Below are 112965 nucleotides of genomic sequence, written 5' to 3'. Positions count from 1 at the left end.
GGTGCAGCGCCATGCCGACGTTGCCCAGCACCGTGCCGCACAGCCATGCGCCGTAGAGCGCGTCGCTGCGCGCATCCGGGTCCTTGGGTGTGGCGCGGATGGCCGGCAGCGCACGGCCGAGAGCGGCGATGCCCTCCTGTGCCATCAGGTCCATGATCGGGTTCGAGTCGACCGCGTAGAGCCCTTCGGCCGCGTGCGCGATGGCGTTGATGCCGCTGGTCACGCTCATGCCCACGGGCAGGCCCAGCGAGAGCTCGGGGTCGTAGATCACGGTGCGCGGAAGCACCTTGAAGTCCTTGCCCGTCTTCTTCATGCCGGCTTCGGTGATGCCGTAGATCGGCGTCATCTCGGAGCCCGCGTAGGTGGTCGGAATGGCGAGGATCGGCAGGCCCGAATCCAGTGCGATGGCCTTGCCCAGCCCGGTGGTGGAGCCGCCGCCGATGGCCACGGCGCAGTCGGCGCCCAGGCGCGTGGCCACTTCCCTCGCCTCGCGCGCGGTCTCGATCGGCACGTGCATCACGGCACGGTCGAACACGCCGGCCGCGTGCGCGCCCAGCATGTCGGCCACGCGCTCGGCCTGCAGGCGCTGCTCGGGCGTGGACAGCACCAGCGCCCGGCGCGCGCCGAGCGCATCGATCTCGCGTGCCAGGTGCTGCAGCGAACCGGCGCCGAAAACCACCCGCTGGGGCACGCTGTTGTAGACGAACGATGGTGTGGTCATGGCTTTCCTGTCTCTCGAATGTTCATGCAGCATCTGTATGGCTGATACGGCCCTTGATGAGAACGCCGGTCATCGCCAGCACCGCGGGCACGATCAGCACCGTCAGCACCTGCTCGAAGTTCCAGCCAAGGCCCAGCAGCGCCGCCCCGAGCCAGGCGCCCAGCACCGCGCCGAAGCGCCCGATGCCGAGCATCCACGATACGCCCGTCGCCCGCACATGGGTCGGGTAGTAGCGCGCCGCCAGCGAGGGCATGGCCGACTGCGCGCCGTTGATGCACATGCCCGCGAACAGCACCAGCAGCACGAGCGCCAGCCCGCTGCCCATGCTGTGGCCCACCGCCACGGCGAGCACCCCGGCCAGCAGGTAGCAGATGCCGATCACCTTGTGCGGGTTGCCGCGGTCCATGGCCCAACCCACGCCCACCGCGCTCAGCACGCCGCCGAACTGGAACAGCGCTCCCACCACGGCCGACTGCGTCATCGATGCGCCGCTCTCGCGCATCAGCGTCGGCAGCCAGCTCGTGAGCAGGTAGATGATGATGAGCCCCATGAAATTGGTGCCCCACAGCAGCAGCGTGCCCGGGCCCAGGCCGCCGGCGAACATGCGTGCCAGCACCGGGCCGCGCGGCCCCATGCCTCGGGCCTGCTGGCCCGGAATGGTGAACTGCTCGACGCCCGCCAGCGATTCGCGAGCGACCGGCTGCAGCACCTTGCGGATGCGCTCGACGGGCTGCCCCCGAACCACCATGAAGCGCGCCGACTCCGGCAGCCAGAACAGCAGCACGGGCAACAGCAGCACCGGCACGATGCCGCCGATCAGCAGCAGGCTGTGCCATCCCCAGTGCGGAATGATCGCGGCCGAGAGAAAACCGCCGCCGGCCATGCCCAGGTTGAAGCCGCAGAACATCGTCGTCACCAGCAGCGACTTGACCTTCTCGGGCGTGTACTCCGACAGCAGCGTGGTCGCGTTCGGCATGCCCGCCCCCAGCCCGATCCCGGTCAGGAAGCGCAGCACCACGAGCTGGTCGATGCCGGTCGCGAAGGCCGACCACAGTGAAAAACCTCCGAACACCGCCACCGACATGCACAGCACCGCCTTGCGCCCGAAGCGGTCGGCCAGCGGCCCCGAGCCCAGCGCACCGAAGATCATCCCGGCCAGCGCGGCGCTCATCACCGGGCCCAGCGAGGCACTGGGCACGCCCCAGTCGCGTACGAGCGCCGGCGCGATGAAGCCCATGGCGGCGGTGTCGAGGCCGTCGAGCAGCACGATCAGGAAGCACATCGCCACGATGCCCCACTGGTAGGGCGACAGCGGGCGGGCGTTGATGAGCCACTGCACGTCGACGATGCGGCGCGTGGCGATTGAACCTGTGTCGGTCATGGGCTTCTTTTGTCTCCATCGCTGGTTTGCGATGGGCGCGAGTGTCTCGCCGGCCCGGGACCGGTTCAACGACAGGAACGGAAAGGAGTTTTCCGCTCAACCTCCGGGGCCTGCCTTGCGCCCGGCCGCAGAGGCATGGGCGATCAGCACGAGAAAACCGCCCACCATCGCCACGTTCTTCAGGAAGTTGTTGAGCTGCCCGTTGAACTGCGCCGCGTCGGCCGCCCAGAAGGCGTGCGCGATGAAGCCCGTGGCCAGCGTGAACAGGGCCAGCGCGCCGGCCACCCATTGCACGCGCCAGCCGGCGATCAGCAGCAGCCCGCCGCCGACTTCGAGCGCGATGGTCAGCGGCAGCACCACGTCGGCCAGCGGAATGCCGAGCTTGCCGAAGTAGCCGAGCGTTGCGCCGTAGGTCAGGAGCTTGCGCACGCCCGCCACCAGGAAGATCGCCGCCATCAGCACTCGCGCGGCCAGGACCAGGCCGCGCCCAGTGTCGTCGTTGGTTGTGGTTGTCGTCGTCATTCGTTTTCTCCGGAAGATGTTGCCGGGCGCGCGGCGGCGCCCGTGAATTTCAGTCGCCCCATGCACAGCACCATGGCGCAGGACAGCAGCGCCGGCACGGCCGCCGCGATGAAGAGCGCGCTGTTCGTCCAGTGCAGCCCGATGAGCCAACCCGCCAGCACCGGCCCCACGATGGAGCCCGCGCGGCCGATGCCCAGGCTCCAGCCCATGCCGGTGGCGCGCACCGTCGTCGGGTAGACGCCCGAGGCCAGCGCGATGAGCGCGGGCTGCGCACCGACCACGCAGAAGCCGCTGACCGAGACCACCGCGAGCAGCAGCATCAGCGGCAACGCCGGCTGGCCGATGACGGCAATGGCAATCGCCGCGACGCCGAAGACCGGCACCAGCACGCGGTAGAAGCCCACGCGGTCGATCAGCGGCCCCATCGCCACCGTGCCGACCACGCCGCCCACCTGCAGCAGCGTGCCCACCAGCACCGCCGTGCCCGCGCTGTAGCCCGCTCCGACCGCGATGGTGGGCAGCCAGTTCGCCAGGAAGAACAGGTTGAGCAGGTTCATGAAGTTGATGCCCCACAGCAGCAGCGTGGCCGGTGCGCGGCCCGCGCGGAACAGCTCGACCACCGGTGCGCCGTCCTGCTTCGCCTCGTGCACCACGTAGCGGGTTCCGGGGCCGGCGCGCACGCCGGGCGCGATGCGGCCCAGCCACTGCTGCACCCGGTCGAGCTTGCGGCCCCGCAGCACCAGGAACTGCATCGACTCGGGCATGTAGCGCCACATGAGCGCCGCGATCAGCAACGGCACCACGCCGCCGAAGACGAACACCGCCCGCCAGCCGCCCCAGGGGATGAGCACCGCCGAGATCAGCCCGCCCAGCACCGCGCCGCCCGTGAAGCCGCACGACACCCACATCATCAGCGTGACGCGGCGGCGCTGCGGGCTGTACTCGCTGGCCAGCGCGCTGGCGTTGGCCATGATGCCGCCCAGCCCGATGCCGGTGATGAAGCGCATCGCCAGCAACTGGTCGAGCGTGCGGACGAAGACGGTGGCCAGCATGCACAGGGCGAAGAACACCGTGGCGCCGAGCAGCACCGGGCGGCGCCCGATGCGGTCGGCGCAGACGCTCAGCACCAGCGAGCCGACCAGCATGCCGAGCAGGCCCGCGCCGAACACGGGGCCCAGCGCAGCCTTCTCTATGCCCCAGGCCTGCACGATGGCGGGAGCGACAAAGCCCATGGCCTGCACGTCGAAGCCGTCCATGACGACCGCGCAGCCCACCAGCAGCAATATCCATTTCTGGAAGGTACCGACGGGGTGGCTGTCGATCAGCGCCGGGATGTCGATGGCGGCGGCCGCGGCTGCGCCACCGGTGTCCGGGGAGTTCGGCAGGAGCTTCACGCGACGGCCTCGTCGTCGAGGCAGTTGGCGGCCGTCCATCCGTACAGCCATTCGAGCGCGTCGTAGAAGCGTTCCTGCGGACGGCCCTTCCACATGCTGTTGCGTACCAGCCGCTCCACTCCCTTGGCGTGGTAGATGCGGCCCATCTCGCGCGCCGACAGCACCACCCGCGCGGTGCGCGCCACACGGGAGCGCTCGTACAGCGCGAGCGCGCGCGGCCAGTCGCCCTCCTCGCGGCGCAGGGCGAGGCCCAGCGTCACCGCGTCCTCGCAGGCCATGCAGGCGCCCTGCGCCAGGTACTGCACCATCGGGTGCGCGGCGTCGCCCAGCAGCGTGGCGCGGCCGAAGGTCCATTGCTCGATGGGGTTGCGGTCGGCCGTGGAGTAGCGCTTCCAGGCCTTGGGAATGCGCAGCAGCTGTTGCACCTGCTCGCAGGTCGAGCGGAAATAGCGCTGCACCTCGGCCGGATCGCCGTCCATCGAGCCCCACTCCTCGGGCTGGTCGCTGTGAAAGGTGACGGCGATGTTGAACTTGTCGCCGCCCTTCAGCGGGTAGTGCACCAGGTGGCAGTTGGGCCCGACCCAGATGCATGGCGCGGTGAAGCGCAGCGCCTCGGGGAAGTCGGCCGTGTCGATCACCGCGCGGAACACCACGTGGCCCGACACGCGGATGCTGTCGCCCACGTACTGCTGGCGCACCGCCGAACGCACGCCGTCGCAGCCGATCACGGCCTGGCCTTCGTGGCGGTTGCCCTGCGCGTCGATGAGCGTCACGCCGCCCTCGTCCTGCTCGATGTGCACGACCTTGGTCGAGGTGAGGAACTCGATGCCCTCGGTCGTGGCCTTCACGCCCTCGAGCAACGCGCCGTGGATGTCGGCACGATGGATCACCGCATAGGGGTTGCCGAAGCGATTGCGGAATCCGTCCGACAGAGAGATGGAGGCCACCCGCTTCGCGTCGAGTGCGTCGAACATCACCATCTCCTCGGTGTAGACCGCCTTGGCGCGCAGGTTCTCCCCTACGCCCAGCGCATCGCAGGCCGCGAAGGCGTTCGGGCTGAGCTGGATGCCCGCGCCGATCTCGCCGATGTGGGCCGCCTGCTCGATCACCTTCACGTGGTAGCCCTCGCGCACCAGCGCCAGCGCCGCCGCGAGGCCGCCGATGCCGCCGCCGGCCACGAGCACGGGGCGCGTGTCTTTGTGCCGCGTGCTCATGTCACTTCAACCCGAAGAGCTTGACCGCGTTGTCGCGGCCGATCTTGCGGCGGTCGTTCTCGCTGATCTCGCACCTGTCGAACCAGCGCGCCGCGTCCTCGTGCTTCTCGAACGGGTAGTCGACCGAATACATGATGCGGTCCGAACCCACTTCGAGCATGGTCGACAGCAGCGTGGGCGTGCGGAAGTTGCCACTGGTCGTGATGTGCACGTTGCTGCGCAGGTAGTCGCCGATCTCCCTGTCGCAGGGCATGCCGCGACGGCCCTTTCGCAGGATGTGATCCACGCGCCAGATGTTGAACGGAATGCCTTCGCCGAAGTGGCCGAGGATCATCTGCAGCTCGGGGTGGCGGTCGAACAGGCCACTCGACAGCAGTCGCAGCGCATGGATGCCCGTTTCCACCGCGAAGGCCCAGGTCGGGCCGGTGAGCCAGTGCGCGCCTTCGTAGATCGGCTCGCGGTTCAGGAGCGGGTCGCGCGGGTGCATGTAGAAGGGCTTCTTCAGCGCAGCCGCGGTCGACCAGAAATCGGCGAAGCGCGGATCGTCGTAGTAGACGACGGTGTTCTCGTCGCCCACCTGCGAGAAGCCGTTGACGAGGAAACCGTGGAAGCCGAGCTGCGTCACGCAACGCTCCAGCTCGCGCGCGGCCGCCTCGGGGTCCTGCATCGGCAACGCGGCGAATCCGCCGAAGCGCGTGGGATGGCGCCTGATTTGCTCGGCCAGCACGTCGTTCGCGCGCCGCGCGACCTCGACGGCGCGCTTCGCGTCGGGAATGCCCTGCACAGCCGGCGAATTGAGCGAGAGGATCGACAGCTCGGTGCCCCACTCGTCCATCTGCTCGATGCGCTGCTGCTCGAAGTCGAGCAGGTTGTTCTTCAGGCCCTGCCACATCTCGGGGCGGGCGTACACCTGCGAATCGGTAATCGTCAGGTCGATCGCGAAATGCTCTTCGAGCGCAATCTTGTTCTTCATGGGGAAATCACTCCGGTTTGATATTGAGCTTGTCCAGCACGGCCTGCCAGGTCTTGCGGTCTTCGGCGATGTAGCTCGCCAGTTGTTCGGGGGTGCCGGGGCGCGGGTAGGTGCCGAGCTCGCGCGACTTGGCGACAACGTCGGGCAAGAGAAGCGCCTCGTTCATGTCCCTGTTGAGCTTCGCGAGCACCGTCGGGTCGACGCCCTTCTTCGCGATCACGGCGAACCAGCCGTGCGCCACCGCGCCCGGCACCGTCCTGCTCGCGAGCGGGAACTGCTCCAGTCCCGCCTCGACGCGGTCGCCCATGCTGGCCAGCACGCGCATGCGGCCGCCCTGCACGTTGCCGGCGACCACGTTGTAGGTCTCGACCATCATCTGCGTCTGGCCGCCCAGCGTGGCCTGCATGGCTTGCGCGCCGCCGGGGTAATGCACTTCGAGGAACTGCGCTCCTGATTGAAGCCCCAGCAATGCCGACGCCAGGTGCGGCGCCGTGCCCCGTCCGTTGTCGGCCACCTCGATGCCCTGCGGCTTGGCGCGCGCGGCGGCGATGAAGTCTGCGAGCGTCTTGTAGGGCGAGTTGGCCGGCACCGCGAGCATGAAGGGCGCGACGGCCGCGAGCGTGACCGGCACGAAGTCGCGGTTGAAGTCGTAGGTCACGCCCTTGATGGTGCTGGGCGCCACCGAGATCGCGGAGCCCTGCACGAAGCCGAAGGTGTAGCCGTCGGTCGGCGCCGCGAGGATCGCGTTCATGCCGATCACGCCGCTGCCGCCGGGCTTGTTGTCGACGATCACGCCCTGTCCCCACTTCTCGCCGAGCTTGGCGCCTACGTGGCGGATCAGCACGTCGGGCGCGGAGCCCGCCGGAAACGGCACCACGAAGCGCACCGCCTGCTGCGGCCATCTGGCCGCCGTGCCCTGCGCTTGCGCCAGCGTCGCCGCACAGGGAAGAAAGGACGCAAGAGCCCATGCAAGGGCAGCTCTCCGGGAAATGTTCAGGTTCATCCTCGTCTCCTTTTTTACTTGATTATTCAAGTAATTGCGGCGGACTATATACTTGATTGTTCAAGCATGTCTAGATGAAAACCCTCCCCCAAGACCACGATCTCGAGAAGGCGATCCCCTTCCTCCTGGCGCGCGCCGGCGCACGCATGGGCAATGCCTTCGCGAAGGCGTTGAAACCCTATGGACTGAGCCTCAGCGAATGGCGCGTCTGCGCGTCGCTGCAGCACACGCCGCAGCAGACGCTGTCGGAGCTGGCCGCGCACGCATCCACCGATCTCTCGGCGCTGTCGCGCATCGTCGACCGGCTGGCTTCACATGAACTGGTGGCGCGCGAGAAATGCGACACCGACAAGCGCGCGGTGCGCATCGCGCTCACCGAGCGCGGGCTCGCCCTGACGCTGGAGCTGATTCCGCTCGCGCAGCACTACGAGGCCGTTGCGACCTCGGATTTCAGCGCAGCGGAGGTGAAGACGCTGCGCGCGATGCTGCTGCGCCTGTACGCGAACGCGACGCCGCTGGCCTGACCTGGATTAGATCGGCGAGACCCGTACCGTCGAAGCCTGGCGGCTTTCGACGATCGCGAAGCACACAGGCAGGAAGCGCTCGATGACCGCGCAGTTGGTGCGCGTGTGCTCGGTCACCTCGCTGCAGGTGAAGGCGCATTCCTTCTTGCCCTGCCACGCCGCGAGCGCCAGCAGTAGCGCCAGCTGGTCGGCGAGATGCGGCCCGACGGCCGACTCGCTCTTCTGGAACGCGCGCAGCTCCTTCACCAGCCCATGCGCCACCTGCTCGGCGCTCAGCGACTTCTCGCCGAAGACCGTGAACACTTCGGTGACGTGCTCGTAGGCCAGCGTCGCCAGCAGCGCGTTGCCCGGACCTTCGTTCTGGCGCACCGAGCCGAAGCGCAGCTGCTCGCCGGACCAGCCCATCGCGCCGCCCAGCGTGTCGAGCTCGCGCGTCGGCACGTGGCGCGGCAGGCCCGGCGCCAGGCACTCGGCGTAGTTCGACTGGTGCGCTCCGCGAGTCATCAGGTCGAAGCCCTGCAGCGCGCCGGCTGCCGGCTCGATGACTGCCTCGACCTCGCCACCGCCGGCCGGATAGAAACCGCAGCGACGCAGCGTCAGCTGCAGGTCCGCACCCAGGCGGCGCACCAGCGGGGCGAAGGCGCGCTCCAGGAAATGGAAAGGCGGTGCCATCGGGTTGTGCGTGCCGCCGCTCAGGTGCACGCGGCTCTGCGCACCGGCCAGCAGCAGAGGCGGCAGCACGGTCTGCAGCACCAGTATGCAGCTGCCCGCGCCGGAGATCGCGAAGCGGTATTCGCCAGCACGCACCGGGCCGGGCACGAAACGCAGAGACTGCGACCCGAGTTCGGCGCCATCGACTTCCGCGCCGCTGATGGCAGCGGCCGCGTTCACGCACGCGAGGTGCTGGCGCATCAGGCCCGGCTTGGCACGGCCAGCGCGGATCTTCTCGATGGCCATGGGCTGGCCCGTGACCATCGACAGCGCGAGGCTGGTGCGCAGGATCTGGCCGCCGCCCTCGCCTTGGGAGCCGTCGAGTTCAACCATGAGCGGCCTCCTCGTCATTCTTCTGCTTCTCGAAGCGCAGCACGGTCTCGTGCAGGAAGGCATCGAGGCCTGCCTGCTCGGACTGCGGCAGCGGCGTCACCGGCTCCGCGGCGTTGGCCGCCAGCTCCGATTCGATGAATGCATGGATGCCGTTCCAGCGCGGGCTGGTCGCGGATTCGCCGGCGCGCATCTTCACTTCGAGCAGAGCGTTGATCTCGTCGATCAGCGCGGCGTCGCGCACCGGGTCGAGCGTGCGCTGCGCCAGGTCGGCGAAACGCATCGGCGGCACGCCCGGATGCGAACGGATCCAGCGTGCAGCCAGCAGCGGGCGCAGCACGTAGAGGTACTTCTTGTAGCGCACCTCGTCGGCCTGCAGGTGCTCGCGGAAGTTCTTCTTCGCCATCGAGCTGTAGTGATGCCAGCCGCGCGCGTTGGAGAACACCGCCTCCGACAGCTCTCGAAAGCGCGGCATCGCGGTCGCGTCGTCGCGGTAAACGACCGGCGAGCGCAGCCATTCGAGCAGCGTCGGGTTCGATTCGCGCATCAGGCCCAGCGCCTTGCGCAGATCCCATCCGTTGATGTCGAGGTCGCCGCTGATCGGCACCTCGATCACGTCGCGGCGTGGCGTCACCGTGAGGTACCACGGCAGGCGGTTGACGTAGATGAAGCGCACGTCGTAGTCGCTGTCGGGCGAGGCGAAGCCCCAGCCTCGGCTGCCGGATTCGCAGGCGAAGAGCACGGTCACGTCGTGCTTTTGTTCGATGTCGCGCAGGGCCTCCATGATCTGCGCGCGCATGGCGGGCTCGATCGGGTGGGCGGAGCGCAGGAATTCTTCTTCGGTGTTCATGGCAATCTTCTTTTTCTTTCTTCTTTCTTCTTCAATCAACCTCGGGAGACGGTGACGTTGCCGGCACTGTCGAGCTCGTATGTGTCCAGGTCGTTGGCCAGGAACGCATGGCCGCGGTAGTGCGCCTGCGTCTCGGCCATCAGCGCCGCCATGCCTTCTTCGTTCTGGTGGCGCGCGCTGAAATGCGTAAGGATCAGGTTCGGCACTTCGGCGGACTGCGCGAACTCGGCGAGCAGGCGTGCGGAGCTGTGCATCGGGCCGGGACCGACCTTGTCGAGTGCGTCCTGCGTGAAGGTGGCTTCGTGCACCAGCAGCTGCACGCCCTTGCATGCATCGCGCAGCAGCGCCGGATCGGCGTTGTCGCCGCCGACCACCGCAGCGGCCGTGTCGACCTGCGTATCTGCGAAGTCGGCACTTCGCAGCACTCCACCGTCGAAGGGCACATCCTCGCCGCTCTGCAGCACGCGCCACGCCGGACCGGGAGGCAAGCCGACGGCTCGCAGCGCATCTGCCTTCAGCCGCACGCGCCGCGTCTCGACCTGCACGCGATAGGCGTGGCTGGGCACTCGATGCAGCAACGCATGACGTTCGATGCGCACTCCGGGTGCCTCATACACCAGTTGCTGCTCTTCGAGATCCACATGCTCGACTTCGTAGGGCAGATGCAGATCGGTCAACGCACGCGTGGCCTCGAACCATTGCCATACCGGCAGTGGCGCAATCAGCTTCAGCGGCTTCGTGCGCTTGCCCATGCCTGCACTCGCGAGCAGTCCAGGCAAGCCGTAGCAATGGTCGCCGTGCACGTGCGTGATGCAGACGGCGGCCAGGTCGTTCAGGGACAGTGGCGTCTGCAGCACACGGTGCTGCGTACCCTCGCCGCAATCGATCAGGAACCAGTCGGCACCGAGCACCGTCTGCACGGCGAGGCCGGAAACATTGCGGTGGCGCGTGGGGGTGCCGGAGGAGGTCCCCAGGAAAGTCAGTTTCATCATCATCTTTTCGATCACTCCCTGCGCGCAAGCGCGCTCCTCGCTGCATCCGCTGCAACCCGTTCCCATCCGGAGTATCGGCGCCCGCCTTCCGGACGAGCCGCCATGAACGCATGGAGCCTTTCAAGGTTCGCCTCGCCGCCCCAGCGCCCCATTGTCTGTATCGCCACGACGCGCAGGCTCCACCATTTGCTTTGCAGGGCGGCCCGAACTTCAGCCTTGGCTTGTGCGCTCGGCTTTGCTGCACCCGATGCACGCAGACGCTTCGTCCTCTCGAGCAGAAGGTTGGCGCCAGGTGCGGCGGTCCGCAACCGCTCGCGCCGTGCGCGCCGACATGCAAGACAACGCACGGCACGACTATCGATATGGCCGTGCATCGTCTCGTACCACCATTTCTGCTGCTTGGCCGTCCACACTTCTTCAGCTCCGCAATCGCGGCAGGTGAACTGGCGTGCCGCATAGAAGGCGGGCAGTGGGCAGCAGGTGTTGTTGTACAACCCCAGGACAAGCCGATCTGCCGGCTCCCAGTCGAGCGGATGCGCCCACTCGATCTGAGGCTGGCGCGCGTCCGGCACGCGCAGGCGCGCAGCCAGCACAGCGGCACGTCCGAGGCGATGCGCCTTGATCTCGGCGCGGCGTTGCTTGTTGCTTGTTGCTTTTCATTCTTTTCGAACCTCCGTAATACATTGCTACGAAGGCAGGCCCGCTTCTCCGAACCTCTCCTCTATAGCTCTTCCACTGTCACGACACCTTCGCCCGCAGCGAGTTGAACGATCCGGCCAAACACCTGCCGCGCGAAGTCGCTGTTCGCATGCAGGCAGATGACAAGGCCATCGGCTTCAATGCCCACCGAAGCCTCCGGCCACTTCGTCGGCGCGGACACCGCCGACGAATGGAAAGCCCCACCAGTGCCATTCATTTCCAGATGGCAGCCGCGGCCGGCCTTCCTCAGGATGGCCTCCGCGGCGGCTCGTGACGGCGTTGCCATCCTGATGCGGTATTCGACTCCCACAGCGTCCTCAACCCTTCACGCAAACAACCTGCTTGAGCGTGTAGACCACCTCCACCAGGTCCTTCTGCGCATCCATCACCGCGTCGATGTCCTTGTAGGCCATCGGGATCTCGTCGATCACGTCGGCGTCCTTTCGGCATTCCACGCCTTCCGTCGCGGCGATCTGATCGGCCACGGTGTAGAGCTTCTTGGCCTTCGTACGGCTCATCTTTCGACCGGCGCCGTGGCTGCAGCTCATGAAACTCTCCGGATTGCCCTTTCCGCGCACGATGTAGCTCTTGGCGCCCATGCTTCCGGGGATGATCCCCAGCTCGCCGGCCTTGGCGCTCACCGCGCCCTTGCGGGTCACGAGCACGTCTTCGCCGAAGTGCGTTTCGCGGCTCACGTAGTTGTGGTGGCAGTTCACCGCTTCAACGTGCGCCTCGAAAGGCTTGGTGATGACCTTGCGCGCGGCCGCGACCACGCGCTGCATCATCACTTCGCGGTTCGCTCGCGCGAACTTCTGGGCCCAGCCCACCGCGCGCACGTAGTCACCGAAGTACTGGGCGCCCTCTTCGAAGTACGCCAGGTCCTGGTCGGGCAGGTTGCGCTGGTGCTGCTCGGCGTCCTTCTTCGCGAGTTCGATGAAGTGTGTGCCGATGGCGTTACCCACGCCGCGCGAACCCGAGTGCAGCATGAACCACACGGAACCCGCCTCGTCCAGGCACACCTCGATGAAGTGGTTGCCCGTACCCAGCGTTCCCAGGTGCTTGTGGTTATTGGTGTTCTTCAGGCGCGGATAGTCTTCGCAGATCGCGTCGAACTCGTCCACGAGTGCACCCCACGCCACATCGGTTTCGTTCGGCGGCGTTTCCCACGAGCCCTTGTCGCGACCCATGCGCTTGGGATTGGAGCCGTGCGGCACGGCCTTCTCGATCGCCGAGCGCAGCGGCGCCAGGTTGTCGGGCAGGTCGTTGGCATTCAGCGTGGTCTTGCACGCCATCATTCCGCAACCGATATCCACGCCAACCGCGGCCGGGATGATGGCCTTGAAGGTAGGGATCACCGAACCCACCGTCGCGCCGATGCCGTAGTGCACGTCGGGCATGGCCGCGATGTGCTTGAAGACGATGGGCAGGCGGGCCGCGTTCTCGAGCTGCTTCTGCGCCTCGTCTTCCACGGGCACGCCGCGGGTCCACATCTTCACGGGAACGCCGTTGGCGACTTCGTGCAGGTTGTAGTTCATTTGATTTGCTTCTTTCATCATCGTCTCGTTCGTCAAATTCGTTCAGGCCATCGACCGCTTGTGCAGCGCGATGGAAAGGCTTTCGTAGTCCCGCAGCGGGAAGTCGTGCTCGACCCACATCTCGCGGTATCGCTTGGGCCCCACTTCCACATGAATGCGCTGCAGGATCGCATGGATGTTGCGAACCAGTTCGGCACGCCGAATCTCGCCTTGCGCGACCACCTCGTGGTCGTCCACCGCGACGATGCCCCAGCTTGCCCAATCGCGGTACTGGCGCAGCTCGTACTGCAAAGTATCCCCGGTGCCGGTGACCACGAGGATCGCTTCGCCGGGCTCATCCATGAACACCGCCTCCGCATGCGCCGAGCCTTTCTGCAAGGCCAGGCCCATGCGCGCGAGATCGCCCAGCGAGTCGTGCAGATAGGACACCGCGCACTCCAGCCGCTGCGGCTCGGCGCGAAAGCTCATTTCGGCCCAGCCTGCGTCGTGCAGGTCGTATGCGATCAGATCCTTTGCCTGCGATTCTTCTTCGATCATTTTTCTTTCCCTTTGCGCTTCATTGGTGGACACGGCGGGATTCGAACCCGCATCAATACGGCGACCGTGGTGTTTGAATCCAGCGGCCCAGTCGACGATTGGAAACGCGCGCCAGTGACAGACCCGTCATCGGAGCCAGCACCTGCATCCTCAACCTTGCTCGTCGACCGACTTGCCCGCCGTACCTGGTCTTACCCAGGCTGCCGGCAATATCAACATTTTTGGCAGTGGCGCTCCCTTCTGTGCCTGCGTGCCCGTATCTCTTCTTTCTCTTTCCGAGCTATCGCTCAGGAACCGTTCGGCCGAAGCGTCACCAGTCCGTTGAGCACCTGGTCCAGACCGCCGACCACCGAGATCTTGTCGATCCGCTCGGCCACGCGCTCCAGCGTTTCGAGTTCCTTCATCCGCAATGCGACAGGGTTGCCCTCCATCACCTTGGCGGTGTTCAGCAGCGAGCGCGTTGCCGCGGTTTCCTCGCGGCGACGGATCACGTTGGCCTGGGCCGACTTCTCTGCCTCCACCACCTGGGCGAGGATGGTCTTCATCTCGCCGGGCAGGATGATGTCCTTCACGCCCACGCTTTCCAGCGCGATGCCGGTACCTTCCAGCCGTTCGCGCACCTGTGCCAGCACCGTCTGGTCGATCGCCGCCTTGTTTTCCAGCAGCGCATCGAGCGTCTGTTCGCCGACGGCGGCGCGCAGGCCGAACTGCAGTTCGCGATATACATGCTCGGCAGGCTTCGGCATCTGTGCCATGGCCTGCCGCACATCGGTGAAACGCCACACCGCCGACATGTTCAGTCGCAGGCCCACCTTGTCGCGGGTCAGGATTTCCTGTCCGCTCACCTCGGCGATCTGCGAACGCAGGTCCACGCAGGTCACTGCCACCTGTCGGTTGAAGCGCCAGAAACCGTGGTTTCCCGGCGGCAGCAAGGCCTGCATCTGTCCTTCGAGCGTCAGCACGCCGGCATGGAACTCGGGCACCTGCACCAGCAGAACGCCTTCGAGCCCCTGCACCGCACGCGGGCGCAGCGCCACGCTCTGCAGCTTTGCCAGCAGCTCGGCCGGCAGGCGCGCATCGGCGGCCACGTCGATCACATCGATGCGCTGCTCGCGCAGGCCGCGCCAGTACAGCTTTCGCGTCGCGGGCGGCAGGATCTGCACCAGCACGCCGTCTTCATGGCGCAGGCCGACCTGGGTCTCGGCCAGCGACACCTGCACAAACTCGCGCTCGACCAGTTCAGGCTCACGAGCCAGGAAGTAGTCGGCCAGCTCGTGTTCGAACACGGGGTCGGCGAGCGAGAAGCGTTGCAGCTGAACGGTGTCGAAGCCCGCAAACACGCGATGCTTTCCAGGGCCGAGCAATCGCTCGAAATCCCCGTTTCGCAGCAACAGCGCGCGTTCGTTCTTCTTGATGGTGTATTGGTTGAAACCCAGCATTTTTCTTCTCCTGTTTGTTCGGTTCGGCTGTTCGCTTCGTTCGTTCTTTCGTTCGCTCAGCCAGTCAATCGGTCGTTACTTCATCAATCAATCAAGGCCCTCGAAAGGGCAGGCGGCGGACACTGCAGCAGCCAAGGCCTGACATGCGGCGGTCGCGCGGTCCGGTCGGTGCCTCCCTCGTTGCATGCGCAACGCCGTCACTTCCCTCGCCGTCAATGGCCACACGCAGTTCCTTGCCACGCACGCGGTGCGCAAGCCGCCTGCGCTTGGCACTGTGTCGCGCGCCGCAGGGTTTTCGGGCCCTGCGCCATCGCTCCGGTGTGCCGGGGCGGGGGGCTTTCGCCCCATCAGATGGCGGTGCGAGCACCGCCAGGGTTTTTCGCGGGAATCGAACCCACAACGCCGTGTGGTTAGCACGGTGCTCAACCATGAGCAGAACTGAAACAAGTTCAGTTGCCAGCCAGTTCAACAGCGGCATACCGCGAACCCAAGACAGGATCTGGCCTGCGGCACCGGGCCGCTTTCATGCGGCACCTGCGAGCGGATGAACTGCATCCGACGGGTTGTCTATTGCAGCCAGCGTGCCAGGCCGGAAAAAGCAAGGTGAAAACGCATTCGAAAATCGCGTAAGTTATTGATATGAATAAATAAATTCTTTTTCACCGATCGATTCATGCTGCCTTCGACCTGCTAGCATCCAGGCATTTCGTATAAATTCAGCTAACTTTTTATTCATGAAGCCAATCGTCGTCATCGGCTTCCTCGGCACCCAGCTCGACGCCGGCCAGGGCGCGGGCCGCTGGAACAAGTGGCGCCCCACCGTCTCGCTCGCGCAGCACGAGGACATGGTCGTCTCGCGCATGGAGCTGCTCTACACGGTGCGGCACAAGGCGCTGGCCGAGGTGGTGAAGGCCGACATCGCCACCGTGTCGCCCGAGACCACGGTCAACCTCGTGCCGCTGGACCTCGCGGACCCGTGGGACTTCGGCGAGGTCTACACCCGCCTGTACGACTGGGCGCGCGGCTACAGCTTCGACACCGAGCGCGAGCAGTACTGGACGCACATCACCACCGGCACGCACGTCGCGCAGATCTGCATGTTCCTGCTGTCCGAATCGCACGTGGTGCCCGGCGTGCTGGCGCAAACCTCGCCGCCGAAGAAGCAGCGCGAAGGCGAAGCCGGCAAGTGCACGCTGATCGATCTCGACCTGTCGCGCTACGACGTGATCGCGCGGCGCTTCGACGCGGAGCAGCGCGATGCGGTCGCCTTCCTGAAGAGCGGCATCGCCACGCGCAACGCGCGCTTCAATGCGCTGATCGACGAGATCGAGCGCGTGGCCGTGCGCTCGCGCGCGCCGATCCTGCTGGTGGGGCCGACGGGCGCGGGCAAATCATTCCTCGCGCGGCGCATGTTCGAGCTGAAGCAGTCGCGCCACCAGATGACGGGACCGTTCGTCGAGGTGAACTGCGCGACGCTGCGCGGCGATGGCGCGGCATCGACGCTCTTCGGCCACAAGAAGGGCTCTTTCACCGGCGCCGCGGCCGACCGCGCGGGCCTGCTGCGCACCGCACACCAGGGCGCCCTCTTCCTCGACGAGATCGGCGAGCTCGGTCTCGACGAGCAGGCGATGCTTCTGAAGGCCATCGAGGAGAAACGCTTCTTCCCCGTGGGCGCCGACAAGGAAGTGGAGAGCGACTTCCAGCTGATCGCCGGCACGAATCGCGACCTGCGCAGCGACGTGGCCGAGGGCCGCTTCCGCGAAGACCTGTTCGCGCGCATCAACCTCTGGACCTACGACCTGCCTGGCCTCGCGCAGCGGCCGGAGGACATCGAGCCCAACGTCGACCACCTGCTGGCCATCCACGCCGCCGAGAACAACCGCGTGGTGCGCTTCAACGCCGAGGCGCGCGCCGCCTACCTGCGATTCGCGCAAAGCGGCGAGGCGATCTGGAGCGGCAACTTCCGCGACCTCTCGGCCAGCGTGACGCGGCTGACCACGCTGGCCGACGGCGGACGGATTCCGGTGGCGCTTGTGGAAGCCGAGATCGCGCGGTTGCGCTGGCTGTGGAAGCACGCGGGCACCGCACCCGCAACCAGCAGCGACGTCGACCTCGACGCACTGCTCGGCGAGGAGCGCGCATCGGCCCTCGACCTGTTCGACCGCCTGCAGCTCGAGGCGGTGGTGCGCGTCTGCCGGCAGTCGCGCAGCCTGTCCGACGCCGGCCGCCAGCTCTTTCAGGCTTCGCGCGCGCAGCGCAGCGTGGTGAACGACGCCGACCGGCTGCGCAAGTACCTCGTCAAGCACGGCCTGGAATGGGGCCGGATAGCGAACGCCTGAGCTATCCTCCGCCGCGATGGCCATTTCCGCATTCGCCGTGAAAGTCCCCGCAGCCGAGCACCTGGTCGCAGACCTGCGCCATCGCTACGACGCGACGGCAGTGCAGGGAGTACCGGCTCACATCACGGTGCTCGTTCCCTTCATGGACCCGGCGCTGATCGGCGCCGAAGTGCTGCAACGCGCGCAGCAGGCACTGAGCCGGACGCCGGCGTTCGACTTCGCCCTGCGCGAGGTCGGACGCTTTCCCGAAACCGCCTACCTTGCGCCGGAGCCGGCCGCACCCTTCATCGAGATGACCCTGGCGCTGGCGGAAGCGTTTCCCGAATTTCCGCCGTACGGCGGTGAGCACGACAGCGTCGTTCCGCATCTCTCGGTGGCGCACGGCAGTGCGGCCGACGCGGATGCGGCTGCCATCGAGCTCCAGTCGCGCCTGATCGCATCGGGCGCCGTGCGCGCGGCATGCACGGCAGTCACGCTGATGGAGAACTCATCGGGCAACTGGCGTGACATGCATGTCTTCCAGCTGACCCAAGCCCCCGAACGACCCATGCGCAACGTCCTCTTCATCTGCAGTCGCAACCAATGGCGCAGCCCGACGGCGGAGCAGCTCTGGCGCCGGCATCCGCTGGTTTCCGCGCGCTCGGCCGGCACCAGCCCGAATGCGCGGCACAGGGTCTCCGTCGACGACATCGAATGGGCCGACGTGATCCTCGTGATGGAAGAGAAGCACAAGTCGAGGCTGATGGCCGAGTTCTCGCGGATGCTGGCGCACAAGCCGGTCCACGTGCTCGACATTCCCGACGAATACAAATACATGGACCCCGAACTGATAGAAGAACTCCAACGCTCGGTCGGGTCCATCCTCGAAATCGATTGAACCCATGTCAGAAATCTACATAAGCACCGACGTCGAATCCGACGGCCCCATCCCGGGCCCGAACTCGATGCTCAGCTTCGGCTCGGCCGCCTACACGGCCGACAAGCAGCTCGTCTCCACCTTCAGCGCCAACCTGCACACGCTGCCCGGCGCGGAGGCCGACCCCAAGACCGCCGCCTGGTGGAAGACCCAGCCCGAGGCCTGGGCCGCCTGCCGCACCGACCTGCAGGAGCCGGCCCACGCCATGAAGAACTACGTGAGCTGGCTCAAGGGCCTGAATGCGCGGCCGGTGTTCGTCGCGTATCCGGCGGGCTTCGACTTTCTCTTCGTCTACTGGTACCTGATGCGCTTCGCGGGCGAGAGCCCGTTCAGCCACTCGGCGCTCGACGTGAAGTCGTTCGCGATGGCGATGCTCAGGCTCGACTACCGCGACAGCACCAAGCGCGCCATGCCGCGTCGCTGGTTCGATGCCGGGCTGCCGCACACGCACGTGGCGCTCGACGATGCCATCGAACAGGGCGCGCTCTTCTGCAACATGCTCGCGGAAAACCGCGCGGCATCTGCCGGCGGAAAGCCCGCATGAAGGGCGGCGCGGTGCGTCGTTGGTTCGGAAGACTGGCGATGTGCGCCTTGCCGCTCATGCTGGGCGGCTGCGTGCAGTCGATGTTCTATTACCCCGACAACGTGCGCTACGAAACGCCCGACGCGCTGGGCATGCGCTACGAGAGCGTGCAGTTCGCGAGCGCCGACGGCACGCGCCTCAGCGGCTGGTTCCTGCCCGCGGAGAACCGCCAGAACCCGAAGGAGGCCAAGGGCACGGTGGTGCACTTCCACGGCAACGCGCAGAACATGAGCACGCACTGGCGCTTCGTGGCCTGGCTGCCGAAGCGCGACTACAACGTGTTCGTCTTCGACTACCGCGGCTACGGCCAGTCCGAAGGAAAGCCGGAGCCCAAGGGCGTGTTCGAGGACTCCAACGCCGCGCTGAACTACGTGCGCTCGCGCGGCGACGTCGACCCCGAGCGGCTGTTCGTCTTCGGGCAGAGCCTGGGCGGCACCAACGCCATCGCGGTGGTTGGCGCGGGCAACCGCGCGGGCGTGAAGGCGGCGGCCATCGAGTCGACCTTCTATTCCTATTCGTCGATCGCGAACGACAAGCTCAAGGGCGCCGGCCTGCTGGTGAGCGACGAGTACGCGGCGTCGAAGTACGTGGCTGCAGTGGCGCCCATTCCGCTGCTGCTGATCCACGGCACGGCCGACCAGGTGATTCCGCTCGCGCATTCGAAGCGCCTCCTGGCCGAGGCGCGCGAGCCCAGGCGGTTGATCGAAGTGCCGGGCGCCGGCCACCTCGAGCCGATGACGGCCCTGCGCTACGGCGCCGCCTACCGCAAGGCGCTGACCGAGTTCTTCGAGTCGGCACAGCATCCGATGCAGCAGTGACGACCACAGCCATGAAGCATTTCGACGAAGCCGCCACCCGCGCACCGCTCGGTTTCGATCGGCTGGTGCCCGCATTGCGCGCGGCCTTCGCGGCCGAAGCCCGGGTGCCGCCGCGCCACGTGCACGCCATCGAAGCCGCCGGGAGCAAGGGCACCGTGCTCATCATGCCGGCATGGAGCGACGCGGGCTTCCTGGGCATCAAGACCATCAACATCTTCCCCGGCAACAGCGCACAGGGGCTGCCCGGCCTGCATGCGACCTACGTGCTGTACGACGCCCGCACCGGCGTGCCGCTGGCGATGATGGACGGCAACGAGATCACCGCGCGCCGCACGGCCGCGGCATCGGCGCTGGGCGCATCCTTCCTGGCGCGGCAGGATTCGCGCCGGCTGCTGGTGCTGGGCACCGGCCGCATCGCGCGCATGCTGCCGGCCGCGCATGCGAGCGTGCGGCCCATCGACGAGCTGTGGGTGTGGAACCATCGGCCTGAAGGCGCCGAGGCCTTGGCGGCGCAGTGGCGTGCCGAGGGCTGGAACGCACGGGCCGCCACCGACCTGGAAGCCGCCGTGCGAGAAGCCGACATCGTGAGCTGCGCCACGCTGGCCACCGCGCCGCTGGTGCGCGGCGAATGGCTGGCGCCGGGCTCGCACCTGGACCTGATCGGCAGCTTCACGCCCGCAATGCGCGAGGCGGACGTGCAATGCTTCGCGGGCGCGCATGTCTGCATCGACACCGAAGAGGCATTGCAGAAATCCGGCGACCTGCTCGACGCGATGGCGGCCGGCACGCTGCGCGCCGAGGATGTCCGCGGCACGCTCGCCACGCTGTGCCGTTCAGAGCAGCCCGGCCGTCCGAACGAGGCCGGACGCACGGTTTTCAAGGCCGTCGGCAGCGCCCTCGAAGACCTCACCGCCGCCACGCTGGTGTGGCAATCGAGCGACATCGGCTAATCCTTATGGCCTAGTTTCAACCCCTCCAGGGTAGGGTTTTCCTACATCTGGATACGTCGTGTAGCTAATAGCGCACAGGACGCAACGAGCGTACCGTGGCACCTGACACCATCGACTCGGGGGGTCACGACATGCTCAGTACCGAACACAAAGCCAACATCCTGCGCAAGGCCGGATACACCGTGCCGGCCAGGCCGGGGGATGCCAACAGCGCGTATCAGACGATCCAGTGTTGGCAGAAGGCCGTCGACACGCTCTACGTGACGTACGCCGCCAGCCGCGCCGCCAAGAGCCTGCGCGACGCGGAGGAGGCGAGGATGCTGGCCCTGCTGCAGCTTCGCTCGGCCAAGGCCTACGCCTGAGAACCCGGCAGGCCGGGCGTTCTTCAGGGCTTCTTCTGCTTTTCCGGCGCGTCGTTGCTGCCGCCGCGCGGCAGCTGGCCCGCCTTCATCGCCTCGCGGTTCGCCGCACGGCGCTTGGCCGCGGCGGCGCGGCGTTCTTCCCTCGACATCTTTGGCGCTGTGGTCGCGCGGACTTCACCTTCCTGCATCTGCGGCCCGCGTGCCGCCGCGGCGCCGTCCACGCGGCGCTCCTTGCGCGCCTCCGCGCGCTCCGCCCTGGTGGTGGGCGCCGTGGGCCGCGCCTTTCCTTGAGCCGGGTCCGCTTCGCCCGAAGACTGCGCGGATGCCACCGACACGACCATCATCTGAGCCAGGGCCAGACCGACCGGCACGAGCATTTTTTTCATTGCGATGACCTTTCAGGACGAGTGAAGAAACTCGGCGGGCATTGTGGTCAGGGACAGGGCGTGCTGTCCACTCCGGAGCGCCCTCAGCCTGCGTGCCGGCGATCGCGCAGATAGGCTGCGATCAGCCGGACGAGCTCGCTCCTGAGCACGGGCAAGCCCAGGTCGCCGCGACGCGCCGCCGCATGGACGACCCCTTCGACTGCGGAGGAGAGCATGCGAGCAGCCGTCTCGTCTTCGCTGCTGCTGTCGTCGCCGTCACGGCCGGCCCGGCCTGCGTGCGCGCTCGATGCGACCAGCGCCCGATAGCGCCGCTGGTATTCCGCCTCGAACTCCGGATAGCTGGAACGCGCGGCAAGCGGCACTTCGTCGACCAGCACGCGGTGCAAGGCCTGGTCGACCGAGTGGGCGGCGATGACGCCGTCGACGAAGCGCTCCACCCGCCGGTCGAGCGAGACAGCTTCGTTGCCGTCTTCTGCCTCCTCTTCCGGGTCGGACAGCGCCACGAGCACCTCGGCGAGATGGCGCTCCCTGATGGCCTCGGCAATGGCGAGCTTGTCCGGGAAGTACTGGTAGAGCGAACCGACGCTGACGCCGGCGACCGCCGCGATCTCGTTGGTGGTGAAACGTGCCCATCCCCGACGCGCCAGAACGCGAGTTGCGGCCTCGATGATCACGTCCACCGTGGCGCGTGAACGCCGCTGGCTGGGCGCCTTGCGCATGGTCCTGCGCTGTGGGGGAATGCGAGTACCCAAGATCGGAGCTCCACTCAAGAATAGGACCGGACCGCACGCACGCGCAGTGCCCGTTTCATCGTTCAAGGGGGAGATTGTGATGAGTACGCAGACGCTTCTGGCCTCGCTGTTCCGCTACAAGGCCTGGGCCGACGAAGGATTGCTGGCAGGCTTGGCCGACCTTGCCGGGAAGGCCCCGCCCGACGACTACCGCACGGCACTGCGCGTCTTCAACCATGCGGCCATCGTCGACCGCATCTTCGTGGCGAACGTGCAGCGCACGGCGCACGCCTTCACAGCCACCGGCGCACCCGAGCCGCCGCCGCTCGAAGCGCTGGCCGATGCGGTGCGGGAAACCGATCGCTGGTATGTCGACTACGTCTCGCGGCTGAGCCCGCAAGAGCTCGAGGAAAGCATCGAATTCACCTTCACCGACGGGGCGCCAGGACGGATGTCACGCGAGGAAATGCTGGGCCACGTGGTGGCGCACGCGGGCTATCACCGGGGAGAGGTCGGGCGGATCATGACCCGCCTCACGGGCTCATCGCCGCCCGACACCTTCACCGGCTACCTGCACCAGGCCGAGCCAGCACGCCGCACGCAGGGCGCGTAGCGGCGGCGCTTTTAGGCCAGGCTCAGGAAGATCCGCCGGCTTACTTGCCCTGTGCCGACTGCAGCACCGGGTTCTGCATGGTCGAGATGACCTTGCTGTTGACGCGCGAGCCGCTGGTCACGTTTTGATCGGGCGCCGCGGCGGTGGCCATGGCTTCCTGGTAGACCTGCGCCGGGTCGCGGCTGGAGGTGAACGGGTCGGCGCCACGCGAGCCGCGCGTCACGTTCTGGTTGGGTGCGTGGGCCGTCTCGACGGCCTGCTTGTACATGGCTTCGGAATCGGCCGTGGACGTGAACGGATCGGCGCCGCGCGAACCGCGCGTGACGTTCTGGTCCTTGGCGTGAGCGGCGGCGATGGCTTCGGCTTCGACGGCTTCGCGGGTGCGTTGCTGGGCGTGGGCGGAAGCGAGGGAGAGCACGGCGAGTGCCGCGGCAAGGGCGAGTCGGGAGGTCTTCATGATTCGGGTCTTTTCTGTGAGTTGTCGGTCCGGATGAGGCTTCCACGGGGATGCGGGAAAACCCTGAACGAGGCTATTCAGGGCAAAAGGCAGGTCAATGACGCCCCCGCGGCGCGGCCCGGCTCTTCGCCGCGCCGTGCAACCTCTGCGAACTTCTGTTAACCAGAACGGCGTCACCTGCCCCGCCGAAGCGCTTCGCGCTTGCGCACAGGGCTCGGGTTCTGAGACAGTCGCCCGGCTTCGGCCCGATCGCACCCAACGAAACATCCAACGAACGAGGGGAAAACCGCAACCATGGGACTGTTCGACTTCCTGAAGAAGAAACCCGCCATGCCCGCAACGCTCGAGGAGGGCATGGCCTCGCAGGCCGAAGACTTCGTCGGAGCCTTCTCGCAACCCGGCGCGCCCATCGACGGCTCGCGGCTGGACTACACGTCGGCCTCGCTGCCGCTGGTCGACCGCGTGCTCGACGACTTCTTCAAGCAGCAGGCGCCCCTGCCGGACGATCTCCACTTCCTTGCATCGGCCTACGTCTTCGAAGTCGCGCGCCGCGAGTTCGGCGGGCGCTACCTGCGCGGCGACGAGGACAACCCCTTCGTGCTCGTCATCGGCCAGGGCGATTCGCAGGTCGGCGTGTGCGTGATGGGCAAGGTGCGCGGACGAGCCACCAACGGCCCCGAAGACGACCTGGGCTTCTTCTACGCCGGAATCGCACCCGCGGTGGCGCGCGGCGTGAGCGCGACGATCATCTGAGGCCAGTGCGTCGTGCAAGGCCGAAGTCACAGCCGGCTGCTACCCGCTGCGCCCTGCCCCTTCGAATAATGCGGCGACGGCCCGCGCCCCTACGGGCCGGTCCGCATTCCAACCTCGTTCGAAGGAGACAAGAGACATGGCGCGCAAGATCCTGATGCTCTGCGGCGACTACGCCGAAGACTACGAAACCATGGTGCCCTTCCAGACACTGCTGGCCGTGGGCCACACGGTCCACGCCGTGGCGCCCGACAAGAAGGCCGGCGACTGGGTCCACACCGCCATCCACGACTTCGAGGGCGCGCAGACCTACAGCGAGAAGCCGGGCCACCGCTTCACGCTGAACGTCAACTTCGCCGACGTGCGCCCCGAGGCCTACGACGCGCTGGTCATTCCCGGCGGCCGCGCGCCGGAGTACCTGCGCATGAACACCCGCGTGGTCGAGATCGCGCGGCACTTCCTGGCCGCCGACAAGCCGCTCGCCGCGGTGTGCCACGGCGCGCAACTGCTCGCGGCCACCGGCCTGCTGAAGGGTCGCAAGGTGTCGGCCTACCCCGCTTGCCAGGTCGAGGTGGAGCTGGCGGGCGCCGAGTACATGGGCATTCCGGTCGACCAGGCCGTGACCGACCGCAACCTGGTCACCGCGCCTGCGTGGCCCGCGCATCCGGCGTGGCTCTCGCAGTTCCTCGTGGTGCTGGGCACGCGCATCGAGCATTGAACTCGCGGCGGGCGGCACGGCGCTACAGTGCACGCGTCGCCCACCCTACTTTCCCCAAAGGAGACAACCACCATGTGCGAAGTCTTCATCAGTGCCGATCCGCAGAGCTACGACGCGCGCACGCGCTCGGTGCGGCTGCACGGCGTGGTCACCAGCATCCGGCTGGAGAACCTGTTCTGGCAAGTGCTGGAGGAAATCGCGCAACGCGACGGCATGGTCGTGGTGCAGCTCATCGAGCGGCTCTACGACGAGCTGGTGGCCGCGCGCGGCGAAGTCGGCAACTTCGCGTCGTTCCTGCGGGTGAGCGCCCTGCGCTACGAGGCGCTGCTGGCGCAGGGGCGCATTCCGGCCGACAACTCGGTGGCGATCCGCTCGCTCGATGCGAAGGCCGTGCTGCACGAGCTGCCGAAGGGCTGGGGCGGGCCGCTTTCCGGACAACGGCCCACCGCCAAGATACACACGCTGCGCGCGGCAGCGCGATGACGCGCTTGCGCCTGTCGCGTCAGTCCAGCGAAACGTTCGCCTTGCGGATCACGTCGGTGAAACGCTTGGTCTCGCTCGCCACGAACTCGTCGAACTGAGGGCGCGTGGTCGGGAAGGGCTCGTAGCCGAAGCTCTTGAACTTCTCCAGCACGTCGGGCTCGGCCAGGCCCTTCTCGATGTCGCGCTTGATCTTCTCGGTGACCGATGCGGGCAGGCCCCTGGGCACGGCGATGGCGTTCCAGCCGATGACCTCGAAGCCCTTCGGGCCGCCCGATTCGGCGACCGTCGGCACGTCGGGGAAGGCTGCCACTCGCTGCGGCGCGGCAGCGGCCAGGAAGCGCAGCTTGTTCGCGCGCTGCAGCGGGCCGGCGGTGGCGCTGCTGCCCAGCGCGAAAGCCAGTTCGCCGGTGGCGACCGAGGTGTAGAGCTGCGTGGTTTCCTTGTAGATCACATGCTCCATCTGCGTGCCGGTGGCCGACTCGAAGAGCTCGGAGCCGAGGTGCACCGGGTTGCCCACCGACCACGAGCCGTAGTCGAGCTTGCCGGGGTTGGCCTTGGCATCGGCGATCAGGTCGCCCACGGTCTTGTACTTGCTGTTGGTGGCGACGGTGAAGAAGAAGTAAGTCTTGAACAGCGGCAGCAGCGCGTCGAAGTCCTTGCTCGTGTCGTAGGGCAGCTTCTTGAAGAGCGCCGGGTACGCGGCGAGGTGCACGTTGTCGAGCACGATGATGTCGTGGCCATCCTTCGCGCCACGCTTGAAGGCATCGATGGCGATGAAGCCGTTGCCGCCGGGGCGGTTCTCGACCACCACGGGCTGGCCCCAGGCGCGCGAGAGCTTGTCGGCCACCAGGCGGGCCACGCCGTCGGGGCCGCCGCCCACGGGGAACGGCGTGATGATGCGCACGGGCTTGGTGGGAAAGGCCTGCTGCGCGGGCGCGGCCGCAGGCAACAGGGCTGCGGCGGCCAGTGCGAGCGCGGCAATGCCAGCGCCGCGGCGCGTTGTCTTCTTCGACGTGTGGTTCATCCTCTGATCCTTCTTTCTCTCTGTCCTCTTGGGTTGAAAAAATGCCATCGGGCCGCTGTTGCCGCGGCTGCCGATGGCCTTGTCTTCTTGCTTCTCTGGTTGTTTTCGGTTCGGTCGTCCTGCGTCGCCCGCGGCGCGTGCCGTCGTCAGACGCGCTCGAGGATCACCGCGATGCCCTGTCCCACGCCGATGCACATGGTGCACAGCGCATAGCGGCCGCCGCCCTTGTGCAGCTGGTTGACTGCAGTGGTGGCCAGGCGCGCACCGCTGGCGCCCAGCGGGTGGCCCAGCGCGATGGCGCCGCCGTTGATGTTCACGCGCGCGTCGTCGTCCTTCAGGCCCAGCAGGCGCAGCACGGCGAGGCCCTGCGCGGCGAAGGCTTCGTTGAGTTCGATGACGTCGATCTGGTCGAGCTTCAGGCCGGTGAGCGCCAGCACCTTCTGGGTGGCGGGCGCGGGGCCGATGCCCATCACGCGCGGCGCGACGCCGGCGGTGGCCATGCCGACCACGCGTGCGCGCGGCGTGAGGCCGTGCTTCGCGACGCTGGCTTCGTCAGCCAGCAGCAGCGCGCAGGCGCCGTCGTTCACGCCGCTGGCATTGCCGGCAGTGACGGTGCCGTCGGGACGCACCACGCCCTTGAGCTTGGCGAGCGACTCGAGGCTGGTTTCGCGCGGATGCTCGTCCTTGCTGACGATGATCGCGTCGCCCTTCTTCTGCGGCACGGTCACGGGCACGATCTCGGCGTCGAAGAAGCCCGACTTCTGCGAGGCCACGGCGCGCAGCTGCGAGTTCAGCGCCATCAGGTCCTGCGCCTCGCGCTCGATCTTGTAGTCGGTGGCCACGTTCTCGGCCGTCTCGGGCATGGAGTCGACGCCGTACTGCGCCTTCATGAGCTTGTTGACGAAGCGCCAGCCGATGGTGGTGTCGTACACCGCGTTGTTGCGGCTGAAGGCGCTCTCGGCCTTGGGCATGACGAAAGGCGCGCGGCTCATGCTTTCCACTCCACCGGCGATCATCAGGCCCGCTTCGCCGGCGCGGATGGCACGTGCCGCCGTGCCCACTGCATCGAGGCCCGAGCCGCACAGGCGGTTGATGGTGGCGCCACCGAGTTCGATGGGCAGGCCCGCCAGCAGCGCCGACATGCGCGCGACGTTGCGGTTGTCCTCGCCGGCTTGATTGGCGCAGCCGTAGAGCACGTCGCTCACGGCCTGCCAGTCGACGTTCTTGTTGCGTTCCATCAGCGCCTTGAGCGGCACGGCGCCGAGGTCGTCGGTGCGCACGCTGCTGAGCGAACCACCGTAGCGGCCGAAGGGAGTGCGAACGGCGTCGCAGATGAAGGCTTGGTTGGTCATGTCTGTCTCTCTTGGATTGCTTGAAGGGGTCAGGCTGCGATCGGGAGTCCGACGAGCTTCTCGAGTTCTTCGCGGCTCAGGCCGTCGACCAGGTCGACGAGCTTCAGGCCCTGCGGCGTGCGTTCGAGCGTGGCGAGGTCGGAGTACACGCGCTTGACGCAGCCGATGCCGGTCAGCGGATAGGTGCATTCCTTCACCAGCTTGCTCACGCCCTGCTTGGTGAGCAGGTCCATCATGACCCAGGTCTGCTTGGCGCCGATGGCGAGGTCCATCGCGCCGCCGACGGCGGGAATGGCGTCCTTCTCGCCGGTGTGCCAGTTGGCGAGGTCGCCGGTGGCCGACACCTGGAACGCGCCGAGCACGCAGATGTCGAGGTGACCGCCGCGCATCATCGCGAAGCTGTCGGAATGGTGGAAGAACGAGCCGCCCGGCAGCAGCGTGACGGGCTGCTTGCCTGCGTTGATGAGGTCGTAGTCTTCCTCGCCGGCCTCGGGCGCCGGGCCCATGCCGAGGATGCCGTTCTCGCTCTGCAGGATGACCTCGCGGCCCTTGGGCAGGTGGTTGGCCACCAGCGTGGGCTGGCCGATGCCGAGGTTGACGACGGCGCCGTCGAAGATGTCCTGCGCCACGCGGGCGGCGAGCTGGTCCTTGGTGCGGCGTGTGTACGTGGTGCTCATGGTCATGCTGCCTTCTTGAAGCCGCCGGCCTGCGTGGCCACGCGTTCGATGCGCACCACCTGGTGCACGAAGATGCCCGGGGTGACGATGGTTTCGGGGTCGAGGGTGCCGAGTTCGGCGATGTCGTGCACGGTGGCGACGGTCTTCTTCGCGGCCATGGCCATCACCGGACCGAAGTTGCGAGCCGCCTTGCGGTAGACCAGGTTGCCCCAGCGGTCGCCGCGCTCCGCCTTGATGAGCGCCACGTCGCCGTGGATGGGGTACTCGAGCACGTACTGCACGCCGTCGATCTCGCGGGTCTCGCGGTTGCCCGCGAGCTGCGTGCCATAGCCCGTGGGGCAGAAGAAGGCGCCGATGCCGGCACCCGCGGCGCGGATGCGCTCGGCGAGGTTGCCCTGGGGCACGAGTTCGAGCTCGATCTTGCCGCTGCGGTAGAGCCCGTCGAACACCTGGCTGTCGGCCTGGCGCGGAAAGCTGCAGATGATCTTGCGCACGCGGCCTGCCTTGAGCAGCGCCGCGAGGCCGGTCTCGCCGTTGCCCGCGTTGTTGTTGACGACGGTGAGGTCCTTGGCGCCCTGCTCGACGAGGCCCTCGATGAGTTCGTTGGGAATGCCGGCGGTGCCGAAGCCGCCGATGAGAACCGTGGCGCCGTCCTGGATGCCTGCCAGGGCATCGGCGACCGAGCGCGCGATCTTGTTGATCATGAAGCCTGTCTCCGGGAGTGAGGAAAGTGAGCGAAGAAACGAACCGATCCTGAACACGTCGACCGATTTTGCGAACCGCCGATTTGTTCGTCTAAAGAACATTTGTTCGTATAATGAATTCTAGAGAGGATCGAGCACCATGGCAACCCACCCCGCACAACCCGAAACACCCGCGCCCGGCGACAGCTACGTGCAGTCCTTCGCGCGGGGCCTGCAGGTGATCCGCTCGTTCAGTGCCAGCGCGCCGCACCAGACGCTCAGCGAGGTGGCGGCCGGCAGCGGGCTGACGCGCGCGGGCGCGCGCCGCATCCTGCTCACGCTGCAGACGCTGGGCTACGTTGTGACCGACGGCAAGCTCTTCACGCTCACGCCGCGCATCCTCGACCTCGGGTTCGCGTACCTCTCGTCGATGCCGATCTGGAACCGCGCCGAGCCGGTGATGGAAGCGCTGGTGCAGCAGGTGCAGGAGTCGTGCTCGGCCGCCGTGCTCGATGCGACCGACATCGTCTACGTGCTGCGCGTGCCGACCAAGAAGATCATGCACATCAACCTGGGCGTGGGCTCGCGCCTGCCGGCCTACTGCACCTCGCTGGGCCGGCTGCTGCTGGCAGACCTCGACGACGACGAAGTGCGCGCGCGGCTCGAGGCATCGAACATCGAGGCGCTGACCAAGCACACGCTGACCGACATCGACGCGCTCATGGCCAAGGTCGCGCAGGCACGCAAGCAGCAGTGGTGCGTCGTCAACCAGGAACTCGAGGAGGGCCTGATCTCCGTGGCCGCGCCCATCGTCAACCGCCAGGGGCGCATGGTGGCCGCGCTCAACATCAGCGGACAGGCGAACCGCACCAGCGCGAAAGCGATGCAGGAGACCATGCTGCCCGCGCTGCGCGAAGCGGCGGACAGGATCTCGCGAATGCTCTGATCGATCCTGCGGCCTCGCAACCGAATGGGCATTCATGGACAGGTCACATCGGTTTTCTAGATTGCGCCCCTCACTACAACACCGGAGGGTCCAATCATGTCCAGTCGCTTCATCTCGTCCGCATTGCCGCGCCATCTCGCGATCGCGGCCGTTGCCTCTGCCGTCCTCGCCGCTTGCGGCGGCGGTGGCAACGGAAACGGCATCGTCTTTCCGCCCGTGGCGGGCACGCCGGCTCCCGCGCCTGCCCCGGCGCCGGCACCCGCTCCTGCACCGCAGCAGGACCCCTCCGCGGGACTGCCGCACAAGCTGACCGGCTGGGCCTCGCTGCCCGCCTCGTTCCGCCAGCCCGGCCCGACCACGGGCCAGTTCATCACCGCCGCGCTCGGCGTGACGCCGCCCTTCGTCGGCGGCCAGCCGCTGCCGGGCTTCTCGGCACTGCTGAAGAACGACGACGGCACCTGGACCGCCATGCCCGACAACGGCTACGGCAGCAAGAGCAACTCCGGCGACTTCGTGGTCGGCTTCTACAACGTCAGCATCGACTTCCGCACGGTGGCCAACGGCACCACGGTGCCCGGCACCGTGAAGGTGAACAGCCATGTCGCCTTCAACGACGCCAACGGCTTCCTGAAGGACGGCAAGGGCGTCGACCTGAAGATCACCGCCGACTTCGCCAACTACCAGAAGGTCGATGGCAACAACCTCGTCGACACCGGTACGCCCGTGGACCCGAGCATCGTCAGCGGCCGGCTGCTGACGGGCTTCGACCTCGACGTGGAATCGATCGCCCGCGCGAAGGACGGTACTTATTTCGTGGGCGAGGAGTTCGGCCCCTACATCCTGCACTTCGACAAGAACGGCACGCTGATGGGCGACCCGGTGCCGCATCCTTTCCTGCGCAGCCCATCCAACCCGCTCGTGATGACCCAGGGCGCCACCGTGACCTCGCTTTCGAGCCGCGGCTTCGAGAGCCTGGCCTTCAACGGCGACAAGACCCGCCTCTACGCAGTGCCCGAGGCAGCGCCCTCGCTCGCCGCGCTGCGCCCCGTGGCCGACGACGAGCGCTATCTGAACTTCTTCGAATTCGATCCCGCCTCGATGCTCTACACCGGCAAGAACCCGGTCTACAGGAAGGACGGTCCGGTCAAGGACAACCAGATCGTGATCGGCGACATGACCAACATTGGCGGCAACAAGTTCGTGCTGATCGAGCGCGACAGCCTCTACGGAGCGAAGGCTGTGGTCAAGCGCCTGTACATGGTCGACCTCGACGTGAAGGATGCCGACGGCGTGCTGAAGAAGACGCTGCTGGTCGACCTGCTGAACATCTCCGACCCGACGGGCATCGGCGGCCCGCTGGCTGGCGTTGCGGCCGGCAAGTTCACCATGCCATTCGATTCGGTGGAGAGCGTCGAGGTGGTGGACGACAACACGCTGGCCGTCGCGATCGACACCAACTTCCCGACCGAAGACGGCCGGGTGCAGGGCAAGCCGGACGACACGGAAGTCATCACCATCCGCTTCGACCAGCCGCTGTTCAAGCGCAAGAGCTGAAGAAGACTGCCGCGCGGCGGGCTGGCCGCGCCTGCGGTCAGCCTTCCGAGTGGATGCCCTTCATGATGATCACGCCGCCCAGGCGCGTGGTGTCGGCGCGCATGCGCTTGGCCAGCGTGTCGGGCGAACCGGGCTGGGCCTGCCAGCCGGTCTTCAGCAGCGCCTGGCTCACGTCGGGCGAGCTGATCACTTCGACCAGCGCCGCGTTGAGCCTGGCGACGGCCGCGGGCTTCATGCCGGCGGGCGCGGCCAGCGCGGTCCAGATCTCGAGGTCGGCGCCGCGCACGTCCGCGTCGCGAATGGTGGGCAGTTCGCTCGCCAGCGGACTGCGCTCCGGCGAGGTCACGCCGATGGCCTTGATCTTTCCCGACTTGATGTGCGGCATCGCGAGGCCCGGCGGCAGCAGCGCCAGCTGGATCTCGTTGGCCAGCAGGCCCGCGATGACCTGCGGATTGCCGGTGTAGGGCTTGTGCTGCGCAGTGATGGCCGCGCGACTCTTGATGAGCTCCATGCCCAGGTGGCCCACCGTGCCCACGCCCGGTGTGCCGTACTTGCCGCCGCTGCCGAGGTTGCGCACCCACAGCAGTTGCTCGGCCGAGGTCTTGCCCGTGGCGCTGCCCGACACCGCCAGCACCAGCGGCGCAGTGCCGATGAGGCCGACAGGCGCGAAGTCCTTCTCAGGATCGAAGGGCAGCGCGGGGTTGAGCAGCTTGGCGATGGTCAGGTTGCCGTTGATCAGCGCGCCGACGGTGTGATCGTCGGTGGCCTTCGCCACCTGGTCGGCAACGGTGTTGCCGCTGGCACCGGGCTTGTTCTCGACGATCACCGGCTGACGCAGGATCTTCGACAAAGGCTCCGCGATGGCACGGGCCGCGAGATCGGGCGATGCGCCTGCGGGAAAGCCGACGAGGATGTGGACCGGCTTGGTCGGCCACGTGGCGTCGCCGGTGCTGCCGTTGCGTTGCTGGGCCCACGAAGTCTTCGCAAGCAGCGAAGCGGCAATGGCTGCCGCGCCGCCTTCGAGCAGGCGGCGTTTGGTGATCGTCAAGATGACTCCAGGAGAGTGAGAAAAACTGGGGAAAGTGCTTACATTGTGTTTACAAGACGTTACAGGACGAAGATGCTTTTCGCAAGTCCGAAGTGGCTTCCCGTCAGGGTCTCTCGCGTAGGAAAGTACTACCGGAAGGCGATATATCGAGCAGTTTTCTCTGCGTGGGAAACAGCGACCAGCCCCATCGCTGTTGCGCATGGCCCCACAGCCCTTGCTTGAAGAACAACGTGACGAGGATCGCGAGCAACCCGAGCCCCAGCAGGTACCAGGTGCCGTAGTCGCTCAGGAACTTGTTGAGCGCCCAGAAGATAAGCGCGCCCACCAGCGGCCCCTCGATGCGCCCGATGCCACCGATGACCACCATGAAGATGGCGAAGGCCGTCCAGTTGACACTGAAGGCCGCGTCGGGACTGATGCGCAGGTTGCCCACGAAATAAAGCGCACCCGCGAGCCCCGCGCCGAAGGCCGCGACCACGTACACCGCGAGCTTCATCCGCGCGACCGGAATGCCCTGAGACTCGGCCGCCACTTCGTTGTCTCGTATCGCGAGCAGCGCGAGGCCGCGCTTGCTGCGCAGGAACAGGTACACCAGCACGACCGCCGCGACCACGCAGGCCAGCGCCATCCAGTAGGTGGTGCTCTCGCGCGTCGCCTTGTCGATGCCGCGCAGCGCGGTGAGCGTGGTGCCCGAGCCGCCGCCCACCGCCGACACGTTGGCGAAGCTCAGCCTGAACACTTCCGCAATGACCCAGGTGCCGATCGCGAAGTAGCCGCCCGAGAGCCGGAACGCGACGAAGGACACCGGTATCGCCACCAGCCCCGCCGCCAGCGCACCCAGCGGTATCGCGATGAACGGGTTGACGCCCGCGAAGTTGCCGAGCATCAGCATCACGTAGCCGCCGAAGCCGAAAAAGGCCTGCTGCCCGATGCTCACCATGCCGCCGTAGCCGGCGAGCAGGTTCCACATCATCGCGAAGATGAAGTAGCAGGCGATCTCGACGAACTCGCGCATCCAGCTCGACTCGCCCCAGAACGGAAGACTGGCGGCTACGAGCACGATGGCAACGCCGGCAACGAGTGCCGCGCGGCTCGCGGCTGTCGCGCGTTCGACCGCGACGATGGAAGGAGGCATGTTCGTCATCGGCCTTATCCGCGTGTTTTTGGAAAGAGTCCCTGCGGCCGCAGCACCAGCACCACCAGGAACACGATGTGCCCGAACCAGATGCCCCAGCCCGGGTCGAGCCTGAAGCCGATCTGCTGCGTGATGCCGAGGATCATCGCGCCGGCCAGCGTGCCCCAGAAGGAGCCCATGCCGCCGATGATCACGGCCTCGAAGGCGAAGAGCAGCAGCAGCGGCCCGTCTGAAGGCGACACCGTCGTGCGCATGCCCTGCAGCGCGCCCGCGACGGCGATCAGCACGAAGGCGATGGCCGTGGCGAACGCGTAGACCTTCTTCGCGTTCAGCCCCATGAGCTCGGCGATCTCGCGGTCGTCCGACACCGCGCGAAACGACCGCCCCAGCGCGGTGTGCGCGAAGAGCCACTGCAACGCACCCGTGGCTGCGATCGCGATCGCCAGCACCACGAGCGGCAGCACGCCCACCGACATCGCATCGCCCAGCGCGATGCCCTGCGTGCTTAGCCCACCGGTTTCGATGGCGCGCGGGTCGGCCGAGAACACTTCGAGCAGCAGGTTCTGGATCACGATCGAAAGTCCGAAGGTGACGACCAGCGAAGGCAGCGGATCTTTCCCGAGCGTGCCGTTGAGCACGTAGCGCTGCAGCGCGTAGCCGAAGCCGAAAGCCACCGGCAGCACGGCGAGCGCCACGAGCCACGGCGCGGCATTGCCCGTCAACGACACGCCCGCGATGACCGCGAACGCGCCGAGGATGATGAAGTCGCCCTGCGCCGTGTTGGTGAGCCGCATCACGCCGAACATCAGCGACTGGCCCAGCGCGAAGAGCGTGTAGAGGCCGCCGAGCAGCACGCCCTGGACAATGGTCTCAAGCATGGGCCGCCTCCGCGATGCCAAAGTAGGCCTGCGAGATCTGCTCGCGCGTGAGATCGGCGGAATGGCCTTGCAGCGACACGCGTCCCTCCTGGAAGCAGTAGATGCGCTTCGAGACCTGCCGCGCCATCGTCACGTCCTGCTCGACGATGACCACAGTCATGCCCTCTGCGGTGATGCTCGGCATGGCCGCGTAGATCTCGCGGATGACGATAGGCGCGAGCCCGAGCGAGAGCTCGTCGCACAGCAGCACCTCTGGGTTGCTCATGAGCGCGCGGCCGAGCGCGACCATCTGCTGCTGCCCGCCCGACAACGAGGTGCCCGGCTGGTTGCGCTTCTCGGCGAGGATGGGAAAGAGCGCGTACAGCCGCTGAAGGTTCCACGGCCCCTTGCGCGCAGGCGTGGCGCCCATGAGCAGGTTCTCCTCCACGCTGAGGCTGGCAAACAGCCTGCGCCCCTCGGGAACCATGGCGAGCCCGCGGCGCACGATGTCGCCGGGCGGCAGGCCGCCGATGGGCTCGCCCTTGAAACGGATCGCATCGATCGGCGCGCGCACCAGCCCCGTCAGGCTCTTGAGAAAGGTCGACTTGCCCGCGCCGTTGGCACCGATGATGGCCACCAGCTCGCCCCGATCAAGCGAGAAGTCGATGCCGAAGAGAGCCTGCGCGTCGCCGTAGAAAGCCTTCAGCGCGCGGGTGTCGAGCAGCGCGGTCATGCCTCCATCCCCATGTACACGCGCCGCACCTCGGGGTCGTTCATCACCGCGCGCGGCAGGCCTTCCGCGAGCTTCTGCCCGAAGTTGATGACGAAGAGCCGGTCCGCCAGCGAGAGCAGCGCATGCACGACGTGCTCGATCCAGATCATCGTCACGCCGCGCGCCTTGATGCGCTTGAGTTCGCCGACAAGCACCGCGGCCTCGGGTTCCGTGAGCCCGCCCGCGATCTCGTCGAGCAGCAGCAACTGCGGCCGTGTGGAGAGGGCGCGCGCCAGCTCCAGCCGCTTGCGATCGAGCAGGGTCAGCCCGCCCGCCGGCTTGTTGGCATGCGCCATCAGGCCCGTCTGCTCCAGCACCTCGTGCGCGGTGCGCCATGCCTCGCGCTCGGTCTGCTGCCCGCCGAAGCAGGCGGCGGTCACCAGGTTCTCGAACACGCTCATGTTGCCGAAGGGCTGCGGCACCTGGTAGCTGCGGCCGATGCCGGCGTGGCAGCGCTGGTGCGGCTTCAGCCGCGTCACGTCGCGGCCGGCGTATTCGACGCGCCCGGCGTCGACGCGCACGTCGCCGGAGATCAGGTTGAACAGCGTGGTCTTTCCCGCGCCGTTCGGCCCGAGGATGCCCAGCGTCTCGCCTTCGGTCACCGCGAGCGTGATGTCGTCGGTGACCTTGAGCGCGCCGTAGGACTTGCTCACGGCATGCAGTGCCAGCAGGGTCATGGTGTCCCCGGACTCAGAGCAGCCGCAGCTTGCCGCCGGTGGGAATGTTCGTGGCCGCCTCGTTGTTCACGATGGTCAGCTCCACCTTGTACTTCTGGCCCTTGCCCCACTGGCCGAGCACCAACGGCGTCTTGCTGACGTTCTTGAACGGCCCTTGGCCGCCCCACTTCACCGGACCGACCACCGAGTTGATCGAGGTCGACGCCACCGCGTCGCGCACGTCCGAAGCCTTGAGCGACTTCGCCCGCCCGAGCGCGTTCGCCGCCACCTCGAACAGCGCATGCGCGAAGCCGATCGGCTGCGTCCACTGCTTCTTCGTGCCGGCCTCGTAGGCCTCGGCCAGCGCCTTGGCGCTCTGCTGCGTGAGGCTCGAGGCGAAGGGATGCGAAGGGCTCCACCACACCTCGGTCGAGAGACCATCGCCCAGGTCGCCCAGCGCCTCGATGGCGCCGGGGAACAGCAGCGCCTTGCCCAGCGTGATGACCTTGGGCTTGAAGCCCTGCTGCCGCGCCTGCGTGAGGAAGGTCTTGGCATCGGGTGGAATCACCACGCCGGTGACGATCTCGACGCCCTCCTTCTTGAAGGCCGCGATTTGCGCGCTGAAGTCCTGCGTGCCATTCTGGAAACGGCCCGGGTCGGTGAGCGTGAAGCCCATCTGCGCGAGCGGCTTCGGAAAGCCCAGTTCCTTGTCGCCCCACGCGTTGCCGTCGCCGTCGTTGGGGAACAGGCCGCCCACCTTCTTGTTGGTGGCCAGCGTCTTCCAGCCGTTGGTGAAGTTGGCGATGACGTCCTCCAGGCCCCAGAACATGTGATACGTCCAGTTGAAGCCCTTCGCCGGGTCGCCCTTGCGGCCGAAGAACCACGGCTGCCACGGCACCACGCTGGAAACGCAGGGCACCTCGTTGAGCTCGCAGGCGTCGCTCACCGGGTTGGCGGTCTCGGGCGTTCCCGCCGTGAGCACCAGCGCGACCTTGTCCTTCAGGATCAGGTCGTTCGCCACCTCGCCCGCACGGTTGGGGTTCGACTGGCTGTCCTTCAGCACGATCTGCACGGCGTACTTCTTTCCGCCCACGCTGATGCCATCCTTGAAGGCGGCCTTCATCTGGTCGATGACCCACTTGTCGGCCTCGCCGAAGGGCGCGAGCGGCCCGGTCTGCGGCGACACGTAGCCGATCTTCAGCGTGTCGGCCGCGAACACCAGCGGTGCCGCGCCCGATGCCACCAGCGCGGCCGTGGCCTGTGTGAACTGTCTGCGATTGAAGGTCATGGTTGTCTCCGTCTCTTGTGTTTTTGATGCCGCCTGATCGAGGGTCAGCGCGCGAAGTGCGGCGGTATCTGCGCGTCGACGTTCACCCACACGCTCTTGACCTGCGTGTATTCGCGCATCGCGTCGAACCCCATCTCGCGGCCGTAGCCGCTCTGGCCTACGCCGCCGAAGGGCGAGCCGGGGTTCACGCGCTTGTAGCTGTTGATCCACACCATGCCGGCGTGCAGGTCGCGTGCGACCTTGTGGGCGCGCTGCAGGTCGCGGGTCCACAGGCCGCTGCCCAGGCCGTAGTCGGTGCCGTTGGCGATCTGCATCGCCTCCTCGTCGGACTTGAAGGTGAGCACGGTGACGAAGGGGCCGAACACCTCTTCCTGGGCGACGCGGTCCTTGTACGACTTCGCGCGCATCACGGTGGGCTCGACGTAGCAGCCCCTGGCCAGGTCGCCGCCGGGCGACCTGCCGCCCGCGAGCAGTTCGCCGCCCTCGCCCTGCGCCACGTCGACGTAGCCCAGCACGCGCTCGCGATGCTGCGCGCTGGTGAGCGGGCCCATCTCCGTCGCATCGTCGAGCGGGTTGCCGAGGCGGATCGACTTGGCGAGCGGAATGAATTGGTCGAGGAACTCGTCGGCGATCTTCTCGTGCAGCATCAGCCGCGAGCCCGCGATGCAGGCCTGCCCCTGGTTGTGGAAGATGGCCCACGCACTTCCGTTGACGGCGGCCTGCAGGTTCGCGTCTTCGAAGACGATGTTCGGCCCCTTGCCGCCTAGCTCCAGCTGCACCTTCTTCAGGTTGCCCGCGCTGGCCTGCACGATGCGCCGGCCTGTGGCTGTGCTGCCGGTGAAGGCGATCTTCGCGATCTCGGGGTGCTCCGCGATGTACTGGCCCGCCACGCTGCCCAGTCCCGGCAGCATGTTGACCACGCCGGGCGGAAGGCCAGCCTCGGCCATCAGCTCGGCAATGCGAAGGGAACTCAGCGGCGTGATCTCCGCCGGCTTCATCACGATGCAGTTGCCGGCCGCGAGCGCGGGCGCCATCTTCCAGCTGGTGAACATCAGCGGGAAGTTCCACGGCACCACCTGGCCGACGATGCCGACGGGCTCGCGCAACGTGTAGTTGAGAAAGCCCTCTTCCACCGGAATGGTCTCGCCCTGGAACTTGTCGGCCATGCCGCCGAAGTAGCGGAAGCACGCGGCGGTGCGCGGCACGTCGAGGCGGCGCGAGTCGCGGATCGGGTGGCCGGTGTCCAGCGATTCGAGGCGTGCGAGTTCTTCCGCATTGGCCTCGATGAGGTCGGCGAGCTTCAGCAGGATGCGGCCTCGGTCGGCGGCGGCCATGCGGCTCCACTTGGGAAAGGCGCGCTTCGCGGCGGCCACGGCCTTGTCGACGTCGGCCTTGCCCGCGAGTGCCACGTCGACGATGGGCGTGTTGTCGTGCGGGTTCAGCGTGGCGAGGGTCTCGCCGGATTCGGCGTCGACGAAGCGACCGTCGATGAAGAGCTGGTGGCGGATGGGCGTGCGCGGGCCTGCCGAGGCGGCAATGTCAATGGGCTTCATGTCTTTGCATTCCTCCCTCTCCCCTTGGGGAGAGGGTTGGGGTGAGGGGGCAGCGGCGGCAAGAACACCACCCTCACCCCAGCCCTCTCCCGCTCGCGGGAGAGGGGGCCATTCAGAACTGGACCGGAATCTCCGGCGACTCGCCCTTCTGGATCTCGTACACCAGGCTCGGCGAGCCGTTCTCCCACACCAGCAGCATCGAGCGCTTGGGGCTGAAGCCCTGGTGGCGGCAGTAGGCGGGCATGGCGGCCATGTCGCCGGCCTTCATGATCACGCGGGCCATGGGCCTGCCGGTGTTCTTGTCGCCGCAGTCCCAGTGGATCTCGTCGGTCATCTGGAAGAACCACTCGACGCGGTCGTTGCCGTGGATGATCGGCAGGATGTGCTCCTCGGTCGTCGGGCACATGTAGCTGTGCTTCACCACCGAGGTGAAGCTCGGGTTCCACGTGACCTGCGAGCGGCTCAGGAAGCCGAAGAGATTGAAGGCGTGCACCTCGTTCTCGAAGCCGGGCTCGGGGTGCAGCTCGGGCTGGCCCTGCGGCACGTCGGCGAAGGCGCGATTCACCGGTGCCCCGCGCTCGTCGCTGCGCAGATCGAGGTCGCCCTTCAGGCCCACGCAGCGCTTGGCCAGTTCACGCGCCCTGGTGATCTTGGCCGTGTTGTTGCCGTTCTTGCGGCCGTAAGGCGAGCCGGTTTCCTGCGGCGCGGCGAAGGGGTCGAAGCTCTCGTTGGTCCAGTCGTCGAGCATGGCCTCGAAGGTGGCGCGGATCTGGGCGGTCGGAAAGTTCTCGAGCAGGTCGATGCCGGCGTCCTTCATGGTGCCGTTGAAGCTGCCGGCGTACAGGTCGACCGACTCGTAGTGGTTGACGGTGCCGAACACGTCATCGAAGTTGACCCAGCCGTAGAAGAAGCCCCAGGCCACGTCGCGCATCAGTGCGCGCAGGTAGCTGCCGGCGTCCATGGTGTGGCTCATGGGACGGCCGTCGCGGGTCTTCCAGCCGATGTGCACGAAGTATTCGTCGCGGTGGAAGCTGAAGCTGCCGAGCGAGAAGTCCTTGTAGCCGAGGGTGGCGTCGGGCTGCGACGCGATCACCTTGGCGAGTTCTGCGGGTGCGTTCATGGTGTGTGGCTCCTGGGTGTTTGGTGCAATCAGTGCGACTGGCAGATGTCGGCCCACTTCTCTACCGAGAGTTCGCCCTTGCAGCTCTGCAGCACGATCACGCCCGGCTCGCCGGCATTGCGGAACTGGTATGCGGTGTTCTTCGGCAGCAGGCCCTGGTGGCCGCGCGAGAGCTTCATCCAGCCCATCTTCCTGCCCTTGGGCTCGCCCTTCACGAGCACGGCGCCGTTCTTGTCCTTGTCGGCCACCGTCTGGCTCGCGTCGAGCTGCACGAGGTGCACCTCGACGTCGCCGTCCATCACGAGCGCGAACTCGTCGTGCGCGCAGGTGTACCAGGGCGAGGCGCCTTCGGCGCGCAGCGTCTCCAGCACGTAGATCTGGTTCTGGCCGAACACGACCTTCTCGTAGGGCTTGCTGATGCTCGCAATCTCGAAGCAGTTGGAGAACGCGTAGTGGCGCACGTCGTCGTCGATGGGCTCGACGTGGCCCTTCTCGAAGTGCTTGAGGGAACCGAAGCGGGTCTTGTAGGCGGCCGGGGTGGCCGAAGTGGTGGCTGGCATGGCTTGTCTCCTTGGATGAGCGAACTCTAGGAGGCAGGCGCCGACGCCGGTAGGGACCAGTTTGGAAGAGGATTATTCGGAGCTTCCGAATAATCGGCGGGGTTTTCCCCTAGCCGCTCGAGCGGCTGAATTCGATGAGCTCTGAGGGGATCAGGCCCCGCTCGATCAGCGTCGCATCCCACGGCGGCACGCGCGTGAAGCGGGTGGCGATGTGCTCGATGAAAAGGCGCAGCTTCAGCGCATTGCGCGAGGTGCCCGCGTACACGGCACTCAGCGAGAACGACGACAGCTGGTGGTCGGACAGCACCACGCGCAGGTCGCCGCGCGCGATGGCGTCGCCCGCCACCAGCGTGGGCAGGCAGACGATGCCCGCGTGCTCCAGCGCGTATTCGCGCAGCAGGTGCACGCTGTTGGTCAGCAGGGCGGCCGCCAGGTAGATGGTGATCTGCTCGCCCTGATGGTGAAAGGTCCATCGGTCGCGCGTGGGGTAGCCCGAGTAGAGGCCCAGCTTGTGCCGGTGCAGCTCGCGCGGCGTGACCGGTTCGCCGTGCGCCTTCAGGTAGGCCGGCGTGGCGCAGAGCACGCGCCGCACCGGAAAGAGCGGCCTCGACACCAGCTCCTGCGAGGCCGCGGGAAAGATCTGCAGCGCGCAATCGACGCCGGCCTTCACCGGATCGGCCACCGCGTCGCTCACGATCAGCTCGAGATGGATGTCCGGGTAGGTCGACTGGAACTCGCGCAGCAGCGAGGCGAAGCGGCCCAGCACCATGCCGGTCAGCGCGTGCACGCGCAGCGTGCCCGAGGGCGTGCCGCGCGCCTCGCGCATCTGGTCGACGATGCTGTCTGCGCGCGCCACCAGTTCGGTGCAGTCGCGCAGGAAGGCCTGGCCCATGTCGCTGAGCCGCACCACGCGCGTGCTGCGGTGAAAGAGCGGCGCGCCGAGGAACTCCTCGAGCTGCTTGACCCGCGTGGTGACGACCGAATTGGCCACGCGCAGCTGCCGCGCGGCCTCGGCGAAGCTCTGGGTCTGCGCTACGCGAACGAAAGTTTCAATACTTTGGAGGCGGTCCACGGCGGCACTGTACTGCGGGGCCGCCCGGCGCGGGGCTTCGGGCGGCGTTGCGGGCAAGCCTAAAGGGCGCGAAAGGCCCGTCATCCCTGTATCGGGGGGTTACCCGCCCCACTTACAATCCCTGCCGCATCACCCACCCCTACGAGGTCTTGTCCGCAATGCCCAAGAGCCCCAGGCCACGCGCCCGTTTCAGCTTCTTCCCCACCGTGCGCGCCCTGCTCCTGGCCGCGGCCACCTGTGGCGTCGCGCTTCCCGCGCTGGCGGCCATCGAGCACGAGGAAGTCGACAAGCTCATGCAGGCCGGCAAGCTCGACGAGGCGATGACGAAGGCCGAGGCCTTCCTCAAGGACAAGCCGCGCGATCCGCAGATGCGCTTCCTCAAGGGCGTGATCCAGCTCGACACCGGCAAGCGCAATGAAGCCATCGCCGCCTTCACGCAGCTCACGCTCGATGCGCCCGAGCTGCCCGAGCCCTACAACAACCTCGCGGTGATCTACGCGAGCCAGAACCAGTTCGACAAGGCCCGCGCCGCGCTCGAAAGCGCGATCCGCACCAACCCCAGCTACGCCACCGCCCAGGAGAACCTCGGCGACGTGTACGCGCGTCTCGCGAGCCAGGCCTATAGCAAGGCGCTGCAGCTCGACCAGAACAACACGGCGGTGCAGCCCAAGCTGGCCGTGATCCGCACGCTCTTCACGCCGACCCCGCCGGGCGGCAAGCCGACGGCGCTGATCGCCGCCGCTGCTCCCGCGCCCGCTCCGGCCGCGAAGGCGACCCCGGCACCGGCTCCCGCACCTGCCGCACCGCCGCCGCCCGCCAAGGTCGCGGCCGCACCGGCCCCGGTGGCCGCCGCGCCCAAGGCGCCGGAAGCAGCCTCTACCCCGGCTCCCGCGCCAGCACCGGCTCCGGCGGCCAGCACGGCCGCCAACGCCGAGGTCGAATCGGCCGTGCGCGCCTGGGCCTCCGCCTGGGCCAGCCAGGACATGGATCGCTATCTCGCGGCCTACGGCTCCGACTTCGCGCCGGCCGGCGGCCAGAGCCGCAAGAGCTGGGAAGAAGACCGCCGCGCGCGCATCGTCGGCAAGTCGAGCATCAGCGTGAACATCGAGAACCTCGCGATCAAGGTTGACGGACAGAACGCGACGGCCCGGTTCCGCCAGATCTACCGCGCGGACAACCTCAACGTTTCGAGCCGCAAGACGCTGGAGATGCAGCGCTCCGGCAATCAATGGCACATTCGCAAGGAAAGCGTCGGCGGCTAGTGGCAGACATCGTCCGGCAGGGCCGGCTCCAGACTCCTCCGTTCCGTCTGCGTGGCGGGCAACAGCTGATTGCGGCACTGATGACCGCGTCGGCGCTGATGCTCGCGGCGCCCGGCGCCGCGCTCGCATCGAACGGCCCCGGCAAGCCGGGCACCACCAAGGCGGGCGGCAGCGCCCACAAGGAAAAGGCCAAGGCGAAAGCCTCCGCAGGCAACGCACGCGCCACGGCACGAACCGGCGCGACCGGCCGCGCTTCTTCCGTCAGGGAAGCCAGGGAATCCCGCGGTGCCCGAGGCAAGAAGGGCGTGGCCGAAGCCCGGACTGCAGTCGCCGCGACAGCAGCGACTTCGGCGACCGCTGCAGCGGCGGCAAGAACCACGCGCAAGCCCGCATCGGCAGGCGCCATCCAGGAAGCCAGCAACGCGGAAGCCCGCCTGATCGCGGTTTATGAGCTGTTCGGCCGCGGCCAGACCCGTCCTGCTCTGGCCAAGGCGCGCGACCTGGTGCGCGACTATCCGAACTTCCAGCTCGCGCAGCTCGTCTACGGCGACCTGCTCGCGGCGCAGGTGCCGCCGTCGAACTCCCTGCCCGACACCGCCAGCATCGCGAAGATGCGCGGCAACCCGGCCATGGCCGAGCTGCACGAGGAATCGAAGCGCCGCCTGCAGGCGCTGCGCGAACGCCCGCCGGCCAACACCGTGCCGTCGCAGTTCCTTGCACTGTCCACCCGCAGCCGCTACGCGATCGCCGTCGACGCCTCGCGCTCGCGGCTGTACCTGTTCGAGAACTCGGACAAGGGCCTGAAGCTCACGGCCGACTACTACATCTCCGTGGGCAAGTCGGGCACCGACAAGGTCACCGAAGGCGATGCGCGCACGCCGCTGGGCGTGTACTACATCACCAGCAGTCTCGACCCGAAGTCGCTGAAAGACTTCTACGGCGCCGGCGCCCTGCCCATCAATTACCCCAACCCGTACGACGTGCGGCGCGGCAAGACCGGCGGCGGCATCTGGCTGCACGGCACCCCGCCGCAGCAGTTCGCCCGGGCACCGCTGGCCAGCGACGGCTGCGTGGTCATGGCAAACCCCGACCTGAAGCAGCTTTTGCGAAAAGTGCAAATCGGCGCCACCCCGGTGGTGACCGCGCACAGCCTGCAATGGATTTCGCAACCGCAGGCAGAAAAAGAAGCACAGTCAATTACAAGTGCTATCACCAGTTGGAAAGATGCACGCGCCAGCGGAAATGAAGCGCAATTGAAGAAATTCTATTTGCCCGATTTCCAGCGCATCAGCAGCAAAAAAACAACCGAGGGAATTTCGGTTGTCGACGACGAAGTGAAATTCGCGCAAGGCAAGCGCGTGCAGTTCAAGGACATGTCGTACCTGCACTGGCGGGACGGCGACGACACCATGGTCGTTACCTTCGGCGAAGTGTTCGAAGGCGAGAAGAGCGGACGTTCCCGGCGCCAGTACTGGTTACGCCAGGGTACCGAGTGGAAGCTCTTCCACGAAGAAATCCTGGGCTGAGGCCCGGTCGAAGCCCTCCCACCAACGGGGTCACCCCCTCCAACTCGTGACTTTTTGCTCACGAGTTTGGCCTTTCTTGAGTGTTACATCTGCCCCTCCGGGGGCTGTGCTACGTAACACGTAACGCGTTTGTTCCCGTAACAGCCCCGCCCCGCGCGTTCCCCGCGGCGTAACGTCACATCCCCCCTTCATGGGAGGCGCCATGTGGCCCACAGAGGGAAAAATTCGTTTCCAAACTGTCAACCAGCTGTCCAGGGTTTCCCCGGTTCCGGCTGGCAAGAGGCTGGCCGCTATCCTGCTTTACCCCTTTTGGCTAGCACACCCTGACGAAAGTCTTGCGGGTTTGCCTTGTTGATACACGGAGTTACGCTGTATAACATCCACCTCGCAAGCCTTTGTTAACACTTCCTGAAAGGGGAAATCATGCATAGCTCAATAAAGCGTTTTTTGCACGATGAGGAAGGCGCGACCGCAATTGAATATGGAATTATTGCGGGCCTTATTTCGATCGCAATCGTCGGGGTTCTTTCTGGAGATACTGGTTTGGGCGGCAAGCTTTCGACCGTTTTTTCCACGATCACGACCAAGTTGGCGTCCATCAGCACCCCCTAGCCGACGACTCCGTTCCCACGGTTTTCCGTTGATTTTCGAAATCCCGTTTTCAAGTCTTTAGTTTTCATCCCTGAAAGGCCGCATCATGCTTAACTCCATCACCCGTTTCCTTCGCGACGAAGAAGGCGCCACCGCCATCGAGTACGGAATCATCGCGGGGCTGATCTCCATCGCCATCGTGGGCGTGCTCTCGGGCGACACCGGTCTCGGCAAGAAGCTCTCCGGTATCTTCACCTACATCGCCGGCAAGCTGACCGTTCCGACGACCTGAGCATCCGAACCAGTGATGCGATCGGCGTGTTTGCTGTGGTTGCTGTTCGTTGCCGTGTATGACTTCCGTCAACGCCGCGTCCCCAACTGGCTCGTGCTTGCCGGCGCCGCAGTCGCGCTGGCGGCACTTGCCCTCGGGATGCAGCCCTTCGGCCTCGACTGGACCACGGCACTCACGGGCGCAGCCGTCGGCTTCGGCTGCCTGCTGGTCATCTACGCGATCGGCCTGATGGGAGCAGCCGACGTGAAATTCGCAGGTGCGCTCGGGCTCTGGGTCGGCCTGCCCGCGCTGTTGCCGATCTGGGTCGGCGCCAGCCTGCTGGCCGGGCTTCACAGCGCGCTCTGGCTCGTGCTGCAACGCTGGCCCGTTCTCCCCCGGCTTGCACTGATGCTGCAAGGCCGCGCCTCTTCAGGCACCCCCTCTTTCTCCGCTGTCGAAACCGATGGCGGCGCCGCGCCGAAGCGCAGGCGCATCGTTCCCTACGCGGCTTATCTCGCCATGGCCACTGCGGTCTGGATGGTCTGGGGGCGACAGGGCTAGCAGTTCACTGCCTCTGTCACTGCGGGTCATCCATCTCTCAATCCACACGATCGCTTGCCCCCACTCTTTCATCCGCCGCCCATGATCAACATCACGAAAATCATCGCCGCAGTCCTCGTGCTCCTGGCCATCGCGCTGGGAGGCTATGCATGGATGCTGAGCCGGCAGGCCCCCGCTCCGGCCGCGGCGGCCGCGAACCCGGCCACCGCGCCAACCAAGGTGCGCGAGGTGCTGGTCTATCCGGTGGTGGTGGCGGCCAAATCCCTGCCCGCGGGCGAGGCGATTCCTGCCGATGCGCTACGCGTGGAGCGCCTCACGATCAACCCGGTCGGTGCCTTCCAGGACGTGAACGTCGCCGTGGGCCGCGTGCCGGTGCTGGACCTTGCCGAAGGCACTCCCGTGATGGAAAACCAGCTGGTGTCGGGCCTTGCCACGCGCATCGACGAAGGCGAGCGCGCCGTCGCGATCAAGGCGGACGAAGTGATGGGCGTGGGCAACAAGATCCAGCCCGGCGATTTCGTCGACGTGTTCATCACCCTCAAGTCGGACGGCAAGGACGTGGACCGCAGCCAGGCGCGCCTGCTGCTCTCGCGCAAGCGGGTACTGGCCTTCGGCAACGCCTCGGTCGACGGCCTTCCGTCGAAGGCCCCGGACAAGGCGGCCCAGCAAGCCCAGCGCAACGACCAGGCCCGCACCGCAGTGCTGGCCGTGCCCATCGACGAAGTGAACCGCCTGACCATCGGCGACGCCAGCGGCCGCCTGATGCTCGCGCTGCGCAACCCGGCGGACAAGTCGGAGCCCGATCCCAAGCTCTTCGCCGAACTGCCCACGGCCCTGCAACCCGCCCAGGCCAAGGCCGGCGAGGCGCGCCGCGGCCCGCTGGAAGGACTGGATCTCGCCCAGGCCGGACTGACCACCGCCGATCTCGTCACCGGCGGCAAGGGCCCCTCCGTCCGCCCGATGGCCACGGAGGTCCGCGCAGTTTCCGGCACTCCCCGCGCCGCAAAGCCCGCGCGCAGCGGCGGGCTCCAGGTCGAGGTCATCCGCGGCAACCGCAGCGAAACCGTGAACTACTGAGCCCATGCCGGCCAGCCGCCACCAGACACAGGTCACCCAGGAAAATCAAATGCATCACATGCCCCGCGAGTCGTCGACCCGTGCCGCTCGCAGTTCAAGAGACGTGAAGGATGCCGCGCCGAGACTGCTGCGCTCGTCGCTGATCGCCGCACTCGCGATGTCGCAGGCCGTCTGGCCGCTGGCCGCGACCGCCGCCGACGCGCAGGGAACGGGAACACGGCCGCAGTTCCAGCCGCAGCGCCCGATGGCTCTCCCCGTCGGCACGCAGCGGGAACTGCTGGTCGGCAAGGGCATCGACCGCATGGCCATCGGCGACGAGGCCATCGCTGCCGTCACCATCACCCGGCAGACACCGAATTCGCCGGCCGCGCGGCTGATCGTGACGGGCAAGGCCGTCGGACACACCACGCTGATGGTCTGGGAAAAGGGCAACACCGCCGCGACCACCTACGCGATCGAAGTGCGGCGCGCCACCGCCAACGTCACCGGCACCATGGACAACATGGCAGCGCACCAGGCGCAGCGGACCGCGGCACTGGCCAGCCTGCCGCCCGGAGCCGAGAAGACCGACCTCATCGACCGCTCGACCGTGAACGTGCGCAGCAGCACCGTGCAGGTCGAGGTGAAGGTGGTCGAGTTCAACCGCAGCGTGCTCAAGCAGGCGGGGCTCAACATCTTCAGCACGCGAGCCAACTCGAGCGGATTCAGCTTCGGCGTCTTCACGCCTTCGTCGCTAGGCAAGACCACCTTCTCCAGCGATGGAAGCATCAGCGGCGAATACAGCAACCCGGTATCGCAGGCTTTCGATCTTCTCTTCAACTTCGGCAAGGCTGGCATCGGCCTGAACGTGGGCTTCCTCGAAGGCAACGGGATGGCCCGGGTGCTCGCCGAGCCCACGCTGGTGGCACTGTCGGGCCAGAGTGCGAGCTTCCTGGCCGGCGGCGAGCTTCCGATTCCCGTGCCGCAGGGCCTGGGCACCACGAGCATCGAATACAAGCCCTTCGGCATCGGCCTCACGCTCACGCCCACCGTGCTGTCGAACGAACGCATCGTGCTCAAGGTGGCGCCCGAAGCAAGCGACCTCGACTACACCAACGCGCTGAGCCTCAACGGCGTCGCGGTGCCCTCGATCTCCACGCGGCGCGCCGACACCACCGTCGAGCTGGGCGACGGCGAGAGCTTCATCATCGGCGGCCTCGTGAGCCGCACCACCACCTCGAACGCGGACAAGGTGCCGCTGCTGGGCGACCTGCCGATCCTGGGCACCTTCTTCAGCAAGAACAACTACCAGATGAAGGAGAAGGAACTGGTGATCCTGGTCACGCCGCACCTGGTCAAGCCCATTGCGCGCGGCACCGATCTCACGCCCTACCTTCCCGGCACCGCCGAACAGCGCGACGGCGCGGTGTGGCGCTCCTATTTCCTGGGCGGCGCGATCGACACGCCGGTTCCCGGCTTCTCCCGCTGACGACAGCAACCAATGACCCGGACCATGCATCGCAGGCTGGCACCATGAACGCACCACGCGACAGCATTCCCGAAACAGGCAGCGAGACCTATCTCTTCGCGTCGAGCAACGGTGGCCACATCACGTGGCTGACCGACGCGCTCGGCACCCTCGGCTCCGTGGTAGTCCTGCCGCCGGACACGAAGTCGATCGACGAACGCATCGCCCTTCTGGGGCCGGTGGCTGTCTTCATCGACTTCTCGCCCGACCAGGGCGCCACCGCGAGCCAGCTCCATCAGCGCCTCAAGCGCGACTGGCCCACGCTGCCGGTGCTGGCCACCGGCGTGTCGGCAGAGCCGGCCGCCATGCTCTCGGCCCTGCGCGCTGGCGTCGACGACTTCATCGACATGGCCGCGCCGCCCACCGACGCGGTGGTCACGCTGCGCACATTGCTCGAGCGTCGCAGCACGCTGCAGGGCGGCACGCGCGGCAGCACGCTGGCGCTGCTGGGCGCGCGCGCCGGCCTCGGCGTGACCACGCTGGCCACCAGCCTCTCGCTGTCGCTGAACGACCAGCTCACGCAGGCGCCCCAACGCCCGCCGGGCCGCAGCTCGCGCCACGGCGTTGCGTTGCTCGACCTGGGCCTGCCAGCGCGCGACGGCCTGCTCTACCTCGACACGCAAAGCGGCTTCAGCTTCGTCGACGGCGTGCGCAACCTGCGCCGGCTCGACCAGACGCTGCTGCACACCGCGCTCGCGCATCACACCAGCGGCGTGGCCATCCTGCCGCTGCCCGCGAGCCTTGCGCAGGTGCGCGAAATCTCGCATGCCGACTCGGTCTCGCTCATCAAGCGCCTGGCCGACTTCTTCGACTTCCAGATCGCGGACCTCGGCGGCTTCTCGACCATCGACTTCATGGCCCAGACCGTGCGCGAGGCCCAGCAGGCGTGGGTGGTGTGCGACCAGAGCATCGGCGGCATCGTCTCCACGGCCAACATGCTCAAGGAGCTGCGCGCACGCGGCGTCGAGACCGAACGGCTCTCGCTGGTGGTGAACAAGTTCGACAGCCACGTGGGCCTGTCGGCCAAGGACATCGCCGAGCGGCTCGAGCTGCCGCTGCGGCACGTGCTGCCGGCGCGCAGCGCGCAACTGCTCGCCGCCGCCAGCCGCGGCGAGATGCTGGTGCGCACCGCGCGCAGCGACCCCTATTCGCAGGCCGTGACGGGACTCGCCCGCAGCCTGCACCAGGAATACATGTCTGCCACGGGCCAACCCCCGGCCAAGGATCCACGCTGGGTTGCGCTCATGTCGCAGGTCACCGGCCTCTGGAAGAGTTCACACGAAGGTTGAGCCCATGTCCACCGATATCGAATTCGCCGACGACGACCAGGCGTTCATCAACTCCCAGCAGTTCCAGGACATCAAGAGCTGGACGCACGATCACCTGCTCAGCCGCATCGAGGAACTGGGCGCGGAGTTCGGCCGCTGGTCGCGCGCATCGATCCAGCAGTTCGTCGAACTGGAGGTCGACAGCTTCGTGCGCCTGCGCCGCGTGCCGATCAACGACCGGGAGATGCAGCTCATCTCCGATGCGCTCACGAAGGAACTCGCCGGCTTCGGCCCGCTGGAAGACCTGCTCAACGACCCGGCCGTCGAAGACATCCTGATCAACGGCTACCAGAACGTGTACGTGTCGCGCCACGGCGTGCTGGAGCGCGAGACGGTGCGCTTCGCCGATTCCGAGCACGTGATGCGCATCGTGCGGCGCATCCTCGCGCCGCTGGGTCGCCGGCTCGACGAATCGAACCCGATGGTCGACGCACGCCTGCCCGACGGCGGGCGCATCAACGTGATCATCGAGCCGCTGGCCATCGACGGCCTGTCGGTGTCGATCCGCAAGTTCCGCAAGGAGCCGCTCACGCCGGCCGACCTGGTGAAGCTCGGCACCTTCGACGCGGGCATGGCGCAGCTGCTCGAGATCGCGGTGCGCGCGCGCTGCAACGTCCTCGTAAGCGGCGGCACCAGCTCGGGCAAGACCTCGCTGCTGAACGCGCTGGCCAGCTTCATCCCGGCGCGCGAACGCGTCATCACCATCGAGGACACGGCCGAACTCTCGCTGGGCACCAGCCACGTGGTGCGGCTCGAAAGCCGCCCCGGCGGCTTCGACGGCCAGGGCGTGGTGTCGATCCGCGACCTGCTGCGCAACAGCCTGCGCATGCGGCCCGACCGCATCATCGTGGGCGAGGTGCGCGGCGCCGAAGTCATCGAGATGATGCAGGCCATGAACACCGGCCACGAGGGCTCGATGGGCACCATCCACGCGAGCTCGCCGCGCGAGTGCCTCTACCGCCTTGAAATGCTCGCGGGCTTCGCCGGCTACCAGGGCAGCGAAGTGAGCCTGCGCCGCCAGATCGCCAACGCCATCGACTTCATCGTGCAGATCGGACGGTTGTCGAACGGACAGCGCCGCATCATCTCGCTGAGCGAGGTCACCGGCGTCAACGACAACGTGGTGGCGATGCAGGAGCTCTACCGCTACGAGCCCATCGTCTCGCCCGACGGCGAGGAGCGCGACCGCTGGGTTTCGCTGGGCATCGCGCCGCACTCGCCCAAGATCACGCGCTTCCGCCAGTCGCTGCAACGCGCATCGCAGCATGGAGGGGACCACCGTGCGTGAAGCCCTGCTCGTCGCACTCTGCATCGCGCTGCTGATGGCGGCCGCGGGGCTGCTGCTGTGGCAATGGGCGAAGAACCGGCAGGTGCGGCTGGCGACGGAGCGGCATCTCGATCAGCAGATCCAGGCCACTGCCGCGGCCTCGGCAGCCAATGCGACGCCGATACCGATGCCGCTGCGGGACCTCGCCAGCGACGGCCTCGCCTCCGGCCTCACCACCGACCCATGGCTCGCCACCGAGGCGGCGACCGCCGCTCCTGTACGCGCCAGCCTGCTCGAACGGGCAATTCCCGGCTGGATGATGGGCGTGGTCGAGCCACGCACCATCGCCTTCACGCTGGGTGTCATTGCCGGTATCTGCCTGCTGGTCGGCGTTCTCGTCGGAGGACTCGCCGCGCTGGGCGTGTTGTTCCTCCTGGTGCTGATGACGAGCTTCGCACTGTGGTTGCAGCTGCAGAAGTTCCGCCGCAAGCTGATCCGCCAGCTGCCTGGCTACATCGACGCGATGGTGCGTCTGATCACCATCGGCAACTCCACGCAGGCCGCCTTCCAGCTCGCGATCGCCACCACCCAGGCACCGCTGCGCGGTCACCTGGAACGCTCCGCGGCACTGGTTCGCGCAGGCGTGGACCTCGACCGCGCGCTGCACCAGACCGCGGAGAACGTTCGCATCGAGGAGATGTACCTGCTCGCCTCCATCCTGGGCCTGGGCGTGCGCTACGGCGGACGCGCCGACCTGCTGCTGGAACGCGTGGGCAACTTCATGCGCGACCGGGAGCAGGCGGAGCAGGAGCTCGTCGCGCTATCGTCGGAAACGCGTCTGTCGGCCTGGATCCTGGGCCTGCTGCCGGTGGGCGTGGGTGCCTTCCTGATCCTCACCAACCCCAGCTATTTCCTGGGGATGTGGAACGACGACACCGGCCGCATCCTGATCTTTTCCGCGGTGGGCCTGCAACTGACGGGCGCGGCGCTGCTCTACCGGTTGGCGAGGCTGGCATGACGTTGACGCCCAACCTGCTCGCCATCGTCAGCCTCGTGCTGCTGGCGCTGGGCCTGCTGGTCGGCGCCGGAGCGCTCGTCGCGGCCGAACTGCGACGCACGCGCAGCGGGCAGGCCATCGGCCGGGCCATCCGGCAGGCAGCCGTCGTGCCGGACCTCAAGTCCACCGTCGAAACTCCGGCGGACCCCGATGCGCCCTTCAAGCCCGAACTGGACCTGCCGTTCCACTGGCTGGATTCGCGCATCGGCCGGGCCCTGGTGGCGGACGAGGATCGCAACCTCATCGACCAGTGCGGGTTGCCGTCGAAGCGGGCCCAACTGGTCTTCCTCATCGCGCGGATCTCTCTCGCCTTCCTGCTGCCGTTGCTGGCGTACCTGTTCTGGAGCAGCGGACACACGCGCAGCACCGCCACCATCGTGCTTGCGGCAGCTGCGGCCATCGGATTCATGGCGCCCAAGTGGGTGCTGGGCCGGATCGCCGCAGGCCGGCGCGAACGCGCAGCGCGGGAGCTGCCGCTGTTCGTCGACCTGCTGCGGCTGCTGCAGGGCGTGGGTCTGAGCCTTGACCAGAGCCTGCAGATCATGGCGACCGACTTCTCGCACGTGCTGCGCGTGCTGGGCTACGAGCTGAGCATCGCCAATGCGCAATACAGCCAGGGCCGTACCCGCGAGCACTCGCTGCACCGCCTGGCCACGCTGCACAAGAACGAGAACATGCGCGGCCTCGTCTCGCTGCTGGTGCAGGTCGACAGGCACGGCGGCGCGGTGCAGGAGCCGTTGCGCGTGTTCAGCGACCGGCTGCGCGAAAGCCGTCGCTCCGAACTGAAGGAGCGCATCGGGAAGATCACCGTGAAGATGACCGGGGTCATGGTGAGCACGCTGCTGCCGGCACTGGTCATCGTCACCGCGGGCCCGGGCTTCATCGCGATATTCCGTTCACTGGGAGGCATCATCAAGTGAAAACCGAAAACCTTCCCGCTCGCACACTCGCCGCCAGCCGCCTGCTGGCGTGCGTCGCTGCCGCGATCGCCATCACCGGCTGCGGCACGCTCAAGGACCAGTACGCAGCAACTGCCGATGCCCAGCAGCGCGCCTCCGCTGAAGCTGCCGCCGACACCAAGGCCGGCGCCGCGGTCGACACCAAGGCCACCTATCTCAAGCTCGTCGAGCAGATGCAGAAGGAAGGCCTGTGGTTCGCCTCGCTGGCACACATCGACGCGCTCGAACAGCGCTGGGGCGTGTCGCCCGAGTCCACGCGCATGCGTGCCGACGCCCTTCGCCAGGCCGGCCAGGCCGAGGCGAGCGAGCAGGCCTACAAGCGGCTGATCGGCACGCCGCTCGAAAGCGCCGGTTACCGGGGTCTCGGCCTCCTCGCAGGCGCTCGCGGCAGCTACGCCGAGGCCGCACAACTGCTGAGGCAGGCCCAGCGCCTGACACCCACCGACGCCGCCCTGCTCAGCGACCTGGGCTATGCCAGCCTGCGCGCCGGGCAGATCGCCGACGCGCGGCTGCCGCTGATGCAGGCCCTGCAACTGCGCCCCGACAGCGCACAGGCCCAGTCCAACCTGGCGCTGTATCTCGAAGTCACGGACCAGGGCGAGCAGGCCAACAGACTGATGGAAGCCAATCGCATGTCCCCCGCCGCCCGCGCAGCGGTGCGCGACGCAGCGCAGCAGCTTCGCGCAGGCGGTGTCGCACCGGCGGCCACCGGCGCATCGCCTGCCCCCGTGGCCGTGCGCCCGCTGCCGAGTACTGCGGCACTGGCACGCGAAGACGCGGCCCCGCCGCCACTGATGCTCAAGGCCTCGCGCTGGTCGGGCAACGGCGGCATCCGTACCGCCAGCCAACTCAATCCCGCTGCGGCGGACGCCACCGCGAATGCCGCCGCAGTCTCCCTTTCGCCGAACTCGACTTCACGAGGCACCCCATGAAAAAAACGCCCGCTGCCCGTCTTGCCGCGCTCTGCGCATCCGGCTTCGCCGCCACGCTGATGGTGGCCGCGCCCATGGCACTCGCGCAACAGCAACAACAACTTCAACAGCCGTCCAGCGCGGCCAAGGCACAGGAGCCCGCAGCGCCTGCAGCAAGCGCGCCGACACCTGCCGCTGCCGCAACAGCAGCGCCGCAGCAAGGCCAGGATGAGATGGCCGAGGCCGGCGAGTACGTCTATGAGCGGCTGCAGGTGGGAGACGCCACGCAGGGGCTGCTCGCTTGGCAGCGCGGTGGAGAAATCTCGTCCGCCACGCCACGGACCATCGCGGGCGACATCGCCAGCCGCAGCTACGAGCGCTACCTGAAGAGCTTCGAATACCCGATCCCGGAGCGCATGACGTCCAGCGTCAAGTCGACATCGGGCGGCGGTTCCAGTTCCGGCGGCGGTGCGCCGAAGTAGGCAGCCCCAGGCACGAACAGAGAGCCAGGCATCGCAATGGCAACACCACGTCTTCTCACCCGCACGCGCGCGCACTCCCAGCGCGGCGCGTACGCGGTCGAGTTCGCCATGGTGTTCCTGATCTTCTTCGCGCTTCTCTACGGGATCATCAGCTACGGCATGCTGTTCGCGTTCCGGCTCGGGCTGCAGAACGCGGCGGAAGACGGCGCGCGCGCCGCGCTGCGCTACCAGTCGACCTTCGCGGCACGCGCCACCCAGGCCCAGACGACGGCAACGGCCAGCAGCAACTGGATGCCCGCGGTGGTCACGCGCACCGTCAGCGCCACCGTGTGCGGCGTGGTCAGCAACAACTGCACGGCTCCCACCTGCGGCGCCACGTGGGACACACGCTGCCAGATGGTCGTGACCGTCACTGCCACCAACCTGCAGATGCTGCTGCCGCCGTTCCCGAGCTTCGCCATGCCCACCACCATCGTCGGCAAGGCCAGCATGCTGCTCGACGGGAGGGCACCATGAACCGCTGCGGGCGCACCCGGTCGCTGCAGGGCAGCGAGCGCGGCGTGGCTGCCATCGAGTTCGCGCTGGTCTTTGTCGTTCTGTTCAGCGTGCTCTACGCGCTCGCGACCTTCGGTGCGGTGCTCTACACGCAGCAGTCGGTCACGCGCGCCTCGGAGGAAGGCGCACGGGCCGTAGGCCTGCTCACTCCGGCGCCGACCGCGGCCGACCCGCGGGTCAAGGACGCGGTGTACGACTCGCTGGCCAATTCGCTCGTCGTGCCCGTGTCGGCCAACACCAGCGTGACGACACGGCGCAGCTGGATCGTCTCCAACGTCACGGTGGACGTGGCGCGCAGCGACCCGAGCGGCCCGGGCGCCTACATCCGCTATGTCGTGACCGTGACCTATCCGTACAGCGCCAACCGACTCCTGCCGACGATGCCGCTGCTGGACACCAGCCAGTGGATGCCCGATCAACTACGCAGCCGGACCACCGCCGCGCTGAAGTCTTCCTGAGGGTGTCAACGACATGAACACCGTACTCCGGAGACCTTCTTCCTCGAGCCGCTCGCGATCGCGCGGCTCGGTCATCATCAACACCGCGATCGCGCTGAGCCTGATCGTCATCACGCTGGTGGGCACCGAGATCGGCTTCATGTACTTCATGAAGCGCGAGTTCCAGAAAGCGGCCGACCTCGCCGCACTGGCGGGTGCACAGCAGATCCGTGCCGGCTGCACGGCGGCGACCACGGCGGCGCAGCTCAATGCCAACGGCGCGTCCGGCGGCGTGCCGGGCAACATGCCGACAGGCCTCACGTTGCTGCCGGGCGAAGTCCAGTGCGGCTACTGGGACAAGGACACCAGCTTCCAGTCGCCGGCCGTCACCGGCACGGCCAACGCGGTGCGCGTGGCCTTCCAGAAGGCTTCGCCCACGCTGCTGTCGTTCTTCACGGGCAACCGGCTCATCAGCGTGAGCGCGGTGGCAGCCCTGAGCGCGCCGCTCGCCGAGTTCTCCGTGGGCAGCAAGCTCGTCGTCGTGAGCGGAGACTCGACGCTGGGGCGACTGCTCAAGGGCATCGGGCTCGACCTGTCGGGCACCTCGCTCGTGGCCTATGACGGCTTGGCGCAGGCCAAGATCACGCCCGGCGGGCTGCTGGCTGCGCTAGGCATTCCGGTAGCTGCCGACATCGGTGTGGGCGAGCTCAACACGCTGCTTGCAGGTCGCTCGGTTGCACTGGGCGACCTGCTCAATGCCATCGTTACGCTGGCCGGGCAGAACAGCCTGCTGTCCAGCAACATCGCGCTGCTGCAGGCCATCCAGGCCAAGCTCGGGCTCACCAACCTGATGGTGCAGCTGGGCTCGCTCGCCGATGGGCCGCGTGGATTGTTCGCGCAGATCATTTCGCCGGGCGGCACGGGTAGCAGTGCGCTGAACGTTGGAGTGAGTGCGTTGGACCTGCTCTACACCTCGATCGGCGTGGCGACTTCTCAGCACGCGGTCGACATCAACTCGCTCAACATCAATCTTCTGTCGCTGGCGAAGGTGTCGGTGAAGGCGGGCGTGATCCAGCCTCCGTCCATTGGCATCGGCGGCATCGGAGCCAAGGCCTACAACGCACAGGTTCGCACCTTCATCCATGTGACAACCGACGCCGGGCTGCTCGGCTCGCTGCTGGCGCCGCTGGTCAAGCTCGACCTGCCGATCGTGCTCGATGCGGTCACGGGCACCGGCACGATCACCGACATGTGCACGCCTGCACTACAGGACCCCGTGAGCGGCAAGGATCGCGTGCAGTTTTCCGTGAACAGGAAGATCGCGAACGTGTGCGTGGGAGACATCGCGTCGACGGACGTGTTCTCCAAGACAAATGCCTGCAGCTATCCGGCCACACTGAAGGACATGGAACTCATCAACGTGTTGGGCCTGCTCAAGGTGAACAACCATCTGGCCCTGGCCGCACTGGAAGCCACACCGGATGCTCAGCTGACCCTCGCTGAAGGCGAGACCGGCACCACGCCGGTCAACAATCTGCAACTGGGCACGCTGGTATCGGACCTCCTCGGCCAGTTGACCAACCTGCTCTTCGAAGGACCTACGCCAACAGGCACTCCTAGCAGCCAAGACCTGGACAAGCTTACCAATCAGATCTGGGATCAAACGGCTAGCATCTGTTCTGCGGATACGTCCTCTTGCCGCGCTCAGCGACTCGACCAGGCTCGCGCCGTCATCGGCCAAACCTCACAAACCAGCGGTCTGCTTACAGGCTTGCTGAACGGACTGGGCGACCTGCTTACAAGCATTGCCAATCCCTGTTCGGGTGTGATTCTTCTCGGTGGCGGCGACGTCACTGGGTGCAAAAAAATGATCAAGGACACCCTGAGCAAGACAACCGATGCCAATGCAGGCGGCAAAGTCTCAAACGCATTGTCCGTTCTAGCTGGATTGCTTAAGCCCGTCCTCAACGCAATTGGCGAATCCATCCTCACCCCGCTCCTGACCAACGTGCTCGGCATCAACCTCGGCCAGGTCGACGTGAACCTGAAGTCGCTCGACTGCAAGGGCCTGCCCATGCTGGTGTACTGACGCCCCTTTCTTTCCGATGAATTCCCCCGCCGCCAATTTCGACGAACTCGACCTCTTTGTCTGGGAAGGCAAAGCCGACATCCTCGACCGCATCGCGCGGTGCATGGCGAGCTTCGACGTGGAGGTCATCCGGGCCGACGGCATGCCGCCTCCGCCGCAGGAGCAGGGTGCGGCTCTTCGTCCTTCGGTGGCGATCATCAGCGTCACGGTCATCGACAGCGGCGGGCTGGCGCATGCCACCGAGCTGCTGCAGGGCATGCCGGTGATCTGGGTGGCCGCGGGTTCGCGCGAGCGCGACTCGCGCACCTATCCGCCCGAATACCTGCATGTGCTGCCCTACGACTTCACCTGCGCCGAGCTGCGCACGATGGTCGCGAAGCTGGTGCGGCAGCTGCGTGCGCGCGAGGTGGCGCCGCAGGCGCCCGACGTGCTGGTGGCGCACTCCGATGCAATGAAGGCCCTGCTGGCCGAAGTGAACGCATTTTCCGACTGCGACCACAGCGTGCTGGTGCGCGGCGAAACGGGCGTTGGCAAGGAGCGCATCGCGCAGCAACTGCACCTCGGCCACCAGCGCTACGGCAAGGGCGCATTCGTGGCGGTGAACTGCGGCGCGATTCCCGACGGGCTCTTCGAGTCGCTCTTCTTCGGTCATACCAAGGGCTCGTTCACGGGCGCGGTGCATGCGCATCGCGGCTACTTCGAGCAGGCCACGGGCGGCACGCTGTTCCTCGACGAGATCGGCGACCTGCCGCGCTACCAGCAGGTGAAGCTGCTGCGCGTGCTGGAGGACAACGCGGTGACGCGGCTGGGCGCGACGGCGCCGGTGCGGGTGGACTTCCGGCTCGTGGCCGCCACCAACCGCAACCTGCGCGAGATGGTGGCGAGCGGCGAGTTCCGCGCCGACCTGTTCTACCGGCTCGCGGTGATCGAGCTGCACGTGCCCAGCCTCGAGGAGCGCGGCGAGATCGACAAGATCGCGATCTTCAAGGCGCTGCTGACCAACGTGCTCGGCGAAGAGCTCGAAGCGCTGGGCGAGACGCCGCACTGGCTCAGCGACGCGGTGGCAGAGACGTACTTCCCCGGCAATGTGCGGCAGTTGCGCAACCTCGCGGAACGCGTGGGCGTGATCGCGCGGCAGCTGCACAGCTGGGACCAGAACCTGATCCAGCGCGCCATCGCGCTCACACGCGGCACGCCGGCGCCGGCGGCCTCGGCCGACCGCAACGGCGCGGGCAGCAACGGCAATGGCGCGGGCGGTTTTCTCGACGGCAGCGCCGACCGCAAGGGCTGGAACAGCAGCGAGCGCAACCGCATCATCGCGGCGCTGGAGATCAACGACTGGAAGCGCCAGGACACGGCGCAACACCTGGGCATCAGCCGCAAGGTGCTGTGGGAGAAGATGCGCAAGTACCAGATCCTCGACGGCGAGCCTGGCATCCCCGAAGAGCAATAGGCTCGCCCCCAGGCAAGACTTGGCTCGCCCCCAGGCAAGACTTGGCTCGCCCCCAGGCTTCGCGGCACTTCGTGTCCGCTTCGCCAACCCCCTACCGGGGGCAACACCTGAGGCCCGGCAGAGCCGGTTCCTCCGTGTTCTGGAATTGGGCTTCGCTGCGCTTGCCCGTTCCCGGTTTGGTCAGGGGATGGAGAGTCGCTGGGTTTTGCGCAGGGCGGGCGGAGGCCCTGCCATTCCGACCGTGCGTTCGGCCACCGGCTCGGTTGCGCAGGCGGTGTTGCTCGAGATGCAGAGGGTGCCTAGCAGGCCGTCTTCCGTGAGCACCTGGCGCCTGGGGGCGCCGAAGAGGCCGTCGATCCAGCCGTTGGGGCTCAGCGGGTCGATGCGCAGTTCGCCGGTGGTGCGCGCCAGGCGCAGTTCCGAGATGCGCAGGTCGAAGACGCCGTCGACGTAGTCGAACAGCAGCGTGTAGTAGTCGAGCTGGGCGTCGAGCACCTTGGGCAGGGTCTCGCGGCCGAATTCCATCAGGCGGCGGCGGCCGCGGAAGGCCTGGCCCGAGGTGCTGACGGCTTCCATCAGCTGCTTCTCGCGCTCGCGGCCGGAGACGGTGCGCGACCACGAGGCGGCCGTAAGCTCGAACAGGTTGTTCTTCACGCCTTCGAGCTTGGCCTCCTGGTTGGCGACTTCGGCCAGCGCCGACTTCAGGCGCAGTTGCCGGTCGAAGCCGTTGCCGAAGTTCCAGTTGAGTTCGAAGGCCGCGCGCGTCGGGTCCTGCGGCGACACGCCGCGCGGGTCCCTGCTCTTCACGAGCACGGCGTCGAGCGTGGGGTAGAGGCTCGCGTCCTGCTGGTCGGCCAGCGCCCTCGCCCGCTCGATGCGGCCCTGCGCCTCGGCGATCTCGGTGCTGCGCGCCTCGGCTCGGCGCAGCGCTTCTTCCTGCGTGGCGATGCGCCATTGCGCGGGCGCCGCGAGCACGGGCAGCGACTCGGCATTGGGCGAGAACTTGAAGTAGTTGCGGAACTTGGCGATCGCCTCGTCGCGCTGGGCCTCGAAGTCGGATTCGCGCGCGGCCACCAGCGCGCGGCGCGAGGCGGCCATGTTGAGGTCGTTGTCGCCGCTCACGCCCAGCGCCACGCGGCGGGCCTCGGCCTTCGAGAGCTCGGCCACCACCTCGGTGGCCTTGTGCGCGATCTGCTTCTTCAGGTCGAAGCGCTGCACCTGCAGGTAGGCGGTGAGCGCGTCCAGCACCACCTTCTGCGATGTGGTGATGACGGCTTCGTCGTCCGCCTGGTTGCCGGCCTCCGCGGCGCGCTGCGCTGCACTCATGGCGCCGCCGTCGAGCAGGCTCACGCGCGCCTCGGCGGTGAGCACCGTGTAGCTCTGCGTCTTGGCATTGGCCGCGCCGCTGTTGTAGTTGCCGGACGAGGTGCCGACCTTGAACTTCGGGTAGCGTGCCTGCTTCGCGGCATCCACGCCGTAGCTGCTGGTGTTGGCCGCGGCCTGCGCGGTCTGCACCTCGGGGTATTCCTGCGACAGCGCGATCAGGGCCTGCTTCACCTGCTGCGCATAGCTGGCCGCGCCGAGCGACGGCTGCGAGAGCCTGCGCGCGAGAACCAGCGGAACGGCCGGCGAGGTGATGACCGTCTCTTCCTGGAACGGCTGCTGCTCCTGCGCGAAGGCGGCGGGCGGCAGCGCGAGGCCCGCGAGGCCCGCATACAGGCTTCCGTACAGGGCCGCGCAGACGGCGCCGGTGCCCACGCGGCGCAGATCGACCGGTTTGCGGTACTTCATGGTTCGCGGAAGGCTTCGCGGCGAAGCTTGAGCACGGGTCGCAGGATGTACCAGATGAACGGGTCGGTGCCCACACGCAAGTCCACTTCGGACTCCATGCCGGCGGTGATGCGGTTCTCGTCGCGGCCCACGTGCGACTGCGACATGCTGATGAGCAGCCGGTAGTAAGGCGCGCCGTTGGAGATGGCCGGGTCGCGGTCGGCGTCGGCCGCCACCAGCTTGACCTTGCCCTCGACCGCGCCGTAGCGCAGGTAGTCGTAGGCGGTGATCTTCACGCGCGCCTGCTGGCCCACTTCGACGAAGCCGCGGTCGTTGGGATTGAGCCGCGCCTCGACCATGATCTCGTCCTCGTCGGGCACCACTTCGAGAATCGATTCGCCGGGCTTCACCACCCAGCCCGGGCTGGAGTTGCGCAGGCCCTTCACGATGCCGTCCGACGGCGCCTTCACCACGGTGCGCGAGCGCTGGGTGCGCGCGCGCGCCAGGTCCTCGGCCAGGCTCGCGAACTGGCGCTCGACGGTGGCGAGCTCGTCCGATGCGCGACGGCGGAAACGTCCCTCGGCCTCGGCCATCTTGGCCTGCGCCTCGGTGATGGAGGCATTGGCCGAGACGACGCCCTGGCGCGCCACCGCGAGCTCGCTGCGCACGCTCTCGGCCTGGCGCCGCTTCTCCAGCACCTCGACCTGTCCGACCAGCTTCTCGCTGAGCAGCTGCTCGGAGATCTCCAGCTCCTTCTGCATCAGCGCGAGCCGGTCACTCAGGCCCTTGGCCTTGGCCTCCTGCTCCAGCTTCTTGCTGCGCGCCTGCTCCAGGCCCGACACGGCACCGGCCATCACGCCGCGCTGCTCGAGCGCGCGCGCCTGGTAGGCACCGGTCTCGCCTTCGAGCACGCCCTCGTCGATGTCTGTCGCGAAGGATGCGCGCGTGAGCGGCTGGCCGCGGCTCTCGGCCATGAGCCGCACGCGCGTGGCCTGCGTGGCGGCGTAGCGGGCGGTGAGCTCCTCGAGGTTGAGGCCGCTGCCGCCGAGGTCGATCTCGACCAGCGACTGGCCCTGCTTGACCTTCTCGCCTTCCTTCACCAGCACGTTGCTGACGATGCCGCCCTCCAGATGCTGGATGGACTTGACGCGGTCCGACGGGATCACGCGCCCCGGCGCGACCACCACGGTCTCCATCGGGAAGCCCAGGCCGACCAGTGCGAGCAGGCCGATCGCACCGCCGATGATCCACTGGCGCCGCCGTCCCTGCGGCGAGGTCTGTGCCGCGCGCTTGTCGTTCTCGTCCTGAAGAATCTGCGGCAGGTCTATTTTCAAATCGCGTCCCCGGTCACTCGTCGTTCATCGCTGCTGCGCGTCATGCCATCGAACGGGAGGCCGGCGTAGCTCCCGCCGCGCCGTCTTCCGAATCGCCCAGCGCCACCAGCGGCTTCTTCACGCCGAAAAGCTTCGGCACCATCACAGCGGCCGCGCCCTGCTCCACATTGCCCTGGCCGGTGACGTGGTAGACCACGTTGGCCGCCGAGACGATGCGCAGCGAGTGCGTGACCACCACCACGGTGCGTACCTTGGCCACCGCGAGCAGCGTAGCGAGCAGGTTGCGCTCGCTCTGGAAATCGAGGTCGTTGCTGGGCTCGTCGAGCACCAGCACAGAGGGCTTGCGCAGGAAGCTCATGGCCAGCGCCAGCTTGCGCCGCTCGCCCACCGACACGCCGGTGCCGCCTTCGCCCACCATGGTGCGATAGCCGTCGGGCAGCCGCGAGATGAAGTCGTGCGCGCCCGAGAGCTTGCAGGCCGCGACGATCTGCTCGTCGCTCTGGCCCGGCGCGTTGCGGCGCATCACGTCGATGAGCGAACCGCCGAACCAGTAGACCTCCTGCGAGAGGTAGCTGATCCAGCGCGAGAGTTCTTCGCGGCCGAACTGCGAGAGGTCGTATTCACCGATGCTGACGATGCCGCGCGTGGGCGTGTACAGGCCCGACAGCAGCTTCACCAGCGTGGACTTGCCCGCGCCGTTGCGCCCCACGATCACGTGCAGGCCGCCCGGGCCGATGTCGAGGTCGACGTTTTCCAGCACCGGCTGCTGCGAGTTCTCGGTGAAGCTGAAGCTCACGTCCTTCAGCGTGATGCGGCCCAGCGGCTGGGGCAGCGTCATGCCCGTGGGCGGCTTCTCCACCGGCTCGCGCAGCACGGTCTCCAGGCGCTTGGCTGCTTCCTTCGCGGTGGCCAGCGAGCGCCAGTTCGACACCAGCCCCGCCACCGGCTGAAGCGCCTTGAGCGCCAGCATGTTCGAGGCGACGAGGCCGCCCACCGTCATCCACTGCTCCATCACCGAGACCGCGCCCACGGTCACGACGACGACGGAGAACACGGTCAGCAGCACTGTGGTGCCGTCGCGCGCGCTCTCGATCTGGCCGTTCTTGCTGAAGCTCTCGGCGAGCCAGGCGTTGTAGGTCTGGCGCCACATCTCGACGGTGGGACCGTCGTTGGCCTGGGCCTTGAGCGTCTCGCGCGCGTTGCAGATCTCGGCGGTCACGCGCTCCAGGCCACGCCCGCGCTGCACTTCCTCGACGCGGCCGGAGCGCACCTCGTCGGCCCACCACCAGGCGAGGAAGGACATGATCGCGAGGAACAGCAACACCACCGGCAGCACCGGCAGCGCGACGATGCCGATGACCACCAGCGCGAAGACGGCCATGGGCAGGTCGAAGATGGATTGAGCCAGCCCGCCGGTGATGGTGCCGCGCACCGAAGCCACGTCGCGGAAGTACAGGTGCCACACCGACGCGGGCCGCGCCTCGAGCGCGCGCAGCGGCCGGCCCAGCATCGAATCGAGCAACGCGCCCGAGATGCCGTGGTCGACGATGGCGCCCGCATTGCGCAGCAGACGCGAGCGGCGCGTGCGCAGCCAGAACTCGATGCACAGGAAGAACAGGATGCCGCTGACCAGCGCGGCGAGCGTCGACGTGCCGCTGCGCGAGAGCACGCGGTCATACACCTGCAGCAGGAAGATCGAGGGCAGCAGCCCGAACAGGCTGATGGGCAGCGAGCGCCATGCGGCGCTCTTCACGAGCGGGTAGGCGGCGCGGAACGCGGCGTTCAGCGCGCCCGCGTAGGGACTGGCACCGGGCTCGTCCGGAGTCTCGGCAACCAGTTGGCTTGGCAGGAGGAACTTGATCATGGAGAAGAGCCGGTTCGTCGTGCAATGACGCCTGCGTCATTATCAACTGTTACCCGGCTGTTACAAGGCAAAAATTGATGCGCGGTGCGCTTCAAACACACATCAGCAAGACAGCTTCTGCCCTCTCGTCACATCGGCCCTGATCCCATGAACCGGCTCCGGTTGCGCGGCGCTTCCCATAACCGCGCAACCGGCCGGCCTCCCTGCCCTGGCCTCCCCTGTCTGTCCGGGCAAACCCTGTGCGAACACCAGCGCGATGTTGGCGCACAGCAGCATGCACAGCACCCATGCGCACAGCAGTTGCAGCCAGCCCAGCCACCAGCGCCGCGAGGGCTCGCGCCGCAGCCGCGGCTCATGATCGAAGAAGGGCGAATGCAGGAGTGCGTTCCATCTCATGGCAGTGCTTTCAAAACGCGGGCCAGCCTCGACAGGCCGATGCCCGCGGAACTCTTCGCCAACACCCAGTCGCCGGGCTGCAGCAGCCCGCCCAGCGCGGTCGACAGGTCGGACACGTCGACGAACCAGTGCGAGCGGACCTTGGTGCGGATGCGCGCATGCAGCGCGCGCATCAGCGGTCCGCACAGCAGCACGCGGTCGGGCTGCGATGCAAGCAGCTCGGCCTCGAGGTCGAGGTGGTGGCGTTGCGCGGCGGGGCCGAGCTCCTGCATGTCGCCGAGGATCGCCACTCGCCGCGCCGGCTCGCAGGGCGCCTGCGAGAGCAGCTCCAGCGCCGCGCGCATCGAGCTCGGGTTGGCGTCGTAGGTCTCGTCGATCAGCTTGAAGCTGCCGCCGCCGATGTGAATGGTGTGCAGCGCGCCGCGTCCGCCCGGCGGCTCGAAGTGCGCGAAGGGCTCGACCGCGGCCGCCAGCGGCAGGCGCATCGCCTGCAGTGCAGCGAGCGCCGCGATGGCGCTCGCGCCCATGTGGCGTCCCGGCGCATTCAGCCACAGCTGGAAGGGCTCGCCCGCCACCAGCGCCTGCACCTCGCCGTGGTCGAAGCCGAGCAGGCGCACGTCGGCGTCCCTGTGCTCGCCGCAGGTCACGATCTGAAGCTGCTGTGCCATCGCCGCCTCGGCGAAGGTCGCGAACTCGGCCATGTCGCGGTTGAGCACCACGCTGTCGCCCGGCACCATGGCCTGGAAGATCCGGCTGTCGAGACGCGCGGCCGCTTCCGAGGGGCCGCGGTGCTTCTGCGACGCGGTCGAGAGCCCCGTCACCACCATGAGCGACGGGCGCACCAGTTGCGCGGAAGCCGGCATGTGCGAGGTGCCCATCTCCAGCACCCAGTAGGCCGCATGGCGCGGCATGCAGGTCATGTTCCAGGCGATGCCCGACGGCAGGCTGATGTTGCCCTCGGGCTGGCCGACCTCGCCCCACACGGTCAGCGCGCCGGCCAGCATGGCGGCCACGGTGCCGCTGCCCGCGCCGCTGCCGAGCACGCCGCACACGCGGCCCGCGAATTCGGCGCGCGCATGGTCGCCCAGCTCCAGCACGGCCTGCAGCACGTTCGACACCTTGAGCACGGGCACGCGCTTGTCGAGATGCGGCTTGGGGTCGGAGCACAGCACGGCCGCGGCCGGCTGCAGCACGCCCTTGAGCGTGACCGCCGCCAGCGGCGTCTTCGAGGGTCGCGTCTGGTGGTCGAACACCACGCGCCCCTTGCGCATGAAGGAGCGCTGCGCAACGCCGGCGGCGCGCCATCCGTCCTCGGGCTTCACGACCCATTCGCCGCCGGTGACGCGCGCCATCTCGCTCGCGGTCCACACGGCGCCGTCGTCGCGGCCTCCGCCGGAGCCCGTGCCCGCGGCGCCCGGCGAGGCGCGCCGCTCCACCAGGTAGCGGTGGTAGGCGGCGAAGCCCGAGAGGTACTGCTCGACGTCGTCGATGCGCACGCGGAACGAGTGGTGGCGGATGAAGAACGAGCCCACCACCGTCGACGGACGGCGGAAGTACATCGCCATCTCTGGCCAGAAGAAACCGTTGAGCAGGTAGTGCGCGCGGTAGTCGAGCGCGCGGTAGAACTTCTCGGTGTCGAGCTCGTCCAGAAGGTGCCGCATCGCGGGCATGCCTTCGAGCCGCTGGAGCATCTGCTGCGCGGCCAGCATGAGTTCGAGCAGCGTCGGGAAGGTGGTCTTCCGGTCGAGCACGAAATCGAGATACCCCGCCACGTTCTGCAGGCCGAAGCGGAAGTACTTCTCCTGCGGGCTCCAGTGCGTGAGCTCGTGCACGCAGCAGCTGAGCCAGTGGTCGTGCGCCTGCCAGTGCTGGCTGGCGATGAAATGGTCGAAGGCCTTCTCCACCACGGCAAGCCATTGCGGCTCGCGCGTGAGGCTGTACAGGCGCATGAGTCCGTAGGCCGCCTCGCCGTCGTAGTAGATGATGCGCGAGGCCTGCTTGACCGTGAGGTCGGCCGCGTGCAGCACGTGGTTGAAGCGTCCGGTGGCCGGGTCCTGCAGCGAGACGATGCCCAGCGCGAGCCGCTCCAGCAGCGGCAGCCAGCGGCGCGTTTCCATCAGCTCGCAGTACTTCACCAGCGCGAGCACGCAGGCCGCGTTGCCGCCGAGCTTGATCTCGCCGCCGGTGTCGACCAGGAAGGCCACGGCGCGGCCGTCGAGCAGCGTGTAGTCGCGGATCAGCGATCCGGTGAGATGGTCCAGCGCCCGGTCGATGGCCGCGCGCAGCGTCTCGTCGCGCGTGAGCTCCCACGACTCGAGCATGGCGTAGACCGCGCTCGCGTGGCGCATCGCGTCGTAGGTCGGGATGCGGCGGTCGAAGCACGGGAAGTAGCCGTACACGAAGAGGCCGTCGCCCTGCACCTGGCGCGCCAGGTACGACGAGCCGCTGCGCACGAGGTCGAGCACCGACTGCGGATTGAGCGCCGGCAGCTGCCGACGACCCGCGTCGAGCCCCGTGCCCACCAGCTTGTGCACCACGCCGTCGGGCTGGCAGAACACACCCACGGTCGCGAGCAGGTAGACCGGCTGGTCCGCCGACATGTCCAGCGGCGGCGAGCGCTCGAAGCGCGCCTGGCTGTAGACCTCGAAGTTGCGCGCGTTCACCACCGAGTGCGGAATGGTCGAGTCGCCGCACAGCATCGCGTTGGCGTTGAGCTCCTGCTCGGTGAAGGCCATCGAGAAGTCCTTGTCGAAGGCCAGCCCGAGGCGGAAGTAGTTGCGCTTGACGGCGGTGAGCTGGGTCTTGAACTGGGCCCAGTCCATCGGGCTCGCGCCCTCGACCCAGTCGATGCGCAGCCACGGCGACACGATGCCGCGCTCGCGCACCCAGCTCTCCATGTGTCCGGCGCCCTCGCGCCAGGCGGTCTCGAAATCGGCGGCCCGCGCGTGCACCACGTGCGCACGTTGCGAGCCGTCGCTCACGGAGAAGAACAGCGTGAAGGCCGGATACGGGGCCGGCAGCGCCGCGCACACCGACACAAGGCGTTCGTGGCAGGCGTGGAGCTGGTCTGTGAAGGACATCATTCGGCCCCGTTCGGATGCGGGAAACCGGCCACGCCCGTCATCTGCTTTCGCTCTGGTGACGTGTGCGCGGACCGGGAACTGCCACGACCGAAGTCATCGCGGTGATCCGGCCTCAGCGATAGCTGAATTCGGCTCTGCGATTGAGCTGATAGCCCTCCTCCGTGGTTTCGTTCGATGCGGGCTTTTCCAGGCCCCAGCTGATGGCCTCGATGCGTTCGGCGGGCACGCCGAGCTGCGTGAGCGCGCGCGCCACCGAGTCGGCACGGCGCTGGCCCAGCGCCAGGTTGTATTCGCGGCCGCCGCGCTGGTCGGTGTGGCCCTCGATCACGACCCGGCTCTGCGGCCGGTTGCGCAGGAAGCTCGCGTGAGCCTCCACGATGTTCCGGTCGCCGGGCCTGATGTTGTATTTGTCGAAGTCAAAGTAGACGATCTTCGGCACGCCGACCGGTCCGTTCTGCACCGGCGGCGGCGGTGCCGGCTCCACCTTCGGCACCGCGGTGGCGGCCTTGTTCGAGTAGTAGTAGGTCGCATCGTCACGACCGCTCTTGGGGGCCGCGCAGCCCACGAGTGCTGCGCCGAGCGCGACGATGGCCAGTGTCTGGAAGTTCTTTTTCATGTTGGTCCTTTCGCGGGACAGGCCGGTGGCGGCCTGTCCCTGGTGCTGCAGCAAGCTCCCTCGCCCCTCTTCCTTCTGTTGTCTGTTTCCGGACGATCAGCCCAGCAGGCCGTGCAGGACGTTCGTCACGGGCGACACGGCGTGCTCGACCAGGCTGGTGATCGGGGTCACAACCTCGGTCACCAGCGGGGTCACGGCATGTTCGACGCCGCTCACTGTGCTGTTGACGGCATCCGCCACCGGAGCGACCGTCGTCGTGGCGCCTGCCAGGATGTCGGTCACCGGAGCGGTCGCGTCGTGCACTGCGCTGGTGGCGCTCGACACGACCGGAGCCGCGGTGTCGGTCACGCTGCCGGCGACGTCGGTCACCGGCTGCAGGATGTTGGCCACCGCGCCGTCGCTGCCGGTCAGGCCGCCGAGCAGGCTGCCCACCAGGCCGTCTTGACCCAGGAGGCTGCCGACGAGGCCGTCACTGCCGAGTACGCCGTCGAGCAGGCCGCCAGCGTCGCCACCGGTCACGCTGCCGAGCAGACCGCCGACGAGACCGTCGCTGCCGAGGACACCGTCCAGCAGGCCACCAGCGTCGCCGCCGGTCACGGTGCCGAGCAGACCGCCGACCAGGCCGTCGCTGCCGAGTACGCCGTCGAGCAGGCCGCCGGCGTCGCCACCGGTCACGGTGCCGAGCAAGCCACCGACAAGGCCGTCGCTGCCGAGTACGCCGTCCAGCAGGCCGCCAGCGTCGCCGCCGGTCACGCTGCCGAGCAGACCGCCGACCAGGCCGTCGCTGCCGAGTACGCCGTCGAGCAGGCCGCCGGCGTCGCCACCGGTCACGGTGCCGAGCAGGCCACCGACCAGGCCGTCGCTGCCGAGCACGCCGTCGAGCAGGCCGCCAGCGTCGCCGCCGGTCACGCTGCCGAGCAGACCACCGACCAGGCCGTCGCTGCCGAGCACGCCGTCGAGCAGACCACCAGCGTCGCCACCGGTCACGCTGCCGAGCAGGCCGCCGACCAGGCCGTCGCTGCCGAGCACGCCGTCGAGCAGGCCGCCAGCGTCGCCGCCGGTCACGCCGCCGAGCAGACCACCGACCAGGCCGTCGCTGCCGAGCACGCCGTCGAGCAGGCCGCCAGCGTCGCCGCCGGTCACGCCGCCGAGCAGACCACCGACCAGGCCGTCGCTGCCGAGCACGCCGTCGAGCAGACCACCAGCGTCGCCACCGGTCACGCTGCCGAGCAGGCCGCCGCTGCCGAGCACGCCATCCAGCAGGCCGCCAGCGTCGCCACCGGTCACGCTGCCGAGCAGGCCACCGACCAGACCGTCGCTGCCGAGGATGCCGTCGAGCAGGCCGCCAGCGTCGCCACCGGTCACGCTGCCGAGGAGGCCGCCGACCAGGCCGTCTTCACCCAGCACGCCACCGAGGAGGCCGCCGTCGCCACCGAGCACTCCGCCCAGCAGGCCGTCGTCACCCAGCACGCCGCCGAGCAGACCACCGTCACCGCCGAGCACGCCACCCAGCAAGCCGTCGTCACCCAGAACACCGCCGAGGAGACCACCGTCACCGCCGAGCACGCCGCCCAGCAGGCCGTCGTCACCCAGCACGCCGCCGAGCAGACCGCCGTCACCGCCGAGCACGCCGCCCAGCAGGCCGTCGTCACCCAGGACACCGCCAAGGAGGCCGTCGCCGGACAGGACGTTGGCCACGCCGTCGGTCAGGTAGTCGACTTGCGCCGTGACGCCGTTCAGCAGCGCCGCCGTCGTGTTCGTGCCGAGCAGCTGGTCGGTCAGCGGGCTCAGCAGGCCCGCGGCACCGCTTGCCACCTGGCCGACGAGGCCGTCGACCGGGTCGAGCACGTTGGGGTCGTTTTCCGAGAAGCTGGTGCCGAGCACCGGGCCCAGCAGGCCGCCGACCGTGTCGGTCAGGCCGTCGGCGACGCCGACCACCGGTCCGAGCACATTGGTCAGGCCGAGCCCGCCGAGCACGCCTTGATTCAGGCCGTCGACCAGGTTGCCGAGCACGCCGTCGGCCGGGTCGAGCAGCGCGGCGCCGGTGCCGGGGGTGCCGCCACCGCCGACGCCGTCCAGCAGACCGCCGAGCAGGCCGCCGACGATGCCGTCCTCACCCAGCAGGCCACCGACCGGGCCTTCTTCGCCCAGCAGGCCGCCGACCAGGCCGTCCGGCCCGAGCAGGCCGCCGGCGACGCCGTCGTCGCCGAGCACGCCGCCCAGCAGGCCGTCGTCACCCAGCAGGCCGCCGACAAGACCGTCGTCGCCGAGCAGGCCACCCACGAGGCCGTCGCCGCCCAGCAGGCCGCCGACCAGACCGTCATCGCCCACCACGCCACCCAGCAGGCCGTCGCCACCGAGCAGGCCTCCGACGAGACCGTCGCCGCCCAGCACGCCGCCGAGCAGGCCGTCATCGCCGAGCACACCGCCCAGCAGGCCGTCGCCGCCCAGGACACCGCCGAGCAAGCCGTCGTTGCCGAGCAGACCGCCCACGAGGCCGTCGTCACCCAGCAGGCCGCCGACCAGGCCGTCGTCGCCGAGCAGGCCACCCACCGCGCCGCCAAGCAGGCCGCCTTCGCCGCCGAGCAGGCCGCCCAGCGGGCTGTCGGCGATGATGCCGGAGATGGCGCCGTCCTGGCCGAGCAGGCTGTCGACCAGGCCGCCGTGGCCCAGCAGCTCGCCGGTGAGGCCGCCGCTGCCGAGCAGGTTGGAAAGGGTGCCTTCGCCGCCCAGCAGGCCGCCGACCAGGCCGTCGTCGCCGAGCAGGCCACCCACCGCGCTGCCGTCGCCGAGCAGGCCGCCCAGCAGGCCGTCGTCACCCAGCAGGCCGCCGGTCAGGCTGCCCACCGCGCCGTCGCCCAGCAGGCCGCCGACGAGGCCGTCGTCGCCGAGCACGTTGCCCAGCAGGCCACCCACCGCGCTGTCTTCGCCGAGCAGGCCGCCGACGATGCCGTCGTCACCGAGCAGGCCGCCCACGAGGCCGTCTTCGGCCAGCAGGCCGGACACCAGGCTGCCTTCGCCGAGCACGTTGTCGAGCACGCCGCCCAGCAGGCCGTCGTTGCCCACCAGCTGGTCGGTGAGGCCGCTCAGGCCGAGTGCGTCGGTCAGGCCGCTGATGATGCCGTGGTCACCGACCAGGTTGGTCAGGCCGTTGTCCAGCGCGTCGGTCAGGTAGTCCACCTGGCCCAGCACCGTGCCGAGGATGGCGGTGGTGGCACCGGCACCCAGCAGGTTGTCGAGCGTGGGGCTCAGGCTGTCGCCCAGCAGGTCGGTCACGCTGCCGACGGTGTTGTCGATCGGGTCGAACTGGTTGGGGTCGTTCGGCGTGAACTCGCTGCCGAGCAGCGGAGCCAGCACGTCGTCGAGCGTGTCGGTCAGGCCGTCGACCGCGTTGGTGACCGGCGTGAGCGAATCGCCGAGGCCGAGCGCGCCGCCGAGGCTGTCCACGGCGTGGTTGACGAGGCTGTCGCCGGGGTTGAGGAGGGCGTCGCCGTCTGCGTCTGCGTCTGCATCGGCATCGGCATCGGCATCGGCATCGGCATCGGCATCGGCATCGGCATCGGCATCGGCGTCAGCGTCGGCATCGGCATCGGCGTCAGCGTCAGCGTCGGCATCGGCGTCGGCATCGGCGTCAGCGTCAGCGTCAGCATCGGCATCGGCATCGGCGTCGGCGTCGGCGTCGGCATCGGCATCGGCATCGGCATCGGCGTCTGCATCCGCATCCGCATCCGCATCGGCATCGGCATCGGCGTCAGCATCGGCGTCTGCATCACCGTCCGCATCCGCGTCGGCGTCGGCATCCGCATCAGAGTCGGCATCCGCGTCGGAATCGCCAGGGTTGGTCGGGTTGCCCGAACCGACGAGCAGCGGGAACGCGCTGTCGCTGCCGCCGCCACCGCCGCTGAGCGCGGCACCCAAGGCTGCGGCGCCCAGGGCGCCCAGTGCGAATTCACCCAGCCCGATGCCGCTGCCGGCAGCGAGCTTCTTGGTGACGGCCAGGGCAGCGGCATCCGCATCGCTGTCGGGCGGGGTCACCTGCAGGTCGCCCGAGGCGACATCCACATTCACTTGTTCGAGGCCGCCGGGCAGCTTGGTCGAGCCGATGGTGGCGTCGGTGCCGCCGGTGAACACACCTGCGAGCGGGGCCTTGTTGGTGGCCGATCCGGGGAAGAGAACATTGGCGTGGCCGTCCTGCGGAACGATCACGCGGTCGCCGGCCATCAGTGTCTGATTGCCATCGACGGGAATGCGGACACCGTCGCGCATCACCGCAACGCCTGGCGTGGCATTCGATAATGTGCCGATGCCGGCGGGGGCCGCGGTTGCGGCGGGTGCCGCCGAACTCACCACGCCGGGAGTGCCGAGCGGTGTGACGGTAGCCTGGGCGATGACCACAGGAGCAGCGCCAGCGGCGGCAAGTCCCTCGGTCGTATTGGTCGATGCTTGTTGAGCGGTCATGGCAGCCTTCTGTGACAAAAGATGCCTACTCAGGGGCAACTAGCGTGCCGCTTTTTCCGCGCCCCATGCCAAAGCGGCCCGGAGCATCGCAACTTGTTGATTCGTATGGAAAATTTTCTTTTTGGCGGGCTGCCGGCGGGGTGTGGAAACAGCTCGTAAGCAGGTCATTTGGCGAATCGTTACGTAACGAAGTAACGCCGCGTACCCGGAACGTCCGACACATCCGAGGGCTCGTGGACACACCTGCGGATGCGCCTGCAAGGGCGCCCGCGAGCACCGCACCCACTCTTCTTTCCTTCACCTCTATATAGATATGTTCAACCCCTCCCAGGAAGACGTGCGCCGCTTCTTCTGCGACGTCTACGCCAAGCACCGGCAGGGCCTGCCGATGGAAGCGCTCGAGACCATCGCCGCCGGCTGGATCGACCAGCACCCCGAGTACCACGAGGACCTGGCCGACGCCGACGCGGCGGTGGCGCGGGTCTACGACGGATCGAACGGGCGCGAGAACCCGTTCCTTCATCTGTCGATGCACCTGTCGATCAGCGAGCAGTGCTCCATCGACCAGCCGCGCGGCATCCGCCAGGCGGTCGAGCTGCTGGCGGCGCGGCGCGGTTCGCTGCTCCATGCGCATCACGAGGCGATGGAGTGCCTGGGCCAGATGATGTGGGAGAGCCAGCGCGCGGGCCGTCCGCCGGACGGCGAAGGCTACGTGGCCTGCGTGCAGCGCCGAGCCACGAAAGACTGAGGACTAGCCGCCGGCCTTCGGCTTTTTCCTGGCCCTTGCCGGAACGGCGCCCTGTTCCTTCGCCGCCTCGCGCAGCAGCGCGGCCATGGCGGCGCGCAGGGCCGAGGGCTCGGCGTCGCTGCGCTGCAGCAGGCCGACCGGTTCCTCGGTGCCGCCGGTCTCTATGCGCAGCCGCACGAGGCGCCCGTCGGCCAGCTCGCTTCGCGCGGCGCCCAGCGGCGTGATCCACACCGCGTCGGACACCGCCACCAACGCGCGCGCCACCGCCACGTCGAGCGTCTGCAGCGCATTGGCCGGCAGCACGAGACCGCGCGCCGATAAAAAGCTCTCGGTGTTGTGGCGCGGGATCGTGCCCTCGCCGTACACCACCAACGGATAGGCCAGCACCGCCTGCACAGACACCGCCTTGTGCGCCAGCGGATGGCCGGCGCGCACGGCGAACACCAGCGCCTCGGTGTGCAGCAGCTCGAAGCTCAGGCCGCCCATCAGGCGCGGATCGCTCATGCGGCCGACCACCAGGTCGAGCTCGCCGGCGCGCAGCTCGTCGAGCAGCGCGGCGTTGGCCGCGCTCTTCACCACGATCTGCACCGAGGGCCGGCTGTCGCGCAGCCGCGCCAGCGCCAGCGGCAGCAGGGCCGGGGCCACGCTGGGCAGCGCGCCGATGCGCAGGCGCTCGATGCGCGCGCCCGTCTCCGGTGCCACGGCCTGCGCGCTGGCGTCGAGCGCCTCGAGCACGCGCAGCGCGTGCGCGAGCAGCTGCTCGCCGGCGGCCGTGAGTCCCTGCACGCCGCGCCGGCCGGCCTTGCTGCGCTCGACCAGCCGCGTGCCGGCGATCGCCTCCAGCTCCGAGAGCGTCTTCGACACCGCCGGCTGGCTCAGCGCCAGCCGCTCGGCGGCGCGCGCGAGATGGCGCTCCTGCGCCACCGTGACGAGGCAGCGCAGGTGCCGCAGCTGCACGTTGCGCACGAAGTCCTGGCGAAGATCGGTGAGCGGGTCTTTCAAGGGTGGGCTTTCAATTCCCTATGGTTATTGAAAACGTAGCAATCTTCAATTTACATCATCGGATGCCGCTTCTAAAGTGGCGGCTTCCGGATTCGTCCCACGACAGGAGACAACGTTCATGTTGACCAAGACCAAGGGCGCCTCGCCCATCCTCACGCCGCGCGACTGGGATGCCCACCCCAGCTACGTCTACCCCGGCTACAAGTCCACCGTGAAGCGCGGCCCGCAGAAGCCGCTCATTCCGCTGAAGGCCTCCCTCGGCGAGCTGCAGCAGCCGGTGTACGGCCACGACAGCATCGGCGAGTTCGACAACGACCTCACGCGCAACGCTCGCCGCAACGGCGAGCCGCTGGGCGAGCGCATGATCCTCACCGGCCGCGTGCTCGACGAGCGCCGCCGCCCGGTGGCCAACACGCTGGTCGAGCTGTGGCAGGCCAACGCCGCCGGCCGCTACGTGCACAAGGTCGACCAGCACGACGCGCCGCTGGACCCCAACTTCCTCGGCGCGGGCCGCTGCCTCACCGACAGCGAAGGCCGCTACCGCTTCCTCACCATCAAGCCCGGCGCGTACCCGTGGGGCAACCACCCGAACGCCTGGCGCCCGCAACACATCCACCTGTCGCTGTTCGGCCAGAGCTTCGCGAGCCGCCTGGTCACGCAGATGTACTTCCCCGGCGACCCGCTGATGCAGTACGACCCGATGATCACCGGCACGCCCGAGCGCTACCGCAACCGCCTGATCGCCGACTTCAGCCTCGACATCACCGAGGAAGGCTACGCGCTGGGCTACCAGTTCGACATCGTGCTGCGCGGCGCCGACGAGACCCCCTTCGAGAACCGCTGAGCCAGGAGACACGCACCATGCTGATGACCGCACAGGAAGCCGACTTCGGCCAGACCCCCTCGCAGACCGTGGGCCCCTACTTCGCCTACGGCCTCACCGCCACGCAGTACGGCTACGACTTCGACCAGCCCTTCGACGCCGTGCTCGCGCTCGACGATGCCAAGGGCCAGCGCATCCGCCTCGAAGGCCGCGTGATCGACGGCGACGGCAACCCGATCAACGACGCGCTGGTCGAGATCAGCCAGCCCGACGGCGAAGGCCGCTATCCGCAGACGCCCGAGGAAGCGCGCGCCATGGGCTTTCGCGCCTTCGGCCGCGTGGGCACCGGCACGCACGAAGGCAACCGCTTCGTGTTCCACACCGTCAAGCCCGGCGCCGAATCGCCCGGCGAGGCACCGCACATCAACGTCATCGTGCTGATGCGCGGCCTGCTGCTGCATGCCTTCACGCGCGTGTACTTCAGCGACGAGGCCGAGGCCAACGCGAAGGACGCGGTGCTTCAGAGCGTGCCGGCCGACCGCCGCCACACGCTGATCGCCCAGCGCGTGGAGCAAGGCGGCGCCGTCACCTATCGCTTCGACATCCGCATGCAGGGCGCGGACGAGACGGCGTTCTTCGACGTCTGATCCACCGATCTCTCAGGGAAATCCCCGACACAAAAAAGCCCGCAGCAGCGGGCTTTTTTGTTTGTGCGCAACGAAGCGCCTGCACTGAACGCTTATTCGGCGCCGTGGTGGATGCGCGACTCGGGCACCGTCTTCAGTTCACCCGGCAGCGAGCTGATGTAGCTGGCCAGCGTCTTGAGCTCGGCGTTGGTGAACTTCTTCTCCTCGACCTGCTGGCCCATCACCGCGTTCGAGCGGCCCAGGTGCGAGTTGTTCTTCACGCGGTACGACTTGAGCGCGACGAACAGGTAGTCCGCATGCTGGCCGGCCAGCTTGGGCACGGTGCCGTCGTTCGGCGTGTTGAAGTTGGCGCCGTGGCACTTGGTGCAGCTGTTGTCGGCGTTGCGGGTGATGAGCGCTTCTACGTTGGCGGGCGTGGCCTTGGCCAGCGTGGCCGGCGGCGCGCTACCGTCCTTCAGGCCGAGCTGGCTGTAGTAGGCGGAGATGTCGGCGATGTCCTGGTCGGTGAGCGTGTCCGCGATGGCGCGCATGGTGGGATGCTTGCGGTCACCGCCCTTGTACGCGGTGAGCGCCGCCGTGATGTAGGTGGCGCTCTGGCCAGCGATCATCGGCACCTTGTGAATCTCCGGGAAGCTGGCCTGGTAGCCGATGATGCCGTGGCAGCCCACGCACATCTGTACCTTCTTTGCTCCGTCCTGGGCCTTGCCAGTGACTTGTTGGGCTTCAGCCGAGACCGTCACGGAAGCGACAGCAAGGGCAAACATCGTGGTCAACAACTTGTTCATTTTGCGCGCACAATCTCGTGGAGAGTACAGTTTTTCGGATCAACATTCGATTATATGCAGGGGTCCCCTGGAACCCTGTGCAGGCCAACCCTGAGGCTGCACGACGCACATCGGGTGTGTTCTTTTCTCCACCCCCGTCCTCGTTCCATCCGTTCCATCCATCGCACTCATGAAATTCCAGGGCTCAGACAACTACGTCGCCACTCAGGACCTGATGCTCGCGGTCAACGCTGCCATCACGCTCAAGCGCCCGCTGCTCGTCAAGGGCGAACCCGGCACGGGCAAGACAATGCTGGCCGAGGAAGTGGCCCAGTCGCTCGGCCTGCCGCTGCTGCAGTGGCACATCAAGTCGACCACCAAGGCGCAGCAAGGTCTCTATGAATACGACGCCGTGAGCCGCCTGCGCGACTCGCAGCTGAAGGACGTCGACGGCGGCGAGCGCGTGAGCGACATCAACAACTACATCGTCAAGGGCGTGCTCTGGCAGGCCTTCACGGCCGATCAGCCGGTGGCGCTGCTGATCGACGAGATCGACAAGGCCGACATCGAATTCCCGAACGACCTGCTGCGCGAAATCGACCGCATGGAGTTCTACTGCTACGAGACGCGCGAGCTCATCCGCGCCAAGCACCGGCCGGTGGTGTTCATCACCTCGAACAACGAGAAGGAGCTGCCCGACGCCTTCCTGCGCCGCTGCTTCTTCCACTACATCAAGTTCCCCGACGCGGAGACGATGAAGCACATCGTCGGCGTGCACTTCCCCGGCCTCAAGCAGGAACTGCTCGCGGCCGCGATGAAGACCTTCTACGACGTGCGCAACCTGCCCGGCCTGAAGAAGAAGCCCTCCACCTCCGAGCTGCTCGACTGGCTCAAGCTGCTGGTGGCCGAGGACATCCCTCTCGAGGCGCTGCAGAGCAAGGACGACAAGGTCGCCGTGCCGCCGCTGGTGGGCGCGCTGCTCAAGAACGAGCAGGACGTGACGCTCTTCGAGAAGCTCGTCTTCATGCAGCGCAACAACCGCTGATCCATGAGCAACCAGAAACACTCCACCAGGCAACTCATGAAGCTGGGCATTGCCCAGGCCGTGATGTTCATGGTGGGCGCGCTGCTGGGCCGCGGGCTCGGGCTGCTGCTGGGCCTCGACGCCTTCGGCAGCGGCGAATACAACAAGCGCGAGCTCATCGGCATCGCGCTCATCGGCCTGGGCGGCGGCGCCGGCGCGCAGGCCGCACGCTTCTGGTACGTGGGCAAGTACGGCGATCCGCGCGGCTGAGGAAGCCCGCGAAGAGCCTGGAGGAAAGAATGGCATTCGTCGAACCCGTCACGCTGAAGGCCCGCGGCATCGCACTGGTGCCGCTCGCGCCGGCCCATGAAGAAGGCCTGCGCGCCGCGGCCGCCGACGGCGAACTGTGGAAGCTGCGCGTCACCTCCGTGCCCGAGCCGGAGAACACGCGCGCCTACATCGAGACCGCACTCAAGACCGCGGACCGCTTCGCCTTCGCCGTGACCGACGAGGCCACCGGCACCGTGCTCGGCAGTACCAGCTTCCACGACATCCTGCCCGCCGTGAAGCGCGTGGAGATCGGCTACACGTGGTACGCCGCGCGCTGCCAGCGCACGCATGTCAACACCACCTGCAAGCTGCTGCTGCTCGCGCATGCCTTCGACACATTGGGCTGCAACGTCGTGGGCTGGCGCACCGACAACTTCAACTTCGCCTCGCAGCGCGCCATCGAGCGGCTGGGCGCGAAGAAGGACGGCGTGATCCGCGGCAACGTGATGCGCCGCGACGGCACCATCCGCGACACCGTCATGTACAGCCTGCGCGCGGGCGAATGGCCCGAGGTGAAGGCGCAGCTGCTGTACCTGCTCGACAAGCCGCGCGGCTAAAAGCGCCGGCGAGCGACGACAACACACAACGAAGGAGCGCCACCATGCTCATCGACTTCTTCTACACCCTGCGCTCGGCCAAGCTGCCGGTGTCGGTCAAGGAATACCTCACGCTGCTGGAGGCCCTGCAGGCCGACGTGGTGGGCCCCAACTCCGACGGGGCCCACAGCCTGGACGACTTCTACTACCTCTCGCGCACCGCACTGGTGAAGGACGAGAAGCACTACGACAAGTTCGACCGCGCCTTCGCCGCCTACTTCAAGGGCGTGGAGATGCTGACCGACTTCACCAAGGAAGTGCCGCTCGACTGGCTGCGCAAGACGCTGGAGCGCGAGTTCACGGCCGAAGAGAAAGCCAAGATCGAGAAGATGGGCTGGGACGAGCTCATGGAAACGCTCAAGAAGCGCTTCGAGGAGCAGAAGGAACGCCACGAGGGCGGCAGCAAGTGGATCGGCACCGGCGGCACCTCGCCCTTCGGCAACGGCGGCTACAACCCGCAGGGCGTGCGCATCGGCGGCGCGGGCAAGAACAAGAGCGCCGTGAAGGTGTGGGACCAGCGCGCCTACAAGGACTACGACGACACGCAGGAGCTGGGCACGCGCAACATCAAGGTCGCGCTGCGCCGGCTGCGCAAGTTCGCGCGCGAAGGCCACGACGAAGAGCTGGACCTCGACGACACCATCCACTCGACCGCCGCCAACGCCGGCTTCCTCGACATCAAGATGCGGCCCGAGCGCCACAACAACGTCAAGGTGCTGCTGCTGATGGACGTGGGCGGCACGATGGACGAGCACATCCAGCGCGTGGAGGAGCTGTTCTCGGCCGTGAAGACCGAGTTCAAGCACCTGGAGTTCTTCTACTTCCACAACTGCGTGTACGACTTCATGTGGAAGAACAACAAGCGCCGCTTCTCCGAGAAGTTCGCCACCTGGGACATCCTGCGCAAGTACAACAAGGACTACAAGCTCATCTTCGTCGGCGACGCGACCATGAGCCCCTACGAGATCCTGCAGCCCGGCGGCAGCGTCGAATACAACAACGAGGAAGCCGGCGCCGAGTGGATCCAGCGCCTTACGCACACCTTCCCGAAGTTCGCGTGGATCAACCCCGAGCCGCAGGGCGTGTGGCAGTACCGCCAGAGCATCGCGGTGATGCAGCAGCTGATGTCGAACCGCATGTACCCCCTCACGCTGCGGGGCCTCGAGGAAGCGATGCGCATGCTGTCCAAGTAGGACGATGCCGGCGATCCGGCCGGGCCTTCAGGAACCGGCCGGGCTTGCTGTCAGAATCCGCCCATGGTCAGGGCGGTTCCTGTTTCTTCGCCGGCATGGTGGCCGGCTTTCCTTTTGTTCGGCGTCCTGCTCTTGCAAGGCTGCAGTCTGCTGCCGAAAAAGGAATCCGCCGAAGAAAACAAACCCGTGACCGGCCTCGTTCGCAGCGGCACGGCCGGTGCCGGCACCACTGCGTCCGACAAGGATGAAGAAGGCGACGGCAAGAAGGCCGGCAACAAGCGCGACGCCTTCACCGTCGACGTGCGCGGTCCCGAGACCGTGCGCGACTACCTCAAGCTGCACCTCGAGATCCAGCGCTACCGCGAGCTCGACGACCTCGGCGCGACCGAGATCTCCCGCCTCATGGTGGCGGCCGAGACCAACGCCCGCGAGCTGCTCGCCACGCTCGGCTACTTCACCCCCACGCTGACACTGGAGCTCAACGAGACGCCGCAGGGCGAGAAGGCCCCGCGCGAGATCGTCATCAACGTCTCGCCCGGCGAGCTCACCAAGGTGAGCAACGTGCAGATCAGCTATGCCGGCCCCATCGCCGACGATGCCGCCGCCGAGTCGCAGCGCGACACCATCCGAACCGCATGGGCCCTGCGCGCCGGCCAGCCCTTCAGCCAGCAGGCCTGGGACGAGGCCAAGACCACGGCGCTGCGCAGCCTCACCGCCAGGCGCTTCCCCACAGGCAGCATCCGGATCAGCCGCGCCGAGGTGGATGCCGACCGCAGCGAAGCCCGCCTGAGCGTCACCTACCAGTCGGGCCCGGCCTACAAGTTCGGGCCGCTGGTGCTGCGCGGCATCCAGCGCTACGACCCCGACGGCGCGCGCCGCATCGCGCGCCTGCCCAGCGGCCAGGACTACGACCAGCAGAAGCTGCTCGACGCGCAGCAGCGCCTGGCCAGCAGCGGCTACTACGACTCCGTTTTCCTCACGCTCGACACCGAGAGCGCCGACCCGCTGGCCGCGCCCGTCATCGCGCAGCTGCGCGAGGCGCCGCTGCAGAAAGTGGTGCTGGGCGTGGGCTTCACCACCGACAACGGCCCGCGGCTTTCGATCGACCACATCCATAACCAGGTCCCGCTGCTGGGCTGGCGCGCCGTCTCGCGGCTGTCGGTGGACAACGACATCAAGTCGCTGTCGACCGAGTTGAAGGCCATTCCCGACGACCGCGGCTGGCGCTGGTTCTCCGGCGCCGAGCTCAAGAGCGAGCAGTCGGGCAGCTACGTGGTCGACAGCGGCCGGCTGCGCGGCGGGCGCAGCAAGTCGGGCGACCACATCGACCGCAGCTACTTCCTGCAGTACGACTACGCGCAGAACCGCGGCACCAACGCACCGCCCTCGGCCTCGGCCGTGACGGCCAACTGGGGCTGGACCGGGCGCTACTTCGACGACAACGCCACGCCCTCGCGCGGCTTCGGCCTCGCGCTCGAGGTGGCCGCGGGCTACACGCTCACCGGCGAGCAGGTGCCGTTCACACGCACCTACGCGCGCTGGCTCGGCGTGCTGCCGCTGGGCTCGGCCGAGGACAAGGAACTGCGCGCGCGCCGCAGCCGCCTGCAGCTGCGCGTGGAGGCCGGCGCCGTGTCGGCCAAGGACAGCGCGCAGATCCCCTCCACGCTGATGTTCCTGACCGGCGGCGACACCACCGTGCGCGGCTACAGCTACAAGCAGATCGGCACCGTGCGCGCCGACGGCACGACCGTGGCCGGCCGCTACCTCGGCGTGGCCAGCGTGGAGTGGCAGCGCCCCTTCGTCTACAACAACAAGCTCACCGAATGGGAGAGCGTGGTGTTCGTCGACGCCGGCGCCGTGGCCGACAAGCCCGGCGAACTCAAGCCCAAGGTCGGCGTGGGCGTGGGCGCGCGCTGGCGCAGCCCGGTCGGGCCGGTGCAGGCCGACCTGGCCTACGGCGTGGACTCGAAGAAGTTCCGCCTGCACTTCCGCCTCGGCTTCACCTTCTGACGCAGGCAACGCCAGATGCAGACCGACGACGACAACAAGTCCACGCCGCCCTCGCCTCCCCGCCGCTCTCGCGCGCGGCGCGCGATGCGCGCCCTCGCCTGGACCATCACAGGCCTGCTGCTCGCGGTGGCACTGCTGGTCGCCGGCGCATGGTGGTGGCTGGGCTCCGACACATCGCTCGCCTTCGCGCTCGCTCAGGCGGCGCAGCGCCTTCCAGCCGGCCAGACGCTGGAAAGCCGCGACGTGAGCGGCTCGCTTCGCACCGGCGGGCGCATCGGCTGGCTCAAGTACCAGAGCGAGAGCATCGCCGTGGAGGTGAACGACGCCACCATCGGCTGGCAGCTCGCGCCGCTGCTTCAGCGCAAGGTGCAGCTCGGCGAGGTGCACGCGAAGCAGGTGCTGATCGAGAAGCGCGGCCCGCCGAGCGAAAAGCCCACCGAGCCGCTCGAACAGCTCGCGCTGCCGGTCGAGGTCGAGCTGCCCTTCCGCGTCGACGAGCTGCGCTGGGCCGGCCCGCCCGTGCTGCAGGCGCTCAATCTCTCGGGCAACTACAGCTACAAGGCGGCCGAGCATCTGCTCGAGGTGAAGGGCGTGGACATCGCCGACGGCCACTACAGCACCCGCGTGAAGCTGCAGGGCCCCGCGCCGATGGCGATCGACGTCGCGCTCGACGGCCGCGTGAAGGCACCGCTGGCCGAGGACCACGACATCGACGTGCTGGCCGCGGCCACCGTCAAGGGCACGCTCGCCGGCACCGCCGCCCGCCTGCAGGTGGCCGCCGAGCTGAAGCCCGCCGAGGAGAACGCCGACGCACCGATGGAAGCCAGCCTGCAGGCACAGATCGCGCCCTGGCTGCCGCAGCCGGTGATCGACGCGAAGGCCGACCTGCGCAACGTCGACGCATCGAGCCTGTGGCCCGGCGCGCCCGAGACAAGGCTCACCGGCATCGTCGAACTCCAGCCCGACGCCGACACCGGTCCCTCCGCATGGAAGGCCTCGGCCGACATCCGCAACGCCGTGCCCGGCCCCTGGGACCAGGAGAAGCTGCCGCTCGAACAGGTGCTGGCCAAGGTCGGCTTCGACGGCACGAGCTGGGCGATTTCCGAAGCCACCGTGCGCGCGGGCGGCGGGCGCATCGACGCGGCCGGCAAGTGGAGCCCCGCGCCCTCCCCCTGGCAAGCCCAGGCCACGGTGCGCGGCGTGCGGCCGGGCGCGCTCTACAGCGAGCTCTCGGGCGCGCCGGTCAGCGGCCAGCTCAAGGCCGAGCAGAAGGAAAGCACCATCGTCTTCGACGCCAATCTGCGCGCCGAGGGCGGCGCGGGCAGCAAGGCCCTGCCCGGCTTCGCGCTCGACCGCGCGCTGGCGCAGGGCCAGTGGAAGGACCAGGTGCTCGACCTGCGCACGCTGCGCATCGAGGCGCAGCGCGCCAGCGTCGATGGCCGCCTGCAGGTGCGCGTGGCCGAGCAGGCGGCGAGCGGCAAGCTGGCCCTCGCGTTGCCCGGCGGCAGCGCGCAGGTCGAAGGCCGCATCGCGCCGGATTCGGGCAGCGGCGAGATCAGGGCCGCCATCGACGATGCGGACACCGTGCAGCGCTGGGTGCAGGGCCTGCCGGGGCTGTCGAAGGTGTTCGCGGACGCGAGCGCCAAGGGCTCCGCAAAGCTCGACGCCAGCTGGCAGGGCGGATGGCGCACCATCCAGCGCCGGCTCGAAAACCCCAACGCGCCCGTGCCGCGCGGCAGCACCGAACCCAGCATCAAGGCAGCGCTCGGCGTGCCCCGCCTGGACCTCGCCCTGCCCTCTGAGCAACCCGGCGGCGCCACCACCTCCGCCCAGGTGCGCAACCTGCAGGCCGACCTTGCCGGCAGCCTCGCGCAGGCCACGCTCGCGCTGAAGGGCGAAGCCGCCACCGGCACGCAGAAGATCGACATCGACACCCGCGCCAGCGGCGGCATCGCCGGCGCCGGCCAGTGGCGCGCAGCGCTGGCCAGCCTGAAGCTGCAGGCGCAGGACAGCGCCCGCCCCGGCGCGCCATGGGTGCTGGAGCTGGGCCGCGAGGTCACGGCGACGATCCGCACCGGCAACAACAGCGCCGGCACCGCGCCGCGCCTCGACGTCGAGGCCTCCGCCGCCTCGGCCACGCTGCGCGGCCCCGTGCCCGGCACGGTGCGCATCGACTGGCAGCCGCTGCGCTTCAGCCAGAGCGGCGCCGCGCCCAACCGCGTGTTCCGCCTGCAGTCCAAGGGCCAGATGCAGGGGCTGCCGATGGCCTGGGCGGGCGCGTTCGGCGCCAACACCACGCTCGGCGAATACGGCATCAGCGGCGACCTGATGTTCAACGGCGACTGGGACATCGACGCCGGCGACACGCTGCACGCCAAGGCCCGCCTCGCGCGCCAGAGCGGCGACATCCGCGTGCAGGCCGGCGAGGCCGCGCTCGTCACGCGCATCACCAGCACCGGCACGGGCACCGCCAGCGAGCGCACGATGAATTCCGCCTCGGCCAGCGGCGACGCGCCCAGCACGCCTGCCGGCCTGCGCCAGGCCGAGCTGCGCCTCGATGCCGACGGCGACGCCGTGCGCGCTGTGCTCGCATGGGACAGCGAGCGCGCCGGCAAGATCGACGCCGACATCAACACCCGCGTGCAGCAGCGCGCGGGCGGCTGGCAGTGGGCGCCCGACGCGCCGCTGGGCGGCACCATCAAGGCCACGCTGCCGAACCTCGGCGTGTGGTCGATGCTCGCGCCTCCGGGCTGGCGCATCGCCGGCACGCTCGACGCCAGCGCCACGCTCTCGGGCAACCGCGCCGTGCCGCGCTGGAACGGCACGCTGGGCGCCGACAAGCTCGCGCTGCGCGCGCCGGTGGAAGGGCTGGACCTGCGCGACGGCCGGCTGCGCGCCACGCTCACCGGCGAGCGCGTGGAGATCACCGAATTCACGCTCAAGGGCGGCGCCGGCAGTTCCGCGCGCATCGGCGGCCAGAGCGGCAACCGCAGCACCACCGCCAGCGAAGCCCGCACCGACGGCGGCACGCTCTCCGCCACCGGCGACCTCAGCTGGGGCCCGGCCACCGGCAGCGCGACAGGCATCCGCATGGCGCTGCAGGGCCAGCTGCGCGCGCTGCGCGTGCTGGTGCGCACCGACCGGCAGGTCACGCTCTCGGGCGACCTGCAGGCAAAGCTCGACAACGGCCAGTTCACCGTGCGCGGCAAGCTCAAGACCGACCGAGCCGTCATCATCCTGCCCGACGAGACCGCGCCCAGCCTGGGCAGCGACGTGGTCGTGCGCTCCGCAGCCAAGGACCGCGAGACCGCCGAGGCGGCGCAGCGCGAATCCGCCCGCGCCGACGCGCAGGCCGCGAAGCCGCAGACGGCCAAGCCGCCGGACGTGGCCGTCGAGTTCGACCTCGGCGACGACTTCGCGGTGCAGGGCCGTGGCATCACCACGCGGCTCGAAGGCAACCTGGAGATCCGCAGCACCAGCCTGAACGCGCCGCCGCGCATCACCGGCGAGGTGAAGACCGTGAAGGGCCAGTACCGCGCCTACGGCCAGCAGCTCGACGTCGAGACCGGCATCGCGCGCTTCAACGGCCCCTTCGACAACCCGGCGCTCGACATCCTCGCGATCCGCCCGAACCTCTCGCAGCGCGCGGGCGTGCAGATCACCGGCACCGCCCAGTCGCCGCGCGTGAAGCTGTATTCGGAGCCGGCGCTGTCCGATGCCGAAACGCTCTCGTGGGTCATCCTCGGTCGCGCCTCGGCCACCAGCGGCGGCGAGTCGGCGCTGCTGCAGCAGGCCGCGCTGTCGCTGCTCGGCAAGATCGGCGGCGCCACCACCGGCGGCAGCCTGGCCAGCCGCTTCGGGCTGGACGAACTCGGCTTCAAGGGACCGGGCAACGGCGGCGACCTGCGCGAATCCGCCGTGACGCTGGGCAAGCGCCTGTCGAAGGACTTCTACATCACCTACGAACGCAGCATCGGCGGCACCTTCGGCACCCTCTTCATCTTCTACGACCTGACGACGCGCCTCACCCTGCGCGGCCAGGCCGGGCAGACCAGCGGCCTCGACCTGATCTACACGGTCAAGTACGACTGAGGACCGGGAGCGTATTGCCCCGACTTCGGCGCGCGATCAGCAAGGCACGCCCTTTCGCCCGGGTCAGACCGACTGTCGGGCCCTCTCGAGCTCGGCGTGCGCCAGCACCCGTACGTCCGTGGCGGGCTGCGCCGAGCCGTTCCTGAAGAAGGGACTCTGGCGCCAACGCCCCGTGAAGCGGGCGCCCAGCACGAAGCGTGCAATCTTCAAGGTGCCGACAAGCGCTTTGAACCCCGGTTTGGCGACAGGCCCCTTCGCATGGGTGGGATTGACGTCGAAATGTCCCGGCCATGCTTGGGCCACCTGCTGCGCCGACTCTCCGAGGCAGCTGTGCACGATCCCCACGTACGACATCTGGGGCCGCCGGACGGTGTTGGCGATCGGGGTCCCGCAGCAGCTCGCGTACCAGCGATAGAGGCCCTTGTCGGTGAGCGAGAGACACGCCAGCTGGTCGCTGCCCTGCGTGAAGGCGAGGTTGCTCTGCAGCGAGGCGACGATCGCCGTTCCGCCGTTCGCATCCACCGTGCGCTCCGGCGCGCCGAGCGCATGCGCGGCGGTCTGGCAGTCGCGGCAATAGCACACGAGCCTGAGGGCCTGGTCGGGGAAGGCCAGCGCGCCGCGCACTTGGCCGCAGCGGCAGCGGATGGGGTGAGGTGTGCTCATGGACGAAGGAGAAGAAGAGTTGAGGGGCGCAGGTCGGTCACTTGCCGACTCCTATCTGCTGCGGGTACTGCTGCTGGTGCTGCTCGCGCCGGCGACGATGAAACGAAGCATGTTCTCGAGCACCTCGTCGAAGTCCGCGGAACGACCGAGCTTTCCGGCCAGTTGAAGGGACACGGCTCCGTGGATTGCGCTCCAGAAGATCCGCCCCAGCAGGCGCGGATCCCCCACGAGGGAACCGTCCGTGACCAGTCGCTCCATCGGAGCCGTCATGATCTGCTCGGCACGCTGCGCAGCCCTCTCCAGGTCCGGGAAGTCCGAAATCGCGGGATGCGGCAGATCGAACATGAGCTTGTACGCCCGTGGGTTCTCGAATGCGAAGCGAAGGTAGGCCTTGCGTACCGCAGCCGAACGCTCCCAGACGCTGCCCTGCAGCCCGAACGCATCCTCCAGGGCTTGCGAGAAGCGATCGAGCGCAGCCGCGGTGACGGCGGCAAGAATTTCGTTCTTGTCGCGAAAGTAGCGGTACGGCGTCATCGCGCTGCAGCCCAGCTGTTGCGCAAGTTGCCGCACCGAGACGCCTTCCACGCCTTGGTCGGCAAAGGCGCGCTCTGCGACGTCGAGCAGGCGACGGCGGAAGTCTTGGACCTCCGCATCTGACAACACTTTGGGCATGTCGTATCCAGTCTGCTTTTATTATTTACACAGTAAATATACGACGTAAATAAATCTTGAGCAAGCGTCCTCATTGACGCTCTCGGCGGAAGCGATGTGAACAGTTGATCAACTGAACTGCACCAGATGGAAGTCGGCACGACGATGCTCGAGGATTCGTCAGCAGCGGTCGTTGCTCGATATCGCGCAGCACAGCGGCACCGCAGTCAGGTTATACGCGAGCGATCATGTTTGCCTGTCGCTGTTGCTCTGCGTGGAAGCACTTGGACAAACAAACGCTCGCGGACTTCGGCCTTGACCCGCGTCTCGCGCGCGTGATAAGAACCGTCCCTCGCCTTCACCGAGGAGCGACGACTATGAAAAAAGATGGAGACAAGGGCGAGAACCTTTCGAGCTTTCCAGAAGGTTCTCGGACGTCCGCCCCACCCGGGCTCTCGCGCATCGCGTTCATGCGCGGCGCGCTGCGCGGCACGATCGCGCTGATCGCGGGCATCGCGGCGGTGGCTTCCATTCCCTATTGGGGTGGCGAGCACTTCCCGGTCACAAGCCTCGTGATCTACGTGGCTGGCATGGTGTTCGTCGCGATGCCGCTGTGCCTCTACTACGAGTCGCTGCTGCAGGCGCAGGAAGGCACGGCGCCCGAACAGCCTCAGCCCCAGTCTTCCGTCGCGCCCAGGCCCTTGCAGGCCTGAGCCCGCGGCGCCGGCTCAGGCCGCCGCAGCGGGCAGCAGCGTCGCGCGATGGCTGCGGATCGCCGAGGCGACGATCGGCATCAGCAGCGGCGTCTTTCCCGCGTCGAAGTCGCGTATCAGCTGGATGCGCATGCTCGGCGCCCAGAACGACTTCAGGTGCGCGGCGATCGCCTGCGTTGCGGCGCCCGAGTCGCTCGGCGACTGCGCCTGGAAGAAGGTGCCGATCTGGTTGGCCATCTTGACCAGCTGTGCCGAGTGATCGTGCTCCATGGGACTTTCTGAAAAATGTGTTGCTTGATGAAGTGATGAATCTTCAGCGCACGCTGTGCTGCTGCGCCGTGCGCAGCCTCTGCGGGTGGCTGTAGACGCCCAGGTCCTGCTCGCGCGCGAAGCCCACCAGCGTGAGGCCAGCGCGCTGCGCCGTGGCCACCGCGAAGGAGGTTGGCGCCGACACCGCCGCGAGCAGCGGCGCACCGGCCATCGCGGCCTTCTGCACCATCTCGAAGCTCGCACGGCTGGTGACCGCGATGAAGCCGACGGAGGCATCGACGTCGTTGGCCGCGAGCGCACCGACCAGCTTGTCGAGCGCGTTGTGGCGGCCCACGTCCTCGCGCAGCCACATCACCTCGCCGTCGTCCGAACACCATGCGGCCGCGTGCACGGCGCCGGTGGCTTCCTGCAAGGTCTGCTGCGACGGCAGCTGCGACATCGCGCGGCCGATGGCCTCGCGCCCGAAGCGCACCGTGGCATCGTCCTGCAGAACCGGCAACTCTCGCGAGACCTGCGTCAGGCTCTCGGTGCCGCACAGGCCGCAGCCGGTGCGCCCGGCCATCGAGCGGCGGCGCTGCTTCAGGCGCGTGAAGGCCGCGCCCGACACCTGCATGTGCACCGTGAAGCCCAGCGCCGACTGCTCGGCCTCCACCGAATAGAGCTCGTGCGCCGCATCGAGGATGCCCTCGCTCAGCGAGAAGCCGAGCGCGAAGTCTTCCAGGTCGAGCGGCGTCGCGAGCATCACCGCGTGCGAGATGCCGTTGTATTCGAGCGCCACGGGCACCTCCTCGGCCACCCAGTCCTGCACGTCGAAGGGCCTGCCGCCGCGCACGCCGTGCACGGGCAGCAGCTGCGCGCCTTCGCAGAACCGGACGGTGTCGGCATCGGTGGCCAGCATGTTCATACGGGTCGCGCCCTCACTTGGCCGGAACCGTCTCGCCGCCCTGCGGCGCCGATGCGGCAGCGAGCAGCTCATGCTGCGTGCGGTTGAAGCGGCTGTACTCCTGCTGCCAGGAAGAAGGCTGCATCACCGGCATCACCTGCACCGCCGTGACCTTGTACTCGGGGCAGTTGGTGGCCCAGTCGGAGTTGTCGGTGGTGATCACGTTCGCGCCCGACTCGGGGAAGTGGAAGGTTGTGTAGACCACGCCCGGCTGCACGCGCTCGGACACCGTGGCGCGCAGCACCGTCTCGCCCGCGCGGCTCTGGATGCCGACCCAGTCGCCTTCCTTCACGCCGCGCTCCTCCGCGTCGTGCGGATGGATCTCCAGCCGGTCCTCGCTGTGCCACTGGTTGTTCTCGGTGCGCCGCGTCTGCGCGCCCACGTTGTACTGCGAGAGGATGCGCCCGGTCGTCAGCAGCAGCGGGAACTTGCGCGTGACCTTCTCGTCCGTCGCCACGTACTGCGTGACGATGAACTTGCCCTTGCCGCGCACGAAGCGGTCGATGTGCATGGTGGGCGTGCCGTCGGGCGCGTTCTCGTTGCAGGGCCACTGGATGCTGCCGAGCTCGTCGAGGCGCTTGTAGCTCACGCCGTGGAAGGTGGGCGTGAGCGCGGCGATCTCGTCCATGATCTCTTCCGGGCTCTTGTAGTCCATCGGATAGCCGAGGGCCTGCGCGAGCTTCACCGTCACTTCCCAGTCGGCAAGGCCGGCCTTGGGCGGCATCACCTTGCGCACGCGGGAGATGCGGCGCTCGGCGTTGGTGAAGGTGCCGTCCTTTTCCAGGAACGAAGAGCCCGGCAGGAACACGTGCGCGTACTTGGCGGTCTCGTTGAGGAAGATGTCCTGCACCACCACGCACTCCATGCCCATCATCGCGGCCGCCACGTGCTGCGTGTTCGGGTCGGACTGCACGATGTCCTCGCCCTCGCAGTACAGGCCCTTGAAGCTGCCGCCGATGGCTGCATCGAACATGTTGGGAATGCGCAGGCCCGGCTCGGGGTTGATCTGCACGCCCCAGGCCGACTCGAACGTGGCGCGCGTGGTGCTGTCCGACACGTGCCGGTAGCCCGGCAGCTCGTGCGGGAACGAACCCATGTCGCAGGAGCCCTGCACGTTGTTCTGGCCCCGCAGCGGGTTCACGCCCACGCCCTCGCGGCCGACGTTGCCGGTGACCATGGCGAGGTTGGCGATGCCCATCACCGTGGTCGAGCCCTGGCTGTGCTCGGTCACGCCCAGGCCGTAGTAGATGGCGCCGTTGCCCGCCGTGGCGAAGAGGCGCGCGGCGGCGCGCATCTCGGCCGCCGGCACGCCCGTCACCGCCTCGGTGGCCTCGGGCGACTGCTCGGGGCGCTCCACGTACGACTTCCATTCCTTGAACGAGGCCGAGTCGCAGCGTTCGGCGACGAAGTCGTCGGCCATCAGCCCTTCGGTGACGATGACGTGCGCCAGCGCCGTGACCACGGCCACGTTGGTGCCGGGCCGCAGCTGCAGGTGATGCGCGGCCTTGATGTGCGGCGACTTCACGATGTCGATGCGGCGCGGATCGACCACGATCAGCTTCGCGCCCTGGCGCAGCCGCTTCTTCATGCGCGATGCGAACACCGGGTGGCCATCGGTCGGGTTGGCGCCGATCACCATGATCACGTCAGCCTTGTCCACCGAGGCGAAGGTCTGCGTGCCCGCCGATTCGCCCAGCGTCTGCTTCAGGCCGTAGCCCGTGGGCGAATGGCACACGCGTGCGCAGGTGTCGACGTTGTTGTTGCCGAAGGCGGCGCGCACCAGCTTCTGCACGAGGTAGGTTTCCTCGTTGGTGCAGCGCGACGAGGTGATGCCGCCGATGGAGTCCTGGCCGTACTTGGCCTGCAGGCGCTTGAACTCGCTGGCCGCGTAGTTGATGGCCGTGTCCCAACTCACCTCCTGCCACGGGTCGGTGATGTTCTTGCGGATCATCGGCTTGAGCATGCGGTCCTGGTGCGTGGCGTAGCCCCAGGCGAAGCGGCCCTTCACGCAGGAGTGGCCTTCGTTGGCCTTGCCGTCCTTCCACGGCACCATGCGCACGACCTCGTTGCCCTTCATCTCTGCCTTGAAGGCGCAGCCCACGCCGCAGTAGGCGCAGGTGGTGATCACGCTGTGCTCGGGCTGGCCGAGCCAGATCACCGACTTCTCCTGCAGCGTGGCGGTGGGGCAGGCCTCGACGCAGGCACCGCAGCTCACGCACTCCGAATCCATGAAGGCCTCGTCCTGGCCCGGCGACACGCGCGACTCGAAGCCGCGGCCGCTGATCGTCAGCGCGAAAGTGCCCTGCGTTTCCTCGCAGGCGCGCACGCAGCGGTTGCACACGATGCACTTCGACGGGTCGTAGCTGAAGTACGGGTTCGACTCGTCCTTCTCGCTCTTCAGGTGGTTGGCGCCGTCGAAGCCGTAGCGCACGTTGCGCAGGCCGGTCACGCCCGCCATGTCCTGCAGCTCGCAGTTGCCGTTGGCCGAGCAGGTGAGGCAGTCGAGCGGGTGGTCGGAGATGTAGAGCTCCATCACGCCCTTGCGCAGATCCTGCAGCTTCGGCGTCTGGGTGCGCACCTTCATGCCCGCTTCGGCCGGCGTGGTGCACGAGGCCGGGAAGCCCCGGCGTCCCTCGATCTCGACCAGGCACAGCCGGCACGAACCGAAGGGCTCCAGGCTGTCGGTGGCGCAGAGCTTGGGCACCTGGATGCCCGCATCCACCGCCGCGCGCATCAGCGAAGTGCCCGCGGGCACCGTGACTTCATTGCCGTCGATCTCCAGCGTCACCTCGCGCTCGGATTCGCGCTTGGGAGTGCCGTAGTCGATGTCCTTGAGATGGTCCAACATGTCTTTAGCTTTCTCTCTGATCTGGCAATTCACCACGGCTGTGCGAAGCGCAAACCGACTCCTTCACACCTGCGGCGTCCGCACCTGGGTCGCGGAACACCGTGGAACCGGCTTTGCCGGGCCACCGGTGTTGCCCCCTTGAGGGGGGAGGCGGCTACACGAAGTGAGCAAGCAACGGGGATGGGCATATCACGCAGCCTTGCGGTCAGGCGCTTCGATTCCGAAGTCCTGCGGGAAATGGTCCAGCGCCGAGAGCACCGGGAACGGCGTCATGCCGCCCATGGCGCACAGCGAGCCGTGGACCATCGTGTCGCACAGGTCGCGCAGCAGCATCACCTGCTGCGGTCGGTTCTGGTTGCCGCGGATCTTGTCGATCACCTCGACGCCGCGCGTCGAGCCGATGCGGCACGGCGTGCACTTGCCGCACGACTCCAGCGCACAGAACTCCATGGCGTAGCGCGCGAGCTTCGACAGATCGGCCGTGTCGTCGTGCACCACGATGCCGCCGTGGCCCACGGTGCCGCCGACGGCCGCGTAGGCCTCGTAATCGAGCGGCAGGTCCCACTTCGATTCGGGCAGGTAGGCGCCCAGCGGCCCGCCGACCTGCACCGCCTTGATCGGCCGGCCCGAGGCCGAGCCGCCGCCGTAGTCGTAGAGCAGCTCGCGCAGCGTGACGCCGAAGGCCTTCTCGACCAGGCCGCCGTACTTGATGTTGCCGGCCAGCTGCATCGGCAGCGTGCCGCGCGAGCGGCCCACGCCGTAGTCGCGGTAGAAGGCCGCGCCGCGCGCCAGGATCAGCGGCACGCTGGCCAGCGTGATGACGTTGTTGATGAGCGTGGGCTGACCGAACAGGCCTTCGATGGCCGGCAGCGGCGGCTTGGCGCGCACGATGCCGCGCTTGCCCTCCAGGCTCTCGAGCAGCGCAGTTTCCTCGCCGCACACGTACGAGCCCGCGCCCTTGCGCACCGCGAGCGAGAAGCGCTTGCCCGAACGCAGGATGTTGTCGCCGAGGAAGCCCGCAGCCTCCGCGACGCGGATGGCCTCGTTCAGCGTCGCGATCGCATGCGGGTACTCCGAACGCACGTAGATGTAGCCCTGCGTCGCGCCGGTGGCGAGGCCCGCGATGGTCATGCCCTCGATCAGCATGAAGGGGTCGCCCTCCATGGTCATGCGGTCGGAGAAGGTGCCCGAGTCGCCTTCGTCGGCGTTGCAGACGATGTACTTCTGCGCCGCCGCCGTCCCCAGCACCGTCTTCCACTTGATGCCCGCCGGGAAGGCCGCGCCGCCGCGTCCGCGCAGGCCCGAGTCGAGCACCTGCTGCACGATCTCCTCGGGCGCAAGCGCCAGCGCACGGCGCAGGCCGGCGAAGCCCTCGTAGGCCTGGTAGTCGGTGAGCGACACCGGGTCGGTGATGCCCATGCGCGAGAAGGTCAGGCGCTCCTGCTTCTTCAGGTACGGAATCTCCTCGGTCGGGCCGAGCGCGAGCGGGTGCCTGCCGCCGGTGAGGAAGCCGGCGTCGAACAGGCCGGCCACATCGTCGGGCGTCACCGGTCCGTAGGCCATGCGGCCTGCGGGCGTGTTCACCTCGACCAGCGGCTCGAGCCAGAACATGCCGCGCGAACCGTTGCGCACCAGCTCGAGCATCAGGCCGCGCGCCGCGGCCTCCTTGGCGATGCATCGGGCCACGCGGTCGGCGCCGGCAGCGAGCGCGGCCGAATCGCGCGGAACGTAGACGGTGATCGTGCTCATGCACGGCCTCCTTCGGTCTGCGCGACCAATGCGTCGAACCCCTTGGCCGTCATGCGCGCATACGGCTGCTCGTCCAGCGTCATCGCGGGCGACGAGGCGCACAGGCCGAGGCAGAAGGCCGGCTCCAGCGTGAACGCGCCGTCCTTCGTCGTGCCGTGCGCGCTGCAACCCAGTCGCAGCTCGGCGTGCGCGAGCAATGCATCCGCGCCCATCGACTGGCAGGCCTCGGCGCGGCAGATCTGGATCACGTGCCGGCCCGCGGGCTGGCTGCGGAAGTGGTGGTAGTAGGTGACGACGCCGTGCACCTCGGCGCGCGAGAGGTTCTGCGCCTCCGCGATCACCGGCACCGCGTCGGCGGGGATGTAGCCGAGTGCGTCCTGCACGTCGTGCAGTATCGGCAGCAGCGCGCCGGGCTCGTCCGCATGCAGCTGAAGGATGCGCTGCACGGCCGCGAGTTCGTCCGTGTCGTGCTGCCCTTGCCGCGCCTGCTGAACCTGTTCTGGTTTCATGGTCCGTCCGATCTGCTCCGTTGCCGTCAGCTTGCAAGCGGAGCTGTTTTCATCGTGGTTCTGTCACGGGTTCGACGTCGTTGGATTCGACGCGAATCCCGTGGTCATCCGCTTGGGGATCAATGTCGATGAATCGGGCGTCGGGGGCCTTGACACAAGTCAATTTCCGCCGAAACAAGCACGGTGCCAATGCGCACAAACCCTGCGGCCACGCGGGGTTTCAATGCGCCCAACCCTGCGGCCGCGCAGGGTTTCAATACGCACAACCCTGCGGCCGCGCAGGGTTTCGGAAGGACCGGAAAGACCCTATCGGGTGGAGGCTTCGCGCGCCCTCTGCAGCTGCGCTTCGGCCTGCGCGTCATCGACCTCGCCGACGACCTTCGCGGGGCGGCCCGCGATGCGCGAGCGGTCGGGAAAGACCTTGCCCTCGGTGAGCAGCGAGCCCGACTCGACGACGCACCCTCGGCCCACCACCGAGCCGTTGAGCGCGATGGTGTGCTCGCCGATCACCGCGCCGTCGCCCACGGTGCAGCCGTGCAGCATCACGTGGGGCTCCACCGTCACGTCGGCACCGATGGTCAGCGGATAGCCCGGGTCCGCGTGCAGCATCACGCCCGCCTGCACGTGGCTGCCGCGGCCGACCTTGATGGGCTCGTTGTCGCCGCGCAGCACCGAGTGCGCGCCGATGCGGCTGCCGGGCGCGAGCACGACCTGGCCGATCACGCTGGCGCTCTCGGCCACGCGGGCGCTGGCGTCGATGTCCGGTTCATGCGCGTCAAGTCGGTAGATCGTCACTGCGGGGGCTCCTGTTCATCGGCAAAAAGCCCCGCCATCTTCATGGCGGGGCTGTGTGGGGGAAGGAATGTCCGGATGGTACCGGCGATGGCGGCCTGAAGTTGTTCTATTCGGTACGGCTCGCCTCGATGTGCTTGCGGCGCATCGGCCGCAGCACGAACCAGGCCATGAGCGCGGCGAGCGCATTGACCGCGCTGGCCGCGATGAAGACGGCCTGCCAGCTGCCGGTGGAGGCGGCCAGCACGCTCGACAGCGGCACCAGCAGGGAGGCCGTGCCCTTGGCGGTGTAGAGCATGCCGGCGTTCGATGCCGCGAACTTGGAGCCGAAGGTGTCGGCGCAGGTCGAGGGGAACAGGCTGTAGATCTCGCCCCAGGCGAAGAACACGATGCCGGTGAGGATCACGAAGAGGATCGGGTTCTGGCCGTAGTGGTAGAGCATCAGGATGCCGACCGACTCGATCGCGAAGGCGATGAACATGGTCTGCTCGCGGCCGATCTTGTCGGACACCCAGCCGAAGAAGGGCCGCGTGAGGCCGTTGAGCACGCGGTCGATGGCCAGCGCGAAGGTCAGCGCGGGCAGCACCAGGCCCATGATGTTCACCGGCACGTCGATGATCTTGAAGTCCTTGGCGATGGGCGCGAGCTGCGCGGTGGCCATCAGGCCGCCGGCCGCCACCATCACGAACATCGCGTACATCACCCAGAACACCGGCGAGCGCAGTACCTCGGACGGCGCGTAGTCGCGGCGCGACTGCTGCACGTTGCGGCTTCCCGAAGCCTTTGCATGATCGGGAGCGCGGGTCAGCATCCATGCGAGCAGGAACACGATCAGTCCCTGCCCGATCCCAAAATAGAGAAACGCTGCTTCGTAGCCGCTGGACTTGATCATCGCGGAGATCGGGATGATCGTGAGCGCCGAGCCCGCGCCGAAGCCCGCCGCGGTCATGCCCGCCGCGAGGCCGCGCCGGTCGGGGAACCACTTGAGCGCATTGCCCACGCAGGTGCCGTAGACGGCGCCCGCGCCGATGCCCCCGACGGCCGCCGCGATGTACAGCAGCGCCAGCGAGTCGGCCACCGAGTTGAGCACCCAGCCGACGCCGCACAGCACGCCGCCCACCAGCACCACGGGGCGTGGCCCGAAGCGGTCGACGAGGTAGCCCTCGATGGGCACGAGCCAGGTCTCGGTGAGGACGAAGATGGTGAACGCGACCTGGATCGCCGCGCGACTCCAGCCATGCTTGTCTGCGATCGGATTGACGAAAAGCGTCCAGCCGTACTGCAGGTTGGCGATCATCGCCATGCAGACGATGCCTATGAGCAATTGACCCCATCGGTACGCCTCGGATCGGGTCGCGCTGGCGCCATAGGTTTCGGACGGGGGGTACATCGCGGGGTTGGATCCTGCGATCGTGGAGGTGGGCCGAGTCATGGAGTTGTCCTTGGTGTTTTCGTTGAAATCCGACAGGCTGCAAAAGCAGGGCAATCAGTCGAGCGATCAGTGCGCATCGACGGGCGACGAGGCCTCGTTGACATCGATACACGGCATGGGAATCACCAGTTGTCTGCGCGTGGATGACTGTCGGACCGAGCGACTCAAAAACTCTTGACCTCAGTCAAGTTCACACGAATCGCGCTCTCTCGGAACCCCCGAGGTATCCCTATGAAATCGCACTGCATTCGATGCGTGAAGAGAGTGCTCTGCGAGACGCATCCAACGATGCGTTCGCGTTGCATGAATGAAGAGAAATCGACGACGGAACTTCGATGATTTCCGCGTGATGCTTGCGCGATGCAAGCGACGGTTCGCGCGATGTTTTCGATGGCTTCGCGATGCGCGTTGCGCGTGCATCCGATGCTCTTTCGAACGGCTCTGGCAGGGGCTCCGACAGAGGCCCTGGCAGCGGAACCCGAGGCGTATCCGGCGCCTGGTCCGACAAGGAAAAATTGACCTAGGTCAAGAAACGCAAAAATCGCGTTTGCTCTCGTCTAGGGTAAACCCTAAAATTCAGGGTAATCCCTTCGGTCTTTCCGATTCAGTTTCAGATTCTTTTTTTGGAGCACTCAATGAGCCACACCACCATCGATTCCAACGCACTGCGCGCCCCCGCTTCCTCGTCGACCGCCGGCAACATCATGCGCGAGCTGTTCGCCGTGATGCCCATCGTGATCTTCTACAAGGCCGCGCGCACCGCACTGATGCAGCGCCGTTCGGCGCCCGTGCAGCGTTGAGCCGCAACGCCGGATTCACTTCTCCCGAAGAGCGCGCGCGATTCAGTCGCCGCGCTCTTTTTCTTTCTAGCCCTCGAAGGGCACGATCTGCGAGATCAGCGAGGGCCCGTCGCTCAGCAGGAAGTCCTTGAAGGCCTGCGCCACCGGCGGCAGCCGCTTGCTGCGCCGATGCACCACGTACCAGTTGAGCATCAGAGGAAAGCCCTCGACGTCGAGCACGCGAAGGCTGCCCGCGCGCAACTCCTGGCTCACGGTATGCGCCGACACGAAGCTCACGCCCATGCCCGCGATCACGGCCTGCTTGATGGTCTCGGTGCTGCGGATCTCCATCGCGATGTTGATGCCGCTCAGGTCGCCGCCGAAGCCGTCTTCCATCGAATGCCAGGTGTCGGACGCCTTCTCGCGCACCACGAAGGGCTCGCGCATCAGGCGTTGCACCGCGATCCGTTTCTCGCCCACCAGCGGATGGCCCGGCGCCGCGACGATCACGTAAGGGTGCGGCGCGAAAGGCTGGTTGACGGTGTCGAGGTCGGTGGGCGGGCGCACCATGATCGCCAGGTCCGTGAGGTTCTCAGCGATGTGGGTCAAAAGCCCCGCTCGGTTGTGCACGGTGAAGTTCAACGTCACGCCCTGGTGGCGGCTCGCGAACTCGACCAGCAGGCGCGGAAAGAAGTAGTCGCCCGCGCTGATCACGCCCACGTTGAGCTTGCCGCCCGAGACGCCCTTGAACTGCATCATCGCGTTCTCTGCAGCCTCGAACTGCTGGATGATCGCGCGGCTGATCTGCAGCAGCTCGCTGCCCGCGGCCGTGAGATACACCTTCTTGCCGAACTGCTCGAAGAGCGCATTGCCCGCGTGCTCCTCGAGCTTGCGCACCTGCGTGGAAACGGCGGGCTGCGTGAGGTGCAGCTCCTCGGCCGCGCGCGAGAAGCTCAACAGCCGTGCCACCGCCTCGAAGACCTTCAGCTGGCGCAGGGTCGCGTGCTTCATGGGGGCCGCCTGCTGCAGCGCTCAGCGCGGTATTCGGGCAACGTGCAGCAGGTTGGTGGTGCCCGACTGCCCGAAGGGCAGGCCCGCCACCACCACCACGTCGTCGCCTTCTTTCGCGAAGCCTTCGGCGCGCGCCGTGCGGCAGGCGCAGTCGATCATCTCGCCCACGTCGTGCACGTCGTCCACCAGCACCGCGTGCACGCCCCAGACCATCGCCATGCGGCGCGCCGCGGCGATGTCGGGCGTGAGGCTCAGGATGGGCACTGCAGGGCGCTCGCGCGCGGCGCGCAGGCTCGTGAAACCTGAGGAGGTGTAGGTGACGGTCGCCGCCGGCGCGAGCAGCGAAGCCACCTGGCGCAGCGAGGCGCACACGGCGTCGGCCGTGGTCGACCGCGCCGCATCGTGCGTGGCGTCGATGCCCGCGCGGTATGACGGGTCGGCCTCCACGCGCGCGATGATGCGGTCCATCATCGCGACCGCCTCGAACGGATACTTGCCGGAGGCCGACTCGGCCGAGAGCATCACCGCATCGACGCCGTCGTACACGGCTGTCGCCACGTCGGACACCTCTGCGCGCGTGGGCACCGGCGAGGCGATCATCGATTCGAGCATCTGCGTCGCCACCACCACCGGCTTTCCGCGCTTGCGGCAGGCGCGCACGATCAGCCTCTGCAGCTCGGGCACCTGCTCCGGCGGCAGCTCCACGCCGAGGTCGCCGCGCGCCACCATGATGCCGTCGCACAGCGCGACGATCGCGTCCAGGTGCTCGATGGCCGCCGGCTTCTCCAGCTTGGCCATGATCCAGGCGCGCGAGCCGATGATGGCGCGCGCCTCCTCGATGTCCTCGGGCCGCTGCACGAAGGAGAGCGCGACCCAGTCCACGCCCATCGACAGGCCGAAGGCCAGGTCGTCGCGGTCCTTCGGCGTGAGCGGCGAGATCGGCAGCAGCACGCTGGGCACGTTGACGCCCTTGCGGTCCGAGATCGGGCCGCCGACCAGCACCGTGGTCTCGGCGAAGTCGGGGCCGTGGCTGTCCACGCGCAGCCGCAGCTTGCCGTCGTCGAGCAGCAGCTCGGTGCCGTCCTGCAGCGCGGCGAAGATTTCCGGATGCGGCAGCGGCGCGCGGCGTGCATTGCCTGCTGCCTTGTCCATGTCGAGCCTGAAGCGCGCGCCCGCATCGAGCTGCGCGCGGCCGCCCTCGAAGGTGCCCAGGCGCAGCTTCGGCCCCTGCAGGTCGAGCAGGATGCCGATGGGCCGGCCCGACTCCCGCTCCAGGCGGCGGATGGTCTCGAGGCGCCGCGCGTGGTCGTGCTGCGTGCCGTGGCTGAAGTTGAGCCTGAACACGTCCACGCCGCGCTCGAACAGCTCGCGAATGGCCGGCTCCTCGGTGGTGGACGGGCCGAGGGTGGCGACGATCCTGGCGCTGCGCGTGCGTCTCATCGACGGACCTCGGGATCCAGGGTATTGCTCCCTCTCCCCTTGGGGAGAGGGTTGGGGTGAGGGCCGACGGCGGTGATCGAGGCGGGGTGCGCGCGAAGGCCACCCCCCTCACCCCCGCCCTCTCCCCGAGGGGAGAGGGAGCAAGGCATCGCGCTCATGCCGCGATCTCGTGCAGCTTCACGCGGCCGCGCTGGTCTTCCATGGTGCGCGCGAGCAGCTTGACGAGGCTGTAGACGGTGTCGATGTGCGGCGTGGGCGTCTCGGTGAGCCGGGCCAGCTCGACCACCGCGCCGACCAGCGCGTCGATCTCGGGCGCGCGGCCCGCTTCCACGTCCTGCAGCATCGAGGTCTTGTGCTTGCCGACTTTCTCCGCGCCCGCGATGCGCTTCTCGAGCGTCACGCGAAACTCGATGCCGAGCTTGTGCGCGACGGCCTGGGCCTCGCGCATCATCGCGGCGGCCAGCTCGCGCGAAGGCGGGTACTGGCAGATGTCGACGAGGGTCGAGTGCGAGAGGCTGCTGATCGGGTTGAAGGTCAGGTTGCCCCACAGCTTGAGCCAGATCTCGGCGCGGATGTTGTCGAGCACCGGCGCCTTGAAGCCCGCGCCGGTGAAGCAGGCCGAGACGCGGTTCACGCGCTCGCTGGCCGAGCCGTCGAGCTCGCCGACCGGGAAGCGGTCGCCCTCGATGTGCTTGACCACGCCGGGCGCGATGAGCTCCGACGCCGGATAGACCACGCAGCCGATCACGCGCTGCGCCGGGATCTTCGCCGCGACGGTGCCCGAAGGATCGACGCTGCGCACCGGCGTGCCCTCGAGCGCGCCGCCGTGCTTGTGGAAGTACCAGTACGGGATGCCGTTCTGCATGGTCACGACCACCGTGTCGGGCCCGAAGAGCTTCGGCACGTCGTTGGCCACGGCCTCGACCTGGTGGGCCTTCATCGCGAGCACGACGATGTCCTGCGGGCCGGCCTCGTCGTAGCGGTCGGTGGCCTTCACGTTGCGCGCCACCTGCTCCTCGCCTTCGGCCGAGACCAGCTTGATGCCGTTGCGCGATATGGCGTCGAGGTTGGCGCCGCGCACGATGAACGTGACGTCCTCGCCGGCCAGCGCGAGTTTTGCGCCGACCAGTCCGCCGATGGCGCCTGCGCCGATGATTGCAATCTTCATGTCGATCCCCAAGAGTTGAAATCCTTGCGCGACCCTTCTGCTGCGTTCAGCCGAAGCGGTTGCTGAGCTTTCCGATGCCGCCGATCTCGATCTCCACGAGGCTGCCGGGCTTCATGGAGCCGACGCCGACCGAGGTGCCGCAGAGGATCACGTCGCCGCGGTGCAGCGTCATGTCCTGCGAGATGAGGCTCACGAGCTGCTGCACCGAAAAGCGCATGTCGCTGATCGGATAGTCCTGGCGCACCTCGCCGTTGAGCAGCGTGGTCACGGTGAGCGTGGCGGGATCGAGGCCGGTGGCGACCACCGGGCCCATGGGGCAGAAGGTGTCGAAGCCCTTGGCGCGCACCCACTGCGCGAAGGAGGCGTCGCGGTTGAGGATGTCGGCCACCGTCACGTCGTTGGCGCAGGTGTAGCCGAACACATGGTCGAGCGCATCGGCTTCCGACACGGCGGTGGCGGTCTTGCCGATGACGATGCCGAGCTCGCCCTCGAACACGACCTTGCCGTCGCACAGCGGCTTGCGGATGGGCGCGCCGGGCGAAAGGTACGAGTTGGGCGTCTTCAGCAGATACAGCGGCTCGGCCGGCACCGGCAGGCTGAGCTTGGCGCCGAGCGCGTGGAAGTTGTTCCACAGCGCGATCACCTTGGTGGGCTCGGTCGGCGTGAGCAGCTGCAGCCCCTCCAGCGCGAACACGCGGCCGGTGGGCTCGGAGCTGCCGAACATGTCGCCCCGGCGTTCGTGCACGGCGTCGCCCTCGAGCGTGCCGAAGCCGATGCCGCCCGCGTGCTCGAAGCGGACCCATTTCCTCTGCTGGTGCTGCTGTTCCATGTTGTTATCTGCTTTCTGGATTGATGAGAATTCGGGCCCGTCGCCGGTCGGTCAGTCGAACGGGAGGTAGTCGGGAATCACGAGCGAGGCCAGCAGCTTCCCCATGTCCGCCGGATTGCGCGTGACGTGGATGCCGCATTCCTTCATGACCGCGAGCTTTTCCTGCGCGGTGCCGCGGCCTCCGGAGACGATGGCGCCCGCATGGCCCATGCGCTTGCCGGGCGGCGCGCTGGCGCCCGCGATGAAGCCGACCACGGGCTTGGTCATGTGGTCGCGGATCCAGCGCGCGCATTGCTCCTCGGCGTCGCCGCCGATCTCGCCGACCATGATCACCGCGTCGGTGCGCGGGTCGTCGTTGAACATCTTCAGCACGTCGATGTGCCGCAGTCCGCCGACCGGATCGCCGCCGATACCGACCACCGTCGACTGCCCGATGCCGAAGCTCGCGAGCTGGCTCGCGGCCTCGTAGGTCAGCGTGCCCGAGCGCGAGACCACGCCGATGCGCCCTCGCTGGTGGATGTGGCCGGGCATGATGCCGATCTTGATCTCGCCGGGCGTGATGAGCCCCGGGCAGTTGGGGCCCAGCAGCTGGGTCTTGCTGCCCTGCATGCGATGCCGCGTGCGGATCATGTCACGCACCGGAATGCCTTCGGTGATGCAGATGACGAGGTCGAGCTCCGCATCCACCGCCTCGTCGATCGCGGCTGCGGCGAAAGGCGGCGGCACGTAGATCACGGAGACGGTCGCTCCGGTCTCTGCCTTGGCTTCCTTCACGGTGCCGAAGATCGGAATGCCTGCCATCGACTGGCCGCCCTTCAGCGGGTTCACGCCCGCGACGAAGCAGTGCCTGCCGTTGCCGTACTCCAAGCAGGCCTGCGTGTGGAACTGGCCCGTCTTGCCGGTGATGCCCTGCGTGATGACGCGGGTGTGCTTGTTGATCAGGATGGACATGTCGCAAGCTCCATCGACTTTGGGGATGAGCGCTTCATCGCTGGCGCTCCCAATTGCTGGCCGCGCCGATCGCCCGCTGCGCGGCCTCGGCGATGTCGTCGGTGTTGATGATCGCCAGGCCCGACTGCGCGAGGATGGTCCGCCCCAGGTCCTCGTTGGTGCCCTTCATGCGCACGACCAGCGGCACCGCCAGGCCGGTCTCGCGCGCTGCGGCGACCACGCCGTGCGCGATCACGTCGCACTTCATGATGCCGCCGAAGATGTTGACCAGCACCGCCTTGAGCTTCGGGTTGCGCAGCATCAGCTTGAAGGCCTCGGTCACTTTCTGGGGCGTGGCGCCGCCGCCCACGTCGAGGAAGTTGGCGGGCGCGCCGCCGTAGAGCTTGATCGCGTCCATCGTCGCCATCGCGAGGCCCGCGCCGTTGACGAGGCAGCCGATGTCGCCGTCGAGCGCGATGTACGAGAGGTCGAACTTCGAAGCCTCGACCTCGATCGGGTCTTCCTCGTCGGTGTCTCGCATGGCCGCGATCTCCGGCTGGCGGAAGAGCGCGTTGGCGTCGAAGTCGAACTTCGCGTCCAGCGCGATCACGCGGTTGTCGCGCGTCAGCACCAGCGGGTTGATCTCCGCCAGCGAGGCATCGCTGCCGTCGAAGGCCTGGTAGAGGTTCTGCATGAGCACGCGCGCCTGCACCAGCGAACGCTCGGTGATGCCGATGCGGCGCGCCATGCCGTCCACGTCGGCGATGCGCAGGCCGGCATCGGGGTCGATGAAGAGCTTGTGGATCTTCTCGGGCGTGCGCGCGGCCACCTCCTCGATGTCCATGCCGCCTTCGCTCGAGGCCATCAGGGCCACGCGCTGCGAATTGCGGTCGACCACGAAGCCGAGATACAGCTCCTTGTCGATCTCGACGCTCTCCTCCACCAGCAGCTGCCTCACCACGCGGCCCTCGGGGCCGGTCTGCGGCGTCTTCAGCGTCATGCCGAGCATCTGCCCGGCGTGGCGGCGCACCTCGTCCACCGACCAGGCCGGCTTCACGCCGCCGCCCTTGCCGCGGCCGCCCGCATGGATCTGCGCCTTGACCACCCAGGCCCGGCCGCCGATGCGGCTGGCGGCGTCGGCCGCCTCGTCGGGCGAGCGGCAGACGAATCCGCGAGGGGTCGCCACGCCGTATTGGCGCAGCACTTCCTTGCCCTGGTATTCGTGGATGTTCATGGCCGGAACGGGTCGTTCATTTGAATTGGAGGAATTCAGGCGCCGAGCTCGACGCCGTGGCTTTCGGCCCAATTGAAATAGCTCGAAGAGGCCATTTCCCGCTTTCTGTGAATTTCCTTCTTCTGCTCGATGGCGACCGCCAGGAATTCGGCGTCGTAGGCCTTCAGGAGATGCGGCTGGTGGGTCTTCAGGTAATGGCCGATTCGCTCGTTCGCATCCTGGCCGAGGCCCATCAGGCGGTCGTAGGTCTCTCCGTCCCAATGCCAGCGCAATCCCAATTCGAAGAATGCGGCGTTGTAGGCATTGCGTTCGATTTCATCGCGCCAGTATTGGACGGGCGAATGGTTTTCCATGATCTTCTCCTTGAATGAATGCCGAAGAGGTTGAATTGATCGAGAAATTCCGGCGAGTTCAAAATGTAGGATCGATGGACGATAAATAAAAATTAAATGAATTTATAAAAACCATTCACCAGGAGTTATGGACCGGAGGCGCGCAATTCGCAGGCGCAGGAACCCTCTGCGTCGCCCGCAGGCGGCGCTGTCTCAAGACTCGAAGATGACGGGAAGGCGGGCCTGCGCCGCGCCTCAGATCACGCGTTCGGCCCGCAGGGTCGCCAGGTCGTCCGCGCCGTAGCCGAGCTGCCTCAGCACTTCCTCGGTGTGTTCGCCGAGCAGCGGCGAACGCGTCACCACCGTCGGGCTGTCGGACATCTTGATGGGGTTGCCCACCGTCAGGTACTTGCCGCGCACCGGGTGGTCGACCTCGACGATGGTGCCGGTCTCGCGCAGCGATTCGTCCGCGGCGATCTCCTTCATCGACAGGATCGGCCCGCAGGGAATGTCGTACTCGTTGAGGATGTCCATGGCCTCGAACTTGGTCTTGGTCATGGTCCACTGCTCGATACGCGCGAAGATCGGCTTCAGGTGCAGCAGGCGTGCGGCCGGCGTGGCGTAGGCCTCGTCGTCGATCCAGCCTTCCTCGCCGATGACCTTGCACACCGCCGGCCACACGGCCGCCTGCGTGATGAAGTAGATGTACGCGTTCGGGTCGGTCTCCCAGCCCTTGCACTTCAGGATGGAGCCCGGCTGGCCGCCGCCCGATGCGTTGCCCGCGCGCGGCACCGCGTCGCCGAACTTGCCGTCGGGGTACTGCGGGTACTCGTGCATGGTGCCGGTGCGCTCCAGCCGCTGCTGGTCGCGCATCTTCACGCGGCACAGGTTGAGCACCGCGTCCTGCATCGGCGCGAGCACCTGCTGGCCGCGCCCGGTGCTGTTGCGCTGGAAGAGCGCCGCCAGGATGCCGAGCGCCAGGTGCAGGCCGGTGCCGCTGTCGCCGATCTGCGCGCCCGTCACCAGCGGCGGGCCGTCCTCGAAGCCGGTGGTGGAGGCCGCGCCGCCGGCGCACTGGGCCACGTTCTCGTAGACCTTGCAGTGCTCGTACTTGCCGGGCCCGAAACCCTTGACCGAGGCCACGATCATGCGCGGGTTGAGCTTCTGGATGTGGGCCCAGGTGATGCCCATGCGGTCGAGCGCACCGGGCGCGAAGTTCTCCACCAGCACGTCGCAGGTCTTGATCAGGCTGTCCAGAACCTCCTTGCCCTTGGGGTTCTTGGTGTCCAGCGTGATCGAGCGCTTGTTGTGGTTCAGCATCGTGAAGTAGAGGCTGTCCGCGCCGGGAATGTCGCGCAGCTGGCCGCGCGTGGCGTCGCCTTCGCCGGCACGCTCGACCTTGATCACGTCGGCGCCGAACCAGGCCAGCAGTTGCGTGCAGGTGGGGCCGGACTGCACATGGGTGAAGTCGAGGATGCGGACGCCCTCGAGTGCTTGGCTCATTGACTGTCTCCTTCTTGACCTGGGAACTGCAGTTGACTGTGCTCGCCGGTGCCACGATCGGCGTGCCAGGCAAGGCGGGACGACGCCGCGGGCTCGCGCCCGCAAGGAGGAGCAACGCCGCATGGCGCGTCGAGGGTGGTGCTGGCGGGCGCAGTCAACTGTCGTTCCCAGGTTCGTTCATCGTGGCTTCGACTTCTACCAGACGGGCGCGAAGTTTGCGCTCCTCCGCGAAGCGGGCTGTCTCGTCGCGGACGATGGCGACGATGCCGGTGACCTCGTGAGCGGCGGAGAACAGCATCGACACCGTGAAGGCAATGGAGAGCGTGTGCCCGTCCTTGTGCAGCGCGGGAACGCGCAGCAGGTCGGCGCCGTACTTGGTGACGCCGGTTTCCATCGTCTTGTTGTAGCCGTCCCAGTGCCGCTGGCGTTGGCGCTGGGGAATGATCAGGTCGAGCGACTGGCCGAGGGCCTCGGCCTCGCTGAAGCCGAAGATGCGCTCGGCTGCGCGGTTCCACAGCGTGATCGCGCCCTCCGCGTCGCACACCATGATCGCATCGCCGGCGCCTTCGACGAGCTGCTTGAAATCCAGGTTCGCTTGCATGAGTGCCTCCCGGGCGCTGACTGCTGGCTGGGGTCTGTCACTGTGCGGGGGAATCTGGTTGGTGTGAAGCCCCCTGCACAGGGCTGCTGCTGCCCTACACGGCCTTGGCCGCGTGCAGGCTGGCGATCTGGTCCTGGCTGTAGCCGAGCTCAGCCAGCACGTCGTCGGTGTGCTCGCCCAGCAGGGGCGAGGCGGTGACTTCGGGCTTGAGGTCCGAGAACTTGATCGGGCTGCCGATGGTCCAGTAGCTGCCGCGTTCCTTGTGCGGGACTTCGACGATCGAGCCGCTCTTGCGCAGCGACTCGTCGTGCAGCAGTTCCTTCATCGACAGCACCGGGGCGCAGGGAATGTCGTGCTTGCGGAAGATGTCCACCGCCTCGAACTTGGTCTTGTCCTTGATGAAGTCCTCGATGGTGGCGAAGATCTGCTCGATGTGCGGCTGGCGGGCCTTGGCCGTCATGTAGTCGGGGTCGGTCTTCCACTCGGGCTTGCCCAGCGCGTCGCAGATCGGCTCCCAGGCATGGCCCTGCACCGTGAAGTAGATGTAGGCGTTGGGGTCGGTCTGCCAGCCCTTGCACTTCAGGATCCAGCCGGGCTGGCCACCGCCGCCGGCGTTGCCGCCGCGCGGCACGACCTTGTCGGCGAATGCGCTCATCTCGTGCGGGTACTGCGGGTATTCCTCGAGGTAGCCCACGCTGTCCAGGCGCTGCTGGTCGCGCATCTTCACGCGGCACAGGTTGAGCACGGCGTCCTGCATCGAGCAGGCCACCTTCTGGCCCTTGCCCGTCTGCTCGCGTCCGATGATGGCCGTGAGGATGCCGATGGCCAGGTGCATGCCGGTGTTGGAGTCGCCAAGCGCCGCCGCCGAGATCGTCGGGACGGAGTTCCCGCCCTTCCACCAGCCGGTGGTGGAGGCGGCGCCGCCGGCGCACTGCGCCACGTTCTCGTACACCTTCAGGTCTTCGTAGTGGTGGCCTTCGCTGAAGCCCTTGACCGACGCGACGATCATCTTCGGATTCAGCTCCTGGATGCGTTCCCAGGTGAAGCCCATGCGGTCCAGCGCGCCGGGGCCGAAGTTTTCCACCAGCACGTCGGATTCGCGGATCAGCTTCTCCAGCACGGCCTTGCCCTCGGGCTTCTTCGTGTCCAGCGTGATCGAGCGCTTGTTGCTGTTGAGCATGGTGAAGTAGAGCGCGTCGACGTCCGGAATGTCGCGCAGCTGCGAGCGCGTCACGTCGCCCGCGCCGGGGCGCTCCACCTTGATCACGTCGGCGCCGAACCAGGCCAGCAACTGCGTGCACGCGGGGCCGGCCTGCACGTGCGTGAAGTCGATGATCTTGATGCCGTTGAGGGGCTTGTTGCTCATTGGGATATCTCCTTGAATGAAACGAAACGCGGGTTACTTCTTCTTCGCCGTGGCGGGGTTCAGGCTCGTGATGCGGCCGCTCTCGGTGCCGGCGGTCTCGTCGATGACGGCGTTGATCAGCGTCGGGCGGCCCGAGGCGACGGCCTCGGCCAGGGCCTTCTGCAGCTCGTCGGCGGTGGTGGCGTTGACGCCGACGCCGCCGAAGGCTTCCATCAGCTTGTCGTAGCGCGCGTTCTTGACGAACACCGTGGGCGCCACGTCGGGCGTGCCGCTGGAGTTCACGTCGGTGCCGCGGTAGACGCCGTTGTTGTTGAAGACGATGACGCAGACCGGCAGGTTGTAGCGGCAGATGGTTTCCACCTCCATGCCGCTGAAGCCGAAGGCGCTGTCGCCCTCGATGGCGATCACCGGCTTGCCCGTGACCACGGCGGCGGCCACGGAGAAGCCCATGCCGATGCCCATGATCCCCCAGGTGCCCACGTCGAGGCGCTTGCGCGGCTCGTACATGTCGACGATGCTGCGCGCGAAGTCGAGCGTGTTGGCGCCCTCGTTGACGACGATGGCGTCGGGCCGTGCCTTCACCTGGTCGCGGATCACGCTGAGCGCGCTGTGGAAGTTCATCGGCGAGGGCCGCGCGGCCAGCGTGGCGGCCATCTTCGACAGGTTCTTGTCCTTGCGCTCGGCGATGGCGCCGGTCCACTCGGCCGGCGGCTTGGCCCACTTGGCGTCGATGCCGGCCAGCAGCGCGGCCACGCAGGAGCCGATGTCGCCGATCACGGGCGCCTCGATGGCGACGTTGCTGTCGATCTCGGTCGGCGCGATGTCGATCTGGATGAAGCGCTTGGCGCCCTTCTCCTGCGCCCAGGTCTTGCCCTTGCCGTGCGAGAGCAGCCAGTTGAGGCGCGCGCCGACGAGCACCACCACGTCGGCCTCCTGCAGCACGTAGGAGCGAGCGGCGGCGGCCGACTGCGCATGCGTGTCGGGCAGCAGGCCCTTGGCCATGGACATCGGCAGGTAGGGAATACCCGTCTTCTCGACCAGCGCGCGGATGTCCGCGTCGGCCTGCGCGTAGGCGGCGCCCTTGCCGAGCAGGATCAGCGGGCGCTTGGCGCCCTTGAGGATGTCGAGCGCGCGCTGGACGGCGTCGGCCGCCGGGATCTGGCGCGGCGCGGCATCGACCACCTTGATGAGCGAGGCCTTGCCGGCCGCCGCGTCCATGGTCTGCGCGAACAGCTTGGCCGGCAGGTCGAGGTACACGCCGCCCGGACGGCCCGACAGCGCGGCGCGGATGGCGCGCGCGATGCCCACGCCGATGTCCTGGGCATGCAGCACGCGGAAGGCGGCCTTGCACAGCGGCTTGGCGATGGCGAGCTGGTCCATTTCCTCGTAGTCGCCCTGCTGCAGGTCGACGATCTCGCGCTCGCTGGAGCCGCTGATGAGGATCATCGGGAAGCAGTTGGTGGTGGCGTTGGCCAGCGCGGTGAGGCCGTTGAGGAAGCCGGGGGCCGACACGGTCAGGCAGATGCCGGGCTTCTGCGTGAGAAAGCCGGCTGCGGCGGCGGCGTTGCCGGCATGCTGCTCGTGGCGGAAGGAAATGACGCGCAGCCCTTCGGCCTGGGCCATGCGCGTGAGGTCGGTGATCGGGATGCCGGGCAGGCCGAAGATGGTGTCGATGCCGTTGAGCTTGAGGGCATCGATGACGAGATGGAAGCCGTCGGTGGTCTCGCCCACCGGCGTGCTGTCTTCCGTCACGCTCTTGAGGACGCGGACCACCGCGTCGCCTTCGGCATCACGGTTTTTCGCAGGCTTGAGGGCTTCGTCCAGCGTGGTGGCTGCCTCTTTCTCTGTTCTGACTGAAGACATGTCTCTCCTTCTGCATGGGTGAATGGCCTAGGCCCGAGCCGCGACTATGATTCGGGCCAAACTTTCGGCCGTTGACCTCGGTCAACTTTCCCGAAAACGGCGCAGCCCCCGATGAGCAGCGCCGGCAGCGAACTCGAGAAGACGGTGACCATGACGTTGTTGGAAAACCATCCGGAGAAGAACATCATTCGTGCCCAGCTCCGGCAGAACGTGCTTCTCAAGGACCTGAGCGAGGCGGATCGCGCCGAACTGGAAGCCCACCTGGTCATCGTGGACGGCAACAAGGGCGAGTTCCTGCTGCACCAGGGCGTGCGGGAGATGGAGCAGTACTTCATCCTCGACGGCATCCTCAAGCGGGTGGTGAGCAACCCGGAGGGCAAGGAGATGATCCTTCGCTTCGCCGACGAGAACGACATGGAGACGAGCTACGCCGCGCTGCGGCTGGGAACGCCCACGCCCTACGGCATCGTCTGCGTGACCAAGGCGCGGGTGGCGAGCCTGCCGCTGAAGGAGTGGATCGCCTTCCTGAACAAGCATCCCGAAACCAAGGAGCTGTTCGAGTTCCTGGTGATGCGGGGCATGAGCGAGATCATGGCGCACACGATCACGCTGCACCTGCTCGACGCCGCGGGGCGCGTGCACCGGTTCATGCGCAAGCATCCGGAGCTGGAAGACCGGATTCCGAGCAAAGAGCTGGCTTCGTATCTAAATCTCTCAGCGGAAACCCTTAGCCGGCTTCGCAAGCGCGGGAAGATCTGAGCGCGGCTCAGGGATTGCTCCCTCTCCCGCAAGCGGGAGAGGGAGCAAGAAGCGAATTCCAGGCTCCGCGCTCAGGTCTGCTTCGCCGAAGCAAAGCGCCGCGTGCTGGCCATCAGCCTCAGCTGGTTGTGCACCCCCGTCACGCCCACCACGGAAGCCGCGATGTTCTCGGTCTGTGCTCTCTCCTCGCTGTCGAGCACGATGCCGCGCAGCAGCAGTTCGCCCTGGTTCGCGGTGATCGTCACGTTGATGTCGCGCGTCGCATCGTGCTCCTTCAGCGCCGCGCGCACACGTGCCTCCAGCGCCATGTTGGCGAGCAGCGCGCGCGAGGCCGGCGTTTCGGCGAACTCGGGGCGATTCACCATCAGCCTGATCTGCTCGACGCAGCTCTCGACCGACAGGCGGTCCGTGTTGAGCACCAGGTCGTAGAGCACCGGGTCGCCCCAGGTCACGCCGAACTGCGAGTGCATGCGCGCGGCGTGCGCCTGGTCGCTGCGGCGAATCTCGGCTTCGGCGAACTCGGCGTCGTCGGTCTCGAGGTCGGCCATCAGCCATTCGATGCGCTTCTTCATGGAGCGCGTGATGCGCACGCACACCACGTGCGGCACCGCCCGCAGCAGGCAGGTGGCGCCCCAGCCGCGCAGCACCACGTTGCCGCGGTCGGCCAGCGCGAAGAGCTCTTCGGCGGTGTAGAGCGCCACGCTGCGCCTGTCGGTGGTGAGGCGCTCCACCAGCCCCGCCTTGCCGCTGCGCAGCCGGCCGATCAGGCTCGTGGAGACCTGCATCCGGTCGGCCACGTGCTCGATGACCTCGTGGCGCATCACGGCGAGGCCGAGCGTCTCGGCGAGTTTCAGCGAAACATCCTTCGCGAGGGAACCCATCTCCTGGGTCAGTGCGATCACTGGCATGTGCTCTCCTCCTTGCTTCAATCCACCGGCCGCTCGACCGCGAACTCGTCGGGCTTCTTCGGCTTCTTGACGAAGGCCAGCGCCTTGGAGATCAGCGGCCAGAACAGCAGCACCAGCGCCAGCGTGGTGATGCCGCCGACCAGCGGGTTCGAGAACATCACCATCACGTCGCCCTGCGACACCAGCATGGCCTGGCGGAACGAGTCTTCCGCCTTGTCGCCGAGCACCAGCGCCAGCACCAGCGGCGCGAGCGGGAAGTCGAGCTTCTTGAACAGGTAGCCCAGCACGCCGAAGCCGAGCATGAACCAGATGTCGAGCATCGCGTTGTGCACGGTGTAGGCGCCGATCGCGCAGATCACGATGATCACCGGCGCGATGATCGAGAACGGAATGCGCAGGATCGACGCGAACAGCGGCACGGTGCTCAGCACCACGATCAGCCCGACGATGTTGCCGAGGTACATGCTCGCGATGAGGCCCCAGACGAAGTCCTTCTGCTCGACGAAGAGCAGCGGCCCGGGCTGCAGGCCCCAGATCAGCAGGCCGCCCAGCAGCACCGCGGCGGTGGGCGAGCCGGGAATGCCCAGCGCGAGCATCGGCAGCAGCGCGCTGGTGCCGGCCGCGTGCGCGGCGGTCTCGGGCGCGACCACGCCTTCGGCTTCGCCGGTTCCGAACTTGGCGCCCTTCTTCGACATCTTCTTGGCGAGGCCGTAGGCCATGAACGAGGCCGGCGTGGCGCCGCCCGGCGTGATGCCCATCCAGATGCCGATGAGCGAGCTGCGGATCGAGGTCAGCCAGTACTTGGGCAGCTGCTTCCAGGTCTGCCACACCACCTTCGGGTCGATCTTCGCGCTCTTGCCCGAGAACTTCAGGCCCTCTTCCATCGACAGCAGGATCTCGCCGATGCCGAACAGGCCGATCACCGCGATCAGGAAGTCGAAGCCGCGCATCAGCTCGGGCTGGCCGAAGGTCAGGCGCAGCTGGCCGGTGACGGTGTCCATGCCCACGCTCGCGAGCGCGAAGCCCAGCGCCATCGACGCGAGGATCTTGAAGGGCGAACCCTTGCCCATGCCGACGAAGCTGCAGAAGGTCAGCAGGTACACCGCGAAGAACTCGGGCGAGCCGAACTTGAGCGCGAACTTGGCGACCAGCGGGGCGAGGAAGGTGATCATCACCACCGCGAGGAAGGCGCCCACGAACGATGAGGTGAAGGCGGTGGTGAGCGCGGCGCCGGCCTGTCCGTTCTGCGCCATCGGGTAGCCGTCGAAGGTGGTGGCCACCGACCACGGCTCGCCCGGGATGTTGAACAGGATCGAGGTGATGGCCCCGCCGAAGAGCGCACCCCAGTAGATGCAGGACAGCATGATGATGGCCGAGGTCGGCGACATCGTGAACGTGAGCGGCAGTAGGATCGCGACGCCGTTGGCGCCGCCGAGCCCCGGCAGCACGCCGATCAGCACGCCGAGGATGATGCCGACGAACATCAGGCCGATGTTCATCGGCGAGAGGATCACCGAGAAGCCCTGCATCAGGGCACTGATTTCTTCCATTTCGCTTGTGCTCCTTGGGTCGGGTTCAGTAGCCGAGGAATCGAAGCGGATCGAGCGCGCCCTTGAAGAGCGGCACCTTGAACCAGACCTCGAACATGCAAAAGAAGAGCGTGTTCACCGCCAGCGCGGCGAACACGCTCTTGAACCACGCGTACTTGCCCAGCACCACCATGAACAGCGCGATGTAGATCGCCGACGCCACGTAGATGCCGAGAATGGAGATCGCCAGCACGTAGACAGTGGCCGGCACCAGCACCGACAGCACGCGCTTGAGCTGCACCGAGTCGACGAAGACCGCGGTGTTGCGGTTCTTGCCGAGCAGCGACTGGTAGAGGATGCCGGCGCCCGAGATCGTGATGATCACGCCGATGAAGAACGGGAAGTAGCCGGCGCCGGGGCCGTCGGTGGTCCAGCCGGCGCCGAGCTTGCGCGCCTCGAAGACGACCACCAGGCCGATGACCAGCAGCGCCACTGCGACCGCCGCCTCTACGAGGTGGGTGGAGATGCCCGTGCGCGCCGGGCCCTCGGATGTTTCGTCGTGCTCCATGGAGCCCCCATCGTGGTTGTGTGGAAGAAGGAAAAAAAGCAGGAGGGGCGTGCACCCGTGGCGCACGCGCCCGCTGCCGCATGCCGTGCGCGGCAGTCGTCGCAGCCGGCCAGCGCCGGCCTACTTGTTGCTCGCGAGGAAGCCCGCGTCGGACATCAGCGTGCGGTGCGTGGCCTCGGCTTCGGTGAGCCACTTGGCGAAGGCATCGCCGGTCATGAAGGTCGGGTTGAAGGCACCCTTCTCCATGTACTCCTTCCACTCCGG

At 67.6% G+C, this 112965-nt stretch carries 107 protein-coding genes (2 of these 107 running past the window's edge); 42 read left to right on the top strand and 65 right to left on the bottom strand.

The window, feature by feature from the left end:
* The 7 genes from EJP69_RS15940 to EJP69_RS15910 all read right to left on the bottom strand — a co-directional run.
* A protein-coding gene (locus EJP69_RS15940) for a maleylacetate reductase (RefSeq protein ID WP_126471375.1) crosses the window boundary here: on the bottom strand, positions 1-721 show its 5' portion. It extends 344 nt beyond the left edge of the window; 721 of the gene's 1065 nt are visible here — the first part of the coding sequence; it begins with the start codon at positions 719-721; its stop codon lies beyond the left edge, outside the window.
* 22 nt (positions 722-743) lie between these two features.
* A complete protein-coding gene (locus EJP69_RS15935) occupies positions 744-2102 on the bottom strand; it encodes an MFS transporter (protein ID WP_126471373.1) in 1359 nt (452 codons plus the stop codon).
* A gap of 96 nt (positions 2103-2198) precedes the next feature.
* A complete protein-coding gene (locus tag EJP69_RS15930; protein ID WP_126471371.1) occupies positions 2199-2624 on the bottom strand; it encodes a DoxX family protein in 426 nt (141 codons plus the stop codon).
* Positions 2621-4018, bottom strand: coding sequence for an MFS transporter (locus tag EJP69_RS15925; RefSeq protein WP_240652174.1), 1398 nt, complete (start codon positions 4016-4018; stop codon positions 2621-2623). The genes EJP69_RS15930 and EJP69_RS15925 overlap by 4 nt, the downstream gene beginning before the upstream one ends.
* Entirely contained in the window at positions 4015-5232 is a 1218-nt protein-coding gene (locus EJP69_RS15920; protein ID WP_126471367.1) for a 3-hydroxybenzoate 6-monooxygenase, read from the bottom strand. The genes EJP69_RS15925 and EJP69_RS15920 overlap by 4 nt, the downstream gene beginning before the upstream one ends.
* 1 nt (position 5233) lies before the next feature.
* Positions 5234-6205 (bottom strand): amidohydrolase family protein, encoded by a 972-nt coding sequence (locus EJP69_RS15915; protein WP_126471365.1) that lies wholly within the window; start codon positions 6203-6205, stop codon positions 5234-5236.
* A gap of 7 nt (positions 6206-6212) precedes the next feature.
* Positions 6213-7208, bottom strand: coding sequence for a Bug family tripartite tricarboxylate transporter substrate binding protein (locus EJP69_RS15910; RefSeq protein ID WP_126471363.1), 996 nt, complete (start codon positions 7206-7208; stop codon positions 6213-6215).
* Positions 7209-7282: 74 nt separating this feature from the next.
* On the opposite strand from EJP69_RS15910, the gene EJP69_RS15905 reads away from it, so the two are divergent.
* Positions 7283-7732, top strand: coding sequence for a MarR family winged helix-turn-helix transcriptional regulator (locus EJP69_RS15905; protein ID WP_093206630.1), 450 nt, complete (start codon positions 7283-7285; stop codon positions 7730-7732).
* A gap of 6 nt (positions 7733-7738) precedes the next feature.
* Here the strand turns inward: EJP69_RS15905 and rtcA are convergent, their stop codons facing one another.
* The 8 genes from rtcA to EJP69_RS15865 form a co-directional block, all read right to left on the bottom strand.
* Positions 7739-8776, bottom strand: coding sequence for an RNA 3'-terminal phosphate cyclase (rtcA, locus tag EJP69_RS15900; protein ID WP_126471361.1), 1038 nt, complete (start codon positions 8774-8776; stop codon positions 7739-7741).
* A complete protein-coding gene (locus tag EJP69_RS15895) occupies positions 8769-9623 on the bottom strand; it encodes a nucleotidyltransferase domain-containing protein (protein ID WP_126471359.1) in 855 nt (284 codons plus the stop codon). The genes rtcA and EJP69_RS15895 overlap by 8 nt, the downstream gene beginning before the upstream one ends.
* A gap of 35 nt (positions 9624-9658) precedes the next feature.
* Positions 9659-10612: a ribonuclease Z gene (locus EJP69_RS15890; RefSeq protein WP_240652173.1), complete on the bottom strand. Its 954-nt coding sequence runs from the start codon at positions 10610-10612 to the stop codon at positions 9659-9661.
* Positions 10613-10626: 14 nt separating this feature from the next.
* Positions 10627-11208 carry a zinc-ribbon domain containing protein gene (locus EJP69_RS15885; protein WP_240652172.1) on the bottom strand — a complete coding sequence of 194 codons (582 nt, stop codon included), beginning with the start codon at positions 11206-11208 and terminating at the stop codon, positions 10627-10629.
* 128 nt (positions 11209-11336) lie between these two features.
* Positions 11337-11600 carry a hypothetical protein gene (locus tag EJP69_RS15880; RefSeq protein WP_126471353.1) on the bottom strand — a complete coding sequence of 88 codons (264 nt, stop codon included), beginning with the start codon at positions 11598-11600 and terminating at the stop codon, positions 11337-11339.
* A 31-nt stretch (positions 11601-11631) separates the two neighbouring features.
* Positions 11632-12867 carry an RtcB family protein gene (locus EJP69_RS15875; protein WP_476718506.1) on the bottom strand — a complete coding sequence of 412 codons (1236 nt, stop codon included), beginning with the start codon at positions 12865-12867 and terminating at the stop codon, positions 11632-11634.
* A 24-nt stretch (positions 12868-12891) separates the two neighbouring features.
* Positions 12892-13386, bottom strand: a complete 495-nt coding sequence (locus EJP69_RS15870; protein ID WP_126471349.1) for a hypothetical protein — start codon at positions 13384-13386, stop codon at positions 12892-12894.
* A gap of 287 nt (positions 13387-13673) precedes the next feature.
* Complete coding sequence (locus tag EJP69_RS15865) at positions 13674-14825, bottom strand: slipin family protein (RefSeq protein ID WP_093304316.1); 1152 nt, start codon at positions 14823-14825, stop codon at positions 13674-13676.
* A 734-nt stretch (positions 14826-15559) separates the two neighbouring features.
* Here EJP69_RS15865 and rtcR point away from each other — a divergent pair.
* The 6 genes from rtcR (at position 15560) to EJP69_RS15835 (ending at position 20793) form a co-directional block, all read left to right on the top strand.
* Positions 15560-17164 carry an RNA repair transcriptional activator RtcR gene (rtcR, locus tag EJP69_RS15860; protein WP_126471347.1) on the top strand — a complete coding sequence of 535 codons (1605 nt, stop codon included), beginning with the start codon at positions 15560-15562 and terminating at the stop codon, positions 17162-17164.
* A gap of 37 nt (positions 17165-17201) precedes the next feature.
* Positions 17202-18041 (top strand): 2'-5' RNA ligase family protein, encoded by an 840-nt coding sequence (locus EJP69_RS30080; RefSeq protein ID WP_420824218.1) that lies wholly within the window; start codon positions 17202-17204, stop codon positions 18039-18041.
* Between the two features lie 4 nt (positions 18042-18045).
* The gene (locus tag EJP69_RS15850; RefSeq protein WP_126471343.1) at positions 18046-18624 is read left to right on the top strand and encodes a 3'-5' exonuclease family protein; all 579 of its coding nucleotides are present in this window, start codon (positions 18046-18048) and stop codon (positions 18622-18624) included.
* Between the two features lie 38 nt (positions 18625-18662).
* Positions 18663-19481 (top strand): alpha/beta hydrolase, encoded by an 819-nt coding sequence (locus tag EJP69_RS15845; RefSeq protein ID WP_240652171.1) that lies wholly within the window; start codon positions 18663-18665, stop codon positions 19479-19481.
* An 11-nt stretch (positions 19482-19492) separates the two neighbouring features.
* Positions 19493-20431, top strand: coding sequence for a bifunctional Delta(1)-pyrroline-2-carboxylate/Delta(1)-piperideine-2-carboxylate reductase (lhpI, locus tag EJP69_RS15840; RefSeq protein WP_126471340.1), 939 nt, complete (start codon positions 19493-19495; stop codon positions 20429-20431).
* Between the two features lie 131 nt (positions 20432-20562).
* Positions 20563-20793 carry a hypothetical protein gene (locus EJP69_RS15835; RefSeq protein ID WP_093206715.1) on the top strand — a complete coding sequence of 77 codons (231 nt, stop codon included), beginning with the start codon at positions 20563-20565 and terminating at the stop codon, positions 20791-20793.
* Between the two features lie 23 nt (positions 20794-20816).
* Here EJP69_RS15835 and EJP69_RS15830 read toward each other — a convergent pair whose 3' ends face one another.
* A complete protein-coding gene (locus EJP69_RS15830; protein WP_093206618.1) occupies positions 20817-21179 on the bottom strand; it encodes a hypothetical protein in 363 nt (120 codons plus the stop codon).
* An 83-nt stretch (positions 21180-21262) separates the two neighbouring features.
* Positions 21263-21898 carry a TetR/AcrR family transcriptional regulator gene (locus tag EJP69_RS15825; RefSeq protein WP_126471338.1) on the bottom strand — a complete coding sequence of 212 codons (636 nt, stop codon included), beginning with the start codon at positions 21896-21898 and terminating at the stop codon, positions 21263-21265.
* Between the two features lie 112 nt (positions 21899-22010).
* Here EJP69_RS15825 and EJP69_RS15820 point away from each other — a divergent pair, with 112 nt between their 5' ends.
* Positions 22011-22523: a DinB family protein gene (locus EJP69_RS15820; protein WP_126471336.1), complete on the top strand. Its 513-nt coding sequence runs from the start codon at positions 22011-22013 to the stop codon at positions 22521-22523.
* 40 nt (positions 22524-22563) lie between these two features.
* Here EJP69_RS15820 and EJP69_RS15815 read toward each other — a convergent pair whose 3' ends face one another.
* Positions 22564-22980, bottom strand: coding sequence for a hypothetical protein (locus tag EJP69_RS15815; RefSeq protein ID WP_093206615.1), 417 nt, complete (start codon positions 22978-22980; stop codon positions 22564-22566).
* A 294-nt stretch (positions 22981-23274) separates the two neighbouring features.
* On the opposite strand from EJP69_RS15815, the gene EJP69_RS15810 reads away from it, so the two are divergent.
* The 3 genes from EJP69_RS15810 (at position 23275) to EJP69_RS15800 (ending at position 24931) form a co-directional block, all read left to right on the top strand.
* The gene (locus EJP69_RS15810) at positions 23275-23733 is read left to right on the top strand and encodes a hypothetical protein (protein WP_093206614.1); all 459 of its coding nucleotides are present in this window, start codon (positions 23275-23277) and stop codon (positions 23731-23733) included.
* 136 nt (positions 23734-23869) lie between these two features.
* Positions 23870-24448 (top strand): DJ-1/PfpI family protein, encoded by a 579-nt coding sequence (locus tag EJP69_RS15805; protein ID WP_126471334.1) that lies wholly within the window; start codon positions 23870-23872, stop codon positions 24446-24448.
* Positions 24449-24520: 72 nt separating this feature from the next.
* Positions 24521-24931, top strand: a complete 411-nt coding sequence (locus EJP69_RS15800) for a ribbon-helix-helix domain-containing protein (protein WP_126471332.1) — start codon at positions 24521-24523, stop codon at positions 24929-24931.
* A gap of 19 nt (positions 24932-24950) precedes the next feature.
* Here EJP69_RS15800 and EJP69_RS15795 read toward each other — a convergent pair whose 3' ends face one another.
* The 4 genes from EJP69_RS15795 to EJP69_RS15780 all read right to left on the bottom strand — a co-directional run bounded on the left by EJP69_RS15795 (position 24951) and on the right by EJP69_RS15780 (position 28688).
* Positions 24951-25955: a Bug family tripartite tricarboxylate transporter substrate binding protein gene (locus EJP69_RS15795; RefSeq protein WP_126471330.1), complete on the bottom strand. Its 1005-nt coding sequence runs from the start codon at positions 25953-25955 to the stop codon at positions 24951-24953.
* Between the two features lie 146 nt (positions 25956-26101).
* Positions 26102-27307 (bottom strand): 3-oxoadipyl-CoA thiolase, encoded by a 1206-nt coding sequence (pcaF, locus tag EJP69_RS15790; protein WP_126471328.1) that lies wholly within the window; start codon positions 27305-27307, stop codon positions 26102-26104.
* A gap of 29 nt (positions 27308-27336) precedes the next feature.
* Positions 27337-27990: a 3-oxoacid CoA-transferase subunit B gene (locus EJP69_RS15785; RefSeq protein WP_126471326.1), complete on the bottom strand. Its 654-nt coding sequence runs from the start codon at positions 27988-27990 to the stop codon at positions 27337-27339.
* Positions 27987-28688, bottom strand: a complete 702-nt coding sequence (locus tag EJP69_RS15780; protein ID WP_093304346.1) for a 3-oxoacid CoA-transferase subunit A — start codon at positions 28686-28688, stop codon at positions 27987-27989. Before EJP69_RS15780 ends, EJP69_RS15785 begins: the two co-directional genes overlap by 4 nt.
* Before the next feature lie 139 nt (positions 28689-28827).
* Between EJP69_RS15780 and EJP69_RS15775 the strand changes: the two genes are divergently transcribed.
* On the top strand, positions 28828-29613 hold the full coding sequence (locus tag EJP69_RS15775) for an IclR family transcriptional regulator domain-containing protein (RefSeq protein ID WP_093304349.1): 786 nt from the start codon (positions 28828-28830) through the stop codon (positions 29611-29613).
* Positions 29614-29709: 96 nt separating this feature from the next.
* Positions 29710-31167: an esterase-like activity of phytase family protein gene (locus EJP69_RS15770; protein ID WP_126471324.1), complete on the top strand. Its 1458-nt coding sequence runs from the start codon at positions 29710-29712 to the stop codon at positions 31165-31167.
* Positions 31168-31204: 37 nt separating this feature from the next.
* Here the strand turns inward: EJP69_RS15770 and EJP69_RS15765 are convergent, their stop codons facing one another.
* The 10 genes from EJP69_RS15765 to EJP69_RS15720 all read right to left on the bottom strand — a co-directional run bounded on the left by EJP69_RS15765 (position 31205) and on the right by EJP69_RS15720 (position 41228).
* Positions 31205-32215: a Bug family tripartite tricarboxylate transporter substrate binding protein gene (locus tag EJP69_RS15765; protein WP_093206605.1), complete on the bottom strand. Its 1011-nt coding sequence runs from the start codon at positions 32213-32215 to the stop codon at positions 31205-31207.
* 103 nt (positions 32216-32318) lie between these two features.
* Positions 32319-33359, bottom strand: a complete 1041-nt coding sequence (locus tag EJP69_RS15760; RefSeq protein WP_126471322.1) for a branched-chain amino acid ABC transporter permease — start codon at positions 33357-33359, stop codon at positions 32319-32321.
* A 5-nt stretch (positions 33360-33364) separates the two neighbouring features.
* Complete coding sequence (locus EJP69_RS15755; RefSeq protein WP_126471320.1) at positions 33365-34228, bottom strand: branched-chain amino acid ABC transporter permease; 864 nt, start codon at positions 34226-34228, stop codon at positions 33365-33367.
* A complete protein-coding gene (locus EJP69_RS15750) occupies positions 34221-34940 on the bottom strand; it encodes an ABC transporter ATP-binding protein (protein ID WP_126471318.1) in 720 nt (239 codons plus the stop codon). Before EJP69_RS15750 ends, EJP69_RS15755 begins: the two co-directional genes overlap by 8 nt.
* Complete coding sequence (locus EJP69_RS15745) at positions 34937-35656, bottom strand: ABC transporter ATP-binding protein (RefSeq protein ID WP_093304358.1); 720 nt, start codon at positions 35654-35656, stop codon at positions 34937-34939. Before EJP69_RS15745 ends, EJP69_RS15750 begins: the two co-directional genes overlap by 4 nt.
* A 13-nt stretch (positions 35657-35669) precedes the next feature.
* Positions 35670-36923: an ABC transporter substrate-binding protein gene (locus EJP69_RS15740; protein ID WP_126471316.1), complete on the bottom strand. Its 1254-nt coding sequence runs from the start codon at positions 36921-36923 to the stop codon at positions 35670-35672.
* 44 nt (positions 36924-36967) lie between these two features.
* Positions 36968-38431: an aldehyde dehydrogenase family protein gene (locus EJP69_RS15735; RefSeq protein ID WP_126471577.1), complete on the bottom strand. Its 1464-nt coding sequence runs from the start codon at positions 38429-38431 to the stop codon at positions 36968-36970.
* A 157-nt stretch (positions 38432-38588) separates the two neighbouring features.
* Positions 38589-39596, bottom strand: a complete 1008-nt coding sequence (locus EJP69_RS15730; RefSeq protein WP_126471314.1) for a hydroxyquinol 1,2-dioxygenase — start codon at positions 39594-39596, stop codon at positions 38589-38591.
* Between the two features lie 29 nt (positions 39597-39625).
* Complete coding sequence (locus tag EJP69_RS15725) at positions 39626-40156, bottom strand: cupin domain-containing protein (RefSeq protein WP_126471312.1); 531 nt, start codon at positions 40154-40156, stop codon at positions 39626-39628.
* Between the two features lie 109 nt (positions 40157-40265).
* The gene (locus tag EJP69_RS15720) at positions 40266-41228 is read right to left on the bottom strand and encodes a LysR family transcriptional regulator (RefSeq protein ID WP_126471310.1); all 963 of its coding nucleotides are present in this window, start codon (positions 41226-41228) and stop codon (positions 40266-40268) included.
* Between the two features lie 158 nt (positions 41229-41386).
* On the opposite strand from EJP69_RS15720, the gene EJP69_RS15715 reads away from it, so the two are divergent.
* From EJP69_RS15715 to EJP69_RS15635, 17 genes are all read left to right on the top strand, one after another.
* The gene (locus EJP69_RS15715) at positions 41387-42490 is read left to right on the top strand and encodes a nuclear transport factor 2 family protein (RefSeq protein ID WP_126471308.1); all 1104 of its coding nucleotides are present in this window, start codon (positions 41387-41389) and stop codon (positions 42488-42490) included.
* The gene (locus EJP69_RS15710) at positions 42457-44016 is read left to right on the top strand and encodes a L,D-transpeptidase family protein (protein ID WP_126471306.1); all 1560 of its coding nucleotides are present in this window, start codon (positions 42457-42459) and stop codon (positions 44014-44016) included. The genes EJP69_RS15715 and EJP69_RS15710 overlap by 34 nt, the downstream gene beginning before the upstream one ends.
* Before the next feature lie 423 nt (positions 44017-44439).
* On the top strand, positions 44440-44628 hold the full coding sequence (locus EJP69_RS15705) for a Flp family type IVb pilin (RefSeq protein WP_093206594.1): 189 nt from the start codon (positions 44440-44442) through the stop codon (positions 44626-44628).
* Positions 44629-44713: 85 nt separating this feature from the next.
* On the top strand, positions 44714-44899 hold the full coding sequence (locus tag EJP69_RS15700; RefSeq protein WP_093206593.1) for a Flp family type IVb pilin: 186 nt from the start codon (positions 44714-44716) through the stop codon (positions 44897-44899).
* 30 nt (positions 44900-44929) lie between these two features.
* Positions 44930-45439, top strand: coding sequence for an A24 family peptidase (locus tag EJP69_RS15695; RefSeq protein WP_338067630.1), 510 nt, complete (start codon positions 44930-44932; stop codon positions 45437-45439).
* An 81-nt stretch (positions 45440-45520) separates the two neighbouring features.
* The gene (cpaB, locus tag EJP69_RS15690; RefSeq protein WP_126471304.1) at positions 45521-46516 is read left to right on the top strand and encodes a Flp pilus assembly protein CpaB; all 996 of its coding nucleotides are present in this window, start codon (positions 45521-45523) and stop codon (positions 46514-46516) included.
* 49 nt (positions 46517-46565) lie between these two features.
* Positions 46566-47984 (top strand): type II and III secretion system protein family protein, encoded by a 1419-nt coding sequence (locus tag EJP69_RS15685; RefSeq protein ID WP_093304373.1) that lies wholly within the window; start codon positions 46566-46568, stop codon positions 47982-47984.
* A 44-nt stretch (positions 47985-48028) separates the two neighbouring features.
* Positions 48029-49312, top strand: coding sequence for a CpaE/TadZ family protein (locus tag EJP69_RS15680; RefSeq protein ID WP_093304375.1), 1284 nt, complete (start codon positions 48029-48031; stop codon positions 49310-49312).
* 4 nt (positions 49313-49316) lie between these two features.
* Complete coding sequence (locus tag EJP69_RS15675) at positions 49317-50639, top strand: TadA family conjugal transfer-associated ATPase (protein ID WP_093206588.1); 1323 nt, start codon at positions 49317-49319, stop codon at positions 50637-50639.
* On the top strand, positions 50632-51636 hold the full coding sequence (locus tag EJP69_RS15670) for a type II secretion system F family protein (RefSeq protein ID WP_240652169.1): 1005 nt from the start codon (positions 50632-50634) through the stop codon (positions 51634-51636). The genes EJP69_RS15675 and EJP69_RS15670 overlap by 8 nt, the downstream gene beginning before the upstream one ends.
* On the top strand, positions 51633-52595 hold the full coding sequence (locus EJP69_RS15665; protein WP_126471300.1) for a type II secretion system F family protein: 963 nt from the start codon (positions 51633-51635) through the stop codon (positions 52593-52595). Before EJP69_RS15670 ends, EJP69_RS15665 begins: the two co-directional genes overlap by 4 nt.
* Positions 52592-53566: a tetratricopeptide repeat protein gene (locus EJP69_RS15660; RefSeq protein ID WP_093206585.1), complete on the top strand. Its 975-nt coding sequence runs from the start codon at positions 52592-52594 to the stop codon at positions 53564-53566. The genes EJP69_RS15665 and EJP69_RS15660 overlap by 4 nt, the downstream gene beginning before the upstream one ends.
* A complete protein-coding gene (locus EJP69_RS15655; protein WP_126471298.1) occupies positions 53563-54027 on the top strand; it encodes a DUF3613 domain-containing protein in 465 nt (154 codons plus the stop codon). Before EJP69_RS15660 ends, EJP69_RS15655 begins: the two co-directional genes overlap by 4 nt.
* A gap of 36 nt (positions 54028-54063) precedes the next feature.
* Positions 54064-54543, top strand: coding sequence for a TadE/TadG family type IV pilus assembly protein (locus tag EJP69_RS15650; protein WP_093304388.1), 480 nt, complete (start codon positions 54064-54066; stop codon positions 54541-54543).
* Entirely contained in the window at positions 54540-55040 is a 501-nt protein-coding gene (locus tag EJP69_RS15645) for a TadE/TadG family type IV pilus assembly protein (RefSeq protein ID WP_126471296.1), read from the top strand. Before EJP69_RS15650 ends, EJP69_RS15645 begins: the two co-directional genes overlap by 4 nt.
* Positions 55041-55053: 13 nt before the next feature.
* Entirely contained in the window at positions 55054-57108 is a 2055-nt protein-coding gene (locus EJP69_RS15640; protein WP_126471294.1) for a TadG family pilus assembly protein, read from the top strand.
* A gap of 16 nt (positions 57109-57124) precedes the next feature.
* Positions 57125-58561, top strand: coding sequence for a sigma 54-interacting transcriptional regulator (locus tag EJP69_RS15635; RefSeq protein ID WP_126471292.1), 1437 nt, complete (start codon positions 57125-57127; stop codon positions 58559-58561).
* A gap of 180 nt (positions 58562-58741) precedes the next feature.
* Here EJP69_RS15635 and EJP69_RS15630 read toward each other — a convergent pair whose 3' ends face one another.
* The 7 genes from EJP69_RS15630 to EJP69_RS15600 form a co-directional block, all read right to left on the bottom strand.
* A complete protein-coding gene (locus EJP69_RS15630; protein ID WP_126471290.1) occupies positions 58742-60352 on the bottom strand; it encodes a TolC family protein in 1611 nt (536 codons plus the stop codon).
* Positions 60349-61665, bottom strand: coding sequence for an HlyD family type I secretion periplasmic adaptor subunit (locus EJP69_RS15625; protein WP_093206578.1), 1317 nt, complete (start codon positions 61663-61665; stop codon positions 60349-60351). Before EJP69_RS15625 ends, EJP69_RS15630 begins: the two co-directional genes overlap by 4 nt.
* A 40-nt stretch (positions 61666-61705) precedes the next feature.
* Positions 61706-63529: a peptidase domain-containing ABC transporter gene (locus tag EJP69_RS15620; RefSeq protein ID WP_126471288.1), complete on the bottom strand. Its 1824-nt coding sequence runs from the start codon at positions 63527-63529 to the stop codon at positions 61706-61708.
* A 102-nt stretch (positions 63530-63631) separates the two neighbouring features.
* Complete coding sequence (locus tag EJP69_RS15615; RefSeq protein ID WP_126471286.1) at positions 63632-63925, bottom strand: hypothetical protein; 294 nt, start codon at positions 63923-63925, stop codon at positions 63632-63634.
* The gene (locus EJP69_RS15610) at positions 63922-67008 is read right to left on the bottom strand and encodes a glutamate ligase domain-containing protein (protein WP_126471284.1); all 3087 of its coding nucleotides are present in this window, start codon (positions 67006-67008) and stop codon (positions 63922-63924) included. The genes EJP69_RS15615 and EJP69_RS15610 overlap by 4 nt, the downstream gene beginning before the upstream one ends.
* A gap of 112 nt (positions 67009-67120) precedes the next feature.
* Entirely contained in the window at positions 67121-67624 is a 504-nt protein-coding gene (gene pal / locus EJP69_RS15605) for a peptidoglycan-associated lipoprotein Pal (protein ID WP_093206713.1), read from the bottom strand.
* A 96-nt stretch (positions 67625-67720) separates the two neighbouring features.
* Complete coding sequence (locus tag EJP69_RS15600; protein ID WP_240652168.1) at positions 67721-72082, bottom strand: hypothetical protein; 4362 nt, start codon at positions 72080-72082, stop codon at positions 67721-67723.
* Positions 72083-72395: 313 nt separating this feature from the next.
* Here EJP69_RS15600 and EJP69_RS15595 point away from each other — a divergent pair, with 313 nt between their 5' ends.
* Positions 72396-72830 (top strand): DUF1841 family protein, encoded by a 435-nt coding sequence (locus tag EJP69_RS15595; RefSeq protein WP_019656213.1) that lies wholly within the window; start codon positions 72396-72398, stop codon positions 72828-72830.
* Positions 72831-72833: 3 nt separating this feature from the next.
* Here the strand turns inward: EJP69_RS15595 and EJP69_RS15590 are convergent, their stop codons facing one another.
* Positions 72834-73832 carry a LysR substrate-binding domain-containing protein gene (locus EJP69_RS15590; RefSeq protein WP_126471282.1) on the bottom strand — a complete coding sequence of 333 codons (999 nt, stop codon included), beginning with the start codon at positions 73830-73832 and terminating at the stop codon, positions 72834-72836.
* 118 nt (positions 73833-73950) lie between these two features.
* Between EJP69_RS15590 and pcaH the strand changes: the two genes are divergently transcribed.
* Positions 73951-74676, top strand: coding sequence for a protocatechuate 3,4-dioxygenase subunit beta (gene pcaH, locus EJP69_RS15585; RefSeq protein WP_093304403.1), 726 nt, complete (start codon positions 73951-73953; stop codon positions 74674-74676).
* Positions 74677-74693: 17 nt separating this feature from the next.
* Complete coding sequence (gene pcaG / locus EJP69_RS15580) at positions 74694-75302, top strand: protocatechuate 3,4-dioxygenase subunit alpha (RefSeq protein ID WP_126471280.1); 609 nt, start codon at positions 74694-74696, stop codon at positions 75300-75302.
* A gap of 92 nt (positions 75303-75394) precedes the next feature.
* On the opposite strand, the gene EJP69_RS15575 is transcribed toward pcaG, so the two are convergent.
* Positions 75395-76087 (bottom strand): c-type cytochrome, encoded by a 693-nt coding sequence (locus EJP69_RS15575; protein ID WP_093206570.1) that lies wholly within the window; start codon positions 76085-76087, stop codon positions 75395-75397.
* 169 nt (positions 76088-76256) lie between these two features.
* Between EJP69_RS15575 and EJP69_RS15570 the strand changes: the two genes are divergently transcribed.
* From EJP69_RS15570 to EJP69_RS15545, 6 genes are all read left to right on the top strand, one after another.
* Entirely contained in the window at positions 76257-77111 is an 855-nt protein-coding gene (locus EJP69_RS15570) for an AAA family ATPase (protein ID WP_093206569.1), read from the top strand.
* 3 nt (positions 77112-77114) lie between these two features.
* On the top strand, positions 77115-77360 hold the full coding sequence (locus EJP69_RS15565) for a hypothetical protein (RefSeq protein ID WP_126471278.1): 246 nt from the start codon (positions 77115-77117) through the stop codon (positions 77358-77360).
* A 29-nt stretch (positions 77361-77389) separates the two neighbouring features.
* Complete coding sequence (locus EJP69_RS15560; RefSeq protein ID WP_126471276.1) at positions 77390-77977, top strand: GNAT family N-acetyltransferase; 588 nt, start codon at positions 77390-77392, stop codon at positions 77975-77977.
* Between the two features lie 44 nt (positions 77978-78021).
* Positions 78022-79209: a vWA domain-containing protein gene (locus EJP69_RS15555; protein WP_125949416.1), complete on the top strand. Its 1188-nt coding sequence runs from the start codon at positions 78022-78024 to the stop codon at positions 79207-79209.
* Between the two features lie 63 nt (positions 79210-79272).
* A complete protein-coding gene (locus EJP69_RS15550) occupies positions 79273-81219 on the top strand; it encodes an autotransporter assembly complex protein TamA (RefSeq protein WP_126471274.1) in 1947 nt (648 codons plus the stop codon).
* A gap of 15 nt (positions 81220-81234) precedes the next feature.
* The gene (locus EJP69_RS15545) at positions 81235-85311 is read left to right on the top strand and encodes a translocation/assembly module TamB domain-containing protein (protein ID WP_126471272.1); all 4077 of its coding nucleotides are present in this window, start codon (positions 81235-81237) and stop codon (positions 85309-85311) included.
* Positions 85312-85374: 63 nt separating this feature from the next.
* On the opposite strand, the gene EJP69_RS15540 is transcribed toward EJP69_RS15545, so the two are convergent.
* The gene (locus EJP69_RS15540) at positions 85375-85974 is read right to left on the bottom strand and encodes a DUF6151 family protein (protein ID WP_126471270.1); all 600 of its coding nucleotides are present in this window, start codon (positions 85972-85974) and stop codon (positions 85375-85377) included.
* A 51-nt stretch (positions 85975-86025) separates the two neighbouring features.
* Complete coding sequence (locus EJP69_RS15535; protein ID WP_126471266.1) at positions 86026-86646, bottom strand: TetR/AcrR family transcriptional regulator; 621 nt, start codon at positions 86644-86646, stop codon at positions 86026-86028.
* Between the two features lie 356 nt (positions 86647-87002).
* Here EJP69_RS15535 and EJP69_RS15530 point away from each other — a divergent pair, with 356 nt between their 5' ends.
* Positions 87003-87338, top strand: a complete 336-nt coding sequence (locus EJP69_RS15530; RefSeq protein ID WP_240652167.1) for a hypothetical protein — start codon at positions 87003-87005, stop codon at positions 87336-87338.
* 15 nt (positions 87339-87353) lie between these two features.
* Here EJP69_RS15530 and EJP69_RS15525 read toward each other — a convergent pair whose 3' ends face one another.
* From EJP69_RS15525 to oxlT, 7 genes are all read right to left on the bottom strand, one after another.
* The gene (locus EJP69_RS15525) at positions 87354-87608 is read right to left on the bottom strand and encodes a formate dehydrogenase subunit delta (RefSeq protein ID WP_093206563.1); all 255 of its coding nucleotides are present in this window, start codon (positions 87606-87608) and stop codon (positions 87354-87356) included.
* Between the two features lie 43 nt (positions 87609-87651).
* Positions 87652-88506, bottom strand: a complete 855-nt coding sequence (gene fdhD, locus EJP69_RS15520) for a formate dehydrogenase accessory sulfurtransferase FdhD (protein ID WP_170217141.1) — start codon at positions 88504-88506, stop codon at positions 87652-87654.
* Positions 88507-88525: 19 nt separating this feature from the next.
* Positions 88526-91399 (bottom strand): formate dehydrogenase subunit alpha, encoded by a 2874-nt coding sequence (gene fdhF, locus EJP69_RS15515; protein WP_126471264.1) that lies wholly within the window; start codon positions 91397-91399, stop codon positions 88526-88528.
* A 189-nt stretch (positions 91400-91588) separates the two neighbouring features.
* The gene (locus EJP69_RS15510) at positions 91589-93148 is read right to left on the bottom strand and encodes a formate dehydrogenase beta subunit (protein ID WP_093206560.1); all 1560 of its coding nucleotides are present in this window, start codon (positions 93146-93148) and stop codon (positions 91589-91591) included.
* Positions 93145-93657 carry a formate dehydrogenase subunit gamma gene (locus tag EJP69_RS15505; RefSeq protein WP_093206559.1) on the bottom strand — a complete coding sequence of 171 codons (513 nt, stop codon included), beginning with the start codon at positions 93655-93657 and terminating at the stop codon, positions 93145-93147. The genes EJP69_RS15510 and EJP69_RS15505 overlap by 4 nt, the downstream gene beginning before the upstream one ends.
* Before the next feature lie 306 nt (positions 93658-93963).
* A complete protein-coding gene (locus EJP69_RS15500; protein ID WP_093304429.1) occupies positions 93964-94452 on the bottom strand; it encodes a gamma carbonic anhydrase family protein in 489 nt (162 codons plus the stop codon).
* Between the two features lie 106 nt (positions 94453-94558).
* Positions 94559-95839 carry an oxalate/formate MFS antiporter gene (gene oxlT, locus EJP69_RS15495; protein WP_371287213.1) on the bottom strand — a complete coding sequence of 427 codons (1281 nt, stop codon included), beginning with the start codon at positions 95837-95839 and terminating at the stop codon, positions 94559-94561.
* Between the two features lie 677 nt (positions 95840-96516).
* Here oxlT and EJP69_RS29490 point away from each other — a divergent pair.
* Complete coding sequence (locus EJP69_RS29490) at positions 96517-96681, top strand: hypothetical protein (RefSeq protein WP_170217133.1); 165 nt, start codon at positions 96517-96519, stop codon at positions 96679-96681.
* Between the two features lie 66 nt (positions 96682-96747).
* Here the strand turns inward: EJP69_RS29490 and EJP69_RS15490 are convergent, their stop codons facing one another.
* From EJP69_RS15490 to oxc, 11 genes are all read right to left on the bottom strand, one after another.
* Positions 96748-97671: a LysR family transcriptional regulator gene (locus EJP69_RS15490; RefSeq protein ID WP_093206557.1), complete on the bottom strand. Its 924-nt coding sequence runs from the start codon at positions 97669-97671 to the stop codon at positions 96748-96750.
* Between the two features lie 21 nt (positions 97672-97692).
* The gene (gene pyk, locus EJP69_RS15485; RefSeq protein WP_126471262.1) at positions 97693-99111 is read right to left on the bottom strand and encodes a pyruvate kinase; all 1419 of its coding nucleotides are present in this window, start codon (positions 99109-99111) and stop codon (positions 97693-97695) included.
* A gap of 154 nt (positions 99112-99265) precedes the next feature.
* Positions 99266-100279, bottom strand: coding sequence for a 2-dehydropantoate 2-reductase (locus EJP69_RS15480; protein WP_126471260.1), 1014 nt, complete (start codon positions 100277-100279; stop codon positions 99266-99268).
* 46 nt (positions 100280-100325) lie between these two features.
* The gene (locus EJP69_RS15475; protein WP_093206555.1) at positions 100326-101108 is read right to left on the bottom strand and encodes a fumarylacetoacetate hydrolase family protein; all 783 of its coding nucleotides are present in this window, start codon (positions 101106-101108) and stop codon (positions 100326-100328) included.
* Between the two features lie 51 nt (positions 101109-101159).
* Complete coding sequence (gene sucD / locus EJP69_RS15470) at positions 101160-102059, bottom strand: succinate--CoA ligase subunit alpha (RefSeq protein WP_093206554.1); 900 nt, start codon at positions 102057-102059, stop codon at positions 101160-101162.
* 34 nt (positions 102060-102093) lie between these two features.
* Entirely contained in the window at positions 102094-103272 is a 1179-nt protein-coding gene (gene sucC, locus EJP69_RS15465) for an ADP-forming succinate--CoA ligase subunit beta (protein ID WP_126471258.1), read from the bottom strand.
* Positions 103273-103307: 35 nt separating this feature from the next.
* Entirely contained in the window at positions 103308-103625 is a 318-nt protein-coding gene (locus EJP69_RS15460; protein WP_093206552.1) for an HAD family hydrolase, read from the bottom strand.
* A gap of 234 nt (positions 103626-103859) precedes the next feature.
* Positions 103860-105107 carry a formyl-CoA transferase gene (frc, locus tag EJP69_RS15455; RefSeq protein WP_126471256.1) on the bottom strand — a complete coding sequence of 416 codons (1248 nt, stop codon included), beginning with the start codon at positions 105105-105107 and terminating at the stop codon, positions 103860-103862.
* Positions 105108-105261: 154 nt separating this feature from the next.
* Positions 105262-105708, bottom strand: coding sequence for a PAS domain-containing protein (locus tag EJP69_RS15450; protein ID WP_126471254.1), 447 nt, complete (start codon positions 105706-105708; stop codon positions 105262-105264).
* 94 nt (positions 105709-105802) lie between these two features.
* Positions 105803-107074: a formyl-CoA transferase gene (gene frc / locus EJP69_RS15445; RefSeq protein WP_093206549.1), complete on the bottom strand. Its 1272-nt coding sequence runs from the start codon at positions 107072-107074 to the stop codon at positions 105803-105805.
* A gap of 33 nt (positions 107075-107107) precedes the next feature.
* Entirely contained in the window at positions 107108-108937 is a 1830-nt protein-coding gene (gene oxc / locus EJP69_RS15440) for an oxalyl-CoA decarboxylase (RefSeq protein ID WP_093304440.1), read from the bottom strand.
* A 150-nt stretch (positions 108938-109087) separates the two neighbouring features.
* On the opposite strand from oxc, the gene EJP69_RS15435 reads away from it, so the two are divergent.
* The gene (locus EJP69_RS15435; protein WP_056595369.1) at positions 109088-109696 is read left to right on the top strand and encodes a Crp/Fnr family transcriptional regulator; all 609 of its coding nucleotides are present in this window, start codon (positions 109088-109090) and stop codon (positions 109694-109696) included.
* Positions 109697-109767: 71 nt separating this feature from the next.
* Here EJP69_RS15435 and EJP69_RS15430 read toward each other — a convergent pair whose 3' ends face one another.
* From EJP69_RS15430 to EJP69_RS15415, 4 genes are all read right to left on the bottom strand, one after another.
* Positions 109768-110604: a cytidylate kinase family protein gene (locus EJP69_RS15430; RefSeq protein ID WP_126471252.1), complete on the bottom strand. Its 837-nt coding sequence runs from the start codon at positions 110602-110604 to the stop codon at positions 109768-109770.
* A 17-nt stretch (positions 110605-110621) separates the two neighbouring features.
* Positions 110622-112154 (bottom strand): tripartite tricarboxylate transporter permease, encoded by a 1533-nt coding sequence (locus EJP69_RS15425; protein WP_126471250.1) that lies wholly within the window; start codon positions 112152-112154, stop codon positions 110622-110624.
* Positions 112155-112179: 25 nt separating this feature from the next.
* Positions 112180-112701 carry a tripartite tricarboxylate transporter TctB family protein gene (locus tag EJP69_RS15420; RefSeq protein ID WP_093206545.1) on the bottom strand — a complete coding sequence of 174 codons (522 nt, stop codon included), beginning with the start codon at positions 112699-112701 and terminating at the stop codon, positions 112180-112182.
* 120 nt (positions 112702-112821) lie between these two features.
* Positions 112822-112965: the 3' end of a Bug family tripartite tricarboxylate transporter substrate binding protein gene (locus tag EJP69_RS15415; RefSeq protein WP_126471248.1), read on the bottom strand. Its footprint extends 888 nt past the window's final position; 144 of the gene's 1032 nt are visible here — the last part of the coding sequence; its start codon lies off the right edge, out of view; the stop codon is at positions 112822-112824.

The sequence above is a fragment of the Variovorax gossypii genome (assembly GCF_003965815.1).
Lineage (GTDB): Bacteria > Pseudomonadota > Gammaproteobacteria > Burkholderiales > Burkholderiaceae_C > Variovorax > Variovorax gossypii.
This window is presented reverse-complemented; position numbering and strand designations above follow the sequence as displayed.

Coding starts and splice junctions, on each gene's coding strand:
- EJP69_RS15645 (WP_126471296.1), top strand. CDS start 54,540: ATGAACCGCTGCGGGCGCACCCGGTCGCTGCAGGGCAGCGAGCGCGGC.
- EJP69_RS15560 (WP_126471276.1), top strand. CDS start 77,390: ATGGCATTCGTCGAACCCGTCACGCTGAAGGCCCGCGGCATCGCACTG.
- EJP69_RS15655 (WP_126471298.1), top strand. CDS start 53,563: ATGAAAAAAACGCCCGCTGCCCGTCTTGCCGCGCTCTGCGCATCCGGC.
- oxlT (WP_371287213.1), bottom strand. CDS start 95,839: ATGTACCCCCCGTCCGAAACCTATGGCGCCAGCGCGACCCGATCCGAG.
- pcaF (WP_126471328.1), bottom strand. CDS start 27,307: ATGACCAACCAAGCCTTCATCTGCGACGCCGTTCGCACTCCCTTCGGC.
- EJP69_RS15640 (WP_126471294.1), top strand. CDS start 55,054: ATGAACACCGTACTCCGGAGACCTTCTTCCTCGAGCCGCTCGCGATCG.
- EJP69_RS15930 (WP_126471371.1), bottom strand. CDS start 2,624: ATGACGACGACAACCACAACCAACGACGACACTGGGCGCGGCCTGGTC.
- EJP69_RS15905 (WP_093206630.1), top strand. CDS start 7,283: ATGAAAACCCTCCCCCAAGACCACGATCTCGAGAAGGCGATCCCCTTC.
- EJP69_RS15685 (WP_093304373.1), top strand. CDS start 46,566: ATGCATCACATGCCCCGCGAGTCGTCGACCCGTGCCGCTCGCAGTTCA.
- EJP69_RS15730 (WP_126471314.1), bottom strand. CDS start 39,596: ATGAACGCACCCGCAGAACTCGCCAAGGTGATCGCGTCGCAGCCCGAC.
- oxc (WP_093304440.1), bottom strand. CDS start 108,937: ATGTCTTCAGTCAGAACAGAGAAAGAGGCAGCCACCACGCTGGACGAA.
- EJP69_RS15650 (WP_093304388.1), top strand. CDS start 54,064: ATGGCAACACCACGTCTTCTCACCCGCACGCGCGCGCACTCCCAGCGC.
- EJP69_RS15715 (WP_126471308.1), top strand. CDS start 41,387: ATGCCCAAGAGCCCCAGGCCACGCGCCCGTTTCAGCTTCTTCCCCACC.
- rtcR (WP_126471347.1), top strand. CDS start 15,560: ATGAAGCCAATCGTCGTCATCGGCTTCCTCGGCACCCAGCTCGACGCC.
- EJP69_RS15705 (WP_093206594.1), top strand. CDS start 44,440: ATGCATAGCTCAATAAAGCGTTTTTTGCACGATGAGGAAGGCGCGACC.
- EJP69_RS15550 (WP_126471274.1), top strand. CDS start 79,273: ATGGTCAGGGCGGTTCCTGTTTCTTCGCCGGCATGGTGGCCGGCTTTC.
- EJP69_RS15540 (WP_126471270.1), bottom strand. CDS start 85,974: ATGAGCACACCTCACCCCATCCGCTGCCGCTGCGGCCAAGTGCGCGGC.
- EJP69_RS15890 (WP_240652173.1), bottom strand. CDS start 10,612: ATGAAACTGACTTTCCTGGGGACCTCCTCCGGCACCCCCACGCGCCAC.
- EJP69_RS15835 (WP_093206715.1), top strand. CDS start 20,563: ATGCTCAGTACCGAACACAAAGCCAACATCCTGCGCAAGGCCGGATAC.
- EJP69_RS15610 (WP_126471284.1), bottom strand. CDS start 67,008: ATGATGTCCTTCACAGACCAGCTCCACGCCTGCCACGAACGCCTTGTG.
- EJP69_RS15615 (WP_126471286.1), bottom strand. CDS start 63,925: ATGAGATGGAACGCACTCCTGCATTCGCCCTTCTTCGATCATGAGCCG.
- EJP69_RS15555 (WP_125949416.1), top strand. CDS start 78,022: ATGCTCATCGACTTCTTCTACACCCTGCGCTCGGCCAAGCTGCCGGTG.
- EJP69_RS15475 (WP_093206555.1), bottom strand. CDS start 101,108: ATGGAACAGCAGCACCAGCAGAGGAAATGGGTCCGCTTCGAGCACGCG.
- EJP69_RS15725 (WP_126471312.1), bottom strand. CDS start 40,156: ATGCCAGCCACCACTTCGGCCACCCCGGCCGCCTACAAGACCCGCTTC.
- EJP69_RS15865 (WP_093304316.1), bottom strand. CDS start 14,825: ATGCTGGGTTTCAACCAATACACCATCAAGAAGAACGAACGCGCGCTG.
- frc (WP_126471256.1), bottom strand. CDS start 105,107: ATGAGCCAAGCACTCGAGGGCGTCCGCATCCTCGACTTCACCCATGTG.
- pcaH (WP_093304403.1), top strand. CDS start 73,951: ATGTTGACCAAGACCAAGGGCGCCTCGCCCATCCTCACGCCGCGCGAC.
- EJP69_RS15420 (WP_093206545.1), bottom strand. CDS start 112,701: ATGGAGCACGACGAAACATCCGAGGGCCCGGCGCGCACGGGCATCTCC.
- EJP69_RS15675 (WP_093206588.1), top strand. CDS start 49,317: ATGTCCACCGATATCGAATTCGCCGACGACGACCAGGCGTTCATCAAC.
- EJP69_RS15800 (WP_126471332.1), top strand. CDS start 24,521: ATGTGCGAAGTCTTCATCAGTGCCGATCCGCAGAGCTACGACGCGCGC.
- EJP69_RS15775 (WP_093304349.1), top strand. CDS start 28,828: ATGGCAACCCACCCCGCACAACCCGAAACACCCGCGCCCGGCGACAGC.
- EJP69_RS15595 (WP_019656213.1), top strand. CDS start 72,396: ATGTTCAACCCCTCCCAGGAAGACGTGCGCCGCTTCTTCTGCGACGTC.
- EJP69_RS15850 (WP_126471343.1), top strand. CDS start 18,046: ATGTCAGAAATCTACATAAGCACCGACGTCGAATCCGACGGCCCCATC.
- EJP69_RS15535 (WP_126471266.1), bottom strand. CDS start 86,646: ATGCCCAAAGTGTTGTCAGATGCGGAGGTCCAAGACTTCCGCCGTCGC.
- cpaB (WP_126471304.1), top strand. CDS start 45,521: ATGATCAACATCACGAAAATCATCGCCGCAGTCCTCGTGCTCCTGGCC.
- pyk (WP_126471262.1), bottom strand. CDS start 99,111: ATGAGACGCACGCGCAGCGCCAGGATCGTCGCCACCCTCGGCCCGTCC.
- EJP69_RS15570 (WP_093206569.1), top strand. CDS start 76,257: ATGAAATTCCAGGGCTCAGACAACTACGTCGCCACTCAGGACCTGATG.
- EJP69_RS15880 (WP_126471353.1), bottom strand. CDS start 11,600: ATGGCAACGCCGTCACGAGCCGCCGCGGAGGCCATCCTGAGGAAGGCC.
- sucC (WP_126471258.1), bottom strand. CDS start 103,272: ATGAACATCCACGAATACCAGGGCAAGGAAGTGCTGCGCCAATACGGC.
- EJP69_RS29490 (WP_170217133.1), top strand. CDS start 96,517: ATGAGCCACACCACCATCGATTCCAACGCACTGCGCGCCCCCGCTTCC.
- EJP69_RS15770 (WP_126471324.1), top strand. CDS start 29,710: ATGTCCAGTCGCTTCATCTCGTCCGCATTGCCGCGCCATCTCGCGATC.
- EJP69_RS15780 (WP_093304346.1), bottom strand. CDS start 28,688: ATGATCAACAAGATCGCGCGCTCGGTCGCCGATGCCCTGGCAGGCATC.
- lhpI (WP_126471340.1), top strand. CDS start 19,493: ATGAAGCATTTCGACGAAGCCGCCACCCGCGCACCGCTCGGTTTCGAT.
- pcaG (WP_126471280.1), top strand. CDS start 74,694: ATGCTGATGACCGCACAGGAAGCCGACTTCGGCCAGACCCCCTCGCAG.
- EJP69_RS15740 (WP_126471316.1), bottom strand. CDS start 36,923: ATGACCTTCAATCGCAGACAGTTCACACAGGCCACGGCCGCGCTGGTG.
- pal (WP_093206713.1), bottom strand. CDS start 67,624: ATGAAAAAGAACTTCCAGACACTGGCCATCGTCGCGCTCGGCGCAGCA.
- EJP69_RS15750 (WP_126471318.1), bottom strand. CDS start 34,940: ATGACCGCGCTGCTCGACACCCGCGCGCTGAAGGCTTTCTACGGCGAC.
- EJP69_RS15545 (WP_126471272.1), top strand. CDS start 81,235: ATGCAGACCGACGACGACAACAAGTCCACGCCGCCCTCGCCTCCCCGC.
- EJP69_RS15830 (WP_093206618.1), bottom strand. CDS start 21,179: ATGAAAAAAATGCTCGTGCCGGTCGGTCTGGCCCTGGCTCAGATGATG.
- EJP69_RS15565 (WP_126471278.1), top strand. CDS start 77,115: ATGAGCAACCAGAAACACTCCACCAGGCAACTCATGAAGCTGGGCATT.
- fdhF (WP_126471264.1), bottom strand. CDS start 91,399: ATGTTGGACCATCTCAAGGACATCGACTACGGCACTCCCAAGCGCGAA.
- EJP69_RS15785 (WP_126471326.1), bottom strand. CDS start 27,990: ATGACCATGAGCACCACGTACACACGCCGCACCAAGGACCAGCTCGCC.
- EJP69_RS15435 (WP_056595369.1), top strand. CDS start 109,088: ATGACGTTGTTGGAAAACCATCCGGAGAAGAACATCATTCGTGCCCAG.
- EJP69_RS15480 (WP_126471260.1), bottom strand. CDS start 100,279: ATGAAGATTGCAATCATCGGCGCAGGCGCCATCGGCGGACTGGTCGGC.
- EJP69_RS15635 (WP_126471292.1), top strand. CDS start 57,125: ATGAATTCCCCCGCCGCCAATTTCGACGAACTCGACCTCTTTGTCTGG.
- EJP69_RS15820 (WP_126471336.1), top strand. CDS start 22,011: ATGAGTACGCAGACGCTTCTGGCCTCGCTGTTCCGCTACAAGGCCTGG.
- EJP69_RS15510 (WP_093206560.1), bottom strand. CDS start 93,148: ATGAGCACGATCACCGTCTACGTTCCGCGCGATTCGGCCGCGCTCGCT.
- EJP69_RS15910 (WP_126471363.1), bottom strand. CDS start 7,208: ATGAACCTGAACATTTCCCGGAGAGCTGCCCTTGCATGGGCTCTTGCG.
- EJP69_RS15920 (WP_126471367.1), bottom strand. CDS start 5,232: ATGAGCACGCGGCACAAAGACACGCGCCCCGTGCTCGTGGCCGGCGGC.
- EJP69_RS15815 (WP_093206615.1), bottom strand. CDS start 22,980: ATGAAGACCTCCCGACTCGCCCTTGCCGCGGCACTCGCCGTGCTCTCC.
- EJP69_RS15630 (WP_126471290.1), bottom strand. CDS start 60,352: ATGAAGTACCGCAAACCGGTCGATCTGCGCCGCGTGGGCACCGGCGCC.
- EJP69_RS15745 (WP_093304358.1), bottom strand. CDS start 35,656: ATGACCCTGCTGGCACTGCATGCCGTGAGCAAGTCCTACGGCGCGCTC.
- EJP69_RS15760 (WP_126471322.1), bottom strand. CDS start 33,359: ATGACGAACATGCCTCCTTCCATCGTCGCGGTCGAACGCGCGACAGCC.
- EJP69_RS15810 (WP_093206614.1), top strand. CDS start 23,275: ATGGGACTGTTCGACTTCCTGAAGAAGAAACCCGCCATGCCCGCAACG.
- EJP69_RS15845 (WP_240652171.1), top strand. CDS start 18,663: ATGTGCGCCTTGCCGCTCATGCTGGGCGGCTGCGTGCAGTCGATGTTC.
- EJP69_RS15710 (WP_126471306.1), top strand. CDS start 42,457: ATGGCACATTCGCAAGGAAAGCGTCGGCGGCTAGTGGCAGACATCGTC.
- EJP69_RS15805 (WP_126471334.1), top strand. CDS start 23,870: ATGGCGCGCAAGATCCTGATGCTCTGCGGCGACTACGCCGAAGACTAC.
- EJP69_RS15680 (WP_093304375.1), top strand. CDS start 48,029: ATGAACGCACCACGCGACAGCATTCCCGAAACAGGCAGCGAGACCTAT.
- EJP69_RS15450 (WP_126471254.1), bottom strand. CDS start 105,708: ATGCAAGCGAACCTGGATTTCAAGCAGCTCGTCGAAGGCGCCGGCGAT.
- EJP69_RS15795 (WP_126471330.1), bottom strand. CDS start 25,955: ATGAACCACACGTCGAAGAAGACAACGCGCCGCGGCGCTGGCATTGCC.
- EJP69_RS15490 (WP_093206557.1), bottom strand. CDS start 97,671: ATGAAGCACGCGACCCTGCGCCAGCTGAAGGTCTTCGAGGCGGTGGCA.
- EJP69_RS15870 (WP_126471349.1), bottom strand. CDS start 13,386: ATGATCGAAGAAGAATCGCAGGCAAAGGATCTGATCGCATACGACCTG.
- EJP69_RS15425 (WP_126471250.1), bottom strand. CDS start 112,154: ATGGAAGAAATCAGTGCCCTGATGCAGGGCTTCTCGGTGATCCTCTCG.
- EJP69_RS15875 (WP_476718506.1), bottom strand. CDS start 12,867: ATGAAAGAAGCAAATCAAATGAACTACAACCTGCACGAAGTCGCCAAC.
- EJP69_RS15600 (WP_240652168.1), bottom strand. CDS start 72,082: ATGACCGCTCAACAAGCATCGACCAATACGACCGAGGGACTTGCCGCC.
- EJP69_RS15620 (WP_126471288.1), bottom strand. CDS start 63,529: ATGATCAAGTTCCTCCTGCCAAGCCAACTGGTTGCCGAGACTCCGGAC.
- EJP69_RS15935 (WP_126471373.1), bottom strand. CDS start 2,102: ATGACCGACACAGGTTCAATCGCCACGCGCCGCATCGTCGACGTGCAG.
- EJP69_RS15700 (WP_093206593.1), top strand. CDS start 44,714: ATGCTTAACTCCATCACCCGTTTCCTTCGCGACGAAGAAGGCGCCACC.
- EJP69_RS15430 (WP_126471252.1), bottom strand. CDS start 110,604: ATGCCAGTGATCGCACTGACCCAGGAGATGGGTTCCCTCGCGAAGGAT.
- rtcA (WP_126471361.1), bottom strand. CDS start 8,776: ATGGTTGAACTCGACGGCTCCCAAGGCGAGGGCGGCGGCCAGATCCTG.
- fdhD (WP_170217141.1), bottom strand. CDS start 88,506: ATGCTGGCCACCGATGCCGACACCGTCCGGTTCTGCGAAGGCGCGCAG.
- EJP69_RS15575 (WP_093206570.1), bottom strand. CDS start 76,087: ATGAACAAGTTGTTGACCACGATGTTTGCCCTTGCTGTCGCTTCCGTG.
- EJP69_RS15755 (WP_126471320.1), bottom strand. CDS start 34,228: ATGCTTGAGACCATTGTCCAGGGCGTGCTGCTCGGCGGCCTCTACACG.
- EJP69_RS15895 (WP_126471359.1), bottom strand. CDS start 9,623: ATGAACACCGAAGAAGAATTCCTGCGCTCCGCCCACCCGATCGAGCCC.
- EJP69_RS15665 (WP_126471300.1), top strand. CDS start 51,633: ATGACGTTGACGCCCAACCTGCTCGCCATCGTCAGCCTCGTGCTGCTG.
- EJP69_RS15505 (WP_093206559.1), bottom strand. CDS start 93,657: ATGAAACCAGAACAGGTTCAGCAGGCGCGGCAAGGGCAGCACGACACG.
- EJP69_RS15915 (WP_126471365.1), bottom strand. CDS start 6,205: ATGAAGAACAAGATTGCGCTCGAAGAGCATTTCGCGATCGACCTGACG.
- sucD (WP_093206554.1), bottom strand. CDS start 102,059: ATGTCCATCCTGATCAACAAGCACACCCGCGTCATCACGCAGGGCATC.
- EJP69_RS15460 (WP_093206552.1), bottom strand. CDS start 103,625: ATGGAAAACCATTCGCCCGTCCAATACTGGCGCGATGAAATCGAACGC.
- EJP69_RS15825 (WP_126471338.1), bottom strand. CDS start 21,898: ATGCGCAAGGCGCCCAGCCAGCGGCGTTCACGCGCCACGGTGGACGTG.
- frc (WP_093206549.1), bottom strand. CDS start 107,074: ATGAGCAACAAGCCCCTCAACGGCATCAAGATCATCGACTTCACGCAC.
- EJP69_RS15525 (WP_093206563.1), bottom strand. CDS start 87,608: ATGGAGCACGATCACTCGGCACAGCTGGTCAAGATGGCCAACCAGATC.
- EJP69_RS15530 (WP_240652167.1), top strand. CDS start 87,003: ATGAAAAAAGATGGAGACAAGGGCGAGAACCTTTCGAGCTTTCCAGAA.